The sequence below is a fragment of the Ruegeria sp. BC1 genome, assembly GCF_056539305.1.
Window position 1 is genome coordinate 568,061 of the sequence record NZ_JBQFUT010000001.1, and the last position, 115,343, is coordinate 683,403.

At 56.2% G+C, this 115,343-nt stretch carries 101 protein-coding genes and 6 tRNA genes (2 of these 107 running past the window's edge); 58 read left to right on the forward strand and 49 right to left on the reverse strand.

Annotated elements, in window-relative coordinates:
• Window positions 1-1,378, forward strand: partial view of a sensor histidine kinase gene (locus ACR0IY_RS02785; protein WP_480670325.1) — the 3' portion only. It extends 35 nt beyond the left edge of the window; the window shows 1,378 of its 1,413 coding nt (coding positions 36-1,413); the start codon falls outside the window, past its left edge; its stop codon occupies window positions 1,376-1,378.
• Window positions 1,379-1,936: 558 nt separating this feature from the next.
• On the opposite strand, the gene ACR0IY_RS02790 is transcribed toward ACR0IY_RS02785, so the two are convergent.
• The 4 genes from ACR0IY_RS02790 to ACR0IY_RS02805 all read right to left on the reverse strand — a co-directional run bounded on the left by ACR0IY_RS02790 (window position 1,937) and on the right by ACR0IY_RS02805 (window position 4,510).
• Window positions 1,937-2,010: transfer RNA gene (locus ACR0IY_RS02790), tRNA-Gly, on the reverse strand.
• Window positions 2,011-2,188: 178 nt separating this feature from the next.
• Window positions 2,189-3,250: a methyltetrahydrofolate cobalamin methyltransferase gene (locus ACR0IY_RS02795; RefSeq protein WP_480670326.1), complete on the reverse strand. Its 1,062-nt coding sequence runs from the start codon at window positions 3,248-3,250 to the stop codon at window positions 2,189-2,191.
• Window positions 3,251-3,259: 9 nt separating this feature from the next.
• Complete coding sequence (locus ACR0IY_RS02800) at window positions 3,260-4,186, reverse strand: methylenetetrahydrofolate reductase (protein WP_480670327.1); 927 nt, start codon at window positions 4,184-4,186, stop codon at window positions 3,260-3,262.
• Window positions 4,187-4,213: 27 nt separating this feature from the next.
• Complete coding sequence (locus ACR0IY_RS02805) at window positions 4,214-4,510, reverse strand: virulence factor (RefSeq protein ID WP_480670328.1); 297 nt, start codon at window positions 4,508-4,510, stop codon at window positions 4,214-4,216.
• A gap of 240 nt (window positions 4,511-4,750) precedes the next feature.
• On the opposite strand from ACR0IY_RS02805, the gene ACR0IY_RS02810 reads away from it, so the two are divergent.
• Entirely contained in the window at window positions 4,751-5,863 is a 1,113-nt protein-coding gene (locus tag ACR0IY_RS02810; RefSeq protein WP_480670329.1) for a Ppx/GppA phosphatase family protein, read from the forward strand.
• A complete protein-coding gene (locus ACR0IY_RS02815) occupies window positions 5,863-6,579 on the forward strand; it encodes an RlmE family RNA methyltransferase (protein ID WP_480670330.1) in 717 nt (238 codons plus the stop codon). The genes ACR0IY_RS02810 and ACR0IY_RS02815 overlap by 1 nt, the downstream gene beginning before the upstream one ends.
• A 2-nt stretch (window positions 6,580-6,581) precedes the next feature.
• Here ACR0IY_RS02815 and ACR0IY_RS02820 read toward each other — a convergent pair whose 3' ends face one another.
• The 3 genes from ACR0IY_RS02820 to ACR0IY_RS02830 all read right to left on the reverse strand — a co-directional run bounded on the left by ACR0IY_RS02820 (window position 6,582) and on the right by ACR0IY_RS02830 (window position 9,631).
• Window positions 6,582-6,770, reverse strand: a complete 189-nt coding sequence (locus ACR0IY_RS02820) for a hypothetical protein (protein WP_480670331.1) — start codon at window positions 6,768-6,770, stop codon at window positions 6,582-6,584.
• A gap of 96 nt (window positions 6,771-6,866) precedes the next feature.
• The gene (locus ACR0IY_RS02825) at window positions 6,867-8,768 is read right to left on the reverse strand and encodes a multiheme c-type cytochrome (RefSeq protein WP_480670332.1); all 1,902 of its coding nucleotides are present in this window, start codon (window positions 8,766-8,768) and stop codon (window positions 6,867-6,869) included.
• Window positions 8,765-9,631, reverse strand: a complete 867-nt coding sequence (locus ACR0IY_RS02830; RefSeq protein ID WP_480670333.1) for a YihY/virulence factor BrkB family protein — start codon at window positions 9,629-9,631, stop codon at window positions 8,765-8,767. The genes ACR0IY_RS02825 and ACR0IY_RS02830 overlap by 4 nt, the downstream gene beginning before the upstream one ends.
• Window positions 9,632-9,788: 157 nt before the next feature.
• On the opposite strand from ACR0IY_RS02830, the gene ACR0IY_RS02835 reads away from it, so the two are divergent.
• From ACR0IY_RS02835 to ACR0IY_RS02870, 8 genes are all read left to right on the forward strand, one after another.
• Complete coding sequence (locus tag ACR0IY_RS02835) at window positions 9,789-10,874, forward strand: AI-2E family transporter (protein ID WP_480670334.1); 1,086 nt, start codon at window positions 9,789-9,791, stop codon at window positions 10,872-10,874.
• Between the two features lie 3 nt (window positions 10,875-10,877).
• Entirely contained in the window at window positions 10,878-11,987 is a 1,110-nt protein-coding gene (locus ACR0IY_RS02840; protein WP_480670335.1) for an acetoin utilization protein AcuC, read from the forward strand.
• A 116-nt stretch (window positions 11,988-12,103) separates the two neighbouring features.
• Window positions 12,104-13,081, forward strand: coding sequence for an AAA family ATPase (locus ACR0IY_RS02845; RefSeq protein ID WP_480670336.1), 978 nt, complete (start codon window positions 12,104-12,106; stop codon window positions 13,079-13,081).
• 20 nt (window positions 13,082-13,101) lie between these two features.
• The gene (locus ACR0IY_RS02850) at window positions 13,102-14,049 is read left to right on the forward strand and encodes a DUF58 domain-containing protein (RefSeq protein WP_480670337.1); all 948 of its coding nucleotides are present in this window, start codon (window positions 13,102-13,104) and stop codon (window positions 14,047-14,049) included.
• Window positions 14,046-14,522, forward strand: coding sequence for a DUF4381 domain-containing protein (locus ACR0IY_RS02855; protein ID WP_480670338.1), 477 nt, complete (start codon window positions 14,046-14,048; stop codon window positions 14,520-14,522). The genes ACR0IY_RS02850 and ACR0IY_RS02855 overlap by 4 nt, the downstream gene beginning before the upstream one ends.
• On the forward strand, window positions 14,519-15,502 hold the full coding sequence (locus ACR0IY_RS02860; RefSeq protein ID WP_480670339.1) for a vWA domain-containing protein: 984 nt from the start codon (window positions 14,519-14,521) through the stop codon (window positions 15,500-15,502). Before ACR0IY_RS02855 ends, ACR0IY_RS02860 begins: the two co-directional genes overlap by 4 nt.
• Window positions 15,499-17,004, forward strand: a complete 1,506-nt coding sequence (locus ACR0IY_RS02865) for a VWA domain-containing protein (protein ID WP_480670340.1) — start codon at window positions 15,499-15,501, stop codon at window positions 17,002-17,004. Before ACR0IY_RS02860 ends, ACR0IY_RS02865 begins: the two co-directional genes overlap by 4 nt.
• On the forward strand, window positions 17,001-18,233 hold the full coding sequence (locus tag ACR0IY_RS02870) for a hypothetical protein (RefSeq protein ID WP_480670341.1): 1,233 nt from the start codon (window positions 17,001-17,003) through the stop codon (window positions 18,231-18,233). Before ACR0IY_RS02865 ends, ACR0IY_RS02870 begins: the two co-directional genes overlap by 4 nt.
• A 3-nt stretch (window positions 18,234-18,236) precedes the next feature.
• Here the strand turns inward: ACR0IY_RS02870 and ACR0IY_RS02875 are convergent, their stop codons facing one another.
• Entirely contained in the window at window positions 18,237-18,917 is a 681-nt protein-coding gene (locus ACR0IY_RS02875) for a Crp/Fnr family transcriptional regulator (protein WP_480670342.1), read from the reverse strand.
• Between the two features lie 198 nt (window positions 18,918-19,115).
• On the opposite strand from ACR0IY_RS02875, the gene ACR0IY_RS02880 reads away from it, so the two are divergent.
• The 3 genes from ACR0IY_RS02880 to cls all read left to right on the forward strand — a co-directional run bounded on the left by ACR0IY_RS02880 (window position 19,116) and on the right by cls (window position 23,212).
• The gene (locus tag ACR0IY_RS02880; protein WP_480670343.1) at window positions 19,116-20,726 is read left to right on the forward strand and encodes an arylsulfatase; all 1,611 of its coding nucleotides are present in this window, start codon (window positions 19,116-19,118) and stop codon (window positions 20,724-20,726) included.
• A gap of 75 nt (window positions 20,727-20,801) precedes the next feature.
• Complete coding sequence (locus tag ACR0IY_RS02885) at window positions 20,802-21,776, forward strand: HAD family hydrolase (RefSeq protein WP_480670344.1); 975 nt, start codon at window positions 20,802-20,804, stop codon at window positions 21,774-21,776.
• 23 nt (window positions 21,777-21,799) lie between these two features.
• The gene (gene cls / locus ACR0IY_RS02890) at window positions 21,800-23,212 is read left to right on the forward strand and encodes a cardiolipin synthase (RefSeq protein WP_480670345.1); all 1,413 of its coding nucleotides are present in this window, start codon (window positions 21,800-21,802) and stop codon (window positions 23,210-23,212) included.
• On the opposite strand, the gene ACR0IY_RS02895 is transcribed toward cls, so the two are convergent.
• Window positions 23,209-23,643, reverse strand: coding sequence for an ion channel (locus ACR0IY_RS02895; RefSeq protein ID WP_480670346.1), 435 nt, complete (start codon window positions 23,641-23,643; stop codon window positions 23,209-23,211). The genes cls and ACR0IY_RS02895 overlap by 4 nt on opposite strands.
• 151 nt (window positions 23,644-23,794) lie before the next feature.
• Here ACR0IY_RS02895 and ACR0IY_RS02900 point away from each other — a divergent pair, with 151 nt between their 5' ends.
• The 3 genes from ACR0IY_RS02900 to ACR0IY_RS02910 are packed head-to-tail and all read left to right on the forward strand — an operon-like array spanning window position 23,795 to window position 27,883.
• Complete coding sequence (locus tag ACR0IY_RS02900) at window positions 23,795-24,442, forward strand: ABC transporter ATP-binding protein (protein ID WP_480670347.1); 648 nt, start codon at window positions 23,795-23,797, stop codon at window positions 24,440-24,442.
• On the forward strand, window positions 24,439-26,853 hold the full coding sequence (locus tag ACR0IY_RS02905; protein WP_480670348.1) for an ABC transporter permease: 2,415 nt from the start codon (window positions 24,439-24,441) through the stop codon (window positions 26,851-26,853). Before ACR0IY_RS02900 ends, ACR0IY_RS02905 begins: the two co-directional genes overlap by 4 nt.
• Entirely contained in the window at window positions 26,843-27,883 is a 1,041-nt protein-coding gene (locus tag ACR0IY_RS02910; RefSeq protein WP_480670349.1) for a lipocalin-like domain-containing protein, read from the forward strand. Before ACR0IY_RS02905 ends, ACR0IY_RS02910 begins: the two co-directional genes overlap by 11 nt.
• Here the strand turns inward: ACR0IY_RS02910 and ACR0IY_RS02915 are convergent.
• From ACR0IY_RS02915 to ACR0IY_RS02925, 3 genes are all read right to left on the reverse strand, one after another.
• Complete coding sequence (locus ACR0IY_RS02915; RefSeq protein ID WP_480670350.1) at window positions 27,880-28,311, reverse strand: universal stress protein; 432 nt, start codon at window positions 28,309-28,311, stop codon at window positions 27,880-27,882. The genes ACR0IY_RS02910 and ACR0IY_RS02915 overlap by 4 nt on opposite strands.
• Complete coding sequence (locus ACR0IY_RS02920) at window positions 28,308-31,049, reverse strand: TRAP transporter permease (RefSeq protein ID WP_480670351.1); 2,742 nt, start codon at window positions 31,047-31,049, stop codon at window positions 28,308-28,310. Before ACR0IY_RS02920 ends, ACR0IY_RS02915 begins: the two co-directional genes overlap by 4 nt.
• 99 nt (window positions 31,050-31,148) lie before the next feature.
• A complete protein-coding gene (locus ACR0IY_RS02925) occupies window positions 31,149-32,117 on the reverse strand; it encodes a TAXI family TRAP transporter solute-binding subunit (protein ID WP_480670352.1) in 969 nt (322 codons plus the stop codon).
• A 404-nt stretch (window positions 32,118-32,521) separates the two neighbouring features.
• On the opposite strand from ACR0IY_RS02925, the gene ACR0IY_RS02930 reads away from it, so the two are divergent.
• Window positions 32,522-34,015 (forward strand): BCCT family transporter, encoded by a 1,494-nt coding sequence (locus tag ACR0IY_RS02930; protein WP_480670353.1) that lies wholly within the window; start codon window positions 32,522-32,524, stop codon window positions 34,013-34,015.
• A 171-nt stretch (window positions 34,016-34,186) separates the two neighbouring features.
• Here ACR0IY_RS02930 and ACR0IY_RS02935 read toward each other — a convergent pair whose 3' ends face one another.
• A complete protein-coding gene (locus tag ACR0IY_RS02935; protein WP_480670354.1) occupies window positions 34,187-36,814 on the reverse strand; it encodes a hypothetical protein in 2,628 nt (875 codons plus the stop codon).
• Between the two features lie 189 nt (window positions 36,815-37,003).
• Here ACR0IY_RS02935 and ACR0IY_RS02940 point away from each other — a divergent pair, with 189 nt between their 5' ends.
• Together ACR0IY_RS02940 and ACR0IY_RS02945 are read left to right on the forward strand one after the other, a co-directional pair.
• Entirely contained in the window at window positions 37,004-37,171 is a 168-nt protein-coding gene (locus ACR0IY_RS02940; RefSeq protein ID WP_480670355.1) for a hypothetical protein, read from the forward strand.
• 523 nt (window positions 37,172-37,694) lie between these two features.
• Window positions 37,695-39,380: a hypothetical protein gene (locus ACR0IY_RS02945; protein WP_480670356.1), complete on the forward strand. Its 1,686-nt coding sequence runs from the start codon at window positions 37,695-37,697 to the stop codon at window positions 39,378-39,380.
• 328 nt (window positions 39,381-39,708) lie between these two features.
• Here the strand turns inward: ACR0IY_RS02945 and ACR0IY_RS02950 are convergent.
• A tRNA-Leu gene (locus tag ACR0IY_RS02950) sits at window positions 39,709-39,794 on the reverse strand.
• A 145-nt stretch (window positions 39,795-39,939) separates the two neighbouring features.
• Between ACR0IY_RS02950 and ACR0IY_RS02955 the strand changes: the two genes are divergently transcribed.
• Together ACR0IY_RS02955 and ACR0IY_RS02960 are read left to right on the forward strand one after the other, a co-directional pair.
• On the forward strand, window positions 39,940-40,518 hold the full coding sequence (locus ACR0IY_RS02955) for a YqaA family protein (RefSeq protein WP_480670357.1): 579 nt from the start codon (window positions 39,940-39,942) through the stop codon (window positions 40,516-40,518).
• Entirely contained in the window at window positions 40,515-40,979 is a 465-nt protein-coding gene (locus tag ACR0IY_RS02960) for a disulfide bond formation protein B (RefSeq protein WP_480670358.1), read from the forward strand. Before ACR0IY_RS02955 ends, ACR0IY_RS02960 begins: the two co-directional genes overlap by 4 nt.
• On the opposite strand, the gene ACR0IY_RS02965 is transcribed toward ACR0IY_RS02960, so the two are convergent.
• Window positions 40,976-41,563: an HNH endonuclease gene (locus ACR0IY_RS02965; RefSeq protein WP_480670359.1), complete on the reverse strand. Its 588-nt coding sequence runs from the start codon at window positions 41,561-41,563 to the stop codon at window positions 40,976-40,978. The two genes, ACR0IY_RS02960 and ACR0IY_RS02965, sit on opposite strands and share 4 nt — an antisense overlap.
• A gap of 213 nt (window positions 41,564-41,776) precedes the next feature.
• On the opposite strand from ACR0IY_RS02965, the gene ACR0IY_RS02970 reads away from it, so the two are divergent.
• Together ACR0IY_RS02970 and ACR0IY_RS02975 are read left to right on the forward strand one after the other, a co-directional pair.
• Window positions 41,777-42,382, forward strand: coding sequence for a pseudouridine synthase (locus ACR0IY_RS02970; protein WP_480670360.1), 606 nt, complete (start codon window positions 41,777-41,779; stop codon window positions 42,380-42,382).
• A 31-nt stretch (window positions 42,383-42,413) separates the two neighbouring features.
• The gene (locus tag ACR0IY_RS02975; RefSeq protein WP_480670361.1) at window positions 42,414-42,839 is read left to right on the forward strand and encodes a VOC family protein; all 426 of its coding nucleotides are present in this window, start codon (window positions 42,414-42,416) and stop codon (window positions 42,837-42,839) included.
• A gap of 79 nt (window positions 42,840-42,918) precedes the next feature.
• On the opposite strand, the gene ACR0IY_RS02980 is transcribed toward ACR0IY_RS02975, so the two are convergent.
• From ACR0IY_RS02980 to ACR0IY_RS02990, 3 genes are read right to left on the reverse strand one after another with little or no spacing between them, the layout of a single operon-like run.
• Complete coding sequence (locus ACR0IY_RS02980; RefSeq protein ID WP_480670362.1) at window positions 42,919-43,392, reverse strand: N-acetyltransferase family protein; 474 nt, start codon at window positions 43,390-43,392, stop codon at window positions 42,919-42,921.
• Window positions 43,393-43,412: 20 nt separating this feature from the next.
• Window positions 43,413-44,078, reverse strand: coding sequence for an alpha/beta hydrolase (locus tag ACR0IY_RS02985; RefSeq protein WP_480670363.1), 666 nt, complete (start codon window positions 44,076-44,078; stop codon window positions 43,413-43,415).
• Window positions 44,075-44,707, reverse strand: coding sequence for a DNA-3-methyladenine glycosylase family protein (locus ACR0IY_RS02990; RefSeq protein WP_480670364.1), 633 nt, complete (start codon window positions 44,705-44,707; stop codon window positions 44,075-44,077). Before ACR0IY_RS02990 ends, ACR0IY_RS02985 begins: the two co-directional genes overlap by 4 nt.
• Before the next feature lie 97 nt (window positions 44,708-44,804).
• Here ACR0IY_RS02990 and ACR0IY_RS02995 point away from each other — a divergent pair, with 97 nt between their 5' ends.
• Window positions 44,805-46,034: an MFS transporter gene (locus tag ACR0IY_RS02995; RefSeq protein ID WP_480670365.1), complete on the forward strand. Its 1,230-nt coding sequence runs from the start codon at window positions 44,805-44,807 to the stop codon at window positions 46,032-46,034.
• A 2-nt stretch (window positions 46,035-46,036) separates the two neighbouring features.
• Here ACR0IY_RS02995 and ACR0IY_RS03000 read toward each other — a convergent pair whose 3' ends face one another.
• The 3 genes from ACR0IY_RS03000 to cysS are packed head-to-tail and all read right to left on the reverse strand — an operon-like array spanning window position 46,037 to window position 49,847.
• Window positions 46,037-46,864: a squalene/phytoene synthase family protein gene (locus ACR0IY_RS03000; RefSeq protein ID WP_480670366.1), complete on the reverse strand. Its 828-nt coding sequence runs from the start codon at window positions 46,862-46,864 to the stop codon at window positions 46,037-46,039.
• A complete protein-coding gene (gene cimA, locus ACR0IY_RS03005; protein WP_480670367.1) occupies window positions 46,816-48,450 on the reverse strand; it encodes a citramalate synthase in 1,635 nt (544 codons plus the stop codon). The genes ACR0IY_RS03000 and cimA overlap by 49 nt, the downstream gene beginning before the upstream one ends.
• A complete protein-coding gene (cysS, locus tag ACR0IY_RS03010) occupies window positions 48,450-49,847 on the reverse strand; it encodes a cysteine--tRNA ligase (RefSeq protein ID WP_480670368.1) in 1,398 nt (465 codons plus the stop codon). Before cysS ends, cimA begins: the two co-directional genes overlap by 1 nt.
• A 217-nt stretch (window positions 49,848-50,064) precedes the next feature.
• Between cysS and ACR0IY_RS03015 the strand changes: the two genes are divergently transcribed.
• Window positions 50,065-50,409: an MmcQ/YjbR family DNA-binding protein gene (locus tag ACR0IY_RS03015; protein WP_480671112.1), complete on the forward strand. Its 345-nt coding sequence runs from the start codon at window positions 50,065-50,067 to the stop codon at window positions 50,407-50,409.
• A 58-nt stretch (window positions 50,410-50,467) separates the two neighbouring features.
• Complete coding sequence (locus ACR0IY_RS03020; protein ID WP_480670369.1) at window positions 50,468-51,655, forward strand: pyridoxal phosphate-dependent aminotransferase; 1,188 nt, start codon at window positions 50,468-50,470, stop codon at window positions 51,653-51,655.
• Between the two features lie 6 nt (window positions 51,656-51,661).
• Here the strand turns inward: ACR0IY_RS03020 and ACR0IY_RS03025 are convergent, their stop codons facing one another.
• Window positions 51,662-52,180 (reverse strand): outer membrane protein, encoded by a 519-nt coding sequence (locus tag ACR0IY_RS03025; protein ID WP_480670370.1) that lies wholly within the window; start codon window positions 52,178-52,180, stop codon window positions 51,662-51,664.
• A 420-nt stretch (window positions 52,181-52,600) separates the two neighbouring features.
• Here ACR0IY_RS03025 and ACR0IY_RS03030 point away from each other — a divergent pair, with 420 nt between their 5' ends.
• Window positions 52,601-54,145, forward strand: a complete 1,545-nt coding sequence (locus ACR0IY_RS03030) for a trimethylamine methyltransferase family protein (RefSeq protein WP_480670371.1) — start codon at window positions 52,601-52,603, stop codon at window positions 54,143-54,145.
• A 50-nt stretch (window positions 54,146-54,195) separates the two neighbouring features.
• On the opposite strand, the gene ACR0IY_RS03035 is transcribed toward ACR0IY_RS03030, so the two are convergent.
• Together ACR0IY_RS03035 and ACR0IY_RS03040 are read right to left on the reverse strand one after the other, a co-directional pair.
• Window positions 54,196-54,441 (reverse strand): EF-hand domain-containing protein, encoded by a 246-nt coding sequence (locus tag ACR0IY_RS03035; RefSeq protein ID WP_480670372.1) that lies wholly within the window; start codon window positions 54,439-54,441, stop codon window positions 54,196-54,198.
• A gap of 539 nt (window positions 54,442-54,980) precedes the next feature.
• Complete coding sequence (locus ACR0IY_RS03040) at window positions 54,981-58,601, reverse strand: vitamin B12-dependent ribonucleotide reductase (RefSeq protein WP_480670373.1); 3,621 nt, start codon at window positions 58,599-58,601, stop codon at window positions 54,981-54,983.
• A 513-nt stretch (window positions 58,602-59,114) separates the two neighbouring features.
• Here ACR0IY_RS03040 and ACR0IY_RS03045 point away from each other — a divergent pair.
• Window positions 59,115-59,567, forward strand: coding sequence for a hypothetical protein (locus ACR0IY_RS03045; protein ID WP_480670374.1), 453 nt, complete (start codon window positions 59,115-59,117; stop codon window positions 59,565-59,567).
• Between the two features lie 9 nt (window positions 59,568-59,576).
• On the opposite strand, the gene ACR0IY_RS03050 is transcribed toward ACR0IY_RS03045, so the two are convergent.
• From ACR0IY_RS03050 to pdxH, 4 genes are all read right to left on the reverse strand, one after another.
• Window positions 59,577-59,653, reverse strand: a tRNA-Pro gene (locus ACR0IY_RS03050).
• A gap of 43 nt (window positions 59,654-59,696) precedes the next feature.
• Window positions 59,697-60,107 carry a DUF192 domain-containing protein gene (locus tag ACR0IY_RS03055; protein ID WP_480670375.1) on the reverse strand — a complete coding sequence of 137 codons (411 nt, stop codon included), beginning with the start codon at window positions 60,105-60,107 and terminating at the stop codon, window positions 59,697-59,699.
• A 64-nt stretch (window positions 60,108-60,171) separates the two neighbouring features.
• Window positions 60,172-60,678: a cold-shock protein gene (locus ACR0IY_RS03060; protein WP_480671114.1), complete on the reverse strand. Its 507-nt coding sequence runs from the start codon at window positions 60,676-60,678 to the stop codon at window positions 60,172-60,174.
• 142 nt (window positions 60,679-60,820) lie between these two features.
• A complete protein-coding gene (gene pdxH / locus ACR0IY_RS03065; RefSeq protein WP_480670376.1) occupies window positions 60,821-61,426 on the reverse strand; it encodes a pyridoxamine 5'-phosphate oxidase in 606 nt (201 codons plus the stop codon).
• Window positions 61,427-61,561: 135 nt separating this feature from the next.
• Here pdxH and fabI point away from each other — a divergent pair, with 135 nt between their 5' ends.
• The 5 genes from fabI (at window position 61,562) to trpE (ending at window position 67,532) form a co-directional block, all read left to right on the forward strand.
• Window positions 61,562-62,368: an enoyl-ACP reductase FabI gene (gene fabI / locus ACR0IY_RS03070; RefSeq protein WP_480671116.1), complete on the forward strand. Its 807-nt coding sequence runs from the start codon at window positions 61,562-61,564 to the stop codon at window positions 62,366-62,368.
• 3 nt (window positions 62,369-62,371) lie between these two features.
• Window positions 62,372-62,881 carry a xanthine phosphoribosyltransferase gene (gene gpt, locus ACR0IY_RS03075; RefSeq protein ID WP_480670377.1) on the forward strand — a complete coding sequence of 170 codons (510 nt, stop codon included), beginning with the start codon at window positions 62,372-62,374 and terminating at the stop codon, window positions 62,879-62,881.
• 30 nt (window positions 62,882-62,911) lie between these two features.
• Complete coding sequence (locus ACR0IY_RS03080; protein WP_480670378.1) at window positions 62,912-64,087, forward strand: aminotransferase; 1,176 nt, start codon at window positions 62,912-62,914, stop codon at window positions 64,085-64,087.
• Window positions 64,088-64,166: 79 nt separating this feature from the next.
• Window positions 64,167-66,008 (forward strand): SurA N-terminal domain-containing protein, encoded by a 1,842-nt coding sequence (locus ACR0IY_RS03085; protein ID WP_480670379.1) that lies wholly within the window; start codon window positions 64,167-64,169, stop codon window positions 66,006-66,008.
• 12 nt (window positions 66,009-66,020) lie between these two features.
• Window positions 66,021-67,532, forward strand: coding sequence for an anthranilate synthase component I (gene trpE / locus ACR0IY_RS03090; RefSeq protein WP_480670380.1), 1,512 nt, complete (start codon window positions 66,021-66,023; stop codon window positions 67,530-67,532).
• A 46-nt stretch (window positions 67,533-67,578) separates the two neighbouring features.
• Here the strand turns inward: trpE and ACR0IY_RS03095 are convergent, their stop codons facing one another.
• Window positions 67,579-69,000: a divergent polysaccharide deacetylase family protein gene (locus ACR0IY_RS03095; protein ID WP_480670381.1), complete on the reverse strand. Its 1,422-nt coding sequence runs from the start codon at window positions 68,998-69,000 to the stop codon at window positions 67,579-67,581.
• A 194-nt stretch (window positions 69,001-69,194) separates the two neighbouring features.
• Between ACR0IY_RS03095 and ACR0IY_RS03100 the strand changes: the two genes are divergently transcribed.
• The 6 genes from ACR0IY_RS03100 to lexA all read left to right on the forward strand — a co-directional run bounded on the left by ACR0IY_RS03100 (window position 69,195) and on the right by lexA (window position 74,020).
• A complete protein-coding gene (locus ACR0IY_RS03100) occupies window positions 69,195-69,776 on the forward strand; it encodes an anthranilate synthase component II (protein ID WP_480670382.1) in 582 nt (193 codons plus the stop codon).
• Complete coding sequence (trpD, locus tag ACR0IY_RS03105; protein ID WP_480670383.1) at window positions 69,773-70,792, forward strand: anthranilate phosphoribosyltransferase; 1,020 nt, start codon at window positions 69,773-69,775, stop codon at window positions 70,790-70,792. Before ACR0IY_RS03100 ends, trpD begins: the two co-directional genes overlap by 4 nt.
• Window positions 70,789-71,601 (forward strand): indole-3-glycerol phosphate synthase TrpC, encoded by an 813-nt coding sequence (trpC, locus tag ACR0IY_RS03110; RefSeq protein ID WP_480670384.1) that lies wholly within the window; start codon window positions 70,789-70,791, stop codon window positions 71,599-71,601. Before trpD ends, trpC begins: the two co-directional genes overlap by 4 nt.
• Window positions 71,601-72,074 (forward strand): cyclic pyranopterin monophosphate synthase MoaC, encoded by a 474-nt coding sequence (gene moaC / locus ACR0IY_RS03115; RefSeq protein ID WP_480670385.1) that lies wholly within the window; start codon window positions 71,601-71,603, stop codon window positions 72,072-72,074. Before trpC ends, moaC begins: the two co-directional genes overlap by 1 nt.
• Complete coding sequence (locus tag ACR0IY_RS03120; protein ID WP_480670386.1) at window positions 72,071-73,243, forward strand: molybdopterin molybdotransferase MoeA; 1,173 nt, start codon at window positions 72,071-72,073, stop codon at window positions 73,241-73,243. The genes moaC and ACR0IY_RS03120 overlap by 4 nt, the downstream gene beginning before the upstream one ends.
• 78 nt (window positions 73,244-73,321) lie before the next feature.
• Window positions 73,322-74,020 carry a transcriptional repressor LexA gene (lexA, locus tag ACR0IY_RS03125; RefSeq protein ID WP_170348829.1) on the forward strand — a complete coding sequence of 233 codons (699 nt, stop codon included), beginning with the start codon at window positions 73,322-73,324 and terminating at the stop codon, window positions 74,018-74,020.
• On the opposite strand, the gene ACR0IY_RS03130 is transcribed toward lexA, so the two are convergent.
• Window positions 74,014-76,065, reverse strand: a complete 2,052-nt coding sequence (locus ACR0IY_RS03130; RefSeq protein WP_480670387.1) for a ComEC/Rec2 family competence protein — start codon at window positions 76,063-76,065, stop codon at window positions 74,014-74,016. The genes lexA and ACR0IY_RS03130 overlap by 7 nt on opposite strands.
• A gap of 78 nt (window positions 76,066-76,143) precedes the next feature.
• Here ACR0IY_RS03130 and gltX point away from each other — a divergent pair, with 78 nt between their 5' ends.
• Window positions 76,144-77,544, forward strand: a complete 1,401-nt coding sequence (gene gltX / locus ACR0IY_RS03135; protein WP_480670388.1) for a glutamate--tRNA ligase — start codon at window positions 76,144-76,146, stop codon at window positions 77,542-77,544.
• Window positions 77,545-77,666: 122 nt separating this feature from the next.
• Entirely contained in the window at window positions 77,667-78,962 is a 1,296-nt protein-coding gene (gene gltA / locus ACR0IY_RS03140) for a citrate synthase (protein ID WP_480671118.1), read from the forward strand.
• 47 nt (window positions 78,963-79,009) lie between these two features.
• Here the strand turns inward: gltA and ACR0IY_RS03145 are convergent, their stop codons facing one another.
• Window positions 79,010-80,077: a PA0069 family radical SAM protein gene (locus ACR0IY_RS03145; protein ID WP_480670389.1), complete on the reverse strand. Its 1,068-nt coding sequence runs from the start codon at window positions 80,075-80,077 to the stop codon at window positions 79,010-79,012.
• Window positions 80,078-80,367: 290 nt separating this feature from the next.
• Here ACR0IY_RS03145 and ACR0IY_RS03150 point away from each other — a divergent pair, with 290 nt between their 5' ends.
• Together ACR0IY_RS03150 and ACR0IY_RS03155 are read left to right on the forward strand one after the other, a co-directional pair.
• A complete protein-coding gene (locus tag ACR0IY_RS03150) occupies window positions 80,368-81,066 on the forward strand; it encodes a corrinoid protein (RefSeq protein ID WP_480670390.1) in 699 nt (232 codons plus the stop codon).
• A 100-nt stretch (window positions 81,067-81,166) separates the two neighbouring features.
• Entirely contained in the window at window positions 81,167-81,832 is a 666-nt protein-coding gene (locus tag ACR0IY_RS03155) for a DUF1638 domain-containing protein (RefSeq protein WP_480670391.1), read from the forward strand.
• 6 nt (window positions 81,833-81,838) lie between these two features.
• On the opposite strand, the gene ACR0IY_RS03160 is transcribed toward ACR0IY_RS03155, so the two are convergent.
• Complete coding sequence (locus ACR0IY_RS03160; protein WP_480670392.1) at window positions 81,839-82,249, reverse strand: SufE family protein; 411 nt, start codon at window positions 82,247-82,249, stop codon at window positions 81,839-81,841.
• A gap of 138 nt (window positions 82,250-82,387) precedes the next feature.
• Here ACR0IY_RS03160 and ACR0IY_RS03165 point away from each other — a divergent pair, with 138 nt between their 5' ends.
• On the forward strand, window positions 82,388-82,912 hold the full coding sequence (locus ACR0IY_RS03165) for a hypothetical protein (RefSeq protein WP_480670393.1): 525 nt from the start codon (window positions 82,388-82,390) through the stop codon (window positions 82,910-82,912).
• A gap of 6 nt (window positions 82,913-82,918) precedes the next feature.
• Here ACR0IY_RS03165 and rnd read toward each other — a convergent pair whose 3' ends face one another.
• The 3 genes from rnd to purM all read right to left on the reverse strand — a co-directional run bounded on the left by rnd (window position 82,919) and on the right by purM (window position 85,832).
• Window positions 82,919-84,076 (reverse strand): ribonuclease D, encoded by a 1,158-nt coding sequence (gene rnd, locus ACR0IY_RS03170; RefSeq protein WP_480670394.1) that lies wholly within the window; start codon window positions 84,074-84,076, stop codon window positions 82,919-82,921.
• 116 nt (window positions 84,077-84,192) lie between these two features.
• Window positions 84,193-84,789, reverse strand: coding sequence for a phosphoribosylglycinamide formyltransferase (gene purN / locus ACR0IY_RS03175; RefSeq protein WP_480670395.1), 597 nt, complete (start codon window positions 84,787-84,789; stop codon window positions 84,193-84,195).
• The gene (gene purM, locus ACR0IY_RS03180) at window positions 84,786-85,832 is read right to left on the reverse strand and encodes a phosphoribosylformylglycinamidine cyclo-ligase (RefSeq protein ID WP_480670396.1); all 1,047 of its coding nucleotides are present in this window, start codon (window positions 85,830-85,832) and stop codon (window positions 84,786-84,788) included. Before purM ends, purN begins: the two co-directional genes overlap by 4 nt.
• Before the next feature lie 107 nt (window positions 85,833-85,939).
• Here purM and ACR0IY_RS03185 point away from each other — a divergent pair.
• Window positions 85,940-86,016: transfer RNA gene (locus ACR0IY_RS03185), tRNA-Ile, on the forward strand.
• 1,792 nt (window positions 86,017-87,808) lie between these two features.
• Here ACR0IY_RS03185 and ACR0IY_RS03190 read toward each other — a convergent pair.
• Entirely contained in the window at window positions 87,809-89,128 is a 1,320-nt protein-coding gene (locus tag ACR0IY_RS03190) for an ATP-binding protein (protein ID WP_480670397.1), read from the reverse strand.
• A 44-nt stretch (window positions 89,129-89,172) separates the two neighbouring features.
• On the opposite strand from ACR0IY_RS03190, the gene ACR0IY_RS03195 reads away from it, so the two are divergent.
• The 3 genes from ACR0IY_RS03195 (at window position 89,173) to ACR0IY_RS03205 (ending at window position 90,444) form a co-directional block, all read left to right on the forward strand.
• Window positions 89,173-90,087, forward strand: a complete 915-nt coding sequence (locus ACR0IY_RS03195; RefSeq protein ID WP_480670398.1) for an MBL fold metallo-hydrolase — start codon at window positions 89,173-89,175, stop codon at window positions 90,085-90,087.
• A gap of 77 nt (window positions 90,088-90,164) precedes the next feature.
• Window positions 90,165-90,239 (forward strand) — tRNA-Asn (locus tag ACR0IY_RS03200).
• Window positions 90,240-90,369: 130 nt separating this feature from the next.
• Window positions 90,370-90,444: transfer RNA gene (locus ACR0IY_RS03205), tRNA-Asn, on the forward strand.
• A gap of 15 nt (window positions 90,445-90,459) precedes the next feature.
• Here the strand turns inward: ACR0IY_RS03205 and ACR0IY_RS03210 are convergent.
• The 4 genes from ACR0IY_RS03210 to zwf form a co-directional block, all read right to left on the reverse strand.
• Window positions 90,460-92,079: a long-chain-fatty-acid--CoA ligase gene (locus ACR0IY_RS03210; protein ID WP_480670399.1), complete on the reverse strand. Its 1,620-nt coding sequence runs from the start codon at window positions 92,077-92,079 to the stop codon at window positions 90,460-90,462.
• A gap of 180 nt (window positions 92,080-92,259) precedes the next feature.
• A complete protein-coding gene (gene pgi / locus ACR0IY_RS03215) occupies window positions 92,260-93,870 on the reverse strand; it encodes a glucose-6-phosphate isomerase (protein ID WP_480670400.1) in 1,611 nt (536 codons plus the stop codon).
• A 5-nt stretch (window positions 93,871-93,875) separates the two neighbouring features.
• Window positions 93,876-94,547 (reverse strand): 6-phosphogluconolactonase, encoded by a 672-nt coding sequence (gene pgl, locus ACR0IY_RS03220; protein WP_480670401.1) that lies wholly within the window; start codon window positions 94,545-94,547, stop codon window positions 93,876-93,878.
• On the reverse strand, window positions 94,544-95,998 hold the full coding sequence (gene zwf, locus ACR0IY_RS03225; protein ID WP_480670402.1) for a glucose-6-phosphate dehydrogenase: 1,455 nt from the start codon (window positions 95,996-95,998) through the stop codon (window positions 94,544-94,546). The genes pgl and zwf overlap by 4 nt, the downstream gene beginning before the upstream one ends.
• A 162-nt stretch (window positions 95,999-96,160) precedes the next feature.
• On the opposite strand from zwf, the gene ACR0IY_RS03230 reads away from it, so the two are divergent.
• Window positions 96,161-97,114: a radical SAM protein gene (locus ACR0IY_RS03230; protein WP_480670403.1), complete on the forward strand. Its 954-nt coding sequence runs from the start codon at window positions 96,161-96,163 to the stop codon at window positions 97,112-97,114.
• On the opposite strand, the gene ACR0IY_RS03235 is transcribed toward ACR0IY_RS03230, so the two are convergent.
• Both ACR0IY_RS03235 and ACR0IY_RS03240 read right to left on the reverse strand, forming a co-directional pair.
• The gene (locus ACR0IY_RS03235) at window positions 97,115-97,810 is read right to left on the reverse strand and encodes a lipid-binding SYLF domain-containing protein (protein ID WP_480670404.1); all 696 of its coding nucleotides are present in this window, start codon (window positions 97,808-97,810) and stop codon (window positions 97,115-97,117) included.
• Window positions 97,811-97,915: 105 nt separating this feature from the next.
• Entirely contained in the window at window positions 97,916-98,185 is a 270-nt protein-coding gene (locus tag ACR0IY_RS03240; protein WP_170481731.1) for an usg protein, read from the reverse strand.
• Between the two features lie 224 nt (window positions 98,186-98,409).
• On the opposite strand from ACR0IY_RS03240, the gene gyrA reads away from it, so the two are divergent.
• Complete coding sequence (gyrA, locus tag ACR0IY_RS03245; protein WP_480671120.1) at window positions 98,410-101,118, forward strand: DNA gyrase subunit A; 2,709 nt, start codon at window positions 98,410-98,412, stop codon at window positions 101,116-101,118.
• A gap of 35 nt (window positions 101,119-101,153) precedes the next feature.
• On the opposite strand, the gene ACR0IY_RS03250 is transcribed toward gyrA, so the two are convergent.
• The 4 genes from ACR0IY_RS03250 to ACR0IY_RS03265 form a co-directional block, all read right to left on the reverse strand.
• Entirely contained in the window at window positions 101,154-102,416 is a 1,263-nt protein-coding gene (locus tag ACR0IY_RS03250) for a DsbA family protein (RefSeq protein WP_480670405.1), read from the reverse strand.
• Window positions 102,417-102,495: 79 nt separating this feature from the next.
• Window positions 102,496-103,965, reverse strand: a complete 1,470-nt coding sequence (locus ACR0IY_RS03255; RefSeq protein WP_480670406.1) for a carboxypeptidase M32 — start codon at window positions 103,963-103,965, stop codon at window positions 102,496-102,498.
• Window positions 103,966-103,970: 5 nt separating this feature from the next.
• Window positions 103,971-105,116, reverse strand: coding sequence for a heme A synthase (gene ctaA, locus ACR0IY_RS03260; RefSeq protein ID WP_480670407.1), 1,146 nt, complete (start codon window positions 105,114-105,116; stop codon window positions 103,971-103,973).
• Window positions 105,117-105,176: 60 nt separating this feature from the next.
• Complete coding sequence (locus ACR0IY_RS03265; protein ID WP_480670408.1) at window positions 105,177-105,920, reverse strand: RNA methyltransferase; 744 nt, start codon at window positions 105,918-105,920, stop codon at window positions 105,177-105,179.
• 152 nt (window positions 105,921-106,072) lie between these two features.
• Here ACR0IY_RS03265 and ACR0IY_RS03270 point away from each other — a divergent pair, with 152 nt between their 5' ends.
• The 4 genes from ACR0IY_RS03270 (at window position 106,073) to ACR0IY_RS03285 (ending at window position 109,282) form a co-directional block, all read left to right on the forward strand.
• Window positions 106,073-106,690, forward strand: coding sequence for a thiamine phosphate synthase (locus tag ACR0IY_RS03270; RefSeq protein WP_480670409.1), 618 nt, complete (start codon window positions 106,073-106,075; stop codon window positions 106,688-106,690).
• A gap of 45 nt (window positions 106,691-106,735) precedes the next feature.
• Window positions 106,736-107,629, forward strand: a complete 894-nt coding sequence (locus ACR0IY_RS03275) for a PfkB family carbohydrate kinase (protein WP_480670410.1) — start codon at window positions 106,736-106,738, stop codon at window positions 107,627-107,629.
• Entirely contained in the window at window positions 107,626-108,540 is a 915-nt protein-coding gene (locus ACR0IY_RS03280) for a pseudouridine-5'-phosphate glycosidase (RefSeq protein ID WP_480670411.1), read from the forward strand. Before ACR0IY_RS03275 ends, ACR0IY_RS03280 begins: the two co-directional genes overlap by 4 nt.
• Window positions 108,541-108,604: 64 nt before the next feature.
• The gene (locus ACR0IY_RS03285) at window positions 108,605-109,282 is read left to right on the forward strand and encodes a DUF502 domain-containing protein (RefSeq protein WP_480670412.1); all 678 of its coding nucleotides are present in this window, start codon (window positions 108,605-108,607) and stop codon (window positions 109,280-109,282) included.
• Here ACR0IY_RS03285 and ACR0IY_RS03290 read toward each other — a convergent pair whose 3' ends face one another.
• Entirely contained in the window at window positions 109,283-110,308 is a 1,026-nt protein-coding gene (locus tag ACR0IY_RS03290; protein ID WP_480670413.1) for a patatin-like phospholipase family protein, read from the reverse strand.
• A 64-nt stretch (window positions 110,309-110,372) separates the two neighbouring features.
• Window positions 110,373-111,146, reverse strand: a complete 774-nt coding sequence (locus ACR0IY_RS03295; RefSeq protein ID WP_480670414.1) for a 3-hydroxybutyrate dehydrogenase — start codon at window positions 111,144-111,146, stop codon at window positions 110,373-110,375.
• 294 nt (window positions 111,147-111,440) lie between these two features.
• On the opposite strand from ACR0IY_RS03295, the gene ACR0IY_RS03300 reads away from it, so the two are divergent.
• Window positions 111,441-113,255, forward strand: a complete 1,815-nt coding sequence (locus tag ACR0IY_RS03300; RefSeq protein WP_480670415.1) for an extracellular solute-binding protein — start codon at window positions 111,441-111,443, stop codon at window positions 113,253-113,255.
• Between the two features lie 537 nt (window positions 113,256-113,792).
• On the forward strand, window positions 113,793-114,029 hold the full coding sequence (locus ACR0IY_RS03305; RefSeq protein ID WP_480670416.1) for a hypothetical protein: 237 nt from the start codon (window positions 113,793-113,795) through the stop codon (window positions 114,027-114,029).
• Here ACR0IY_RS03305 and ACR0IY_RS03310 read toward each other — a convergent pair.
• On the reverse strand, window positions 114,018-114,641 hold the full coding sequence (locus ACR0IY_RS03310; RefSeq protein WP_480670417.1) for a helix-turn-helix domain-containing protein: 624 nt from the start codon (window positions 114,639-114,641) through the stop codon (window positions 114,018-114,020). The two genes, ACR0IY_RS03305 and ACR0IY_RS03310, sit on opposite strands and share 12 nt — an antisense overlap.
• A 65-nt stretch (window positions 114,642-114,706) precedes the next feature.
• Between ACR0IY_RS03310 and ACR0IY_RS03315 the strand changes: the two genes are divergently transcribed.
• On the forward strand, window positions 114,707-115,343 hold the start of the coding sequence (locus ACR0IY_RS03315; RefSeq protein WP_480670418.1) for a class I adenylate-forming enzyme family protein. Its footprint extends 881 nt past the window's final position; the window shows 637 of its 1,518 coding nt (coding positions 1-637); its start codon is at window positions 114,707-114,709; the stop codon falls past the right edge of the window.

A 115,343-nucleotide genomic window follows, 5' to 3' on the forward strand; every position in this document is an offset into this window, starting at 1 on the left:
AACTTCTGAAACAGAAAACCGGCTTCTGCAAAACATAATCGATTACACTGCCATGAGTTTTGCGCTCTTGTGGCAGCGGCAGGCTATTTACCTGGCGACAACAATTCTGACCGGATTCTTTTTTGATCCATTAAATGCGTTGCTGTTTTATGGGACGATCCTGATTTGCGAAGTGCAGGATTTGATGCTGGCCAAGCGGGTGCCGCGGCTGAAGCCTGATCAGCACAAAGCCGTTGCCGCGATGGTCGTCTGGATTCTGTTGAATACGCTTCTCAGTTCGGCTGCGATCTGCCTATACGTAATTTCAGTAGCCTTTGAACAGCCCACTGGCGGGCACTTCACCCCACTGTTCTTCTTATTTGCTGCGGCGTTGTTTGCAGCAATGAACAATCACCAATTCGTCTGGGCGATGGTTGTCCGCCTGACAATGTATGGCGTGTCGTTCATGGTGATTGTCGTAAAGGACATCTGGGTCGAACGCCCCGAGCTTTCATCTGAACTTTGGCTGCACTTCTTTACGGTCATTTTCGTGATGTACTTTCTGATCGACTGCTCGATGGTTTTTCTTAAACTTTATCGTAGGAATTTGGAGCACCTCGAAAAGCTCAAGGCCGAACATGAAAGAACCAAGGCAGCCTACATAGCGAAAACACAGTTCATTTCGACGGTTAGTCATGAATTGCGAACACCTCTGACATCTATCAAGGGCTCGCTCGACCTGATTAATACTGGCGCAATGGGCGATGTCCCGGAATCGATACAAAGCCTTATTCACTTGGCAGGCAAAAACAGCGAACGCCTTGCGTCACTGATTAATGATGTGCTGGACATACAAAAAATGGAAGCCGGCGAAATGAGCTATCATGAAGGTACTATTGATGTTCGTGCTCTGGTTCAGGAGGCTATATCCTGCAATCTCGGATATGTCAGTGCTCACAACGTAGAAATTGCTGAGGACATACGGGGTAACGAGGATCTGTTCGTAAAAGGCGACGCGTCGCGTCTTCTGCAAGTGTTGGCAAACATGATTTCCAACGCGGCCAAGTTTTCTTTTGACGGCGGCGAGGTTACGGTCGGCTGCGAGAAACTCGGTGAAAATGTGCGCATTTTCGTTAAGGACCAGGGTATCGGGATACCCGAAGGGTGCCATGACAAAGTGTTCGATCGCTTTTCACAGATTGACTCATCTGACGAACGCCATGTGGGTGGTACCGGGCTTGGAATGCATATTTCTAAGGAAATCGTGGAACATTTTGGCGGCGCCATTGACTATCATAGCAAGCTAGGAGAAGGCACCGAGTTTTATATCGAACTCCCTGCTATGACAGACTTTGAAGCTGTCACCAGCGGTAGAGGCAGTGCCCAACAGGCTTGCTGACAAGCCTTTTGAGAAAAGCACTAGGCAAACTTGTTCCTCGCCTCAGACACGCACTTCATTTCACTCGTCAGCAGAGTTCAATGATCCAATACACAGTGTCACAGCCAGGGGGTGTTTGCCCCTTGTCGGAACGCGAATTCCAAAAGTAAATGCCGTTCCGACCTTTCGATCGGAACGGCACACTCGTTACCAGATACACATCCGAAGATGCGGAGAATCCACATCTTTCGGTTTACAAAACCACCCAGTTAAAGATGGCAAACTCATAGTACCGACTGTAGAAGATTATCCATCGAAGCGCGGAGGAATTACTTTACTTTGGGCAATTCAGCCAATTTGAGTAACGTTATTTAGAAACAGAGCCATTTAACACCGTCGAATTGTTTACGTTTTCAAATGCCATTATCGATTCGACACATCACACTGGCGATTTCCGGAACAACAGGGCTGTCTTTTGAGGTGGACCACCTCTAAGGCTTGTTCTAAGGACAATCCGCCTCATCAGCCGAAATTGAAGGCTAGAATGAACAATTTTCCAGACAACAGTTATTAGGATTTTGGAGCGGGTAGCGGGAATCGAACCCGCGCGTTCAGCTTGGGAAGCTGACAGGCTACCATTACATCATACCCGCCGCGTTAGGCTGGATAGCACCCTGCCCTAAGCGACTTCAAGCGCTTTTGGCAGCCATCTGAGCCCTTCCCTGTTCAGCTAGCTCGAGCAAACCTGCCAACGTCCTTTGGCGGAGTTTGGCCGTTGTCAAAAGAAAAGGCCGGGCAAAAGCCCGGCCTGTTCAAACCTGTGAACGCGGATCAGGCGCGGCGACGGCGGCCACCACCGCGGCGACCACCAGCGGCACCGGCGGCACCCGCCTCGTCCGGCGCTTTGTTGAACCTGATCCACTCACCGCCATGCGCGTCGTTGTTGGTCAGCAAGTTGGCGGCGCGAATGGCTTCCATTTCCTTACCGGCGCGCGGTTTAGTCGAGCCCAGGCCGAACATCTGAACGAAGGCCTCGTCGTCCATGCCCTCTGGCAGGATGATTCCGGCTGCGGCAACGGCCTCTTTCTTCTCGGCAATCTTCTTCTGCGTCACTGGCAGTGCCACCGGGTTCATGATCGCTGACGTCATGCCCGCGCCCATCGCCATCGGCAGGAACGCATTGTTGATGCCATGACGGTTCGGCAGACCGAACGAGATGTTGGAGGCGCCACAGGTGGTGTTCACGCCCAGCTCCTCGCGCAGACGACGCACCAGTGCGAACACCTGCTGACCAGCGGTTGCCATCGCGCCGATGGGCATAACCAGTGGGTCAACAACGATGTCATGTGCCGGGATGCCGAAATCAGCAGCGCGCTCAACAATCTTCTTGGCGACGTCAAAGCGGACATCAGGATCTTCGGAAATACCGGTGTCATCGTTCGAGATCGCCACAACCGGCACGTTGTATTTCTTGACCAGCGGCAGAACCAGTTCCAGACGCTCTTCTTCGCCGGTGACCGAGTTCAGAAGCGGACGACCATGAGCGGCCTCAAGACCAGCTTCCAGAGCACCGGGAACCGACGAGTCGATACACAGCGGAACTTCGACCAGACCTTGAACCAACTCGACGATCTTGCGCATCAGCGGCGGCTCAGTCTCGTTCGGGTTGGGGTTCGAGTTGTAGACAACACCCGCGTTGATATCCAGAACGGTGGCACCTGCCGCAACCTGAGCGATGGCGTCTTTCTCGACGGTCGAGAAATCGCCCGCTTCCAGTTCAGCAGCCAGTTTCTTGCGGCCGGTCGGATTGATCCGCTCGCCGATCACGCAAAACGGTTCATCAAAGCCCAGGACGGCGGTTTTTGTTTTTGATTCTACGACTGTACGGGTCATGTCCGTTCCTTAGGAGTTTACAGGCTTTGCCGAAGCGCCGCCGTTGTTGATCGCCCAGTTGGCGTTGGTTTTGATACCGCCAAGCGGGAAGAAGTGCACGTTGGTGATATTGAAATCCGGGTTGGCCGCTTTGTGGTTGGCCAACTCGGTGATCACGTCAGTGGGCTCATAGGGCAGCAGCAGCTTGGACACATCCATAGCACGCTTTTGCAGAACCTTCAGCGATGGGCCCACACCGCAGGCGATAGCAAATTTAATCAGAGTCTGCAGCTTGGCTGGACCCGCGATCCCGATGTGAACCGGCAGGTCGATGCCCGCTTCTTTCAGGCTGTCGGCCCAAGCAATGATCGGTTTCGCGTCGAATGCGAACTGCGTCGCCAGCGCCATTTCGGCGTCGGTTGTTTCGCTGAACTTCTGCTTCCAGCGCAACGCATCATCAACATTTTTGGACGAACCGTCGGGGTCAATGTCTTTGTTGCCTTCAGGGTGGCCAGCGACATGCAGACGCTTGAATCCTGCCTTGTCGAACAGACCTGTCTCCAGCAACTGCATCGAGCTGTCGAAATCACCATGTGGGTTCGCAACGCCACCAGCCAGCAGCAGCGCCTGATCGACGCCCGCCTCGCCCTGGTACATCGAAATCCAGTTTTCCAGCGTAGCCGCATCCTTGATGATACGCGCCGGGAAGTGCGGCATTACAGGATAGCCTTCGGCCGCGATCCGCTTTGCAGTCTTGACCATATCCTCGATGGGTGTGCCTTCGATATGGGCGATGTAGACCCGGGTGCCTTCGGGCAACAGTGCGCGGAAATCCTCGACCTTTTCGGCGGTGCGCGGCATCACCTCAATCGAATAGCCTTGCAAAAAGGCTTCGACGGTCGGGTTTACAGGGCCGCTTTCGACCGCATCACGTTTTTTGAAGTTCAGCAAAGCCATTTACGGCCTCCCATAGCTATCTCGGGCTTACGCCCAACCGTCATTGGCGATCAGGGTCTTGATGCGTTCCTGATCGTATTCTGTTTCCAGACGCACAGCCTCGGCCTCGGCAATCTCGGACGGGTCGCCCTCGACAGCAAAGGGTTCGGCTTTGCGCCATTCGGCCAGATAGGCATCGCTGTCCTTGGCATTCACCTTCATGGCAGCACGGTCGATCGCTTGTTCAAACCGTTCCTCCAACTGCCGCTTGGCGCCACGGCGGCCTTTGCCGACGATGACCTGAGCGGGAATGTCGCGCCAGTATACGATGGTGACGTCAGGCATTGCTGTGATTCCTCCTAACCCGATGGGCCGGTTCTAAACTTCAATATGGGCTTAGGTCGGTCGATTTTCGACACAAGGCGTATTTCAAGCGACCTTTTTGCCCACGATGGGATACAGGGCTTGTACTGAACTTTCACGTAAACGCGCACATCAAAATACTCATCACTTTAATGAGCGTCTTGCACGAACCAATTGGCCGACCTATGGTCGGGGTAACTCGATAATCGGAGGGCGTTGAAGATGGCGCCCAAGCGTCCCAAAGGTGCGGGCGCGTTCCCGAAGGCGGTCGAAAGCCCCGCGCCGGCAAGACCCGATCCGGATGCGCTGTATGCAGCGCTGGATTTGGGAACAAATAGCTGCCGCATGTTGATAGCGCAGCCCAAGGGCAGCGGGTTTCATGTGGTAGACAGCTTCTCCAAGTCCGTGCAATTGGGCGCGGGTCTGGAACGGACCGGACGGCTGTCTAGGTCCTCGATGGCGCGTACCGTACAGGCGCTCCGAATCTGCCAGCAAAAGCTGAAACGCAATAAGGTCAAACGGATGCGTCTGATTGCGACCGAGGCGTGTCGGCGGGCAAAAAATTCTCGCGATTTCATCCGGCAGGTGAAACGCGAAACCGGCCTAACCCTTGAGATCATCCAGCCCGAAGAAGAGGCGCGCCTGGCCGTGATCTCTTGTGCACCACTGGTTTCGACGAAAACCGAACAGTTGCTGGTGGTGGACATTGGCGGCGGCTCGACCGAATTGGTGTGGATAGATATCTCATCAGTTCCCCGCCGAGACCGCCCGGCCGCAATCATGCGCCTGCATAATGGGTTTCACACCGCCGACAGCCCTTTCCCGGCTGCCAAGGTTGTGGATTGGATCAGCGTCCCTCTGGGCGTCGCGACCCTACGCGATCAGTTCCACGATGTTGAGGATGACTCGGCCCGTTTTGCACTGATGAGCTGGTTCTTTGAGGAAAATCTGGCCGACTTCGCCCCCTACAAAGATGAACAGGCTCGCGAAGGGTTTCAGATCGTTGGCACCAGCGGCACTGTGACAACGGTGGCCGCCTCGCATTTGGGGTTGAAGCGTTATGACCGAACCAAAGTGGACGGCCTGCGCATGACCAGCGATCAGATTGACAAAGTCATACGGGGATACTTAGAACTCGGCCCACTGGGGCGGCGGCGAGATCCGCGTATCGGCGATGACCGGCAGGCCCTGATCATGTCCGGCTCGGCCATTTTGCAGGCTTTGTTACGCTGCTGGCCCACTGACCGTCTTTCCGTGGCGGACCGTGGGCTGCGCGAAGGTCTGCTTTATGCTCAAATGAGTGCGGACGGCGTATTGGAAGACGGACCGTTCTGATGGCGAAGACACCGACTGGCAAAAACACCTCGGGTCGCGGGCAGCGCGACCTGAAGGTCAAAGTTAAGACTGCACGTGGGCGCAAGCTCAGCTCGACCCGATGGCTCGAACGGCAGTTGAATGATCCATATGTAAAGCGTGCGCAGGCCGAAGGGTATCGCGGACGGGCTGCGTACAAGATTCTTGAGCTGGACGACAAGTTCCGTTTTCTGGTTCCAGGCGCGCGCGTGGTTGATCTGGGTTGTGCACCGGGCGGTTGGTGTCAGGTGGCCGTCAAACGTGTCAACGCATTGGGCGAAAGGTCGGGCAAACGGGTCGGCACTGTTCTGGGCGTTGATCTGCAAGAGGTCGAGCCCGTTGCAGGCGCGGAAACTCACGTTCTGGATTTCATGGAAGACGACGCCGACCAAAAGGTCAAAGACTGGCTGGGCGGCAAGGCGGATGTGGTGATGTCGGATATGGCTGCAGCCTCATCGGGGCATAAGCAAACCGACCACCTGCGTATCATGGCGCTGTGTGAAACAGCCGCGTATTTTGCCTTCGATGTGTTGGAAGAAGGCGGCACTTTTGTCGCCAAGGTTCTGGCCGGGGGCGCCGAAGGTGATTTGCAGAAATTGTTGAAGCAAAAGTTTGAAAAGGTGGCGAATGTAAAACCACCGGCATCGCGTTCAGACAGTTCCGAGAAGTTTGTCGTGGCAACCGGCTTCCGTGGCTGACGTCAGTCGTCCAGCGAAAACTGATCGACTGTCAAAACCTGCTCGCGTAGCGACGACGCCGCCGCGTTTTGCAACAACAGCGCCTGACCGTGCTTAATGTATTCCGGCTTCTTCGTCCGCAAATCTGCGATCCGCTGGCTTAACGACAGGGGGCGCTGCAACTGCGATGTGTGGACAGGTTTCTCGAACATGGATCACCTATAGTCTGGGTGGGTTAACCCCCTGACCCACCAGTAGCCGGTGAATTTGCCGTTATCATGGCCCAATGCGGGCCAAGCCGTGCCGGTTTATGGATCGAGCTGTGATTTAAGCTGCAACAGCCCGGGGTCTTCCGGCAATACAGACAGCCCTTTTTGCAGGACCTCTCGTGCGGCATCAGCTCCGCGATTGATGTGCGCCAGCTGGACCAGCATAGGCCACGCTTCGGCGCGCTGAGGGTCCAGTGAAACGACCTCGCTAAACGCGCGTTCTGCAGCTGGAGCATCCCGGAAGTTCAGTGCCATTCCACCCAAAACAAGGTGTGTTTCTGGAAAATCGAGACGGTTGGATATCGCCGCCTGCCATTCACTCATACCCTGCGCCACCAGTTCCCGCTGGTTCTGTGACAGGGCTTGACCCGGAATGTTCAGGAACTCTTTTGCCGCCGATATACGTACATTACGCGTTGGATCGGACAGCAGGGGTTCAAACCGCTGTATTTGTTTCGGCAACTCGGCCTGACGTTGAAGCGGCAACGAATTTGCGCGAACCAACGGGTCCCTGTCCAACAGCAGCGGTGCCGTCTTCTCGGCTATCTCTGCCGACGCAAAGGGCTGGAGCAGATAGGCCGCTGTTGCACGAACGATACCTGCGATGTCTGGGTCCATAGCAATTTCCAACAGCGCATCTGGCCCGTCCGAAGATCCTGTGACTGCTGCCCGAAACGTCGTTCCATAATGGGCTACGCGATGTGTGGACTCAGGAAACCACTGTTCGACTTGACTAGCCGCCCATTCCTGATCCTGGTCTTGATGGCAATCTGTACAGGCGTCTTCACCCAACCCCAAATCAGGGCGTGGAATACGAAAGCTGTGATCGCGCCGCCAATCGACACCCATGTAAACACGCTCGACCATATGGCAGGAGGTGCACTGCGCCCCATCACTGCCTTCCGGGTGGTGGTGATGCTCGGTCGAATCATATTCCTTGGCAGTCAGGGTCGGGAATTCGGGGTTTGCAGCGGGGGAATGGCATTGGGTGCACACGCCGTTGCCTTCGGCCCTCAGCTCTGCGGTGTGGGGGTCATGGCAATTCAAGCACCCAACGCCCTGAGCATACATTTTGGATTGCAGGAACGAGCCGTAAACGTAAACCTCATCCAATATCTGGCCATCGGGTTGATAGAGACCCGGACGAAGCACGGCCAGATTATAAGCATCATGATAGGGTGTTCCGGGGATGGGATTGCCATCCCCGTGCGCTTCGCGGCGTGAGTGACACCCAGCGCATTGCTGAATTTCAGCCTCAGTCCGGCCCTTACCCCAATCCATTGTAAATCCGAACTCACTCAGATCGTCAGCGAGATTCTGGCCCTGCGTCCATTCGATATGCGCTGAGCCAGGACCATGGCAGGCTTCGCACCCGACGCCAATTTCAGCCTGTATTGAGCTGTAAGTTCGCGTCTCGGACTCATAGTTTTTTTCAAATCCGGTGGCGTGACACTCGGCGCAACGTGAGTTCCAGTTTTTATACGGGCCGGTCCAGTGCAATCCGTCATCAGGTGGCAGGTACTGTTCTGGGTAAAGATGATACCACTTTCGGTTCTCGGTATCCCAGACAACGTCAAAACTCTGCAGTCGACCGGGTTCGGTTTCAAACAGGTACTGCTGGAGTGGTTCTATCCCAACGACCGAGTGCACATCATAGGACGTCATGACGCCATCTTTTTCAGTCACCCGGGCCTCTAGTTCATTGCCCGTTCCGCTGAATTCCACCGACATGCCGGAATGATCAAACCGCGTTCCATCAAAATCCGCGACTACCTGCCCGTCTTCAACCTCGGTCCAAGCCAAAGCGTGATGGGACAAAGACCATGCCTCGGCCTCGGCGGTATGACATTCGACGCAATGATCCGAACCGACATAGTTTGGGGATTGTGCGAACGCATAAACAGGTGAAAACAGCCAAAGGAAAACAAAGGCTTTTTTCATGAAGTGCGCCCTTCAGTATCATTCTGAAGGTCCATCAAAGCCCCGTTATATTCCGCGCCAAGGATCAATATCGCCGCGCAGAGATATAAAAAGATCAATGCGGCCATAGCTCCGGCCAACCCGGCATACGTCGCGCTATAAGTTGCAAACTGTGCGATATAAACCGAAAATCCCCATCCGCCTGCAGCCCAAAGGGCCAGAGTCAAAAAAACGCCGGGAAGAATCTGACGCAGCTTGTGACGCCGGGTCGGCAGGAACAGATGCGCCAAAACCACAACGCCGATAGGAACAGCAACGGTGAAGGTCCAGCGCAGGCGATCCACCGACAGCCAGTCGGACACGTTCACATCCGTTTTTTCAGATACAAGCTGAGTATAGACCGGCAAGACGACTTCAACCGCAGCGATGATCAGAATGGTAATGCCTCCAATGATCACCAGCCCCAGGCACAACAGCCGGGTTTTCCAGAACGGCCAACTGTCGTGGTCGTGATAGGCCTGATTCATCGCTGCTCTGACTGCCACAACCCCGTTCGATGCGAAAAAGATCGCCAGCAAGCCACCAAGGGTGATCACGCCCGAACCCGATTCAGCCAGAACCGAGCGCAGCTCAGCTACGATCGGCTGCGCCACATCCTGAGGCCAGGCACCAAATATCAGCTCAATCAGTTCGTTCGTGACATAATCCTGTGACAGCGAACCCGCCAGCGCCACGGTGAACAGTACGAAAGGAAACAATGCCAGCATTAACGACATGGCCACGTGGCTGCTCATGACAAAACCGTTCTTTGCGCCAAAGCGGCCAACGGCAACCCAAAGCGCCTGAACGGGTCGTCCGAAACGGGGAATCACACTGGAGTTCATCTCGAAAGCCTACCCCGCCTGCCCCATACACTGAACCAGCAAATCCGGGTCTTGTACAAATTATCTCATACAAATATCTGGCCGCATTGCATAATCCCATTCGGCTGTGCAGAATCGAACCAAGGCGTAATGCGCTATTTCTGAAGTGGGCCGATCTATGACAATGGATAACGACGACATCACGCCACCGAACAAGCTCAAGCTTTCTGTCGTTCGCGACATTTCAATTGTCGCGACACTCGTGGTGCTTGGCTTATACGCTGGGGCCACTTTTCTGATTCCGCTGACCATGGCCTTACTGATCAATGTTCTGATCATCGCGCTGAGTGACCGGATCATCGCAATTACACGGATGCCGGTCTGGCTGGCCAATGTTGCAGGGGTCACAGTTGTTTTGGCCGGGTTGTTCGTAATCATGTATATTCTGGGCAGTCAGGCGACCCAGTTTGCCCGTACTATCGGAACTTACGAAAACCAGTTCGACGACACGGTCAACCGCGTCACCGGATTGGTCGGCAATGACGTGACGAAGTTTATCCGCGACAACCTGATTAACATCGACATGTCCTATGTCGCGCGTGTTCTTCTGGGCAGTGCCACGTCCCTGCTGAACCAGTTCTTTCTGATCAGCCTCTACGTCGCCTTCCTGATGGCCGAGCGGCTGGCCTTTCGCAAAAAGATACGGCTGGCAGCAGGGGATCCCAAGACAGGTGCGGAATTTGCATCCATTGTGGACGCAATTACCTTCAGCCTGCAACGCTATGTCGGGGTTAAAACCTTTATCAGCCTGATCACCGCAGGCATCAGTTATTCGGTTTTCAAGGTGCTGGGACTGGAATTTGCAGAAACCTGGGCGGTGCTGACTTTCGCGCTGAACTTCATCCCCTCGATCGGTTCCATCATCGCGGTGATCTTCCCGTCCCTGATCGCGCTGGTTCAGTTCGACAGCATCGGGCCGTTCCTGATCATCGTGTTTGGCTGTGGCACAGTGCAATTCCTGATCGGCAATTTCGTTGACCCTGCGCTGTTGGGTCGGTCGCTGAACATGTCCACTTTCCTGGTTATCCTTGCACTGATGTTCTGGACAACGATCTGGGGTCTGATCGGAGCATTCCTCAGCGTGCCTCTGACAGTCTGCATCCTGATCGTGTTCAGCCATATCCCTGCACTGCGCCCGGTTGCCATTCTGATGTCACTGGATGGACGATTGGGTGAAGAAAACCGTCCCGGCACCGCAAGCTAAGCGATGCCACCTCCTGTTTTCATCGGATCGGAAATCTATCGTCATTCGACCTATGGCTCGAAACATCCTCTGGCTATTCCGCGTGTTTCCACCGTCATGGATATATGCCGGGCGCAGGGATGGCTAACGACCGAGAATTACCGCGTCAGCCCCTGCGCTAAACCAGCCGCGCTGACGACTTTTCACACTCCGGATTACATAAACGCCCTGGAACAGGCCGAACGCGATCAGGCGGTATCCGATGAGATACGCGAAAAGCATGCGCTTGGCACACCTTCCAATCCCGTCTTCGCCGAGATGTATCGACGCCCCGCCACCGCCGCCGGAGGTTCAATGCTGGGAGCTGAATTGATCCGGGATGGTGGCATTGTCTACAACCCGGCAGGCGGCACGCATCATGGGCTGACGGACCGTGCGAACGGTTTCTGTTATCTAAACGATCCGGTACTGGCGATCCTCACCCTTTTGAACGCAGGCCTTGATCGCATCGTTTACATCGATATCGATGCGCATCATTGCGACGGGGTCGAAGCAGCCTTCCACGGCTCGACCAACGTTCGGATGATTTCCGTCCACGAGGCTCGCCGCTGGCCCTTTACCGGCACGTTAGAAGACAATGCTGGGGGTGCCGCCTTCAATCTTCCAGTTGGACGCAGCCTCAATGATGATGAGTTCTATGCCATCCTCGACCAACTGATCCTGCCTGCGACCGCTTCGTTTGGGCCTCAGGCCATTGTGTTGCAGTGCGGTGCGGATGCCGTAGCCGAGGACCCCCTGTCCCGGCTAACCTTGTCCAACAACGCGCATTGGCGCGCGGTTGCCAGCCTTCGCGATATGGCACCCCGGCTGATTGTGCTGGGCGGAGGCGGATACAACCCTTGGTCCGTCGCACGATTGTGGAGCGGCGTTTGGGCCACCCTGAACGGGCATGAGATACCTGAGCATTTGAACACTAAGGGACAAAACGTTCTTAGCGCACTTTCCTGGAACCGATCTGCCGGTCGGCGACCACCGGGCCATTGGCTCAATACACTGAGGGATGCGCCAAACCATGGTGAAGTCCGCCCCCAAATAAAGTCAGACCTGCGCGAATTGTCTGCGCGCCTTTCATAGTGGATCGAGGGCTGCAAGCCTGTTAACGTGCGATCATTACTGCACAATCCCGCTTTATTCGTTTCCCGCGTACCCGTTAAAACTATCCAGACCTTTGGCCAGGATCGGACCAATAAATGAATGCACTTAATCAGATAAATGATCTCAAAGCCCGTATGGGGCAGGCAATAATCGGACAGACTGAGGTTATCGACAGGCTGGTCATCGGCCTGTTGGCAAATGGAAACCTGTTGATTGAAGGTCTGCCGGGACTGGCAAAAACACGGGCCGTGAAAGCAATGGCCAAAAACCTCGATGCCAGCTTCAGCCGAATACAATTCACGCCCGACCTTTTACCATCCGACGTGACCGGAACCGAAGTGTTTCAACAAACCGACACCGGCAGCACCTTTAGGTTCGATCCCGGTCCGATATTTGCAAACATCGTACTGGCCGACGAGATCAACCGCGCTCCTGCAAAGGTTCAGGCCGCTCTGTTGGAAGCAATGGAAGAACGGCAGGTAACGGTCTCAGGTACAACACATAAAATGGACCCGCTGTTCATCGTCATGGCCACGCAAAACCCGATCGAACAAGAAGGCACTTATCCGTTGCCCGAGGCGCAGATGGACCGTTTCCTGATGCATGTTCAGATCACCTACCCTCCGGTCGAAGATGAGGTTGAGGTCATTCGCCTAGTCCGGGGGGAGGAGATCGCGGCCGGGTCAGGCACAACCGCCGAGGCACCAGCGCCGATACCTCAGGATGCCGTCTTTCAAGCACGATCCGAGATCGGACAGATTCACGTCTCTGACGCTATGGATCGGTACATGGCCGACTTGGTACAAGTGACGAGAACGCCCGAGAAATACAGCGACGAGCTTGCAAGTTGGATCGAAATCGGTGCCAGCCCACGTGCCTCTCTGGCGCTGGACAAATGCGGGCGCGCGCACGCCTGGATGAACCAGCGGGATTATGTGGACCCAGCTGACATTCGCGCCATCGCCCATGATGTGTTCCGCCACCGAATTACACTTAGTTTTGAAGCGCAGGGGAATGCAAAAACCGCAGATGATGTAATCGCAGAAATCCTGCAACTCGTCGCCCTGCCTTAACTTTTGGGAAAGTGAGCCCCGTGGCCAATACGTCCACATATCTCAGTGACCCACGCATCCATGTAGATGCGGATCATCTTTTGCGGCTTGGCCCAAAATCTCGCGCGATCAGCCTGTTACCTAAACAACCAGCGCGCTCGGTCCTTAATGGGCGCCATGCTTCGCGCCTGCGCGGGCGAGGCCTGAACTTCGAGGAGTTGCGAACCTATCTGTCGGGCGATGACATTCGGACTATCGACTGGAAAGTGACCGCACGAACCGGAGAACCCCACGTTAGGGTCTATACAGAAGAACGCGACCGCCCTGCCCTGTTGCTGGTCGATCAGCGCGTTTCGATGTTCTTCGGAACAGAAGTCTACATGAAATCAGTCATAGCGGCTGAAGCAGCCGCAATAGCCGCGCATCGCGTGTTGGGCCAAGGCGATCGCGTAGGCGGGATTGTCTTTGGCGACACAGGCCTAGCCGAACATCGCCCTCAGCGTCGTGCGGCGGCTCTGACCCGGTTTTTGTCATCGATTGCTGCTCTGAATTGCAGTTTGAATGCCAAGTTGCGCCCGAGCCCTACAGTGACGTTAAACGCTGTCCTCCAACAAGCGGCTCGTATTGCACATACCAATGCACTCGTGTGCGTCTTCTCGGATTTCGACGGTCTGGATGTTGCGTCCGAGAGCTTGTTGCGAAATCTGTCACGGTCAAACGATCTGATTTTGTTTAATATATTCGACCCCAGCTCTCGCGCGTTGAAGATAGGCGCAAAAATGACCGTTTCGGATGGGAACCAGCAAATTGAGCTCGACGGTTCCGACCCGGATTTATCCAAGCGCATCAAGGAAACGATGGAAAACAGGTTGGCGCAGCTGCAACAATGGTCGAGTCGATATGGATTTCCGATCGTTCCTATGACCACTTCCGAACCGGCCCTTGATCAATTGCTAAGGCAGTTTGGCCATTTTGGGGGTCGGAGATGAGCGTAGATGTCGAAGGCAAGTCCCTGACCGAATTGCTGGACATGCTTGTGCCCGCGCCCGCACCGGAACCAATATCCATGGTGCCGCAAACCTGGGGCTGGATCGTGCTGTTGTTCGTTTTCGTTACCGCATTTGCGGGCAGCGCACTCGTGCTACACAAACACCGGCAAGCCAACGCTTATCGTCGCTCCGCACTTACAGCTCTTGCAAACGCAGGGAACGACATAGCCAAAATTGCTGAGATCCTCAAGCGTACAGCACTCACCGCCTATCCGCGTGAGCAGGTAGCAGGTCTCTACGGGCAGAAATGGTTGAACTTTTTAAACCAAACTTCTGATAAAAATATATTTTCCGATGCACAGGCGCAATCATTGATTCAAGCGCCCTATAGGCGCGGAATACAAGACGCAGGTGTGTCGCACGCAGCACGGGACTGGATCAGATCCCATAAAACAGGCCGGAGGGGAAGATGATTTCATTCGCTTCACCATGGGTCTTTTTACTTCTGCCAGTGCCAGCGCTGGTGTACTGGTTCGCACCTCCTCATCGTGAAGCCACCAACGCGATACGTATCCCATTCTTTCGACACGTCGCGCATGCTGCTGGTATCGAGCCAAGGTCGGGCTCGATTGTTTCACATCGGTCTTTGCTTCAGACAATTGTGGCCACGGTGATCTGGCTGTTGCTGGTGACAGCCCTAGCCCGTCCTGAGAAACTCGCAGACCCGATCGTTGTCGAAAAATCCGCCAGAGACGTTGTGCTGGCTCTGGATATTTCGGGATCGATGGATCAACGCGACTTCACCTCCACTGACGGTTCACCAAAGCAGCGATTGGCGGCTGTAAAGGACGTGTTGCGCTCATTCATTGCCGAACGCCAAGGCGACCGGATGGCGCTCATCATATTTGGAACCAGAGCTTTTGTTCAGGCACCTTTTACCGAAGACCTCAACAGTTTGAATGGGTTCCTGGACCAAACTGAAGTGGGCATGGCTGGCCCGAATACAGCGTTGGGTGATGCAATTGGCCTGGGCATCCGCACGTTCGAGGCCAGCGAAGTAGATCAACGCCTGATGATTGTTCTGAGTGACGGAGCGGATACATCCAGCCGAATGACACCAGCCAATGCTGCGGCCATTGCTGCGGACAAAGGTGTTGTCGTCTATACTATTGGTGTTGGTGATCCCAACGCGAGCGGTGAGGACCGTGTCGATCTGGACGCCTTGAAAGCCATAGCTGATCGCACCGACGGACAGCATTTCTTTGCCAATGACGAGACCGCCCTGGCTGACACATACCAACAGATCGATCAACAAAACCCCAGAATTGTTGAAACACAAAGCTATCGCCCGCGAGAAAGCCTTGCCCATTACCCGCTTTTGGTCGCGCTTTTAATGGTTCTTTGTGCCTTAACAGGGTTCCATATTGCACAGCGTCGCAGGAGCATTCCATGATCGATGCATTGACGGAATTTCATTTTATTAGATCAACTTACCTGCTGTTCTTGATCCCCATTGCAGGTTTGTGGTGGACGATCCGCCCCAAGAACACTGGGCAATCAGATCTGCAATCCGGCATTGCGCCTCATCTCGCCGCTGCATTGCAGCTTGGCACTGAGAAGAGAGGACGCGTCTATCCTACTGATGTTGCCATGACTGCGGCGACGTTGATTGCCGTCGCCGCAGCGGGACCGACGTGGTCACGAGTAGCGAACCCTCTGGTCGCGGACACAGCGCCTTTGGTGGTTGCTCTTAAGGTCACTGACAGTATGGAGAATGCTGACTTGGCACCATCACGGTTGGAGCGTGCAAAGTATAAGATCACCGACCTTATCAACGCCCGTGCCGGCGCGCGGACAGCGTTGATCGCCTATGCGGGGACTGCGCACCGCGTTGCCCCTTTGACCGAAGATGCGAACATCCTGCGCCCTTTACTTGAGGGTCTGACGCCTGCCGTGATGCCAAATCAGGGCGATGCAGCGGCCAACGCTTTGTCGCTGGCGCAAAGTATTTTGGACGAAAGTAATACTCCGGGCGCGGTTTTGTTTGTGCTGGACGATATTGACCCGTCGCAACTTGCAGATTTCGAGGCCACATCCTCGCAGACTTTCTTTCTGACAACCTTGCCGGACAGTGGTGAAATAGTTCAGTTGAGCAATCTGAAGACCGCAGTCACCGTTCCGATTTCCAATGATGATCGCGATATCAACCGGTTACAACGACAAATTCAGACGGCCTATGTAGAAGCACTGGATGACGACAACCGAACAGACTGGCAGGATCAAGGGTGGTTACTTGCCTGGCCCGCAGCTCTGTTATCACTACTTTGGTTCAGACGTGGTTGGGTGATCCGGTGGGCAATGTTGGGCCTGTTCCTTGCGCAGCCATCCGGCCCGGCTTTTGCAGAGGGTTGGAGAGATTGGTTTCTGACACCAGATCAACAGGGTCAGATCGCATTGAACCAAAAGCGCTATGCGGACGCTGCTGAGTTATTCCAAGAACTGTACCACTCTGGATACGCCAGTTTGAAGGCCGGGCAATATCCTGAAGCCGCAGCGGTGTTCTCGGAACTAAACTCACCGGAGGCGGCCTTTGCCGAAGGTATGGCACGCATCCGCAACCGTGAATACCGCCCTGCAATAGCTGCATTTGAAACCGCCTTGGAACGTCGGCCCGACTGGCCAGAGGCGCAGCACAATCTGGAGGTTGCAACTGCCATACTGGACTACGTGGAAACCACGCGCGAACAATCAGACACTGGTGAAGAAGCAGGCATCGGTGCAGATGACACTGTCTTTGACAACGATGACGGGCGCGGTGAAAACACTACCGTTCAAGAGCAGTCTGATGAAGCAAAACCACTTTCCGCTGATCAATGGATTAGCGCGATTGACACAGACATGGAGGATTTTCTGCGCAATCGCTTTCTTTTGGAAAATCAGGCGCCAAAACAATGAGGTACCTTTTATTCCTCATGTTCTGCGCCCTGCCCGGCACTTTACTTTCGCAGGGTACAGCTGCGGTTCGGCCACAGGTCACCGTCGACGCTCCAAACGAGGACGTAGTTGTAGGGCAACCAGCCATTGTTCGCATCAAAGTTCTCGTTCCCACGTTCATGCCTTCCCCTCCGGTATTTCCCTCGATGGAGCAAGAGAACCTGCTGATACGACTGCCCGAGCGCGCCTCTGGTCCAGTCAGCGAAGCCGTTGAGGGCGAAACATGGTCTGGGGTTCAACGCAGCTATCGCATCTATCCACTTACGTCAGGACTGATTGAATTTGGCGATACAGACATGTCCGTTACGTTCACGGACCCGGACACGAATGAGCCGGTACAGGTCTCTGTTCCACTTCCGCCAATCTCGATCAACGCGGTGATCCCCGACGGTGCACGCGATCTGAATCCTCTGATAATCGCCACCGGATTTGAAGTAATACAAGAAATCGAAGGTCCTACCAAGATGCAGGCCGGGGACGCGATCACCCGGCGTCTAACGGCAAAAATTGCAGGCACAAGCCCCCTTCTGATACCTCCTCTGCTCCTTGAACCTTCGACTTCTTTGCTGCGCCCGTATCCCAAGGAAACCCGCATCACCGAGACCGAGGATCGGGGTATTCTATCCGGTCAGCGCGTGGATGAGGTCGTATACATTGCTCAGGACGGAGGGCAGACGCAGCTGCCACCGATTTCCGTGCAATGGTACAATCTGGAAACGAACACTGTAGAAACAGTGGACGTGGCCGCTGTGGATTTGCAACTTGCCGCGCCAATATCCCCGCCGCCAGATTTTGAAACCATGGCCAGGTATATGATCTGGTCCGTTCTCATTGGTATTGCTGCCTTGGCTGGACTTCGTTGGCTTGCACCACGCTTACAGGCTTGGCGTGAAGCACGCGCGGAAGCATACCGTGCCTCGCCCGCCTATGCTCTTGCGCAATTGCGACAAGCACTGCGGGACAACGATCTTTCCAAAGCATATGCCTGGCTGGAGACATGGAAACGCCGCTGTATGGATCCAACAGGATATACCGATCTGGAAGCGCTACTGGCTAAAATCGGCGCTACCCGCTATGCCTTGGATTCCGAGGGCAAATCACCAGACTGGGCTGGTGCAGTTGCCGCTGTTAACGCTCTTATGAATGCCCCGGAAAAGCATGCGCAACCTCTTCCGCCGCTAAATCCCTGACCTTTACGTTTGACAACTGGCGATCAGCGCTTGCCTATCTTTCAGGCGCACGCGACCATAGCCAAGTTCAATCAAGTTCATATCCGCAAGACGATGCAGGCTTCGGTGTAGCGTCGGTTGAGACACGGCAATCATCTCGGCCAACTCCTCTTGCGACACCACGATCCAGCCATCGGATTTCGAAGTACCTTCGTCTAGATGCAGCAAGCGCAATACCAGACGCTTTTCGCTACCCGTTACGGCGAGGTTGGCCATGATCCTCAGCGCGGTCTGCATATTTTCATGAGTCAGAGCATAAAAATCCCGGACATATTCGGGATTGTTCTGAACCAGTTTAGTTATTCGTGAACTTGGAAAGAACAACGCCTGAGTTTCCTGGGTCGCGACGACGCTGACCAGCCTGAGTGACTCGGCAAACAACGCCAAGTCTCCGATCCAGAAACCCGCCCCTTCCCGATGAAGTACAAATTCCTGCCCGTCATCCGCTGGCGCGGTAATCTGCACGCCGCCACTGAGAACAGCGAAGATCCCGTTAGACGGATCACCGTGGTGGTACAGGGCCTCCCACGTCTCAAAAGTCTTGGCAATCCCGCATTCCAACAAATCCCGTCGGAATTCGCCAGATCTTGTGCTGAACCAGCCAGTGTCCTGCAAGGGCTTCAAATTATTTGCTTTGTCAAACATTAGAATTTTCCAATATCATCATATGATGAGTTTTCAATCCTTCTCATACCCTAATGTGCAAGGGCCCGATTCCTGAAACGGCGAATGTTCTCTGTCGCAGGAACGGACGTTTTCAGGCAGCTTTTAGGCTGATTTAGCTGGCCTTCTATTCAATTCAAATCTCCGGGTTTCTCAACCCATTAAGATCAGGAGTTCATCATGTCACCACCACGTTCGATTTCCGACGGATGGCGCAGAGGATTGCGCCGCGTTGCTGTGGCAACAGTGGCCGTTGCGCTGGCAATTCCCGCTTGGGCGCAAGACCAGAAACCCAACATTCTGGTCATCTGGGGCGACGACATCGGGCAGTCTAACATCTCAGCATATACGATGGGACTTATGGGGTATCAGACGCCCAATATTGACCGCGTCGCCAAAGAGGGCATGATCTTCACCGACTATTATGGCGAGCAATCCTGCACCGCTGGTCGATCATCCTATATCATGGGCCAATCAGTGTTCCGTACCGGTTTGTCCAAAGTTGGCTTGCCCGGCGCTGATCTGGGCATGCAAGTCGAAGACCCGACCATTGCGGGCCTGCTGAAAGACCACGGGTATGTCACTGGGCAGTTCGGCAAAAACCATTTGGGCGACAAGGATGAACACCTTCCGACAAATCATGGTTTTGATGAGTTTTTTGGAAACCTCTACCACCTGAACGCTGAAGAAGAGCCGGAAAACGAAGACTATCCCGGCGACGCGGTTCTGGCCGATGGGCGCACCTTCCGCGAGGCCTATGGCCCGCGCGGCGTGATCAAATCCAAAGCTGACGGCACCATCGAAGATACCGGCCCGCTGACACGCAAGCGTATGGAAACGGTAGATGATGAAACGGTCGCGGCCGCGATCGACTTTATCCAACGCGCCCATGAACAGGGCCAGCCCTTCTACGTCTGGTGGAACGGTACACGCATGCACTTCCGCACGCACGTCAAGGATGAGATGCGCGCACAGGCGAATGAGATCGCTGGGCGGGTGGCCGACGAATACACCGCTGGTATGATCGAACACGACATGCATGTAGGTCAGTTGTTGGACCTGCTGGATGAGCTCGGCATCGCAGACAACACCATCGTGCATTATTCAACCGACAACGGGCCACACATGAATACTTGGCCTGACGCAGCGGCGACGCCTTTCTGGGGTGAAAAGAACACCAATTGGGAAGGTGGCTGGCGCGTTCCGTCGATGGTGCGTTGGCCCGGTCAGATCGAAGCGGGCTCGGTCACAAACGAGATCGTGCACCACATGGACTGGCTTCCGACCTACCTTGCCGTTGCCGGCGATCCCGACATCAAGGAAAAGCTGAAGACGGGTTATAGTTCGTCTGGCATGGGCCGTGACTATAAGGTGCATCTGGATGGCTATAACATCCTGCCCCTGCTGACCGGTGAAGCCACGGAAAGCCCGCGGAAAGAGATCTTCTATTTCTCGGATGACGGCGACCTGACGGCACTGCGCTTCGAGGATTGGAAACTGATCTTCCTCGAGCAGAAAGCCTGGGCAACCCTGCGCGCCTGGATCGAACCATGGACCGAGCTGCGTATTCCACTAATCGTGAACCTGCGTCGCGATCCCTATGAGCGCGCCTATCGCACCTCCAACACCTATTACGACTGGTTGCTGGATCGTGCGTACTTCCTTGTGCCCGCACAGCAATATGTCGGCAGCTTCCTCGAGACTTTCCAGGAATTCCCGCCACGCCAGAAGGCAGCCAGTTTCAACCTCGATCAGGTGATGGAGAAGCTAGCCTCGCCAACAAATAACTAAAGACCAACGCCTCGAACTTAAGGGTCGCCGGTTAAACGGCGGCCCTTTGCAAATTATAATCAAAAGGAATTTCCCGTGAAAACCACCCTCATTTCCGCCCTTGTTTTCATGGCTCCGCTTTCTTTATTGGCCGACCCTTTGCCCAGTTGGCGCGAAACAGGATCCAAAGACCGGATTATAAATTTCGTTAACGCCGTCACCGACCCGAACGGCGCTGAGTACGTGCCTCCTGCCGAGAGGATCGCGGTATTCGACAATGACGGAACGCTTTGGGCGGAACAGCCGGTCTATTTCCAACTGATCTTCGCCATGGACCGCCTGGCTGAGTTGGCCGAGGCTGACCCGTCCATCCTGAACAGCCTGACGCTGGAAGCCGCTGCAAAGGGCGACCTGCAGGCAATCGTAGACGGAGGCCACGACGCCCTCATTGAAGTTCTGAACGCCTCGCACGCAGGTTTCAGCGTTCAGGAATTTCAAACCACTGTTGCCGACTGGCTGGAAACTGCGCGACATCCCGATACTGACCTGCCCTATGATCAGATGACGTATCAGCCAATGGTGGAACTGCTGCGCTATCTCAGGGACGAAGGGTTCCGAACCTATATCGTCTCAGGCGGTGGCTTACATTTCATGCGTGTTTTCGCTGAAGAGGCTTACGGCGTGCCGCCTGAACAGGTTCTGGGAACCTATACCGGCACGACCTACGACACTTCCAATGGTTCCCCCACGATCATCAAGGCCCCAGGAATTGCTTTTGTCGATGACAAGGAAGGCAAACCGATCAATATCGAACGTACCCTGGGCCGCCGCCCAATTCTGGCGGGCGGAAATTCTGACGGAGATTTCGCCATGCTGGAATGGACCACCGCAGGCGACGGTGCACGGCTGGGCGTACTTATCCACCATACAGACAGCGAACGGGAATGGGCTTATGACCGCGAAAGCCCCATCGGCAAACTGGTAGACGGGTTGGACAAAGGCCCCGAAATGGGGTGGGTGATTGTAGATATGGCGAATGATTGGAATCGCATCTACACTGGGTCCAGATAGGATTATGAGAGACCGATAACTCCATGTGGCCATTGCTTGTTTCCGCGCTCGTCGTTTTTCTGTATGTGACGACCGTGGTCTTTTCGATACGGGCAGCGCAGACCGCCCGCACACCGCAAGGCGCGGTTGGCTGGGTGGTGTTTCTGATCTCGGCACCTGTGTTCGGTGTCCCGTTATACTTATTTCTGGGTCATCATCGGTTTCAGGGGTATCGCATTGCTCGCAAGCATAGCGAAAAGGTCGTTGAAGGGATCAAGAGTTTTGCGGATTTTTCCAAACCTGATCTTGAAACAATGCGCGTCAATCCCCGCCCCTTCGAAGCGCTCGCGCATCTGCCAGTGTCACGCGGCAACGGGGCAGAACTGCTGATTGACGGGCAAGCGACATTCGACTCCATTTTTCAAGCAATCGACGCCGCAAAAAGCTATGTTCTGATCCAGTTCTACATTGTGCGCGACGACGCCCTAGGCAAACAGCTTCAGGAAAAACTGATCGCTGCGACCAAACGAGGCGTTACCGTTCGGTTCATGACCGACGCCGTCGGCAGCTATGGTCTGCCGACGGCCTATCTGAACGAATTGCGCGCTGCAGGGGTCGAAATTGCTAACCCAAGTGACCGACGTGGGCCGCAATACCGCTTTCAGCTCAATTATCGCAATCACCGCAAGACTGTGATCATTGATGGAGATGTCGGCTTTATCGGTGGGCACAATGTTGGCGTAGAGTATCTGGGGCAGAGTCCCCATTTCGGACACTGGCGGGACACACACATCAAGATGACCGGCCACATTGTCCGACAGTTGCAACTTATCTTTACAGAAGACTGGCACTGGGCACACGAAGAGGATCTGATCGAACAATTGGATTGGGCAGGTTCGGAATCCGAACAGGATATGAACGCGCTGCTGGTCGCGACCGGACCGGGGGACGACACCGAAACCGGGGCGATGATGTTCTTCGCCGCTATCACCGAAGCGCGCGAGCGGGTCTGGATCGCATCACCCTATTTCGTGCCGGACATCGATATCATGACCGCCCTGCAACACGCCGCCCTACGCGGTGTCGATGTACGCATCCTTGTGCCAGAAGTGGTCGACCATCGGCTTCCGTGGCTGGCCGCATTTGCCTATTTCGATGAAATCCGCGATACCGGCGCACGGGTCTTTCGCTATACCGACGGCTTCATGCACCAGAAAGTTTTCGTCGTTGACGACACGTTGGCCGCCGTTGGAACCACCAATCTGGACAACCGCTCATTCCGGCTGAACTTCGAGGCTATGGCCCTGTTCTTCGACTCACGCGCAGCCGCAGCAGTAGACCAAATGCTGCGTGCCGACTTTGAGAAAAGCTATGAGCTGACTAAGGATCTGTCCGATCAACCGGCCTATATCCGGTTCGGTTCACCGCTGGCGCGGCTGTTTGCGCCGATACTTTAGGAAATCAGCTCTTCCTTAAAAACCTGCGTCATCAGGGCGACCATAAACGCCGTGGACAATCCGAAGGCCAGCAATCCCGTAACCGAGGCAAAAGCACCAAAAATACGCAATTGTTCGCCGAGGACGATATCGCCGTATCCAAGTGTCGTGAACGTCACCAGCGAGAAATACAGGGCAGTGTTCCAGTCTGGCAGGACGTCACCGAACACCCACACGATCGCCCAAAGCCAGACCTGAAATGTGTGGATTGCAACGATAAACCCCAATGCTATGCAGATAGGTCCTGCAATAGTAATAAACCTTTTGCTGTTTTCCAGACGTAGCGTCATGCGACGGATAAACTGTGTGCACCATGTCAGAAAAATAATCTCGATGATAAAGCAGATGCCCAGATAGATACTGCCCCAAACAATCTGTTCTGTTAACGTCATCAGCTTTTTCCCGATCTGGAGAAGTGCTGTCACAATGGCGACTTAGCCAGCAAAGAACAAGGCTGCGACCAATGGAAACGAACGGGCCTAACCACTGGACTCTGCCGCAAACCGTCGCACATTGTTTCGGACAATCTCCAAGGGGTGTTGAATGCTGCTGAACATCGACAAGGTCCAGAAATCCTATCCGGGCGGGCGTCCAGTTCTGCGCGATGTGTCACTGACCCTTGATCAGGGGCAGACGCTGGCCCTGACCGGTGAGAGCGGTAGTGGCAAGAGCACATTGCTGAACCTTGCGGCAGCACTGGACAGTTTTGACGAGGGCGAGATCACACTCGACGGAACCGACCTTTCACCTCTGGACGACGCCGGTCGCGCAGCGCTTCGTCGGCGGACTGTTTCGCTGGTTTTTCAGCAGTTCAACCTGATACCTTCTTTAACTGTCGAACAAAATCTGACCTTTCACGCCCGCCTAGCGGGTAATGAGGACACAGGCTGGACTGTGCAACTGGCCGACAGGCTCGGTCTAACTGATCTGTTATCGCGCTATCCCGAGAATCTGTCGGGCGGGCAACAGCAACGCGTCGCCATTGGGCGCGCAATGGCAGCGCGCCCCAAACTGCTGCTGGCGGATGAGCCGACCGGAAATCTGGATGAAACCGCCAGCGCCGTTGTACTGGACATGATGCTTGCGCTGGTGGCTGACAGTGGCGCCGCCCTGCTGCTGGTGACCCATTCCCAGGACATCGCCTCTCGGCTGGGTCGGCAGGTACATTTATCCGGCGGCCACATCGCATGAACAAGGCCGTCATACAGGCACTGCTTTCGCATTGGATGCGTCATCGCCTGCAACTGGCCACGCTGCTGGTTGGAATCGCGCTGGCAACGGGTTTGTGGTCGGCCGTTCAAGCCATCAATGCCGAAGCGCGCGCCAGTTATCAGCGGGCCAGCGATCAGCTCGCGCTGGGCGTTTATGACGAACTGCACGACCCATCCGGCCCCATTTCTGTTTCGCGCTACGTCGCACTGCGCCGCTCCGGGTGGCAGGTGGCGGCGGTTCTTGAAGGACCACTTAGGATTAACGGGCGTACGCTGCAGGTTATGGGGGTCGACATGGTCGCCTACCCGGCCCTGCCCGCAGTGACACGGATCGAACAAAGCGATACCCCCCCCGATCCAGCCGACATGCTGACCGCGCCTGGTCGTTTGCTCGTTGCCCCGGACTTGGCACAAGTGTTGGGAACGCAAGACAACCTGCCCCCTATCCTAGTGTCCGAAAGCCTACCGCCTGATCTGATCCTGACAGATATTGGTGTTGCCGAGACCCTATTGGACAAGCCAGCACAGGTATCCCGGTTGTTGGTGTTGCCGGACCAACCGCGCAGCCTTCCACCCTTGTCTGAAATCGCGCCCGAGCTGATCCGGGTCGAGGCCTCGACCCAACTGGACACTGCCCGGCTGACCGACAGTTTTCACCTGAACCTGACGGCATTTGGTTTGCTGTCCTTCGCGGTCGGACTGTTTATTGTGCACGGCACGGTCGGGCTGGCCTTTGCGCAACGACGCGCGATGATCCGAACCTTACGGGCGCTGGGCGTGTCCATGCAGCGTCTGATCTGGATGATCATGACCGAGTTGATCCTTCTGGCGCTGATAGGTGGAACGTTGGGATTGGTCTTGGGATTCTTTTTGGCCGGAGCTCTGCTGCCAGATGTAGCCGCCACGCTGCGCGGATTATACGGCGCACCGGTCGATGGACAGATGTCATTGCGGCCTGATTGGGCATTGGCAGGGCTGGCAATGGCTCTGTTGGGCACCTTGCTGGCCAGTGGTCACGCCATGTTTCGACTATCTCAGATGCCTTTGCTTGTAGGGGCTGGACTACAGTCGTGGCGTGGCTCGGGTGCCGGCCAGCGGACCTCTGGCATGATCGGTCTCGCTCTTATCGCTGGCGGCTTTGTCATAGGCTTTGCCTTTAACGGATTGATTGCCGGGTTTGTCATGGTTGGCGGGATCCTGACCGGCGCTGCCCTGGTGTTGCCATACCTGCTATCCCTCGCACTAACAGTTTTTCAACGCAGCGCCCGGAAACCGGTCGCTCAATGGGTTTGGTCCGACATGAGGGCTCAGCTGCCGGGTTTGTCGCTGGCGTTGATGGCGTTGCTGCTGGCGCTCGCTGCGAATATCGGCGTCAGCACAATGGTTTCAAGTTTTCGTCTGACCTTTATCGGGTGGCTTGATCAGCGCTTGACGTCAGAACTTTATGTGACTGCTAACGATAGCCAGCAGGGCGCTGAGATAGCCTTGTGGTTAAGTCCTCGGGTCGATGCCGTCCTGCCGATCCGCAGCGTTGAACTGATTCACGAAACCGGCCCTTTGTTTCTGTATGGAATTGTTGATGATCAGGTCTATCGCGACCATTGGCCCTTGATCGCGACATCCGACAACGTTTGGGATCGAGTTTTTTCGGGTGAAGGCGTGCTGATCAACGAACAGCTCGCGCGGCGGTCGAACCTATGGCCCGGTAATACGCTAACCCTTAACGTGGACAACGCGCTGATTATTGCAGGGGTTTATTCTGACTACGGAAACCCCACCGGTCAGGCTATCGTTTCAATGCCGCAACTGGACCTGATCGCGCCCGGAGCCGATACGCGCCGGTTCGGTATCCGTCTCGCGCCCGAACGGGCGACCGAGATGGCGCAGGCCTTACGGGACCAGTTTGATTTGCCGCGCCGATCCGTTGTTCATCAGGCCGCGATGAAAGCGCAATCTCTGGCTGTTTTTGACAAGACATTCTTGGTGACATCTGCCCTGAACGTCCTGACCTTGGGGATTGCCGGTTTCGCCATATTGACCAGCTTGCTGACACTCTGGACCCAGCGCCTGCCGCAGATTGCACCGATCTGGGCTTTGGGCCTGACTCGGGCCCAGCTTGCGCGGCTGGAATTACTGCGCAGTGTCCTGCTGGCTACTTTGACCGCAGTTTTCGCCCTACCGCTTGGCCTAGTGCTGGCCTGGGCGTTGCTGGCTGTGATCAATGTGCAGGCATTTGGCTGGCGCCTGCCGATGTACCTGTTTCCGACGAATTGGGCCTACCTGTTCATTTTAACCCTGCTGGCCGCCTTTCTCGCTGCCGCGCTACCTGCTTTGCGGTTGTTGCGTCTGCCGCCTGCCGAACTGTTGAGAGTGTTTGCAAATGAACGCTAAATCGCTGGCTTTTATATTGCTCTTCCTGTTGCCCATAACCGTTCAGGCTCAGGGTTACGCTGGGTTGGGCGGGTCAGCTCAGGGGTTTGACCTACCACGCGCCGATTTCACGTTCGAATTCCCCCGCGATCACGGGCCACACCCCAGCTTCAGGATCGAATGGTGGTATCTGACTGCAAACCTGACCGGCGATGATGGGCGTGAATATGGCGTCCAGTGGACACTATTTCGGTCAGCGCTGAAACCGGCTGAGGTCGAAGGATGGCAAAGCCCACAACTGTGGATGGGCCATGCGGCGGTGACCACTCCGGACGCTCATTTCTTTTCTGAACGCCTGTCGCGCGGCGGCATTGGTCAAGCAGGGGTCGTTGCGGAACCGTTCGAGGCCTGGATCGACGAATGGCATATGCGCGGACCCGACCTTGACGAGTTGTCCCTGACCGCCAGCGGTTCTCAGTTCTCCTACGATTTGACCATGACCGCCCAAGGCCCGCTGGTGTTTCACGGTGATGCAGGTTACTCGGTCAAATCCGCCGATGGGCAAGCCAGCCATTACTATTCGCAACCCTTCTATGCCGTCGAAGGTGTTTTGCACCTGCCCGATGGAGAGGTCGCCGTGTCCGGCCAAGGCTGGCTGGATCGAGAGTGGTCATCGCAACCCCTGGCTGCGGATCAAAGTGGATGGGATTGGTTCTCGCTCAGCTTTGATGACGGCGATAAACTGATGGCCTTTCGCTTACGTGGGGACCGTAGGGATTACACAGCTGCCACGTGGATCAGCCCTGACGGAACCACGACCCCCCTTCCCGACGGGACCGCAACCTTTGAGCCCCTGAACACTACACGCGTTGCTGGCCGGGACGTACCGGTACAATGGCGGGTTACATTGCCGGACCGCAACCTGGACGTTAAGGTTTCGGCCCTCACGCCCGACGCATGGATGGCCACACGGTTCGAATACTGGGAAGGCCCGGTGACAGTATCCGGCAGCCACAAGGGCCGCGGATACCTTGAAATGACGGGGTATTAACGCACTACGTAAACCGAAACGTTCGAGTGCCGCACCACCCGCGACGCGTTGGGGCCCAACAGATAATCCTTTAGGTCCGGTTTATGTGCGCCGATAACGATCAAATCGCTCTTTGCACTTTCTGCTGTTTTCAAAATCTCTTGATACGCAGTTCCAGTGGCGACTACGTGACGGATGCTTTCGTTCCGATCCGCCCCCAGCGTCGATGTGCACAATTCGACCAGATTGGCGCGTGCGTCTTCCAATGCTTTCTCATGGAAATCCGCCTGGAAAAAGCCGGAAACCCAGCTTTCCCCAAAATCCGGCAAAACAGTCACGACATCCAGTTGCGCACCGTCATGATCAGCCAGCGCTGCGGCTGTTTCCAGAACATCAACGTCAAGATCGCCGTTGCTGATATCGACGGCGCAAAGAACGGAATTAGTCATGCGGGCACCTCTTCTTGTCTGGCGGCACGGCCGCGTTGAAGGAAGGCGATCAGGCCCAGCAGGATCATCGCCGGAATGTAGATCAACTGTTTGGGGGGCTGGCTGGACGGCAAGCTGACTGAGGACAGGCGAACAGCCTCGTCCCCGTAATAATCGAAAATATCCAGCTCATCCGCAACGGGTGTTCCGAACAGCGGCTCTTCCAGTTTGACCAGACCGTCTTCGTCGATCAGCAGCAGACCCATGGCATCGACACGCGCCTCGCCGCCCTCTTCGTTGCCAACGGTCACAACTACGGTAGTGTCTGTCATCTCAAGCGTATCGAAATCGGGGCCGCTGACGACCAACCGAACTTCGGACCCCGGTGGCGTTTGCCCGATGGTTTCGACAAACGCGGATGGCTCGACCGAAGTATACGGGGGGGCAATGCGATCCATGAAGAAGTCCGGTCGGAACAGAGCAAACGCCACGAAGATCAGCGCGACGCTTTCGTAAATCCGGCTGTGGGTCACGAAATAACCCATTGTTCCCGCGGTAAAGACAAGGATCGCGATTGTCGCGAATATGGCGACCGTTATCCCCTCGACCCACGTCACATCAATCAACAACAGGTCGGTGTTGAAGATAAACACAAACGGCAGAGCCACTGTTCGCAGGCTATAGAAGAACGCGGTGAAACCGGTTTTGATCGCATCGCCACCAGACACGGCAGCAGCAGCAAAGCTGGCCAGCCCGACCGGGGGCGTCACGTCCGCCATGATCCCGAAATAGAACACAAACAGGTGCACGGCGATCAGCGGCACGATAAGGCCGCTTTGGGCGCCCAGCTCGACCACAACACCGGCCATCAGCGAACTGACCACGATGTAATTCGCGGTTGTCGGCAGGCCCATGCCAAGGATCAGGCTGAGGATACCAACCATGACCAGCATCAGGATCAGGTTGCCGCCCGACAGAAACTCGACCAGATCGGCCATAACCTGCCCCACGCCCGTCAGGGTCACGGTGCCCACGATCACGCCCGCCGTGGCGGTGGCCAGAGCGATGCCGATCATGTTACGCGCACCGTCGATCAAGCCCTGCCACAGATCAGCAACACCGTCGATAAAGCTGGCGTTCAGGCTGCTTTGCCCCCTGAACAGCGCCTTGAGCGGCTTTTGCGTCAACAGGATCACGAACAGCAGTGCCGTCGCCCAGAAGGCTGACAGGCCGGGCGATTTTTGTTCAATCATTAGGAAATAGACCAGCACAATAATCGGCAGCAGATAATGCAGACCGGCCTTGTAGATGTCAGCGATGACCGGCAGTTGCACTTCTTTGGCGTTCGGATCATCGGGTTCCAGATCCGGCACCTGAGCAGCCAGATACAGCAACCCAACATAAACGGCGCAGACAACAAGACTAAGGATCAGCCCCGCCGCCGAAGGCGCCCAGCTTGACACCGCATCCACCGGGAACTGCGAACCATAGCAAAGCCCGGCAAAGACGAGGAAGAAGGACAGCATCCCGACAACCGTCCGCGCCAAATGCACGTCGCGGTCACCCAGTGTGGGCATGTTCCGCTTCACGGCTTCCAGATGCACGATGTACACCAGCGCGATGTAGGAAATCGCCGCAGGCAGGAAGGCATGCGTGATGACCTCGACATAGGAGATGCCGACGTATTCCACCATCAGGAAGGCCGCAGCGCCCATAACCGGTGGCATGATCTGACCGTTGACCGACGAGGCAACCTCAACCGAGCCAGCCTGTTCGCTGCTAAAGCCCACGCGTTTCATCAGCGGAATGGTGAACGTGCCGGTGGTTACAACGTTGGCAATGGACGAACCCGAGATCAGGCCAGTCGCCGCCGAACCCACAACCGCGGCCTTGGCCGGGCCACCGCGCAGGTGACCAAGTGCACCGAAGGCCATTTTGATAAAGTAGTTCCCTGCCCCGGCTTTATCGAGCAACGCACCGAACAGCACGAACAGGAACACGAATTTGGTAGACACGCCCAGGGCGATGCCAAACACACCCTCGGACGTGATCCACATGTGGCTCATCGCCTTTTTCAGGCTAGCGCCTTTCCATTGAATAACTTCGGGCAAGCCAAATATGATCATTGCCCCCACAATCAGGATTGGAATGGCCAGTGCAATGCTCGCAAACCGAAAAGCCAAATACGAAGCGATAATCAGACCGACGGCAGCGGACCACCTTAAAAGATTGTTCTCTATTCCAGAACCTGACCCAAAGAACACATAGGCCAAGAAGATCGTCGCGATGATCGCCATTGCCGGGCCAAGTGCGCGGCGCGCGGCTTCGAACAACAACAGCAAACCGGCCAGCGCGACCCACTTATCGGTGTCGTCTGCAAGACCGCCCGCATCTACGATCTTTTCGTAGAAAAAATACCCATACAGCGCCAGAAACGCGCCCACGACCCCCATAATCCAGTCCTGAACCGGGATATAGTCTCGCGGGCTGGATTTCAGCGCGGGGTAAGCCGCAAAGGCCAGAAACATGGCAAAGGCCAGGTGAAACTGACGCGCGTTATTGACCACACTGCCAGGCAAAACATAGTTCGCCAGCGGCGAAGCCAGAACGACCTGAAAAATCGACCAGATCGCAGCCACCACGGCCAGAAAAATCCCGACATTACCGACCGGATTACGCCCACCGGCATCAGAGGACGCTACAAGTTCCTGTAGCTCTTCTTCGGATAGCGGACGATTGGATTGTGTGTCGGAACTCATAAATTGTCTCCCCGTCGTGGCCATTTTTGGCCTTCTGAAGCACCCGTTTGATACGGGATTGGCGCAGGGCGACCGAAGACGCCCTGCGTTATGTTTGGCTTATTGAATCCAGCCTTTTTCTTTGTAGTATTTCTCGGCGCCCGGGTGCAGCGGGGCCGACAGACCGTCTGCGATCATTTCTTCGGGCTTGAGGTTGGCAAACGCCGGGTGCAGCTTTTTGAAGTCATCGAAGTTCTCGAAGACCGAGCTTACAACCGCGTAAACAGCGTCTTCGGACACATCAGCCGAAGTCACAAACGTGGCACCAACACCAAAAGTCGACGTGTCACCATCCGAACCGCGATACATGCCACCGGGGATGGTTGCAGTGCGGTAGAACGAGTTATCGTTCACCAGCTTGTCGACGGCGTCGCCACTGACGTTCACCAGAACCGAGTCACAGGCTGTGGTGGCTTCTTGGATCGAACCCGAGGGGTGACCAACGGTGTAGACCATCGCGTCGATCTGGTTGTCACACAGAGCCGCAGACTGTTCAGCCGCCTTCAGCTCGGTCGCCAATTCGAAATCGTCGGCGGTCCAACCCATTTCGCCCAACAGAACCTCCATCGTGCCGCGCTGACCGGAACCGGGGTTGCCGATGTTGACGCGCTTGCCTTTCAGGTCCTCGAAGTTGGCAATGCCGGAATCTGCACGTGCCACAACAGTGAACGGCTCGGGGTGAACCGAGAAGACCGCGCGCAGGTTTTCAAATGGGCCGTCCTCTTCGAATTTCGACGAACCGTTATATGCATGGTACTGCCAATCGGACTGCGCCACACCAAACTCCAGCTCGCCTTCGCGAATGGTGTTGATGTTGTAGACAGAACCGCCGGTGGATTCGACCGAGCAGCGCACACCGTGTTCTTTACGACCTTTGTTGACCAGACGGCAAATCGCGCCACCGGTCGGATAATACACTCCGGTCACACCACCTGTGCCGATGGTAATGAACTCTTCTGCATAGGCTGCCGGAGCCATAAGGGCCGCGGTGACGACCGCGCCGAGGCTGAGCTTGCTGCTGTTTTTCATATTTGTGAACTCCCAATTCTTTTGGTGGATGGGAGATTGTTAGCGGTCCCATCACAGGACCTGCCGGTACGTCAAACGCACGCGCCTTGCAACAAGTGCAAGCGCTTGAAATTCCAAATTCTCCCAACATCTTCGACGTTTCATTCAGACACTCAACTTGTCAACCCCCGTGAGTGGCCCAGCGGGCCTGAGCCGCAAATCTGAGAGATATTTCCGAACTTTCCCCGTCAAAGGCCAGATAATGTGATCAAATTTGCGAATTTCCCGGTGCATGGAAAAAAGAGAACGTAACAAAACTTTTGAATGTTTGGCGATCGATCTCTAATCTCAGGCGAACCCTTACAGACCATTAAGCACATGGCTGTAAGGCAAAAGTTTCGCCAAAGCCGGGAAAGGCCCAGAATATGAAACGCGCATCCCCTAGCCCGTTGCTCATCATCGCCTTGACGATCAGCGCAGCGATTGCGGCTTGGGGCATTGCCGATCCGCAAGGTCTGGGACGTATCGCGGCTTCGGCCGTGGCTATGCAGTTCAACAGCCGCGGTTGGTTCATAATGCTTGAGGTCAGCGGTCTATTGTTTGTTGCGCTGTACCTTGCTCTGTCGCGGTTTGGCGATATCCGCCTCGGCCCGGATTCAGCAAAACCAGAGTTTTCAACGTCGGCGTGGATTGCCATGCTTTTCGCTGCAGGGATGGGGGTTGGACTTCTGTTTTACGGAGCGGCCGAGCCCCTGACTCATTTTGACGTGCTACGCCAATATCGCAGTGACCCCGAAGCAGCCAGCTATGCCTTGTTTGTGACCTATCTGAACTGGGGATTTCACGCCTGGGCGATTTACGGGATCGTCGGATTGATCATTGCCTACTTCGCCTACCGTCGGCAGCGTACATTGTTGCTCAGCGCGCCTCTTACCGACGCATTGGGGGAAGCCGGATGGACGAAAGCCCTGGGTTGGGTGTTCGACTTGCTCTCGATCGTTGCGATCGCCGTTGGATTGGCCGGCTCCATGGCGATGGGCGTGTTCCAGATACAAACTGGCCTGGCAGGCCTGATCGGAGTCGACAATCCAGGTATTCTGACGATACCAGTATTTGCTGCCCTATGCGTTGCATTCATCATTCCATTGCGTCGTGACCTCGGCCAAGGTATGGCTCTGCTTTCCAATGCTGCGATGCTGATTGCCGTGGGGATGATGGTGTACCTGCTCATACTGGGTCCGACCTCATTTCTGATGGATGGCATTGTTTCCGGTTTCGGACGTTACCTGTTCGGGGTCCTGCCCGCAGGGTTTTCAACCGCTGAGTTTTTTGACAACCTGCTGATCGACTGGTTTCAGGGCTGGACACTGAATTACATGATCTGGTGGCTCGCCTGGTCGCCCTTTGTAGGCATCTTTATTGCCCGCATTTCACGCGGCCGCACGATACGCGAATTTCTGATTGGTGTTGTCGTCACCCCAACCCTATTCTCGGTTCTATGGTTCGGCGTTTTCGGTGGGCTCGGGTTCTTTGACGTCTTACGACAAGAGGGTGCGCTGTCAGCGGTGAACGCTGAAAACCTAGATGCTACGACTTTTGCGCTGCTTGAACGATTTCCGCTGGATGGCATAACGAGAACAGCCACCATCTTTGCCGCTTTCCTGTTCGTCGTGACAAGTGTGGTCAGCGCGGGCTTTACCCTCGCCATGATCGGAACTGGTGGCGACGACAACCCGTCGCCCCGCGTCCGTACGATCTGGGGGATCATTCTAGGGGCATTGGGGCTGGCGATGGTTCTGGTTGGCGATATTTCCCTGGTCAGATCCATTATCGCCCTGTCCGCCATCGCCTTTGTCTTTATCGTACCGATTCTTGTAATCTGCCTGGTCAAAGCCCTTACACGCGAGGAAACCCGATGAGCAGTGAACTTATTGATACCGCACTGAACCTCAGCGTCTTCGCTTATATCGGTTTTCTGGTCTGGTTGGGCCTTCGGCGTGATCCGTAGGAGCACACGTCAAGTTTTAGAACGGAGGCCGAGCGTTTCCGTCCTTCCCACATTTGGAAAGAACGGAAACGCCTGCGCGAACTCAGATGAAGTCGGTATTGTCGAGGATCACGCCTTCAACCAGAATTGAGTTTCCATTCCACTCAACCAAAGTATCGCCGTTGATAACTGTCAGCGTCAGGTCAGCAAAACTTGCCGCGTTCTCGATCTGGATCAGGTCGATGCCATCATCGAAACCGCGAATTTCATTGTCGCCGAACGCGTCACCGCGGAAGATAATCGTATCAACGTCGCCGTCATTGTCGAGACGTGCTACATCATTGCCCCCACGGAAGACCATCGTATCGTTACCGTCGCCTGCGCGGAAATAGTCACTTTTACTACTCCGATCAAAGTAGGTATCGTCGTAGTCAGTGCCACGCAGCCGTTCGATGCTGACAAGGGTGTCTACGTTTCCGAACCCGTCCGTCACAACCCCGGCCTTCAAATTCGCGACAATTCCCGAAGTGCCACCCAAATTGTCATCGTTGCGATAGCTGACTTCGTCCTTGCCGCCACGACCGTTGAAATAATCGTTGCCGCCAAAGCCCACAAAGAAATTGTCTTTGCCGTCGCCATACATCACATCACTCAGCATGGTGCCTTCGACGCCCTCCACGTTGAACAAATTGTCAGTATGCCCGTCAGGGCCTTTTACTTCGTTCTTGTTTAAATCAACAATGATCCTTTTTTTCAGCAACTCAGGATTCCAGAACGTTTCCTGGTAGCTCACGATGTCAAAACCGGCGCCACCGTTATACGTGTCCTTCCCGCCAAAATCGCTCATGTAGTCGTCGCCGGCCATAGCCTTGACCAGATCATTGCCCGCACCGGATTTCAGATCGTCCCCTGACCAAGTGGTGTCTGGTCCACCACCAAAATTGGACCCGATATAGACACCGTCATACGCCGTCACAGCATCCCATAGGTTCCAAAGATCAGGCTCTTCGGCGTAGTACCCAGCGAACCAGGCCAAGTCGACTTTCAGATTGGTTGCCTCAAGGATCTTGAATCCCAGATCGTTGTAGAAGGTGATCGAAGTAATGTACCCGCCCGAATACGTTCCGGTATCGAACCATCCGCCGCGGGTCGTTGCCGAACCGGTTTCATAAGTATGCCACTCAGCATCTTCAATGCCGAGTACGGCCTTATCCCAGTTGCGCGTTCGATCATAGCCATAAGTGCCTGTATCGTGCACAAAGCGGATGCCTTCCTGATCGATCTCAGACATGTATCCGATTGCCGTAAGGTTTGCTTCGTTGAAGTTGGTATAGCGATGAAATCCCTGGTTTCCGTCTAACATCTGGATGTTCGGAGTGAACTTCCACGGGGATCTTGCACCACCGTTGTCCTGCAAATTGGTTGCTGTGATACTACCAGGGCTGGAAAACGTGACTATCGAACCAATGCCGTTATTAGTGATCTCGGCGTCAAGAGTTGCCTGGGTTACCCCCTCAAATTCCAGAAATGCTTGGTTTCCGGTTCCGTCGTCAAAGATCAACAGCGCGTCACCATCATTGGAAACACCCGTAGTCCAGTCGCTTGCGGTGTAGTCGTCAACTTCAATTGAATCAGTGCCGAATTCGAATTGATCGAGATCGTAGTCGAAATTCTTGCCGGAAAATCTGAAGGAGTCGCTACCATTGCCCCCTCTGACAAATCCGCTGCCGTCTACAAATATGAACTCATCGTCTCCATCACGGCCGTCAAAGAATATGTTCTTTTTTCCACCGGTGTTCATAAATGTGTCGGCAAAAGCGGACCCTCGAAATCCTTCTATGTTTTTGAAACTATCGATGTCACCCGATCCGTCCCGGGCCAAACCATTTTCGACATCAATGATAACGCCATCGTTTGCACCGTATCTGTCATCACGGTCATAACGGAGCAGATCGAACCCGCCTTTGCCATCAAAATAGTCGCGGCCTTGCAATCCGATAAACTGATTGTCAGCACCATCGCCTATAAACCTGTCGTCCCGAAACGTTCCCCGAACGCCTTCAATGTTTTTTATTGAGTCCTTTTGCCCATCATAACCAACGATGAAATCTTTGTTGTTCTTCGCACTCATATTAACGGAGATTCCGCGAAACGCTTGCCCAGGATTCCAGAACGCGTCGCCGTATGACAAAATGTCGTAACCCTTGCCGCCGTCATAAATGTCCTTACCACCAAGATCGATAATGTAGTCATCTCCGCCACGCGTCATGACTGTATCAGAGCCAATTCCGGTTCTGACATCGTCATAAACACTTGAACCCGAGAAGGTCATGCCCTTTGCAATTATCGCGTCATATAGTCTAAAGAGTTGGGGTTGGACACTGTTATAGAAATAGAAAAGCGGAAGCTTGTAGTTCAATCCGGTGATCTGGGCAATCGTGTTTCCCACGTTGTCCATATATGTGATGGAATCAATAATACCGGAGGTAAAAACATACCCGCCGTCAAGAAGTGATGTCCCACCTGCGTCCGGTCCGGATTGAACTTTGGTTTCAACAGCGTTCTTGAAGCCAAAGGTAATTTTAAAGGCATCCCTGGTCGGATCGTATGTATTCGACCCGGTATCGAAGTCAAAAGTCGCCCCCGATGTGGTTAAAGAATTCAGATTGAAGTCCCGGAAACGGTCAACCCGATAGAAGCCTTGATTGGTGTCGAAAAATTGAAATTGCATTTATTTCTCTCCTTGAAAAACAAGGCAAAGAGGAATTGACGGCCAAACAGCCTAGCAATAAATAAAATTATCCCCCCTTCCCCACACTTAACTCTCTTCGAGACTTCCCATTCCTGTCAAGAGATCGAAAAGCTAGGAAAATGCGTAAAAAAATTATACACTTAATCTAGCTGCGCAACCCAAGGGAAAATGAGCGCGACATTTTTCCCCTATCTTTTCGATCAAATTTTTCAACGCTTACTGACGGCTGCAGGAAGTCCGCAGGAAACGATTCGCCAATTAGAAGAGCTATTTGGCGGCTTAACTCAGGCCCTGAAATTTGCCTGGAAACCAAGGACAGAAACTTCTTCTTCGTGAACGTCCAGACACTTAATACAAAAATGTAGTGAGCAAAAAGGGAACAGAAGATTTCCTTCAGGTCTTTGCATTGCCAGTCTCCCATTCCGTTGAAATCCACCCTTCAACGAAACAGTGATTCCACACCATGTCATAATCATTGGGGAACTTCGGATTGATTGCCAGGCTGCGTGTGGAGCTGATGGCAAGGGGCGCGAATAAACTAGCAGCGTTGCAAATTAAGAATGCAGAGAACGGACCCCTGCAAGACGGCGGCGGTCTGATGATCGACAAGCGAAGTAAGCAAACAGGTTAACGGATTTTCAGATATTCAATCGCCGGACGCAGGCCCGACATGGGGCTGGGTGCCTAGCCGGATGTGTCGCTCTCGGATGTACGAAGAACGTAAGGTTAGCTGGGTATCCCACTGACGAAATTAGGGATAAATTGACCTCGCCTGTAGAGCCAGTCAGTGTAAAATGGTCAAAAAGTGTGAAACGTGTGATAGATAAAAGAAGTACGAGTAAATTTTTGAGACCAGATTATGCAAGTTCAGCAAATAAACTCACCTGAATATTCCAGTAAGTCCGCTTCAGTTGGTGCGACGTTTCTTGTTTTCTTTATCAGCTTCGCAATCCTTGCAAGCTCCGCCTTTCTTGGGCTGCCTTTTGGCAAGGCCATTGTCGGTGGATTGCGCGTTCTAGAAGGCGATGTACCCTATCGCGATTTCTGGAGCGTTTACGCGCCAGGCCAGTTTTATGCCGTCGCCGCATTGATGGGTACGTTTGGTCGAGAGATTGTCGTGCAAGGATTGGCCGCAGCGGTGATGCTGGCCAGTGCTATCACAATTGAATACCGGATAGCATTGCGCTTAGGAGCGTCGAACAATCTGGCCTTCGCGCTTGCAATATCTTTGGCAGTTATTCTCTGGAAGCCAGGTCTCGAATTTTCGACTTGGGTACCCGCAATTCCGTTCATGATGGGTGCGTGGCTCAATGCAATAATATATTTGCAATCTGGCAGAGAGAAAAACTTGTTCTTCGCGGGCATCTGCTTGGGATGCGCAGCGTGGTTCAAGCATGACGTTGCCGCTTATGCCGCTATCGGTATAAGCGCGGGCCTTTTTTTTGCGGCTGTTATTTCGCGCGAACCAAATTGGTCCGGAATTCGCGCAGCCCTCCGCGCACCGCTGATAGTGGGCATTACGTCATTTTTCACCGTACTTCCCGTGGCAATCTTCCTAGCTATTTTTGCCGGACCGCAAGCCTGGATTGACCTCATTGCCTATCCTTTGGGTGATTTCCGCAGTGTGAGAACTGAACAATACCCACAAGCTGCACCTGATATTGCAGCCCTGATCGAGTGGCTTCGAAACCCTATGGAAATGTCAGCTGCACGTCACGCCTTCTTACGACACAAAATCTGGGCCCTGTCTCGTATACCAGAAGCAATTCTTTTGGGATTCATTATCGTACTGCCATTCTGGCGAAGACTAACCGGTCACGCGCCTTCAGGCACCACGCTTCTGTTAGTCACCTCGATGCCCCTTTTCTGGCTGGCGGCCCATGTTCAGCAAAATACTCATCTGTTCACACTGGTTATGCTGTGTGGATTGCTGGGTGTTTCGGCTTGGGTAGCAACGGCGTCATTCTCGCGCCATAAGACGCTGTCTCGTTGCGCCCTCATCCTCGTCGCTGTGGTCTATTGGGTTGGAATCGCGATCGCACCTGTTGGCGAAGTGGCACGTATGCTGACCTCCAGCGGGCGCCTTCAAACATTAGACCTACCCGGTGTCTCGGGTGTCCTGGTACCAGAAGACAAATACAACATTTACAAACCTATTTCCGATTACTTGATTGAGCACGTACCCGAAGGACAGCCAATCTACATTGGTGTTCGGCGCCACGACGCAATTGTGATTACTGATATGCGCTTTCTTTATATGACCGGTCTTCGAAATGCATCTGGTCACCACGAGTTACACCCTGGCATAACTGATCGGGAACCCGTCCAGCGCAAAATTATCAACGAAATCGAGGAAGCCGGTGTTCAATATGTGTTGATATGGAATTTCGGCTGGAGCGACGAAATGCTCGACGAAATCGTCGCACGTCGCGCCGAAAAGGTGGACGGCGTCGGCGCAACACTTCTTGACGAATACATCCGCAGTAACTTCCAACCAGTGCACGAAGTGGGTGAATACGTGATCATGAAGCGTACCGAACACTAAACGCATTATTACGAGAACCGCCTCTCGACACCAGACTGCAGGTGCTTCCGAACCTTTAACCGTGTCATTGTTCAAGCTTTAATGCTGCCCCACCACGGGTATTATACCGCCTTTGGAACCAAACAGAGTCCAAGGCTTTGAAAAGCAAGTTTGGATATATCAAGCAATGGCACCACCGATTGCCGCTGATTTGGCTGTGGGATTTTTTTTGATTCTGAAAACCATCGTCGGTGTACGCGGCTTCCAAACCGGGGCGGATACTCGCAAACTGCCGATAATGACGAAATTTACCAGTTTGTTGGTTCTAATGCACAATCCCAAACAAATGTGGTGCCCAAGGAGAGACTCGAACTCTCACGCCCGTGAAGGCGGGGGATTTTGAATCCCCTGCGTCTACCATTCCGCCACTTGGGCCACGAACACTGGATTAGCGCCCATCACCGGGAAGGTCCAGAGGCAAAAACCATCCCAAATCCAGTTTGTTTTGACTGCGGTGCTTGACGCCTCATCTGCCCCATGATTTGCGTTACCCAACGTGAAAGTAGGATTTTAGCACCTTATGTTGCGATCGCTATATGACTGGACCATTCGTCTGGCCGAACATCCGCATGCCCTGTGGGCGCTGGCCGTAGTTGCCTTCATTGAAAGTTCGTTCTTTCCAATCCCGCCGGACGTTCTAATGATTCCGATGATTCTGGCGCGCCCGTCGCGTGCGTGGTTGATCGCTTCGGTCGCACTTGTCGCCTCGGTGCTGGGCGGATTGTTGGGCTACGCCATTGGTGCGTTCTTTTATGAGAGCCTCGGTCAACCCATCCTCGAATCCATGGGTAAGGCGCACGCTATGGAAGAGTTCAACACCCGTTTCAACGACTTCGGTTTCTGGGCCGTTCTGGCCGCTGGTGTGACACCCTTCCCTTATAAGGTGATCACCATTATGTCAGGCTGGACCGGCATGCCGCTGGGAACTTTCGTAGCGACCTCAATCCTGGCCCGTGCCCTCCGGTTTTTCCTGGTGGCCGGCTTGCTTTGGAAATTCGGTGAACCGATCCGGGACTTCATCGAAAAACGACTGGGTCTTATGTTCACCCTGTTTATCATCCTGCTATTCGGCGGCTTTCTCGTGGTGAAGTACTTATGACGCGCAAGAACATTTTAGTGTTGATCGCAACAGCGGGTTCGGTTGCGCTGCTGCTTGGTGCCTGGGGATTTCAGTACATTGGCGGGTTGGCGCCGTGTAAGATGTGTATCTGGCAACGATACCCGCATGGTGCTGCCATTCTGGTCGGTGCGCTGGCGCTCACCTTGCCGCGCGTCAATGCCCTGCCCTTGCTGGGTGCGCTGGCGGCCCTGACAACAGCTGCCATTGGTGTCTTTCACGCCGGGGTGGAACAAAAATGGTGGGAAGGCCCAACTAGCTGCACGTCCGGCGACATCGGCGGTTTGTCCACGCAGGAACTGATGGATCAGATCATGTCCGCCCCGCTGGTACGCTGCGACGACATCCCGTGGGAGTTGTTTGGCCTCTCGATGGCAGGTTGGAACGCCGCTCTGTCGGGCGTTCTGGTGCTGATCTGGCTCGCCGCGTGGCGCATCCGTTAAAGCTCGTCCAGTTCCGCATCCCAATACAGAAAGTCGATCCAGCTGTCATGCAGGTGGTTCGGCGGAAATTTTCGCCCAATGTTCCGCAATGCTTCAGCATCCGGCTGGCGCGGGGGCTTGCGCAGGGTCATTCCCGCCTGCCGCAACGATTTCGATCCCTTGCGCAAATTGCACGGGCTGCACGCCGCTACAACGTTCTGCCAGCTGGTCACACCGCCGGCTGCGCGCGGAACAACGTGGTCAAAAGTCAGATCGCCGCGGCTTCCACAGTACTGGCAGCAGAATTCGTCCCTCAAAAATAAATTAAAGCGCGTGAAGGCCACGCGCTTTCTGGGTTTTACATAGTCTTTGAGGACAACGACCGATGGTATTCGTATCGCGGTACTCGGGCTTCGGACGACCTCATCATATTCAGCCACGATGTCCACCCTGTCCAACCAGGCCGCCTTTATCGCCTCTTGCCACGGCCACAGGGACAATGGGTAATAAGACAAGGGGCGATAATCGGCGTTCAAAACCAATGCCGGATGATGCTTGAGCGCACCGGGTTCCCTGACAAATTCGGTTCTGAAGTCTCCATCCATCTCAGAATCGCTCCTCGCTCTGCTCTGCCCGTTTTTGACACCAGAGCGGGGAACACCCGCCCCGGCCTTAACTTAACTATATATCGTGTTAAATCTCTGACAAGCCCTGAGTTTCCACAATATCTCGGGGATTGGTTAAGCTGCATCAGTAACAGTATCGTGACAGTTATCCACAGGTTGCGCCAATGTGGCCTGCGGGCTATGGCGTGGGCCATGTCTTGGTTCATCCGATTCAACAAACCCTTTGACGTGCTGCCGCAATTCACCGACCGTGCAAACGCGGATTCGCCCCGCAGCACCCTGTCAGACTACATCGACTTGCCCGGTGTTTACCCGGCCGGTCGTCTCGATCGCGACAGCGAGGGGTTGATGCTGCTGACAGACAACGGACGGCTTCAGGCGCAGATTGCAGACCCCAAGCACAAGATGCCCAAAACCTATTGGGTGCAGGTCGAAGGTTTGCCGGATGCCACCGCCCTCAAAGCGCTGCGAGACGGGGTGGAACTGAAAGACGGAATGACCCGCCCCGCAAAGGCACGATTGATGGATGAACCTGCTGGGTTGTGGCCACGCACCCCTCCGATCCGTGTACGCCAAACCGTGCCGGACTACTGGATCGAGCTGACCCTGCGCGAGGGCCGTAATCGTCAGGTCAGGCGGATGACCGCAGCGGTGGGCCATCCAACTCTGCGCCTGATCCGGGCCAGGATCGGTGACTGGAATCTGGACGGGCTTGAACCCGGCCAGTGGGACAGCCTGCCCGCGCCAGAGGTGAATACAACCCCGCAACGCAAACGGGATCGTCGCCCACGTCGGTGACAAAAACGCCCTTTTGTGATACACTTAGGGAATGAAAGTCACGCCGAACATACCTGCACCTTCAGGGGTTCTTGAGGCTGCTCTGTACGTTGACGACCTAGACGCGGCTGAGCGATTCTACGGGGAAATCCTGGCTCTGGAGCAAATTCAGCGGGTTCAGGACCGGCACGTTTTCTTTCGGGTCGGAGGATCCGTTCTGCTGTTGTTCAATGCTGAGGAAACGGAAAAACCACCGGGCAATCCAGACCTGCCGGTGCCTCCTCACGGAGCGCGCGGTCCCGGCCATGTTTGTTTAATTCTAACGCGGTCCGATATAGACGTTATGCGCAAGCACCTGCTGGACTGGAATGTCCCTGTTGATGCGGAGTTTGACTGGCCCAATGGCGCTCGCTCGCTTTATGTGCGAGATCCGGCAGGCAATTCAGTCGAATTTTCCGAAGGGCATCTATGGGGATAATCTCGGTGACCGTAAGGTCAATGTTCTCAGGCACCTGGAAGTGGTTCTTTGATCACCCTTACAGCCATCTGTTCTGATACTACTTTGTCAAATCAAAGCGTTTTGAGATGCGATCGACCAGTGTTCCGTCGTCCAAAGGCACACCAAAGTCCACACTATAATCCTGAAAGCCCATCTTGTCGTAATAGCTCAGGCCCTGTCCGTTGTCGGCCCGAATAGTGGCGTTGATCGCATTCATCCCCAGCGATCTGGCGAAAATCTGCGTTTTCCCAAACAACGCCCGTCCCGCACCTCTCAGAGTAGGTTGGCGTCGTGTAAATGTAGCAATATCAGCGCAGTCGTGAGGCAAGCCATCATGCGCGCCCAACCACTGGAAACCTGCCACCTCGCCCTGATCATCCAGAGCGACGTGGCAGCATAGCGTATTCGCCCCATGCAGAAAGCTTTGTGAAAATAACGCTTCGGAGAATGGGGCCTCAAAGGCGGTGGTGCCTCCAATTCCAATGATCTCGTTCAAGATCTGGCACGCTGATGCCACATCCTCTGACATCATTGGTCGCACCACTATCATCGCTATAGGCTCAGCTTGTCGCGCATGAAGGCCAGCGCGACGCTCAGACCATCCGGTGCGATACCGTGGCCGGTGCCTTTCATGACATGGGCGTAAACTTCTTTGAAACCAGCCTCTTGCAGGGCTTCAGCGGCTGCGGGCAGCGATTGCGGTGGCACGACGTCGTCGGCGTCTCCATGCACCAACAGGATCGGCATACGGCTGACCGTTTCATCGGGCAGTAGATCGGGTTCCAGCAACCGGCCCGAAAAAGCGACGATCCCCGCAACCGGATCCTCGCGGCGCGGGGCGACGTGCAGGCTCATCATTGTGCCTTGCGAAAAGCCAAACAGAACGACCTGTTCGGGCAGAACGTCTTCGTCCACCATCAAGGCGTCGAGGAAGGCGTTGAAATCTTCAACCGCCATTTCCATACCGCGCCGCGCCTCTTCTTCGGACGACCCGTCGATCCATGGGATCGGGAACCATTGAAAACCGTTGGGCATACCGGGGATCTGTTCGGGCGCGTCCGGGGCTACGAACAACGTGTCCGGCAGGTGTTCGCCCAGCGGATCGGCCAGTCCCAACAGATCGGCTCCGTTCGCACCATAGCCATGCACGAACACCACAACCGAGCGCGTGTCGCCCGAAACCGGCTCTTTTCGGAGCGCATTCAAAACCCGTGTCATCTGATCCCTTCTCGTTCTTTCGCGACCCGGTAATAGGCCCACAACACACGGGCCGCAACCGACCGCCACGGCGACCAGGCCTCGGCCATTTGGCGCAGTTCCTTGTCCGTCGGGCGACTGGGCAGGTCGTATAAAATACGCGCCGCCTCTTGCAGGGCCAGATCGCCCGGAGCAATCACGTCCGCCCGGCCCAGCGAGAACATGGCGTAAATCTCGGCGGTCCAAATTCCAATACCCGAAACCTCTGTTAGAATTGCAACCACATCCTCATCAGGAGCGTCGCGTAACGCCTTGTAATCTATTCGCGCTTCGGCTAGCGCGCGTGCGTATCTGATCTTCTGGCGGCTCAACCCGACAGCCCGAAGATCGTCGTCGGTGGCCCACATGATCTTGCGCGGACCGGTCAGCTTTGCATCCTGCAATCGCTTCCAGATGGCATTGGCCGACGCCACACTAACCTGTTGGCTGACAATTGCACTGAGAAGCTGTGCAAACCCATCCGGACGTCGGCGCAGAGGTAACGGGCCGGTTTGTTCCATCGCCCAAGCCATGCGGGGGCATGTTTCGGCCAGCCAAGCAGCCCCTTCCGCTACACAGTCGGGTGTCTCGATAATCCGTCCGACAGACATGGGGACTCCGACAGTTGCCAATAAGCGCACGTTACGTCGCTTTGCCGCAGATGCAACCCGCTTGTGTGACTGAGATTTGACAGATACGCATGAGCCCATGACGCTGACCGCCTCCACACCTGCAGACAATAGTCTGGCCAAACGCAATGTCGCTGTTTTGGTGGCAGCGCAAGCCGTGCTTGGGGCGCAGATGCCGATGATCTTCATCGTTGGCGGTTTGGCGGGGCAGTCATTGGCCACCAATGCCTGTTTGGCCACCTTGCCCATTTCACTGATTGTGCTGGGCTCGATGCTGGCAGCGACTCCGGTGTCAGCAATCATGCAACGCTGGGGCCGGCGTGCTGGGTTTCTGGTAGGCGCAACAGCGGGCGCGTGCGGCGGTATCGTCGGCGCATACGGTCTGTTTCTGGGATCGTTTCCGGTCTTTCTTGTCGGCAGCCTGCTAACAGGCATCTACATGAGTGCGCATGGCTTCTATCGCTTCGCCGCAGCGGATACGGCTTCCGACGACTTTCGTCCCAAAGCAATTTCCTATGTCATGGCCGGCGGACTGGCTGCAGCCATCATCGGACCGCAGATAGTCAAGTTGACGGCGCAAGCTTACGTTATTCCGTTTCTCGGCACGTATCTGGCTGTAATCGCCATCAATATCGTTGGTTCGGCCCTGTTCATCTTCCTCAATATTCCGACGCCTGAGAAGCCAGCTCAAGATGCGCCCAAAGGTCGAACTCGCCTACAAATGCTGCGGACCCCGCAGATCGCAGTGGCAATTATCTGTGCGATGGTCGCCTACGCATTGATGAACCTTGTGATGACCTCGACGCCTCTGGCCGTTGTTGGCTGCGGTTTTAGCGCCAATGACGCGGCCGACGTTGTCACAGCGCACGTTCTGGCAATGTATGTGCCCAGTTTTTTCACAGGGCAATTGATCGCTCGTTTTGGCGTAGAAAAGATTGTTGCGTTGGGATTGGCAATTCTGGCCGGTGCCGGAGTTGTCGCACTGCAAGGTGTCGACCTAGGCAATTTCTTCGTTGCGCTAATCCTGCTGGGCATCGGCTGGAATTTTGGCTTTATCGGCGCCACAACCATGTTGGCCTCTTCACACGACGTAAACGAACGCGGACGGATGCAGGGCCTGAACGACCTGCTGGTATTTGGCGGTGTTACAGTTGCGTCGCTGGCGTCGGGCGGATTAATGAATTGTTCAGGTGGTTCCCCGGTCGAGGGCTGGACGGCGGTGAACCTCGCCATGATCCCACTACTGACGCTGGCAGGTGGCGCCCTGCTGTGGCTGGTCCTTAAACCCGCCGAGACGGAAGCAATCTGAACTTACCAACGGCCTGTGGCTGCAGTCCACATGAGGGAGGCCCTGCGCCGAAGTTCCCTCTGCGCAAGCGCACCCGCAGCAGCGCGTTCCGGCTGCGCCACCGCTCGACGCAAAATCCATTCTGCCTGCCATCCGGAATAGAGAGCTGGCCGTGCCTGAACGGATACAGCGGAAGCGTTCGCTCGGGCGTTTTGAAGTCTGTTCAGTGCTGTTTGCGCAAGGGTTCGGACACCATCGGGCGTTCCATCCAGCAAAGGGATTCGGTTTCGCGCTTCAAGGTCAGGAATTGCGCGCAGCCAATTGGAAACTCCTACGGCATAACCAAAATCACGCAATACGGCCTCATCCGCAGCCCCCAATGCCTGTGCTGATGCTACTATCAGACTTGCCGAACTATGGTTGATGTAAGCCTCGAAATGGGCCTCATCTTCGAACGGCTCGCGGTAAATATCCCAACGCCTTACGGCCACATACTCATCCAGAATAGACGCGAGATGTGGGGATATCACACGCGACAAAGGCGTCACGACTTCGTGCCGGCGCACGGCTTGCCCTTCGGCAATCTCCTGTAGCGCATCACGCCACCATTGCAGGCGCATTTCGGCGATCATCGCCTCTTGTGTAACCCAAGGAGCCCGTGCGACCTCGACATTCAACGCATAAAGCGGAAACAGCACCGCACGCGCCGCTATGGGTGCTGCCATGGCTGCCATGAACCTGTCGGGGTCAGCGCGGTGCACCAGTGCCGCGCAGGCTTTGACGTCGTCGTCGAACTCTATTGTCACTCGGCTACCGCGACCTGCGGTCCGCAATCGCGCACCAGTTTCCATTGGATCGCATCCAGCAATGCCTCGAACGAGGCATCGACTATGTTCGCGCTGACGCCAACTGTCGACCAACGCCGCCCTTGCCCGTCTTCGCTGTCGATGATGACGCGCGTGACTGCCTCGGTCCCGCCCTGGGTTATGCGCACCTTGAAGTCGACCAGCCGCATATCTGATAGCACCTGAGAATACTGCCCCAGATCCTTCGCCAGCGCCTTGGCCAGCGCGTTCACTGGCCCGCGATCGCTGCCGTCTTCGTCCAGAGACTCGCTGACTGAAAGTTTCTTTTCGCCGTCAACCTTTACGACAACAACCGCTTCGGACAGGCTGACCATTTTGTTGTACTTATTCTTGCGCCGTTCAACGGTGACTTTGTAGCGTTTAACCTCGAAAAACTCAGGCAGCTGCCCTAACTCGTCACGCGCCAGCAGTTCGAAACTGGCCTGCGCGGTATCATAGGAATACCCCTCGGCCTCACGCTGTTTGATCCGGTCCAGAATGCGCCCCAGCGCCGGATCACCGGCCTCAACCGTCAATCCCGCCTCGGTCAGGCGTTTGCGCAGGTTCGATTGCCCCGCCTGGTTGGACATCGGAATAACGCGAGTATTGCCGACGGTCGCAGGATCGACATGCTCATAAGTCGATGGGTCCTTGAGGATCGCGCTGGCGTGCAAGCCAGCCTTATGGGCAAAGGCTGACGCGCCGACATAGGCAGATTGCTTGCTGGGCACCCGATTCAGAATGTCGTCCAGCATACGGCTGATCCGTGTTAGCCCTGTAAGACTGTCACTACCAACACCGATATCGAATTGCGAGGCATAGGGTTCCTTCAGCAATAAAGTCGGAATCAATGCGGTCAGATTGGCATTGCCGCACCGCTCGCCCAAACCGTTCAGGGTACCCTGAATCTGCCGCGCCCCCGCATCGACTGCTGCCAGAGAGCAGGCGACGGCGTTTTCGGTATCGTTATGGGTGTGAATACCCAACCGATCCCCCGGCAGCCCGGCGGCGATCACTTCGGATACGATACGTGAAACTTCGGCGGGCAAAGCGCCGCCATTGGTGTCACACAGCACAATCCAACGCGCACCTGCATCCATGGCGGCCCGACACACCTCAACCGCATATTCGGGATTGTCCTTGTACCCGTCAAAGAAATGCTCAGCGTCGAACAAAGCCTCGCGCCCCTGCGCCACGATATGCGCAACCGAGGCGCGGACGTTCTCGACATTTTCCTCAAGCGAAATGCCTAGCGCATGAGTCACGTGATAATCATGCGATTTGCCGACAATGCACACCGCCTGCGTGCCCGCGTTCATCACGGCAGCCAGCACGTCGTCGTTCTCAGCCGACCGACCAGCGCGCTTGGTCATCCCAAATGCAGTCAAACTGGCCGCTGTCTTGGGAGCGACCTCAAAGAAAGCGCTGTCCGTCGGGTTGGCACCAGGCCAGCCACCCTCGATGTAATCAATGCCCAACTCATCCAGCGTCTGTGCGATCTGGACCTTTTCAGCGGTCGAAAACTGAACCCCCTGCGTCTGCTGTCCGTCACGCAGAGTCGTATCGTAGAGGAATAATCGTTCTCTGGACATCATACCTCCTCCAGCTTGGCGGCATCAAAACCGGCACCCGGCACCAGTTCGACCCCGTCCTTGCTCATGCGAACCTCCAGACCGGCGGCCAGATAGGCAGCCTTCAGGCGATCCACTTCTGAGAAATCCTTGCTCTGCATCGCAACGGCCCGAGCGTCCGCCAACCGATCTGCATGAGCAGCCAGATCCACAGACGCGGTATCCGCCCAGGCCCCCATCTCGGGCATCAGCAAACCCAGCAATTGCGCGCTTGCAAGCACCCCTGCCGCGTCTCCATCCGCCGCAAGACGGAATAGTTCAGCCAAAGCGCCCGCAGTGTTCAGATCGTCACTCAGCGCTGCGACAACCGCGGGTGCCGCGCTGGCAGCAGGCTCGATGCCTGCTGTCAGTGCCCGCCACTTGCGCAGCGTTTGCTCGGCTTCCCGCGCCTTTTTCTCGGTCCAGTCCATCGGCTTACGGTAATGAGTTTGGAGGAACACAAACCGGATCACCTCGCCGGGCACGCCCTGCTCCAGCAAGTCGTGCACAGTGAAGAAGTTGCCCAAAGATTTGGACATCTTCTTGCCTTCGACCTGCAACATCTCATTGTGCAGCCAATACCTCGCGAACTCACCATGGGGATGCGCGCAACGGCTTTGTGCGATTTCATTCTCATGGTGCGGGAACATCAGATCATTCCCGCCGCCGTGAATGTCAAAGCTTTCGCCCAGCAATTCATAGCTCATTGCCGAGCATTCGATATGCCAGCCCGGACGCCCTCGCCCCCATGGCGAGTTCCACCCCGGTAACTCATCAGTTGAGGGCTTCCACAATACAAAATCCATCGGGTTCTTTTTGTAGGGCGCAACCTCTACCCGCGCGCCTGCGATCATATCATCGACGGAACGGCCGGACAGCGCGCCATACTGTTCTTTCCAGCTGTCCACCGCGAACAGCACATGCCCCTCTGCCGCATAGGCATGGCCCTTTGCGATCAGGTCCTCAATCATAGCGATCATTTGGGCGATGTACTGCGTGGCACGCGGCATCTCGTTGGGCTCCATCGCGCCCAAGGCCCCCATGTCGTGCAGATACCAACCAATTGTCTCGTCCGAGCGTTCCTGCACCAACTGCTCCAGCGTCCCCTCTGCCCCGGCTTTCTGACGGGCCAAAGCGGTCGCGTTGATCTTATCATCAACGTCCGTGAAATTGCGCACATAGGTCACGTGATCCGCACCGAAAACATGCCGTAAAAGCCGGTAGAGCACATCGAAAACAACCACAGGTCGCGCGTTACCCAGATGGGCACGGTCATAGACGGTAGGCCCACAGACATACATCCGCACATTGTCGGCGCTGATAGGCACGAAATCCTCTTTCGTCCGCGTCCGTGTGTTGTGCAGTTTGATTGTCGTCATCGGTTGACTCCTAAAGACAGCGTGGCTTCTCGCGTTGGCGCGGGCTTAGCAACTTGTCTCAGGGATGAAAACGAAAGAAACCGGCCCGCTTGATTAATCAGCAGGTAATGCAGCAGATAATGATGCAGGTCATCGGGTTCATAACAAATCACCTAGCATGCAGAATGCCGGACGCCAAGTCTTGAGTTCTACTGCCACGCATCGCACCCTACCGGCCATGACCCGCAAAACTGTAAACACAATATGCCAGACCCTTCCCGGTGCGGAACTTTCCGACCCTTGGGGCGGTGGGCATGACGCCTGGAAAATTGGCGGCAAGATGTTTGCCTGCATCGGAACGGCCAATGACGGGGTATCGGTCAAAACACCTGACATCGAAACAGCCCAAATGCTGATTGATGCCGGTATCGGTGTAAAAGCCCCGTATTTCCACCGCAGTTGGATTCGCTTGCCATTCGATTGCGACAAAGACGAACTGCGCCATCGGCTAACCACCTCGTATGATCTGGTTCGCGCGTCATTGACCAAAAAGGTTCAAGCCACGCTTCCCTCGCGAAGCTGATTGACAATCGACCGACGCTCTGGCCCTGTCACCGAAATCGACAGGACGGGAGCGGGCCATGAAATTGTCGCAGCGTATCACTCACCTCACCGGAGGCGGCAGTGACGGGTGGGATGTATTTTATCGCGCACGCCGAATGATCAGCGACGGCTATGCAGTGACCGAACTGACCATTGGCGAACATGACATCCGCACAGATCCTTCAATTCTTGAAGCCATGAATCTTTCAGCCCGTCAGGGCCATACTGGCTACGCCATGGTTCCCGGCACGGACCTGCTGCGTGATACAGTTGCCGCACGGCTGCAGGCACGAACAGGAATGCCCACCACGCGCCATAACGTACTGATCACTCCCGGAGGCCAATCGGCCCTGTTCGCGGCCCATGTCGCGGTGTGTGATCCCGGCGATGTAGGTCTGTACCTCGACCCGTATTACGCAACTTACCCCGGCACGATACGGGGGGCCGGTGCGATTGCCCGCGCAATTCAGACCACCGCCGAGGACGCGTTTCAACCACGAGCCGAGCAAATTGACGCCGCAGCCGATGGTGCTGTGTCTCTGTTGATAAATACGCCGAACAACCCGACCGGTGTCGTTTACTCTCGGCAGACACTCGAAGGTATCTCGGACGTCTGCCGCAGCCATGATCTTTGGCTGATCTCGGATGAAGTTTACGACACACAGGTCTGGGAAGGCGAACACATCTCGGCCCGCACACTTCCCGGCATGGCAGACCGAACACTTGTGGTGGGGTCGATGTCGAAATCCCACGCGATGACTGGCTCTCGATGCGGCTGGGTGGTCGGGCCCGAGGAGGTGATTTCCCACCTGATTAACCTAGCAACACACACCACATATGGCGTACCGGGTTTTATTCAGGACGCCGCCAGTTTCGCGCTAAACGCAGGTACTGAGCTTGAGGAAGACATTGCTGCGCCATTCCGCAGAAGACGCGCGCTTGCCGTGGTCATACTGGACGCTCAGAACACCGTCGGTCTGGTTCCGGCGCAGGGCGCAATGTACCTGATGCTGGATATCCGGGCCACTGGTCTCAGCGGTAACGGGTTTGCAAATGCTTTGCTGGACACGCACGCAATTGCGGTCATGCCGGGTGAGAGCTTCGGATCCGCAGCTGCCGGGCACGTTCGTGTAGCGATGACTATAGATGATGACCGGTTCGAGGCCGCCTTGAAAACAATTTGCTCGTTTGCCGCTGAACTGGCGGGCCGACACGCGGCAGAATAGCTGTCATCAAAACCGGAAAGTCGTACGCAGATTGAAGACGTTTGAATTCAACCCGCCATCGGTGCGGGTCACATCATCGAAATTCTGCCGTAGTGCCTCGCCGCTGATCACGAAATTATCGCCAATGGGATAGGCTACGCCGATTCCGTACACGGCGGCTGTGTCATTGTCGACCGAGGTATCCACACGCGCCGCGCCAACCACGACATATCCCAAAGCGGACCCAAAATCATAACCGCCACGGAGCTTCAGACGAGTCATGCTGTCCAGACTACCCTCGCCCTGCCCCAAGTCGAACGACAGACGGTTGTATTCCAGTTCGCCACCCAGAACAAAATTTCCGAAGTCGCGGTCATACCCGACAAGCGGACCAAAGCTGGAACCATTGCCGCTGGACCCGTTTGGGCCGTCCGCATCAGTGTAACCAAAGCTGAAACCGGCATAAACCCCAGTCCAATCCTCAGCAATTGCTGGGGCGGCTAAAGTTGTCACCAAAGTGACACTGAGGGCCATAAGGACTTTCATTAACCTCTCCAAAAAATCCTTTTTCTAAAGCCGTCGTCGTTCAGGTCATCGTAACTCAAAACTGTGGTTCACGATCATTAAGATAGAACTAAAATCATGAACCGATCTTAAATAAGTAAGGGAACTATAACAGATTTCCGCTTGGTCGGAGAAAAACTTTCAAAATCGTGTCGCCCCCCGTGGCCCATGTAACACAGGCTTCGCTTTTGGGCTCTCAGGTCGCAAACAGAACAGAATGTGGCTGTGCACGGCGGAATACTGTCACCCATAAGGTGAGGACCTGTATGCAAGATGAAGTTTGGAAGATTCGGCTGATCAGCCGCACCATCGGTGCGGATCGTGGCCGTGCGGCGCGTGGGCGGCCTGTGGACGTTTGAATACGGCCTTCACAAAACACCCAACTCTACCGGATTCCAAACCATGAATGATCAATCACGAAACACTTCGCGCAGCGGTGGACGCGCCGCGCGCCGCGCTGCCCGTGCAACAGCGCTGCCTGAACATCTACGCCCCGTCCGCCCCGGTATGGAAGGCGGCGTCCTGAACGTGCTGACACAAGCTCAGATCAAACGTATTCACGAAGCAGCTTTGACCGCGCTTGAAACAATTGGTTTAGCGGATGCCCCTCAAAGCGGGATCGACTATCTGGTGGGTGCCGGGTGCACATTGGGCGACGATGGCCGCATCCGGTTCCCTCGCGCCCTTGTGGAAGACACAATCGCCAAGGCCAACCGCACGGTCACATTGCACAGCAGGGATGGGAAAACCGACCTGGAGTTGACGGGAACGCGCGTCCACTATGGTACGGCAGGAGCTGCCGTCAGCATGGTCGATGTTCACGGGCAAGAGTATCGCGATTCTACGGTGCAAGACCTGCACGACGCCGCGCGGATTTGTGATCAGCTTGAAAATATCCATTTCGTTCAGCGCCCGATGGTCTGTCGCGATATTCCCGACAACCTCGAAATGGACCTGAACACCATCTACGCGGCCTGTTCGGGCACGTTCAAACATATCGGCACGTCGTTCACCGAACCCAGCCACGTCGCCCCGGCTGTCGAGATGCTCCACATGATCGCTGGCGGGGAAGACAAATGGCGGGAGCGGCCGTTCGTTTCGAACTCGAACTGTTTTGTCGTGCCGCCGATGAAATTTGCGACCGAAAGCTGTGAAGTGATGGAAGAATGCATCAAGGCCGGAATGCCGGTTCTGTTGCTTTCCGCCGGGATGGCAGGTGCAACCGCGCCGTCGACCATTGCCGGAGCGATCACACAAGCCACCGCGGAATGCCTTGCCGGTCTGGTTTACGTAAATGCCGTAAGCCCCGGAGCTCCGGCAGTTTTTGGCACCTGGCCCTTTGGTCTGGACCTGCGTACAGGTGCCATGTCAATCGGTTCGGGCGAGCAAGCCCTGCTGACCGCTGGCTGTGCCCAGATGCACCGCTTCTACGACCTGCCGGGCGGAGCCGCCGCTGGGGCTTCGGATTCTAAACTGCCCGATATGCAGGCCGGATGGGAACAGATGTGTTCCAACGTAATGGCCGGTCTGTCCGGGTTGAATATGGTGTATGAGGCAGCGGGCATGCACGCCTCACTGCTTGGGTTCTGCTTTGAAAGCCTGATCCTCAGTGACGATCTGATCGGGCAGGCACAGCGATGCGTGCGAGGGATCGAGGTCTCGGACGACACGCTTGCACTGGATCAGATGGCCGAAGTTTGCATGGGTGGACCCGGCCACTACCTTGGTACAGATGCGACACTCAGCCGGATGCAGGCGGATTACGTTTATCCAACATTCGGCGACAGAACATCACCCAAAGAATGGGTGGAACTTGGCAAACCCGATCTGATCGAAAAAGCCATCAAACGGAAAGAAGAAATCCTGTCCGCACCGTCCGCCGCACAGTTTGACCCCCTTCTGGATGCCGAGCTGCGCAATACATTTAACATTTACCTCAAGACATAACTATATAGAAAGGCGGCCAGAATCATCTGACCGCCCTTCTCTTGCCCTGATCAGCCGTTAGTCGGTGGCAACAGGCCTGCCTCTTGTGCTACGGCAATTTCATCTGCGTCCAGCGATCCATCGCCATTGGCGTCCATTGCCGAAAATCCGTCTGCGTCAACCTCGGGCAGAACAGCTTGCACCTCTTCGATTGTCAGAACGCCATCTCCGTTGGTGTCCGCTGCAGATTGCGCGACAGCAAGTGTCGGCAGAGCAAGTACGAGCGCGGAAATAGTGGTCAGAATTTGCGGTTTCATTGTGATGCCTCCTGATAAGGTTTCTTTGTTTCATGTCCGGACAGGCACCAGAAACACCCTCTCCAAGCTGATGTCACTCGCGATGGGAGAACTTAGACCTTTCCAGCCAATCTCTGCGTGTTTTGCAGATTCGCATCTGCGAGTAGCCGCTGGGCAAAATTCCCCCATCCTGCCTCGGCGGTTCTTGCCCGACCCGACCTGACCTATTTGGCAACGCTCTGCTCAAACCCACCATTGAGCGCAAAAAGAAAGGGGGCCGAAGCCCCCTGTCAGTTTCGCCTTCCAGGCTCATTTCGTTGACCGCCCGGTGTTTTTTTGCCTGCGGCCTGGACTGCGCATGGGACGAGCGCACCCGCCCCGTGAAAGAGTGGGAAAGAGCAAATATTCCGCCCCACCCTGTTCCCGAACCGACACGGGCATGTCGGTCGAGTGGAGCAAGACACCTTGTGGTAAGTCTCAGGCCTTGCTCCGTATTCGTCGGGACCGAATATCCGGGGGGAAATTCAGGTCCCTACACCCCGCCTGGCGGGGCGTTTGCCTTAGCTACACCCGCTGGTCGCGCCGCAGGTGTTGCATTTCATGCAGGTGCCGTTGCGCACCAGCGTGTAGTTTCCGCATTCTCCACAGGGATCACCTTCGTACCCCTGCATCTTGGCTTTGGTCCTTGCATCCATGCCGGTTGCGACTGCTGTTTCTGCAACCGGAGCTTCAAATGAGGCTGCGGTTTCAGACATCCCGTTCACTTCGCCCTGACCGCCGTTAAACACCATCAGGTCTTGTGGCAGACGTTTGCGCAGATAACCGGTCGAGCTGATTTGTTTCAGCACTTCCAATGACTTGGTCGCCGCAGTGTCACTGATTTCCGAGACATTCGACAGGCCATCTTCCTCACCGCGGCCCAGATCGTCGAAGGTTGCGCCTTCGGGTTTCACATGGGCCAGATCGGTGCGGTCCAGGTAGGACACGGCCAGTTCGCGGAAGATATAGTCCAGGATCGACGTTGCGTTCTTGATCGAGTCGTTGCCCTGTACCATCCCAGCCGGTTCGAACTTGGTGAAGGTGAAGGCATCCACGAATTCCTCAAGCGGTACACCATATTGCAGGCCGACCGACACGGCGATGGCAAAGTTGTTCATCATCGCCCGAAAGCCAGCGCCTTCCTTGTGCATGTCGATGAAGATCTCGCCCAGCTTGCCGTCTTCAAACTCACCGGTCCGCAGATATACCTTGTGGCCGCCCACGATTGCCTTTTGGGTGTAACCCTTGCGGCGATGCGGCAGTTTCTCGCGATGGCTGCGGATCATCTCCTTGACCACAACCTTCTCGATCACCTTCTCGGCCAGAACGACGGCTTTTTCCTGCGTCGATCCGCTTTCCAGCACTTCTGCCGCTTCGTCATCATCCTCGACCAGCGCCGCGGCCAGCGGTTGTGACAGCTTCGAGCCGTCGCGGTACAAAGCGTTGGCCTTGACCCCCAGCGACCAGCTGAGTTCATAAGCCTTTTGGCAATCCTCGATGGTCGCGTCATTCGGCATGTTGATCGTCTTCGAGATCGCGCCAGAGATAAAACTTTGCGCTGCCGCCATCATAGTGATGTGGCTATCAACCCCAAGGAAACGCTTGCCTTTCTTGCCGCACGGATTGGCGCAGTCGAAGATCGCGTAATGCTCTTCCTTCAGGTGCGGAGCCCCTTCCAGCGTCATAGTTCCGCAGACGTGGTCGTTGGCCGCCTCGATATCCGCTTTGGTAAAGCCCAGATGGCGCAGCAGGTCGAAGGTCGGATCATTCAGCTTGGTCGCCGGGATGCCCAGAACACCGGTGCAGAAATCCTCGCCCAGTGTCCACTGGTTGAAGACGAACCGGATGTCGAAGGCGCTTTCCAGCGCGGCGTCCACCTTGGCCAGTTCGTTCGGGCCAAAACCGTGACCGGTCAGCGAAGTATGGTTAATACCAGGCGCGTTGCCAATGGTACCGTGACCGACCGCGTAGCCCACGATCTCTTCGATCTGAGACGAAGAATAGCCCAGCTTTTCCAGCGCCGAGGGCACCGAGCGGTTGATGATCTTAAAGTAGCCGCCACCGGCCAGTTTCTTGAACTTTACCAGTGCAAAATCCGGTTCGATCCCAGTCGTGTCGCAATCCATCACCAGTCCGATGGTGCCGGTCGGCGCGATCACGGTTGCCTGCGCGTTGCGGTAGCCGTTCTTTTCACCAAGGCTCAGCGCCTCATCCCACGCGGACATGGCCAGATCGACCAAACGCTTGTCCGGGCAGTTGCCGTGATCCAAGGGCACTGGTTTGACCGCCAGTTTTTCATAGCCCTCGGTCACGCCCTGCGACGCACGGCGATGGTTGCGAATGACGCGCAGCATGTGATCCGCGTTCCGCTCGTACCCCTTAAACGGTTCCAGCTCACCAGCAATTTCGGCCGAAGTCGCATAGGCCACGCCTGTCATGATCGCGGTCAGCGCGCCACAGATGGCTCGACCTTCGTCCGAGTCGTAGCTGTAGCCCATGTTCATCAGCAGGCCGCCGATGTTCGCATAGCCCAGACCCAACGTGCGGAAGTCGTACGACAGTTGCGCGATTTCCTTCGACGGGAACTGCGCCATCGTCACCGAGATTTCCAGCGTCAGGGTCCACAGACGCGAGGCATGCATGTAGTCTGCTGCCTGGAACTCACCATCCTTTAGAAAAGTCAGCAGGTTCATTGACGCCAGGTTGCAGGCCGTATCATCGAGGAACATGTATTCCGAGCACGGGTTCGAACCGCGAATCTCGCCATCTTCAGGGCATGTATGCCACTCGTTGACCGTGTCATGGAACTGGATACCGGGATCAGCACAGGCCCATGCTGCGTGGCCGACCTTCTCCCAAAGATCGCGCGCCTTGACGGTCTTGGCGACCTTGCCATCGGTGCGATTGATCAGCTCCCAATCGGCGTCTTTCTCAACAGCGGTCAGGAACGCGTTGGTCACACGGATCGAGTTGTTCGAGTTTTGGCCCGAGACCGAGCTATACGCTTCCGAATCCCAGTCTGTGTCGTAGGTCGGGAATTCGATGCTGTCGTGACCCTGCCTGGCGTAATCCAGCACACGTTTAATGTAAGTCTCCGGGATCGCGACCTTTTTGGCTTCGCGAACCGCTGTCTTCAGGCTGTCGTTCTTGTTGGGATCATACGCGTCGTCTTGCGCGCCGTCCCAGCTGCGGATGGCCTCGAAAATGCCGTTCAGCATCTTTTCGTGCATCTTCGATCCGGCAACGATCGAGGCCACCTTCTGCTCTTCGATCACCTTCCATTCGATGAATTGCTCGATGTCGGGGTGATCTGCATCGACGATTACCATCTTTGCTGCTCGACGGGTTGTGCCGCCTGATTTGATCGCGCCAGCGGCGCGGTCGCCGATCTTGAGAAAGCCCATAAGACCCGAGGACTTGCCGCCACCCGACAGCGCTTCACCCTCTGCACGCAGATGGCTGAAGTTGGTCCCAGTGCCCGAGCCGTATTTGAACAGGCGCGCCTCGCGCACCCACAGATCCATGATCCCGCCTTCGTTCACCAGATCATCATCGACGGATTGGATGAAGCAGGCATGCGGCTGCGGATGTTCGTAGGCGGATTTCGACTTGGTCAGCTTGCCGGTTCGATAATCGACATAGTGGTGCCCCTGCGCCGGGCCATCGATTCCATAGGCCCAATGCAGACCGGTGTTGAACCACTGAGGCGAGTTCGGCGCCGCACGCTGGGTTGCCAGCATATAGCGCATCTCGTCGAAATAGGCGCGCGCATCTTCCTCGGATGAGAAATAACCGCCCTTCCAACCCCAGTAAGCCCAGGCCCCAGCCAAGCGGTCAAACACCTGCTTGGACGAGGTCTCACCATCAAATTCAGCGCCTTCGGCTGGAACAGAACGCCACAGGAATTCGGGGACATCCTTCTCTTTGACTTTTTTTAACTTGCTGGGAACACCGGCCTTGCGAAAATATTTCTGCGCGATCACATCGCTTGCGACCTGGCTCCAGCTTGCGGGGACTTCGATGTCATCCAGACGAAAAACGATAGTACCATCCGGGTTCCTGATTTCGGAGATCGCAGAGACAAAGTCCAATTCTGCGTAAGCGTCCTGCCCCGGTTTGGTAAATTTCCTGTCAATCTTCATGTCCGCCGCCCTAGATTCAATCAACTTGTCCATTTGCGTCAGGTCCATGTCCGTAGACCGTCAGCTGTGCCAGAAATCTGGGCGCAAATGACCGGACGCTGCTCTTAACAGCGTGAAACCGCTTAAACGGTTGCACGTAATAAATTGTGCTTTCCGACCCTCGCCCTGTGCCCTACTCTGGCTTTACTACCAGATTTTGTGGCACCCCTTTCGGCCCATACAACTTGACGTATTCACACATAGATCGTCAACGGCATTTTTCAGTCATTTTTGAAATCTTTTGTGTTGACCGATGAGTTCTTCGGTCACGCGGATAGGCTATTTCCGATTCCTCCACAGGTTCATCCACCACCCATATCGATGGGACTGCAACGAACTCAAAACGATTAACTGTTTTTCCCGGCATAGTTACCGGCATTTGGTAAACCCGGATTATGATGGATGGACTGGAGAAGAATCAGCACCTGGGCGTTTTGACACTCTGGCCGAAAAATTCACTCACGGCGCATACATTTGAAGGATATTGGACTGATGTTGTTGTTACGCTTTCTTCCTCTACTGGCGTTAATCGTGGCCTGCACACCACAAGATGTGCCCCCTCCAACGCGCAGCGCACAGTTCGATAACTACCCGGAACGACTGTTCAACACCTTTGAGACCGAATGTGACGGGCCGGGAGAGCAATTTGAAAAAATCGGGAATCGGGTTTTTGAATGTTCCGAGTTACTACCACCAGAGACAACCGCCTATCTGATTCTGAACTACGACGGGTTCCCCCAGGACCTTCCAAAAAGTGTTATGCGGATGACTTCAACGAAAAACACATCTGGGTATCGAGTGGATGCCGAACTATATTTCAATGTACCGCAAAAGAACGGTTCCGTGGTCAAAGTTCCTGTGGAAAGCAAAATGCTGGATCAGGCGCTCAGCGCGCTGTTCCAGTCATTGGGTGGTTCATCCATCTAAGGAAAGAAGTGGTCGGGGCGGCAGGATTCGAACCTACGACCCCCTGTACCCAAAACAGGTGCGCTACCAGACTGCGCCACGCCCCGGACCGTGCGCCTTCCTAACGATGCCGATCTGATTTGAAAAGCCCTAACAGGGCCAAATTGCAGGACCTTGCGAAAAAACTTTGTGTCGCATCTGCGTTCCCGGCGTGATCAGATAGCGCTCGGCCAGCCCGGCATTGACTTCCAGCACTGCAAACACGGATTCGCCACCCTCTATCGGGGTCAAATCACCGGGCACCGCATTGCTGTGAACGTGAACTACGGTACCGGTTCTATCCAGAAATATGATGTCGAGGGGAATCAGTGTGTTTTTCATCCAGAAAGCCACAGGCTGCGGCGGATCAAAGATGAACAGCATTCCGGATCGCTGCGGCAATGATTCTCTGAACATCAAACCGCGCGCGCGTTCAGACGGCGTCACCGCCAGTTCAATATCAAAACCGATCTGAGATTTGTCGTTCTTTAATGCCACACGGTCATCGCGGCATGCTGCCATGGCCTCTCCGGTCCAGAGCAACAAGATACTCGCAAGAACCGAAAAATACCTCATCATCGAGGTATCAGTCGTCCAACGCAGCTTCCCAGGCTAGTACCTGAGCTGCCATGCGCCCGCGCTTACCATCGATAACACGCATCGCAAGCGCCTCGCCGGGTTGTAAATCCGCCAAACCGGACCGGCGCAGAACTTCGATATGAAGGAAGACGTCCTCGCCGCGACCGAAGACATTCGCAAAGCCAAATCCCTTGCCTTTGTCGAACCATTTCACCCGAGCTGCCTCCAGCGGAGACGCGGCGATCGCAACAGGATCAAGTTCGGCAAAGTCCGCCAGCATCATCGAGTCGGTCCGCTCGGGCGGGTCGATACTGACGACCTCGACCGCTTGAACGCCTCGATCAGTGCGGTGCGTCATGATCTCGATTCCGGCACCGTCGGCAACCGAACTCTGACCAAAATTACGCAACACGTTCACATGCAACAGAATATCCGGGCCACCTTCGTCCGACACCACGAATCCGTACCCCTTTGCGGGGTCGAACCATTTAACGTGTCCACGGACGCGGTACATATTGTTCATATCTTCAGGCACGGTTTTCCCATCGTGAAATTTAACTGCACGTTAAGGGTTCGATGTGTATGGGAATGACGCGCAAATTCAAGCTGAAAAAACCCTTTGTTTTCTGACTGTTGCATTTCACGATACGCGAACGTCATGGATTCAACCTCTGCACTTGCCATGCGGAGCCCAATTGATCCCGCCGCCACTGAAACCTGTCGTGCAGCCGGAACGCTCCATCGGCCCAAAACTCGATCTCGACCGGTTCCAATCTGTACCCGCCCCAAAACGGCGGCCGCGAAGGGTTCGGTCCCATCTTCGCCGTCACTTTTGCAACCTCTGCCATAAGTGCAGATCTGCTGCTGAGGGGGTGCGATTGTTTTGAAGCCCACGCCCCCAGACGGCTTTTCAGCGAACGAGACGCATAATATTCATCGGCTTGCGGCCCATTTTCCCGAGTGACTATACCACGAACTCTGATCTGACGCCGCAATGATTTCCAATGCATTACAAACGCCGCTTTCCCGGCACTGTCGAGTTCAATTGCCTTGGCACTTTCGTAGTTGGTGTAAAAGACGAACGCGTTTGCTTCGATCTCTTTCAGAAGCACCATCCGCACGTTGGGCAAACCATCCGAATCCACGGTTGCCAGCGCAATCGCGTTCGGATCATTTGGCTCACTGTCTTTAGCCTCGTCCAGCCACCGGCCCGCTATTTCAAACGGATCGGTGCCAGCGAATATGCCGCCACGCTCGGTCATTTCCATCCCCCGGAAACATTTATTAACCACCCTAGGGCGAGAACCCGCCACGGGCAAGAGTTCGCGGCCTTGATGCAGCGCACCCAATGGCATAAACCAACTCAACATGACGCGAAGACAGGCGGAGAACCGAACATGTCAAATCAGTTGATGGCCGGAAAACGCGGCCTCATCATGGGACTGGCCAATGATAAATCAATCGCATGGGGAATTGCCCGCGCGTTATCCGATGCCGGGGCCGAACTGGCTTTTTCCTACCAGGGCGATGCGCTGAAAAAGCGGGTGGACCCGCTGGCTGCACAACTCGGCAGTGAAATCGTCCTGCCCTGCGACGTAAGCGACGAGGCGTCGATTGATGCCCTGTTCACTTCGCTCGAAGAGAAATGGGGCAAGCTGGATTTCGTCGTTCACGCGATCGGCTTTTCTGACAAGAACGAACTGCGCGGCCGTTATGTCGACACCAGCCGTGCGAACTTTAAGCTGACCATGGACGTGTCAGTCTATTCCTTTACCGCCGTCATGCAGCGTGCGGAGAAGATGATGAGTGAAGGCGGCAGCGCAGTGACCCTGACCTACTACGGCGCCGAGCAGGTGATGCCGCATTATAATGTCATGGGCGTGGCCAAGGCCGCGTTGGAGGCGTCGGTCAAATATCTGGCCGAAGACCTGGGCAAGGACGGCATCCGCGTGAACTCAATTTCCGCGGGACCGATCAAAACACTGGCGGCCAGCGGCATTGGCGATTTCCGCTATATTATGAAGTGGAACGAGTATAACTCCCCCTTACGCCGCAATGTGACAATCGACGACGTGGGCAATTCCGCACTGTACCTGCTGTCCGATCTCAGCAGCGGAGTGACCGGTGAAAATCTGCACGTCGATTCGGGATATCACATCGTCGGCATGAAGGCTGTTGATGCCCCCGACGTTGAAAAGGGTTAAACCATGAGCGCCAAGGACCGCCTGCCCCACGAAAAAGGCTTTCATATCAGCTGGGATCAGATTCACCGTGATTCCCGCGCTCTGGCCTGGCGGCTGGACGGGCAAGGCCCGAACGATGGCGCGTGGCGTGCTGTAGTTGCGATCACGCGCGGCGGCATGGCCCCTGCCATGATCGTCAGCCGCGAGTTGGACATTCGTACCGTCGATACGATCAGCGTCCGGTCCTACCATCATCAGGCGCAGGGCGAAGCTGAGGTGCTGAAGGCCCCGGACGCTAACCTGATGGGCGATGGTGAGGGCGTTCTGATCATCGACGATCTTGTCGATAGCGGCAAAACCCTGGAACTGGTGCGCGAGATGTACCCCAAAGCGCATTTTGCGACTGTCTATGCCAAGCCCAAGGGCCGTCCGATGGTCGATACGTTCATCACTGAAGTCAGCCAAGACACCTGGATATTTTTCCCTTGGGATATGGCCCTGCAATATGTCGAGCCTTATCGCGGCACCGACTAAACGCCCTCACGAACAGGACTAAGACCCCGCATGAACCGGACACGCACCAATGCCACATTCGCCCCTCCGGTGATGGAAGCGCGGCGCTGGCTGGACGGCGTGGTCTTTTCCGACGACCGCCCCCTGATCAATGTCAGCCAAGCGGCACCGGTCGATCCTCCGCCCTTGGCGCTGCGTCAGGCGATGGCCGATTTTGCGGTGACCAATGACGATGCACATTTATATGGGCCGGTTCTGGGTAATTCTGATCTGCGCACAGAATTGGCCGCTCAGATTAGCCAGCACTATGCCGCCGACGTGACACCGGATCAGGTCGCGATCACGTCGGGCTGCAATCAGGCGTTTGCCTCAGTGATCTCGGCGATCACTGATGAAGGGGATGAGGTCATCCTGCCAACCCCATGGTATTTCAACCACAAAATGTGGCTCGACATGGCCGGTGTTCGTGCAGTTGACCTACCCACCGGAGACGATCTGCTACCCGACCCCAAGGCCGCCCGCGCCCTGATCACCCACAAAACACGCGCCATCGCACTGGTGACGCCGAACAACCCGGGAGGCGTGGAATATCCGGCAGCACTCGTCCACGCGTTCTACGATCTGACGCGCAAAATGGGTATTCGCCTTTTGGTGGATGAGACTTACCGCGATTTCGACAGCCGCAGTGGCCCACCGCATGACCTGTTCAGTCAGCCGGATTGGGAAAACACACTGGTTCACCTCTATTCCTTCTCGAAAGCGTATCGACTGACCGGCCACCGGGTTGGTGCGATTGCAACCGGCGCCGATCTGTTGGCCGAAGTGGAGAAATTTCTGGACACGGTGGCGATCTGTCCGGGGCGGATTGGCCAGTTCGCCGCCCTCTGGGGCATGCAAAACCTTTCGCAGTGGGTGGCCGGCGAGCGAGATGAAATTCTCGACCGGCGCGCGGCAATTGAAGAACACCTGCCCTCTCTCGCCACCAAAGGTTGGCGCTTGCTGGGACTGGGGGCATATTTCGCCTATTTCGAGCACCCCTTCGATATCCCATCGGACGAACTTGCACGCCGTCTTGTGCCTGACGCCGGTATCCTGCTGCTTCCGGGTACGATGTTTGTGCCTGACGGCGATCCGGCTGGAAAACGTCAGGTTAGGATTGCCTTCGCCAATCTTGACCGCGCCGGAATCGCGCAATTGTTCGAACGGCTCAGCACCTTGTCCTTCTAAGCTTGCCCCCCGGCGGTGCGCGTCGTATTCAGGGCCGCAACTGACAGGGCAGTTAATTGCCAAAGAACAAGAGGGCACCATGGCCGCAGGCATGAAAAACCTATCGAAGACCTTTGTCTGGATTCTCATGGGGCTATTGATGCTGGGCCTTGCAGGCTTTGGCGCTACCAGTCTAACCGGCACTGTTCGGACCGTCGCGCAGGTCGGAAACGAAGACATCTCGATCAACGAATATGTGCGCGAGCTACAACGCGAAATCCGCGCTGTCGAACAGCAAATAGGCCAGCCTTTGCAAATGTCGCAGGCCCAAGAGTTCGGACTAGACCAGCTGGCTCTGTCCCGCCTTACGGCCTTGGCCGCACTGGACAACGAAGTCGGAGAGCTGGGGATTTCTATCGGGGACGAAAACCTGCAAAAGGAAATCGTCGCTATTCCGGCGTTTCAAGGTGTCGATGGTACCTTCGACCGCGCGGCCTATCAGTTCCAGCTAGAACAGGTCGGGATGACAGATACCGAGTTCGAATCGGATCTGCGCAAGGAAACCGCGCGCACGATTGTACAGAATGCATTGGTCAGCGGGGTTGAGATGCCCGCCACCCTGACGCAGGTTCTGACCGACTATGTTGGCGCACGTCGCAGCTTTACCGTAGCGACGGTTGGGCCGGAAGCCCTGCCCGCACCGATAGCCGCCCCGTCAGACGAGCAGGTTCAGACGTTCTATGATGAGAACACAGATCTTTTCACCCTGCCCCGCACCAAGCAGCTGACCTATGCGATCCTGTCGCCTGAAATGCTGCTGGACAGTGTCGAAGTCGATGAGGATTCGGTGCGCCGCCTTTACGATCAGCGCGCGTCCGAGTTCCAGCAACCCGAGCGCCGGTTGGTTGAGCGCCTGACCTATCCCAGTGAAGAAGACGCCCAAAGTGCAATGGCCCAGCTTGAGGTCGGCGGCACTTCGTTTGAGCAACTGGTCCGCGATCGCGAACTGGAACTCAGCGACATCGATCTGGGCGACGTAACCCGCGAAGACCTGGGCGAGGCTGCAGATGCCGTCTTTGCGGCCGATCTTGACACCGTGGTTGGCCCGCTGCCCTCGACGTTTGGGCCTGCTCTGTTCCGCATCAACGGTTCACTGGCGGAAAATAACACCCCATTCGAAGAGGCTGCCCCCACCTTGCGGGAAGAGCTTGCAGCCGACCGCGCCCGACGTCAGATTGAAGCGCAGTCCGAAGACATCAATGATCTTCTGGCTGGGGGTGCGACTCTGGAAGAGTTGGCTGCCGAGACCGAGATGGAAGTTGGCGAGATCGACTGGACCCGTCAAAGCGAAGACGGAGTCGCAGCCTATGACGGTTTTCGCGCCGTTGCCGAAGCGGTGAACGAAGGCGATTTCCCCGAGGTTGCGTTCCTTGAGGATGGTTCGATCTTTGCTTTGCGCTTGGACAACGTACTGCCCCGCCGCCCGGAGCCGCTAGAGACCGCACGTGAGCTTGTAGCCGCAGCGTGGACGCAGGCCGAAACCAACAAGGCGCTGCAAGAACAAGCCAACGTTGTATTGGGGCAACTGGAAACGGATGGCGATTTCACTGCCACGGGCTTGCCCTTCCGTGTGGAAAATGCCCTGACCCGAACTGCATTTCTGGACGATGTGCCGGCCGATTTCATGGTACAGGTCTTCGAAATGGAGCCCGGTGATCTGCGCGTCGTACCCGGAGAAGGTGCCGCCTTTATCATACGGCTCGACGAGTTGCTGCCGCCTGCGGAAACCGATGAATTGCGTCAGGCGCAAACCGCGCTGGAGGCGCAGTTGAATCAGGCACTGGCCCAGAACATTTTTGACGCCTATGTCCGCGACGCGCAGACCCGTGCGCGCCCTGTCATAGATCAGCGCGCGCTGAATGCCGTGCAGTCTAGCTATTAAAAGAGACCGAAAATGGCCCTGACCCCCGAGTTTGACAGTTTCGCGCGCGCCTATGAGGCCGGCGAAAATCAGGTCGTTTACACACGTCTTGCGGCAGATCTGGATACACCCGTTTCCCTGATGCTCAAGCTGACGGGCGCGCAGAAAGACGCGTTCATGCTTGAATCCGTGACCGGAGGTGAAGTGCGCGGACGGTATTCAATCATCGGAATGAAGCCGGACCTGATCTGGCGCTGCCGGGGAGAGACGTCCGAGCTGAACCGTTCAGCCCGTTTCGATACCGAGGCATTTTCACCGCAGGACGGAAATCCCATGGATAATCTGCGGGAACTGTTGGCAGAAAGCCGTATCGCATTACCCGAAGATCTGCCTCAGGCAGCGGCAGGTTTGTTCGGCTATCTGGGCTATGACATGGTACGGCTGGTGGAATACTTGCCGGATGTGAACCCTGATCCTCTGGGCCTGCCCGATGCAATCATGTTGCGCCCGTCGGTTATTGCGGTTCTGGATGGTGTGAAGGGCGAGGTTACCGTTGTGTCCCCTGCCTGGGTTGCCGAGGGGCAATCGGCCAAAGCCGCCTATGCGCAAGCTGCCGAGCGCGTGATGGACGCCGTGCGTGATCTGGAACGCGCCATGCCGGCTGAAACCCGTGATCTGGGCGACGCGTCCGAGGTCGCGCCGCCGGTGTCGAACTTCACCAAGTCGGGCTATATGAAGGCGGTCGAAAAGGCCAAGGAATACATCCGCGCAGGCGATATCTTTCAGGTCGTCCCGGCACAGCGCTGGACGCAGGATTTTCCGCTGCCACCGTTTGCACTTTATCGCTCGTTGCGGCGCACCAATCCGTCGCCCTTCATGTTCTATTTCAACTTCGGTGGCTTTCAGGTTGTTGGAGCCAGCCCGGAAATTTTGGTCCGTGTGTTTGGCGATGAGGTCACAATTCGCCCTATCGCAGGAACCCGCCCGCGTGGCGCGACGCCCGAGGAAGATAAGGCCAACGAGGTCGATTTGCTTGCTGACAAGAAAGAGCTAGCCGAACATCTGATGCTTTTGGACCTTGGCCGCAACGATACTGGTCGCGTGTCGAAAATCGGCACAGTGCGCCCGACCGAAGAGTTCATCATCGAACGCTACAGCCACGTGATGCATATCGTGTCGAACGTGGTGGGCGAACTGGCCGAAGACAAAGACGCCCTTGATGCGTTTTTTGCCGGGATGCCTGCAGGCACCGTTTCAGGCGCCCCTAAAGTGCGTGCGATGGAGATCATTGACGAGTTGGAGCCCGAAAAACGCGGCGTCTATGGCGGCGGTGTAGGGTACTTTAGCGCGGGCGGTGATATGGACATGTGTATCGCCCTGCGGACCGCCATCGTGAAGGATCACAAGCTATATATTCAGGCTGGCGGCGGTGTCGTTTATGACAGTGACCCCGAGGCAGAATATATGGAGACCGTCCACAAATCGAACGCCATCCGGCGGGCGGCTGCAGATGCGGCGCGTTTCACGGGCACAGGCAACAGTTAAAATGAACCGGCTGCTTTAGACGAGCAGCCGTGAAATTGTTCAGACCTTACTGAACCTCTTTCATCATCACCGCCGAAATCGGTGCCATGGCCACACGGCCACCACGATCTTCAAGCCCCCATAGCAACAGGGCTGAGATCGTATCAGGGCGCAGACGGCCCAGCATCACAACGGTACCTTCCTGCCCCGCGCGGAACGCCGCTTGATCAAGGAATCGACGCATGATTTTCGGGTCCTGGCGGGCTCCGTCGATATCGCGGAAGATCACACCCGACGGAATGCCATTTCGTGCTGCCAGTTTCTGCACCGTATTCAGTCCATTGTCCTGCGTAATCAGGCCCCGGCCAGTCCCTGCGGCAATTGCGGCGACCTGATCAGCCAGCTTGCGGTTGCCCTGAATCCCCGAGTCTACACCTTCGAGAATACCAACCGTTTCCGGTAGAGTATCCAGCCATACGGCCAGCGAGACTTCTGCATCCTGGGCGCTTGCGGCCTTGGGTAGATCAGCCAGCGCAAGCACTTCGAACCCAGCCTCCCGATGACGGGCCATCTTTTCCACCGCTTCAGGGTCGGACGGGCTGACGGCAAAAGTCAGAGGATACGGAAATTCGCGCAAGGCTTCGGCCCCGTAGGCACCTTCGTCGTCAATCAGAATGATCGACATCAGCGGTTTGGCTTCGGGATTTTCAAACACGGCCGCATAGGCCTCAATCGGTTTGCTCATTTTGACCGGGTCGTCACTGGTCGCAACCGTATCATCGTCTCGATCGGTCAGCGGAACGACACGTGTACCGACCGTGGTATTGGATGAGGTGTCTTCAGCCCCTCCGATCTGAGGCACAGATGCGATTCGGGGCAGAACACGTGGTGCGGCATCCTCATCCCCTTCGACGGCAATAGGGCTGTCTTCGAAGTGGTTGCTCTCGGCCTCAGGTGACGCGAAATCAAGTTCGGGCTGCGGTTCCACCCGCGCGACCTCCGACTCGGCGTTAGGATCGGCCTCTTGTACAGTGTCAGGCTTAGCTTTCGGCAACTCTAGTGAAACGTCCGGCAAAGTTTCCGCACCCGGTGAACTTTGCACCAACGGCGGTGCCTGAGGAGCAATCGGTGCCTCTGACGACACATTGACCTTGGCAGACTCGATAGCCTTAGGCGCATCCAACTGCACCGATGTCTCGTTTATCTGAGGTTCCGAATCTGGTTCAATTTCGACATCCAACAATTCGGACAACGTGTCCGTCGGATCACCAACGGGATCGGGCGAACTTGGCGCCAATTCAACCAAATCAGCGTCTTTACCGACTTCGTCCACTTCCGCAACGGGTTCGGGAGCTTCCACAACGGCTGGCTCTGGTGCCGAATCCGCCACCTCTGGCTTGCCAGCCAGAGGCGCAGTCAATGACAACACGGCCCCCAGTACAAGCACAACGACCGTGCCCACGATTATTCCGCCGACAAATCCGCCCATAATGTTGCCTCTCGTCCTAGTCCTGCTTCGATCGCCTGTCCGCCGTCTGGTGCGGCATTCACTTACCGCAACGCCAATAACGGGATGTCCCCTTGACGCTGCCGCGCAAGCCTGAGCATGTATGTTCCGACATTATACCGTGGCTCGGGGCTGCATCGCCAGCCCGAAATGCCCAAGCCGAGACAAGTGCCCCAATGCTGCTGCTGATCGACAACTACGACTCGTTTACCTACAATCTGGTCCATTATTTAGGCGAACTTGGCGCCGAGATGGTCATTCGGCGGAATGATGCCTTAGATGTTCAGGAAGCCATGGCCATGAACCCGGCCGGTATTCTGCTGAGCCCCGGCCCCTGTGACCCCGATCAGGCCGGTATCTGTCTGGCCCTGACCGAAGCTGCGGCAGAAACGAAAACTCCGCTGATGGGGGTCTGTCTTGGTCATCAGACTATTGGGCAGGCTTTTGGGGGTGACGTCATTCGCTGCCACGAGATCGTACATGGCAAGATGGGAACGATGCACCATACGGGTAAAGGCGTCTTTGCCGGGCTGCCATCGCCGTTTGAAGCAACGCGTTATCATTCGCTAGTGGTTGATCGCGCCACCCTGCCCGACTGTCTTGAAATCACAGCCGAGCTGGAAGACGGCACCATAATGGGCCTTCAACACAAGGAGTTGCCCATTCACGGTGTCCAGTTTCACCCCGAATCCATTGCTTCGGAACACGGTCACGCCCTACTCAAGAATTTTCTGTCCGAGATGAAAGAACCTGCATGAGCGACGCTCTGAAACCGCTGATCGGAGCCGCAGCCGACCGGCCCTTGACTCGCGCCGAGGCCGAACAGGCATTCGGAATTCTGTTCGACGGTGAAGCCACGCCTAGCCAGATCGGCGGCCTGTTGATGGCCATGCGCACACGCGGTGAAACGGTCGAGGAATACGCTGCCGCGGCCGCCGTAATGCGCGCGAAGTGTAACGCGGTAAACGCGCCTGCCGGTGCGATGGATATTGTCGGCACGGGCGGCGACGGCAAAGGTACGCTTAATATCTCGACCGCTACGGCATTTGTCGTCGCGGGCGCTGGGGTTACCGTCGCCAAACACGGCAATCGCAACCTCAGCTCAAAGTCCGGCGCTGCCGATGCTTTGGGACAGCTGGGTATCAACGTGATGGTTGGCCCAGAAACCGTTGAAAACGCACTGAAAGAGGTTGGTATCGGCTTTATGATGGCGCCGATGCACCATCCGGCCATCGCCCATGTCATGCCATCCCGGCAAGAGCTTGGGACACGCACAATTTTCAACATCCTTGGCCCCCTGACCAACCCCGCCGGGGTCAAACGCCAGTTGACCGGAGCTTTCAGCCGCGATCTGATCAGACCCATGGCTGAAACGCTGGGCTTGCTGGGGGCGGACCGGGCGTGGTTGGTTCATGGATCGGATGGCACTGACGAGCTGACCATCACCGGTATCAGCTGGGTTGCCGCACTTGAGGACGGCACGGTCAAAGAAGTTGAACTCCATCCCGAAGATGCTGGCCTGCCGGTGCACCCCTTTGAAGACATTATTGGTGGCACTCCAGAGGAAAACGCCGTCGCCTTCCGTGCTTTGCTGAACGGAGAGCCCTCGGCCTACCGTGATGCTGTATTGCTGAACTCTGCCGCCGCTCTGGTGGTTGCCGATGCCGCAAACGATCTGCGGGATGGTGTAGCCAAAGCCGCCGAAAGCATCGATAGCGGACAAGCCAAAGACAAAATCGCCGCATTGGCCCGAATGACTCAGGAGGCCGCATGACAGAGACGGTACTGGACAAGATCAAAGCCTACAAACTGGAAGAAATTGCCTCAGATAAGGGGCGAAAGTCTTTGGAAACACTGGAAAATGAAGCGCGGATGGCCTCCGAGACCCGTGGCTTCGCTGAGTCGCTCCAGAAAGCTGCACGCAAGGGCTATGGCCTGATTGCTGAGGTCAAGAAAGCCAGCCCGTCCAAGGGCCTGATCCGCCCGGATTTCGATCCTCCGGTTCTGGCCAAAGCCTATGAAGACGGCGGCGCGACTTGTCTATCCGTTCTGACCGACACGCCCAGCTTTCAGGGCGCCAAGGAGTTTTTGACCGAGGCACGGGCAGCGACGTCGCTGCCCGCCTTGCGCAAGGACTTCATGTATGACCCCTATCAAGTGGTCGAGGCCCGCGCCCTTGGTGCCGATTGCATCCTGATCATTATGGCTTCGGTCGAAGACAGTCAGGCGGCAGAGTTGGAGCAGACGGCCTTTGACTGGGGCATGGATGTCCTGATTGAGGTTCACGACGAGGATGAGCTGGAGCGTGCTACGCAGCTAAAAAGCTCTTTGATCGGAATTAATAACCGTAATCTCAAGACGTTCGAAACCACGCTTGATACTACGCGCCGCCTGTCGAAGCTTGTCCCCGCTGACCGGACCATTGTCTGTGAAAGCGGCCTGAGTACGCCTGAGGATCTAGGAGATATCGCCCGTTATGGCGCGCGTTGCTTCCTGATCGGTGAAAGCCTGATGCGTCAGGATGATGTTGCATCCGCGACCCGTCACCTGTTGGCAAACCCGTTGATCCCCGGAGTGATGTGATGCCGCTGACCCATTTCGACGCCCAGGGTCAGGCCCATATGGTCGATGTCTCGGATAAAGCCGTCACTGATCGTGTTGCTGTAGCCGCTGCTCACATCAAGATGGCGCAGGAAACTTTTGATTTAATTTCAGAAGGGCGCGCCAAGAAAGGTGATGTTCTCGGCGTGGCGCGACTGGCCGGCATCATGGGGGCCAAGAAAACACCCGATCTGATCCCGCTCTGTCACCCCCTTCCAGTAACCAAGGTTTCAGTTGATTTGACGCTGGACCCTGATCTGCCTGGTGTTCAGATCGAGGCCACCGTGAAGACCTCTGGTCAAACCGGCGTCGAGATGGAAGCACTGACTGCGGCCTCAACCGCCGCGTTAACAGTCTATGACATGACCAAGGCGGTAGATAAGGCCATGGAAATCGGGGGAGTACGGGTTTTACTGAAAGATGGCGGTAAATCAGGGCGTTACGAAGCTAAATGATTACGGTCGAAGACGCTCGGGCACTGCTGTTTGATCTCGTTTCTCCGCTCGAGACCGAAACGGTACCGCTTGGCGAAGCCGCGGGCCGCACCCTATCTCAGGATGTAAGCGCCACGCGCGACCAGCCTCCGTTCGCGGCATCTTCCATGGATGGCTACGCGGTGAAATCGACCGAGGTCGAGCTTCACGCCATGTTCAAGGTGGTAGGTGAATCGGCGGCCGGCCACCGTTTCGAGGGGGCCGTCGGGCCAGGTCAGGCCGTGCGCATATTTACCGGCGCCCCGGTGCCGGAAGATTCAGATTTCGTCGTTATTCAGGAGGATACTGACCGCCGAGGGGATCTGATTACGATCACTGACGAACCGGGACCTAAAACCAATATCCGCCCTGCGGGTATCGACTTTACCGCAGGCACCACGATTACCGCCCCGCGTACATTGCGCCCGGAAGACGTCGCACTGATGGCAGCGATGAACATCCCGGCAGCACCCGTGACGCGCAGGCCTGTTGTCGCGTTGATCTCGACGGGTGACGAGCTGGTCATGCCGGGGGAAACTCCGGGCCCTGATCAGATCATCGCATCCAACACATTCGGTCTAAAAGCACTGCTGGAAAACGCCGGGGCCGACGTTCGAATCCTGCCAATTGCACGCGATACGGTCGCTTCGTTGGAAACTGCCTTCAGACTTGCAGACGGCGCTGATCTCGTCGTCACAATCGGTGGCGCTTCAGTTGGAGAATACGATCTGGTCGCTGACGTCTCTGAAGGATTGGGAATGGAGCGGTCATTCTACAAAATCCGCATGCGCCCCGGCAAGCCTCTGATGGCCGGGCGTTTGGGTAAGTCCGCGATGGTTGGATTACCCGGAAATCCTGTCAGCGCAATGGTTTGCGGTTATCTCTTTCTGGTCCCAATGGTGCGGCGCATGCTGGGCGTCGAACAGGTTTTAAACCCGTTTCGGCGCGCCCTTCTGATCGAGCCAATTGGTGAAAACGGCCCACGCGAACATTACATGCGAGCCGTTGTTGACGATACCGGTATTCGCGCCTGCTCCGATCAGGATAGCTCACTGCTCAGCGTTCTGGCGCAGGCCAATGCTCTTCTGGTGCGCGAACCGCATGACCCTGCGCGACCCGCTGGGGACAAAGTTCTTTATCTTCCGATATAGCCAGCATTCAAATCCGTTGACACAAAACGTGAACATGCGTAGAACAAAAGAAAACGCATGACCGACGAGGTGCGAGCAATGCTGACCAAGAAGCAGTTGGATTTGTTGGAATTCATCCACAAACGCGTTCAGGCGGACGGTGTTCCGCCCAGTTTCGACGAAATGAAGGCCGCACTGGATTTGCGGTCGAAATCCGGCATCCACCGCCTAATCACCGCTTTGGAAGAGCGCGGCTTTATCCGCCGCCTAGCCCACCGCGCCCGCGCAATTGAAATTGTCAAACTGCCAGAGAGTTTGGGTGGTGAACCGACCGCGGCATTCAAACCGCGCGTCATTGAGGGTGACAGGCCCGAAGGTCCTCGCCCGGCAAATTTCGAACCGGTCACTGTGGATGCCTTGGAACTGCCAGTAATGGGCCGCATCGCGGCTGGTGTACCGATAGAAGCGATCAGCCATGTGTCGCATCGCGTCGCGGTGCCTGGCAGCATGGTCTCGGGCAAAGGTGAACATTACGCTCTGGAAGTGCGCGGAGATTCGATGATTGACGCTGGCATAAATGACGGCGACGTCGTGGTTATCCGTGAAACCAGAGTGGCCGATAACGGAGACATCGTTGTAGCGCTCGTCGAAGATCAAGAGGCCACGTTGAAACGCTTTTTCCGTCGCGGAAATGCCATCGCACTTGAGGCTGCTAACCCCGCTTACGAAACCCGCGTTCTTCCCGAAGACAAGGTCAAGGTTCAAGGGCGGCTGGTTGGGTTAATCCGCAGCTACTGATCCAGTTTGAACTTACGGTCCGCGGATACATCCGGGGACCATAATCTGTGACCGAGCACCTCTCGGCTTGTTGTTATTCTACCGGCAGAAAACGCCAGACTGCCGGTCCTGCTCAGTCGCTCGGGATCGAAGACACCGCACTTTCCGATCAGGTTTAGTGGTACTGCCGAGACAACGATCTGGTTGTCACCGCATTCGTCAAATTCCTGTGCTGCGCGTTTTCCGGTGATGTGAACCAGTTCCGTTCCCTTCCAGTCATATCGACGGATCATTCCCGAATTCTGAGGCCAACGACTGGCCGCCTTTGTCTGGTTCACGCCATCCCCGTCATTCTCCAGCCATACGGTAGCAATGAACCCACTTCCCTTTTCCTTGCTAAGCGCTCGCCCGCTTTCGGTCATAACGCCCACAAGCCCCCCCGAATCCGCCACCAAGACGTCGGGTCGGCCTCCCTGCCCCCATGACAAAAAGGCCACCGTCACGGGTACAAAACCCACCCATCGCAACGGACCGCGCCAAAAACCAATCCACAGGGCGCCCAATGCAAAGACCGGAAGCACATAGTGCGGGGGACTAACGACATACCCCTGGGCCCCTTCCAGACCTGAGATCCAGGCTGAAACCGTCAGTATCCATTCCAACCCCCAGCCCATGACGGTCAGGGCCAAGACCTCCAACCCAAAGAGAGACAGCAGAGCTGCAATAAATGCCGCCGGAACCACGATTGTTCCCATCACTGGAACCGAGAGCATATTGGCCAGCAACCCATAGTGAGACATCGTGTTGAAATGCGCCGCGCCGATTGGAGCCGTCGCAAGCCCCGCGATGGCTGACGACAACAGTAGACCAAAGACTGGTTTCAGCCATTTCGGCCCCTGAATTTGCCCATAGCCCCTCAAAGCCCCAAATACCGCCACAAGCGCCGTTGTAGCGGCAAACGACATCTGAAAACCGGGGCTCAACAGGGATTCGGGCCGCAAAGTCAGCACAATCAAAGCAGCAACCGCCACGACCCGCAGGGAAATCGCGCGGCGATCGACCAGGATGGCAACAAGCATGACGCTGGCCATAACGAACGCCCGCTCAGTTGCCACGTTGCCCCCTGACAGCAGCAGGTAGATGACAGCGACAGCAAGTGCACAAAGCGCTGCCAACTTTCGCACCGGCAGTCGCAACGCGACTGCAGGAATGGCGGACAGAGCCAACCTGCTGACCAAAAAAACAAATCCCGTCAGCAGTCCCATGTGCAGTCCTGAGATCGCTAAAAGATGGGCAAGGTTGGATATCCGAAGGGATGTCAGGGTTTCCTGTCCCATGCCGCTGCGATCTCCGGTTGTGACCGCCGCTGCAAAACCGCCAATCTCACCGGGCAGGATCGCGCGCACTCGCTCTGATATCGCCAAGCGCCAGGCGGTTATCCGAATGCCCTGAATATCGTCGTCAGGCGACGCAATTGTCAGGACCGGAACGCGGGTGTATCCAACTGCGCCGAGGCGCTGAAACCAGGCGTGCCGACGGAAATCGAAGCCACCGGGCTCGACCGGGCCTTGCGGCGGTGACAGGTGGCCCGTTGTCATGATCCTCTGTCCGGGTGCCAGAGACACTGCTCCCCCATGCAGAGAAAGCCGGACGCGTCGCGGGCGGCGGTCTGCAGGCACATCCCCTAAACGCACCCGGTCCAGCGTTACCCGCAACGCGTCCGATGCAGAGCGATCCATGGCAACGACCCGCCCCTCAACCGGGCCGTAATACCGCCATGACAAGACCGGTTCTGCAACCGAGTGGGCCCGCGCGCCAGCCAAGACAAAACCGGTTGCGATCAGTGCGGCCCCCAACACCAAACAAGCCCAGCCGGATTGCCCCCGAAAGCCAATCCAGCTCAGCATAGCGATCAAAACCAACAGACCCGGATAAACCTGCCAGGCCGGTTCAAACCGAAGGCTGAAATACAGGCCGATGCCTATCGCCAGACAGACCGGTGACCACTGAAACAAATACCCGGTCTGATTCAGCAGTGCGGCCTCAACCCGTGCCAGAACACGCATGGTTGCCCCCGTCCTTCGGGCTCGTTAGACAGGCGCCAAACTAAGCCAGACACGGTTACCAAAAGGTTAATCCACACTATGTCCGATCAGGTCGTCACCCGTTTCGCCCCTTCGCCTACCGGCTTTCTTCACATCGGTGGTGCGCGCACCGCGCTGTTTAACTGGCTTTATGCCCGGGGACGCGGCGGCAAGTTCCTGTTGCGGATTGAGGACACCGATCGCGAGCGTTCGACCCCCGAAGCAACGGCCGCGATTCTGCAGGGAATGGAGTGGTTGGGGCTGGATCACGACGGCGATGTGATCAGCCAGTTCGAAGGAGCTGACCGACATGCCGAAGTTGCGCACCAGTTGCTGGCCGAGGGTAAGGCGTACAAGTGTTTTGCAACTCAGGAAGAAATTGCTGCCTTTCGCGAACAAGCCCGCGCCGAAGGCAAATCGACCCTGTTCCGCAGCCCGTGGCGCGACGCTGATGCCTCGACCCATCCGGAGGCACCCTTTGTGATCCGCATCAAAGCCCCACAAGATGGCGCGACGGTGATACGCGACAAGGTGCAGGGCGACGTGACAATCCGCAACGACCAGTTGGACGATATGATCCTGCTGCGCTCGGACGGAACGCCGGTCTATATGCTGGCAGTTGTCGTCGACGATCACGATATGGGCGTGACCCATGTCATCCGAGGCGACGACCACCTGAACAATGCAGCGCGCCAGATGATGATCTACCAAGCCATGGGCTGGGACGTTCCGGTCTGGGCGCATATCCCCCTAATTCATGGGCCGGATGGCAAGAAGCTTTCAAAACGTCACGGCGCGCTGGGTGCGCAGGAATATCAAGCCATGGGTTATCCTGCCGCCGGAATGCGCAATTACCTGGCTCGCCTGGGCTGGAGCCACGGTGATGACGAGTTTTTTACTGATGCCCAGGCCAAAGAGTGGTTCGATCTTGACGGAATCGGTAAAAGCCCTGCCCGTTTTGACCTGAAAAAGCTGGAAAACCTGTGTGGTCAGCATATCGCGATCTCGGAAGATGCTGCGCTGCGGCAAGAGATCGAATCCTATCTGGCTGCCGCCGACCTGCCCCCTCTCACGCAGACACAATCCAGTGATCTTGAACGTGCGATGTATTGCCTCAAGGATCGGGCTCGAACATTCCCGGAACTGCTTGAAAAGGCTCATTTTGCACTGACAAGCCGTCCCATCGAACCGGATGAAAAAGCGGCAAAGGCCCTTTCGTCTGTATCCGATGGTATACTGGAAGAATTGACGCCGCAGCTGCAAAATGCTAGCTGGTCACGAAACGAACTGGAGGAGGCCCTGAATTCGTTCGCAGATGCGAAAGGGCTTAAGTTCGGCAAGTTGGCTGGCCCGCTTCGGGCCGTTCTGGCAGGTCGGGCAGTAACACCTTCGGTTTTTGACATGATGCTTGTGCTGGGGCGCGAAGAAACCCTGGCGCGGCTTTCTGATGCAGCGAAATAAACCCAATCTTCATAATCGGGTAACGCTGCTCCGCTAACACCCGGACTGCGCGAATGCGCGCAGCCGTTGCCCGCAAGGTCGGACAGCGATCCGTCCTGCGCAAGATTGAGGAAGGGACAAACATGACCGATAGCAAAAAGTCTGCCACTCTGAGTGTCGGTGGCAAAGACTATGAGTTGCCGATTTATTCGCCGACTGCTGGACCTGACGTCATCGATATCCGCAAGCTATACAGCGACGCGGATGTCTTCACCTATGACCCCGGCTTTACCTCGACCGCAAGCTGCGACAGCACCATCACCTATATCGATGGTGAAAAGGGTGAACTGCTGCACCGTGGTTACCCGATCGATCAACTGGCCGAAAAATCGCACTTCCTCGAGGTTTGCTACCTGCTGCTGTACGGAGAACTGCCGGTCGCGAAGGATCTGGAAAAGTTCGAGACCACGATCACCCGCCACACGATGATGCATGAGCAGATGCAGTATTTCTATCGCGGTTTCCGCCGCGATGCGCATCCGATGGCGATCATGGTTGGTGTTGTTGGCGCGATGTCGGCGTTCTATCACGACTCGACGGATATTCATGATCCGCGCCAGCGCGAGATTGCGTCACATCGCCTGATCGCCAAGATGCCTACGATCGCCGCCTGGGCGTACAAGTACCACACCGGCCAGCCCTTCGTATATCCGCGCAACGATCTGGACTATGCATCGAATTTCCTGCGTATGTGTTTCAGCGTCCCGGCAGAGGAATATGAGGTCAACCCGATCCTAAGTCGCGCGATGGACCGGATTTTCACCCTGCACGCCGACCACGAACAAAACGCATCGACTTCGACCGTGCGTCTGGCCTCGTCCTCGGGCGCAAACCCGTTCGCTTGTATCGCTGCGGGCATCGCTTGCTTGTGGGGGCCCGCTCACGGTGGCGCCAATCAGGCGTGTCTGGAGATGTTGGAAGAGATCGGTTCCGTGGATCGCATCCCCGAATTTATCGACCGCGCCAAGGACAAGAATGACTCGTTCCGCCTGATGGGCTTTGGCCATCGCGTTTACAAGAACTTCGACCCGCGCGCCAAAGTGATGAAACAGTCGGCTGATGAAGTGCTTGAGCTTTTGGGGATCGAAGACAACCCCAAGCTTCAGGTCGCCAAAGCACTGGAAAAGCAGGCGCTGGAAGATCCGTATTTCGCCGAGAAGAAACTGTTCCCGAACGTCGATTTCTATTCGGGTATCATTCTCGAGGCGATGGGCTTCCCAACTTCGATGTTCACTCCGATCTTTGCGGTGTCACGTACAGTTGGCTGGGTCAGCCAGTGGAAAGAGATGATTGCCGATCCCCAGAACAAGATCGGTCGTCCGCGTCAGTTGTATTTGGGCGAAACCACGCGCGACTACGTGGATATCGAAAACCGCTGATCGCCGCAGATGACAGACAAAGCCCCGGACGGATGTCCGGGGCTTATTCATTGGAATAGACTTAACTGATCGCCTGCCTGAGCTGGTTTTCCGAATAGATCGCACCTTAGTGGCGGCGTGCGTGTCGCAAGGCCCAGACGCTTCACGGCCAGGGTGAACCGCTTGGCTATCAGCCCGGCATACTCTCCTTCACCGCGCATACGATGGCCCCAGCGGGGGTCATAGTCCCTACCCCCGTGCATTTCCCGCAGTTTCGACATGATTTTCTCGGATCGCGCGGGCTCGTGTTCTTTCAGCCAGCCCTGCCAAAGCTCGGAAACTTCACGCGGTAGACGCAACATGATCCAGCTGGCTGCGTCTGCACCCGCCCCGCGTCCCGCTTCAAGAAGGCTCTCCAGTTCGTGATCCGTCAAGCCCGGCACCACAGGCGAGGTCATGACCCGAACCGGCACCCCCGCCTCGGTCAACCGTCGAATGATGGACAACCGCCGTTGAGGTGACGGTGCACGTGGCTCCATCCGGCGCGACAATTCCGCATCCAACGTCGTCAGGGAAATTCCGACTCGCACCAACCCTTTTGCAGCCATTGGACCCAGAATGTCCAAATCTCTTTCAATCAGAGCGCCCTTTGTGACGATGCCAACTGGATGGTTAAACTCTTGCAATACTGCCAAGCAGTCCCTTGTAATCGATCGACATTTCTCAACCGGTTGATATGGGTCCGTGTTAGTTCCTATTGCAACAGAAGCAACTTTATACGCCCTGGACGACAATTCTCGGCGTAGAACATCGGCAGCGTTAGGCCGTGCAATCAGGCGGGTTTCAAAATCCAGCCCTGGAGACAAGCCAAGATAGGCATGGGTCGGGCGCGCAAAACAATAAGCGCAGCCGTGTTCGCACCCACGATAAGGATTGATCGAGCGATCAAAAGGCAAATCGGGCGAGCGGTTATAGGTAATCAGGCTGCGCGCGATCTCATCCCTCACATCGGTGCGCAAAGGTGGGATGTCCTCCTCCAATTCCCAGCCATCATCGCAGGGGATGGTGTCGAATTGCTCAAACCGACCTGCGGTATTTGTCGCAACACCCCGACCACGTACATTGGTTGCGGGCACATTTGTTCTCTTTTTGTTCACACCCAAAGATATAGAACTACCCGCCCGAGCAAGCAAGTATGCTGTTTGGCCTAGCGTTGGATCCAGTGATTTGCCACGCCCACCAAATAATGAGTGGAATGCAGGATCATCTTGCAGAAAATTCTGTCGAGTACCGCGAAAATCTAACGTATAGGTCGGTCCCGAAACCACTGACGTCGCAATCGTCACAGTCAAGCTGCGACGTTTTGGCCAAAACGAAAAAAATGCCACCACGGACGTAACGTCCGCACAGCTCAGGGAAACGCCCCATGTCCGATGAAGAAGACATCGTCCTGTCCGAACTGAATGACGACGAACTCGTCGAGCAGATGTTCGACGATCTTTATGACGGCCTGAAAGAAGAAATCGAAGAAGGTGTGAACATCCTGCTAGAACGCGGATGGACCCCATATGACATCCTGACCAAAGCTCTGGTCGGCGGCATGACCATTGTTGGCCATGACTTCCGCGACGGCATCCTGTTCGTACCCGAAGTGCTGCTGGCCGCAAATGCGATGAAAGGCGGTATGTCGATCCTTAAGCCGCTGCTTGCCGAAACCGGCGCTCCGCGCGTTGGTAAAATGGTCATTGGCACCGTCAAAGGCGACATCCACGACATCGGGAAGAACCTTGTTTCGATGATGATGGAAGGCGCAGGGTTCGAAGTTGTCGATATCGGCATCAACAACCCGGTCGAGAACTATCTGGAAGCGCTGGAAACCGAGCAGCCCGACATTCTGGGCATGTCTGCCCTGCTGACCACGACCATGCCGTACATGAAGGTCGTGATCGACACGCTGGTCGAGCAAGGCTTGCGGGAAGACTATATCGTTCTGGTCGGCGGCGCGCCGCTGAACGAAGAATTCGGCAAGGCCATCGGTGCGGACGCCTATTGTCGTGACGCGGCCGTAGCTGTTGAAACCGCTAAGGATTTCGTCTCGCGCAAGCACAACCAACTGGCCGGCTGATCGGACATACAAAATTGTTCATGGGTCGTCCGGTCACGGGCGACCCTTTTTTGTATCCGTTGTACACATTACGTGTCAGATACACACTGAGAGGCACCAAATGCAGCGGGACCATTTGCCAGACGACGCAAGCCTGACAACAAATGGCTATGCATCCGACACTCAGGGGCGCATTTTACTGCTGGCCTGCGGTGCTCTTGCACGCGAAATTCTGGACCTCAAACAGCGCAATGGATGGGACCACATGTCCCTGACCTGCCTGCCTGCGATTCTGCATATTCACCCCGAAAAGATCACGCAGGCGGTACAGGACGCCGTGGCCAAACACCGCGACCAGTTTGACCAGATCTTTGTCGTCTACGCCGATTGTGGAACCGGTGGACTACTACAAGCCGCTTGTGATGAACTGGGGGTTGAGATGGTCAAGGGCCCTCACTGCTATTCCTTTTTTGAGGGAAATCAGGCGTTTGCATCCCATGGCGACGATGAGACCACAGCCTTTTACCTGACGGATTTCCTGGCACGGCAGTTTGATGCCTTTGTCTGGAAACCTTTGGGATTGGATCGGCATCCCGAGCTACGTGACATGTATTTCGGCAACTACACAAAACTGGTCTATCAGGCGCAAACGGACGACCCCAAGCTGACCGCCCGCGCCCGCGTGTGCGCCGAAAAGATGGGTTTGGAATTCGAACGCCGCGTGACCGGCTATGGCGATTTGGAAACCACCCTGACGGATTGGGCAAACCGCAAGCCGTCCGACTAATCGGTGTCAGGCGTTTTCCTGTGCGACCTCGCGAATACGCTCGATCATCGAGCGCAATCCGTTTGATCGCTGCGCCGACAGGTGATCATTCAGCTCCAGACGCGCCAACTCTCCGCCAGCGTCGACCTTTGGTACTTCGTTCACCGGCAAACCGTTATAGAGCGATCGCAGCACCGCGATCAGCCCTCGGACGATCAGCGCATCGCTGTCTCCGTCGAACCGGAATACTCCGCCTTCGATGATCGGGTGCAGCCAGACTTGGCTTGCGCAACCATGGACCTTGGTCGCTGGCACTTTCAGTGCATCGTCCAATGGCTCCATCGCTTTGCCCTGCTCGATGACATGGCGGTACCGGTCTTCCCAGTCCTCCAGAAACTCGAAATCCTCGACGATTTCTTCAAAGGCAGGCGTTGCCATTTGCGACGGTCCTTTCGTTGCGATCACATTTGTGACCTATGACGCGGAACCCCGACTGTCTACCCCCCTGCGCGGCTTTTCAAACACAGGAAATTGCGGTAACCCATTGCAGGAATTACTGCTCTGGACGTGGGGACCATGAAAAAATCGTTTACAGTTCTTTTGGTCGCCACCCTGAGCCTGTCGGCTTGTAACAGCTGGCGCGAGTCGCGGGTGAACCCGTCCAACTGGTTTGGCTCTAGCGAGCCGGTTCCAGTTGAAACCTCAGCGGATGATGCCAACCTGCTTGTTCCGGAACAAAGCGAGGGCAGCGGTTTGTTTGCCAGACCCGAAGCCGAGGACACCAGTGTTCCTATAGCCAGAATAGATGAGCTTAGGATCAACCCGACCCCTGCAGGCGCGATTGTCTACGTCGCTGGAACAGCAGCCCGGCAAGGTGCCTATAACGCTCGGCTTGTGCACGTGAACAGCGAAGAGAATCAAAAGAATGGCGTTCTGGAATTCACGTTCCGGGTCGATTATCCAACCTATGCGACCAATCAGGGAACTGAACGGTCTCGCATGGTTTCCGATGCCATCAACGTCAGCCAGGACGATTTGAAAGGAGTTCGATTGGTGCGGGTTACCGGAGGACAAAATGCGCTGGAGTCGCGACGCCGGTAATTCCCGTTAAAGCGAAACGACTTGAACGACCTGTCCCTTGGCGGCAAGTGCGATCTTGCCCTCGCACAGTTTCAGGGCGTCTTCACCGAACACCTCGAACCGCCAACCCGACATAGCGGGAAGTTCCCGCTCACCCGCGGCGATCTGATCCAGATCGGAACTGGTAGCAATCAGCTTAGCAGCAACGCCCGAGCTTTCTGTTTTGGATTTCAGTAGCACACGCAACAAATCGGCCAGCGCCGGATTGACCTTGAGCTTGTCTCGGCTGGCGTCAACGCGTGGCATTTGATCCGCTGGGCAATTCACCCCATTCTTAATGGCGTTCAGAATACCATCCGCAATCGCGCCTTTTCGCGCCTCACGTAGCAAAAGGCGCGAACCACCCAGATCCGAAGGCGATTTGGGTTTCGTTGACGCCAACTCAATCAGCGCATCGTCCTTGAACACTCGGCTTCGTGGGACGTTGTTTTCCTGCGCATATGCCTCGCGAAACTGTGCCAGCTCTCGAACGACAGCCAGAAACTTGGCGGAATTTGTGCGGGTTTTTACACGCTTCCATGCGTCTTCGGGCCGGATATCATAGGTCGCAGACTCGGTCAGTGTGCGCAATTCCTCGGCCACCCAGTGGCTTCGCTGTGATTTTTCCAATTGAGCTGCGAGGTGTTCATAGATTTGTCTCAGGTGGGTGACGTCTGCCAACGCGTAGTTCTTTTGCGCCTCGGTCAGCGGGCGGCGGGACCAGTCGGTAAAACGAGACGTCTTGTCGACCCCCTGCTTGCAAATCTTGCGCACCAAGGTCTCATACCCGACCTGCTCACCAAATCCGCAGACCATGGCCGCGACCTGAGTGTCAAACAGCGGCTTGGGAAATACACCAGCTTCAACCCAGAAAATCTCAAGGTCCTGACGCGCGGCGTGGAATACTTTTACGACTTTCTCATTTTTGAAAAGCTCGTAAAGCGGTTCCAGAGACATCTCACTGGCCAGTGGATCAACCAAAACCGCGCTATCTTCGTTGGAAGACGGAACTGCCAACTGAACAAGACAAAGCTTCGAGTAGTATGTCCGCTCGCGCAGAAATTCGGTGTCTACGGTTACATAATCGTATTCCGCAGCCGCCGTGCAGAAGTCGGCCAGCTCTTGCGTCGTTGTCAGGGTTTTCATGCGCTGTGCTATTCTTGCTCTTGTTCTCTGCGGCTGATTGTCAGTTCTTTGCCTTACCCAACCGTATTGCGGACCATAGGCCGAATGTGACATGCGTGTAAATCATCCTGAGACGATCAGGGCAGCAGGACCGGAGTCCTGTCTCCACTGGCGTAACGGCGCAACACTGCCGGATAGAGTTTGTGCTCCCAGAACAGAACTCGCGCGGCCAGACTCTCTGGTGTGTCGTCAGGTTCTATATTCACCCGTGCTTGCCCCAATATCGGCCCATCATCCAATTCTGCCGTCACTTCATGCACTGAACACCCGTGTTCGGCGTCGCCGGCCTCGATCGCCCGGGCGTGCGTGTTGAGGCCTTTGTATTTCGGCAGCAGCGACGGGTGGATGTTCAGCATCTGCCCCTGAAACCGCGAGACAAAATTGCCGGTCAGCACCCGCATGAATCCGGCTAGACAAATGATATCGGGCTGCACCTGTTCCAACGGTTTCAGCAATTCGGCCTCGAACGCTGCGCGGTCGCCCTTGAATGGGCGATGATCCACTACCGCCGTCGGAATGCCGCGAGCGGCCGCTTTTTTCAGCCCGCCTGCCTCGGAATCATTCGACAAAACCAGACAAGGGCGCGCCGGGTGATCGCCGATCATGCTGTCAACCAGCGTGATCATGTTGGACCCACCCCCGGAAATCAGAATCGCGACGCGCTTGTGGCTCACAACAAAGAGCCCGAATAAGCCACGCCAAACGCATCAGTAACCGTACCGATCCGCGCGACAGTTTCGCCGCTTTCAGCCAGCAACGCGGTCAGATCATCGGCCCGTTCCGCATCGCAGACAACGATCATGCCAATGCCGCAATTGAAGGTTTTCAGCATCTCGGCCTCGGCAATCGAGCCAACCTCTGCCATCCAGCGGAAGACAGGCGGCAATTCCCAAGCGTTCAGATCGATCTCGGCACCCAATTCGTCAGGCAGCACCCGCGGTAGGTTTTCGGTCAGGCCACCACCAGTGATATGGGCCAGAGCATGCACGCCCCCTGCCCGGATCGCTTGCAGCGCCTGTTTCACATAAAGCCGCGTCGGGGTCAGCAGCGCCTCGCCCAGTGTGCCGCCACCGAAAGGCGACTCGGCGTCCCAGCCCAGCCCGGAGATTTCAACCAGTTTGCGCACCAGCGAATAACCGTTGGAATGCACCCCGTTCGAGGCCAGCCCCAGCAGCACGTCACCTTGCTGAACTCCAGCAGGAAGATGCGCGCCACGTTCCATCGCGCCAACCGAGAACCCGGCAAGATCGAAATCACCGTCGGGATACATGCCCGGCATCTCGGCCGTTTCACCACCGATCAGGGCGCATCCGGATTGCACACAGCCTTCGGCAATACCTTCGATAATCCGCGCGGCGGTGTCGGTGTCCAGCTTGCCGGTCGCAAAATAATCCAAAAAGAACAGAGGTTCAGCCCCCTGGCAGATCAAGTCATTGACACACATCGCCACCAGATCGATGCCAACGCCGTCAACCACGCCAGTGTCAATTGCGATCCGCAGTTTGGTTCCAACCCCATCCGTCGCGCCGACCAAAATCGGGTCGGTGTAACCAGCGTCTTTCAGATCGAACAGAGCACCGAACCCTCCCAGGCCGCTCATCACGCCCGAGCGGTTCGTCCGCTTGGCGGCAGGCTTGATCCGGTCGACCAGAGCGTTCCCCGCATCAATATCAACGCCTGCATCGGCATAGGTGATTCCGTTCTTGCCCGTCGTCATGGCCAGCCCCTTTTGAATGGTTCCCGCGCGGGTTATTCGATTGTTGGACATGTTGCAACGGTCAGGCTTGACGCGGGCGTTCACCGTGGTACTCAAAGCCGCATGGCGGGCCTGTAGCTCAATTGGTTAGAGCAGAGCGCTCATAACGCTTTGGTTGCGGGTTCAAGTCCTGCCGGGCCTACCAAAATCCGCATTTTTCCTTTAAAATCAATAACTTAGCGCCCACGTTTCTGCCAATGTGAGACATATGATTTCAATCAGTTACAAGCTGAGGGTCCCACGTATTTCAGTAGATTGAGATCGAATCTATCTCAGGCCATCCCGGCAACTTTTCAGGCGCAGGCACATCGTGTCGTTCCAGCCATTCCTTGATTGGACCCAATGATCCTGCGGCTTGGCCATGTACCTTCGTGAATGCAGGTCGGCCATCTGCCGCGCAACTTCAGTTGAGGATACCACTGGATTTTGAGCATATACCCGTGGCGCTTTGACCAAGCGCGTAACGCCGCGTCCCAATCTGTCACTGGCCGGGCGTCAAGTTCTCTGTGCAGATTAAGAGGGTTTCGGTTGGGTCAGCTTAACATTTCAGACCCTCCAACTAGCGGTCTCTGTCGCCATACTAATCACCGCTTCAAGGAAGTATCCAAAGGTCAGGGGCGAAAGTCCCCGGCCACCTCCTCAACCTTTCCAATAGGGAAGGCCAGAGCAATGACAGCGGAAGATTTCAACGATTGGCTGATCATAAGCGCATCAGTGTTCGAGACGCTGCAAGACGCCTCGAAACTGCAGATAACACCATCATGAAGTACATGCGTGATGGCGCCCCAGAGCGTGTTGGCATTGCATGGGCTGAGATGGCTTTGGGCCTTTCCGCGTAGAGAAAGGTGAAACAATGACTGGCGTCTTTACTCGCGTCATCGGGATCGCCGATCTGGCTCTAATGATCTTGACCTACCAAAAATACCTGAATCACCTGGGCGGCACAGCCTCCCTTTTATTTATTAATCAGGTTTAAACGCGACGTTACTGACCAGTTCAATTGCGTTGCTTTATTCTGAAATACGTCGCGTTGACGGCAACAATGCGGCACGCAGTTTATGGGTGGGTTTGGAAAGTCATATGCTAGACTATTTTGTAACATTTTCATGTTCTGCGACTTGGGTCGTCGTCGGAATGCTGGCGGGTGCTTTTATCGGATAAATGTGCGGCACACGTCTGTTGATGAGCTGAGTAAGTGCATCATCTCGCCGAATATCTGACACCTTCTATTTGTCGTCCACTGTTCTGATCCAATCCAGAGTCACACCACCTGGAGCATTATGCCCGAGACTCTTTATCTGATCGGCAATCGGTTGAGGTTCGACATGTGACAAGGTGCAACGAAATACGTCGAGATTCCAATGCTAGGGCCGCACCTGAATGCAACGCGCGCGCAGAAGGTCGTCGGCACAACCTACACCCTGAACGAACCCGGCAAACCTTTTGCCAGCCCCGAAGCCCTGCAAAACAAATTCAAAGACTGGTGCGTTAAAGCCGGACTTCCTGACCGATCGAGCCGGGGGATAAGAAAGGCTGCGGGCCACCATCTCGCCCTTCAGGTCGCCACCCAATACGAGATCATGTCCATTCACGGGCACGCCCAAGCAAACAGGGCTGTAGCCTACACTGAGGGTGTAGAGCCTATGAAATTGGGCGAGATGCGAGTCAAAACTCGCCAACACGGGCTGGTAAAGTGTCCCACGAGGTAATCGAGCGTTGGAATCTCACATTTAAATATAACAAAAAACAACATTGGTACAGTCCTGCCCAGCTTACTAAAAACCGCTGACGATTATTCAAAACTGCCGGTTTTTGCCAATGGGGTACGCTACAAGCGCACCATGTGACCTTTTTCGGCTTCATAGTGAACCTGGAGTATCTGACACCCCGCAATATCGAATCCGGTTACAACCGCTGCAGCAGTTTCACCCCAAGCGCTACCTGCCGATAATGATGTCCGCGCAGAGCCCCCCCAAACGCTCACTTGTGCCCAGCCGCAATACTCCCCCATGCGCCCTTGCGATGTCGGAAACAATAGCCAGACCCAGCCCGACCCCACTGCCTTTATTTTGGTTACGGGCCGGATCAAGACGCGAGAAGGGCTTTACTGCCTCAGATCTCTGTTTCGGCGGGATCCCCGGCCCATCATCTTCGACGCGGATGCGAACGGATTTGGGCGTCACGGACAGGCTGACATCCGCACGATTGCCATATCGCACGGCATTTCCAATCAGATTCTCGACCGCACGCCGTATCGCTGTTGCTCGCAGCGTGACCATGTCGTCGCCCTCGACCTCAACCAAGTTTGCCTCATGCCCAGCCCTTCGGGCATCTTTGACGATCTGCTCCAACAGCGCCTTGGGATCGACGGATTCCGGCGATCCTTCGGATGCCCCACGTGAGAATTCCAGAAACGCATCCAGCAGTAACTGCATCTCGTCGACGTCCTTCTGAAGGGGGGCGGACTCATCCTCAGGCAACATCGATAGGCCTAGTTTCAGGCGGGTCAGAGGGGTTCGCAAATCGTGACTGACACCTGAAAGCATCATGGTGCGCTGTTCCATCTGCCGTTCGATTCGGGCACGCATATCCAGAAACGCACTCCCGGCTGCGCGCACTTCGACGGCACCACCGGGATAGTATGGAACCACCCTGCCCCGACCAAATGCCTGCGCTGCCTCGGCAAGGCGCGTGATCGGGCGCAACTGATTGCGCATATAAAGAAACGAAATCGAGGTCATGACGACTGCAAAAAACACCATCGTCACAATTAACTGATGCGGGGCCACCGGCGACAGACGACGGCGATCAAAAGTCAGCTCAAGCAACCCAAGTTTGGTTCGAATAAAAAGACGCGCCTCTTGCCCGCTGGGAAGCGCGACCAGCTCAAGATTGGGAATCAGGGCCCGCAGGTTGGCCTCGACCTGTGGCGCAATGAAATCATACCACCGGCGTTTACCGTTTTCTGGCTCTTCGTTGATACCCAGGAACCGGGCCTTCATATCCAGGGCCTGCAAGTCTGGTCGGACAGCTGCCAACGCCTGTTGCTGTGTCTCGTTTTCCTCCATGACGTCAACCACCAGGTTCACCTCCCGTGAGGCTGCCCGTGTCATTTGAGCCGTGACGTCTTCCAAGTGCTTTTGCAGGAATGCGATCCCGACCACCAACAGCAGAACGATCACCGGCAGAACCAGGATCAGCGCAGCACGAACATAAAGGCTGCGCGGCATATAGGGTTTGAGCCATTGCGCGGACATGCGCTAAACCTAACGGGCTGTTACGACAAGAGAAAGAGCGCAGAATGCAGGCCCCCGACGATTTTAATCCGCCCGCAGGCCGGGCGATCGAGCTTCAGCCCGGGCTTCGACGTGTTCTCGCCCCGAATCCATCGCCTATGACCTATCGGGGAACCAACACTTACCTTCTGGGCACGGGTGACCTGGCGGTGATAGACCCCGGCCCACAGAACGAAGCGCACTTTGCGGCGATTCTGGATGCGGTGGGGCCTGACCAACGTATCAGCCATATCATCGTCACGCACAGCCATCTCGATCATTCACCGTTGGCCAGACCGCTGGCAGAACGAACCGGTGCTCCGATACTGGCCTTCGGCGGGCCCGAAGCCGGACGCAGCGCGGTCATGACCGAACTCGCCCTGCATGGCGTTGTTGGCGGCGGAGAAGGAATCGACACAACATTCAGCCCTGACGTCCAGGTGTCAGATGGTACATTGATTTCTGGCGATGGCTGGCAGCTTGAGGTCATCCACACGCCCGGACATTTGGGAAATCACATCGCTTTGGGATGGGGACACACATGTTTCACCGGGGATCATGTCATGGGTTGGGCCAGTTCGCTTGTTTCGCCGCCGGACGGAGATCTGACCGATTTCATGGCTGCTTGCCATCGCCTGCGTGCACGGGATTGGTCGATTTTCCACCCAGGCCACGGTGCCCCAGTTTCCGATCCTGCCGGGCGGTTGGACTGGTTGATCACTCACCGCCTTCACCGGGAGGCGCAGATTCTTTCCACTTTGGACGAACAACCCGGCACAGCCCGAGCGCTTGCGGAACGGATTTACACAGATACGCCTGCCGCATTGCTGCCAGCCGCAGAACGAAATGTTCTCGCCCACTTGATTGATCTAACTGGAAAATCTCAAGTCGGACACGACGGAAACCTGAACAGAGATGCAGTGTTTTTCAAGCTGAGCTGAGTCGTCGGAACTTTTTTAAGAAAACGTCGCATTCCCCTCTGGACGGCGAAATTTCGTATTGTTATATGCCCCTCAGTTCCGGCGTAGCTCAGCGGTAGAGCAGTTGACTGTTAATCAATTGGTCGTAGGTTCGATCCCTACCGCCGGAGCCAAATTTTCCCTTAAATTTTGGTACCCCAGTAGCCTATGTTTGCCACAGGTCGCAGCATTGGATTTTTCAACGAAAATTCTAAACAGACCTCTGGACGCCGAAGAAACAGGTTGCTATACGGCGCGAACCGTTCCGGCGTAGCTCAGCGGTAGAGCAGTTGACTGTTAATCAATTGGTCGTAGGTTCGATCCCTACCGCCGGAGCCATATCTCTTTCATCGATCAGCCAGTAAGGGCGTTCTCGAAATCCGCGCGCAAGTTGCGTTTCAGGACTTTCCCCGTGGCGTTCAGTGGCAAAGCGTCGACGAAAACCACCTTGTCCGGCACCTGCCATTTGGCGATCTTTCCGTCAAAGAAACCCAGTAACTCTTGTTCGGTCGGGTCTTCACCTTCCGCTTTGACCGCAACAAGCAGTGGGCGCTCATCCCACTTTGGATGTGGCACGCCAACAACCGCGGCGGTCGCCAGTTTGGGATGCGCCACGGCAATGTTTTCCAACTCGACGGAACTGATCCATTCTCCACCAGACTTGATGATATCCTTGGAACGGTCACGAATGATCATGTAACCATCCGCATCCAATGTGGCGACGTCCCCGGTGGCGAACCAGCCATCCTGCAACAGGTCCTGATCCTGCATCTGGAAATAGCTGTCCAGAACCCAGTACCCACGCACCAACAAGTCACCCTGCGTTTCACCATCATGCGGAAGGTCGTTCCCGTCGTCATCGACGATCTTCAGTTCGACACCGTAACAAGGCCTCCCCTGACTTTCCCTTACCCGGTGCTGTTCATCCAGCGGAAGGTCCCGGTGCTTCGCCAGAGGATGATTGGCAGTGCCCAGAGGACTCATCTCGCTCATGCCCCAGGCGTGAATGGTATCGACACCATAGGTTTCACGGAAAGTTTCGATCATCGACGGTGGGCAGGCGGCGCCGCCGATCACTGTCCGCTCAAGGCTGGCCAGTTTACTGCCAGTTTGTTCAGCACTTGCCAAAAGCCCCTGCCAGATGGTTGGTACGCCCATGGCCAGGGTAACCCCATAGGTATCGACCAAGTTAACCAGCGCCTCACCGCGCAAATCCGGCCCCGGCAGCACCATACGCGAACCAGACATGGCGCAGGCATAGGGCGATCCCCAGGCGTTCACATGGAACATCGGAACCACCGGCATCACCACATCCATGGCGGAAAAACCTATGACGTCGCGGGTATTCGAGCCGAAACTGTGTAGCACGGTTGAACGGTGCGAATACAGCACTCCCTTTGGATTACCGGTCGTGCCCGAGGTATAACACAAACTCGAAGCGGTGTTTTCATCAAAACTGGGCCACTGGTATCCGACATCGCCTGTCTCGATCAGGTCATCATAAAACTGTACCTCAGGGATCTGAGCAACTGCTTCGTCATTCCTCGGCCCCATCAGCACAAAATGCTGAACGTCAGGAAGGTGCTCCTTCAGCGCCGCGACCAGCGGTAAAAAAGTCGCGTCAAAAAACAGAACCCGATCTTGCGCGTGGTTGATGATGTAGGTCAGCTGTTCGGGAAACAGCCGCGGGTTGACAGTGTGACACACGAACCCAGCGCCAGACGTACCATAGTAAATCTCAAGATGCCGCCGGTTGTTCCAGGCAAGTGTCCCGATCCGCGCTTGCGGTTGAAGCCCCAGCCCGGTCAGCGCCGAGGCCAGTTTTCGCGCATTTTCTGCCACTTCCGCCCAGTTCGTCTGTGTCACAGAACCGTCGGATTCGACAGAAAATATCTCAGCCTTACCGTGATAACGGTCGGCATGATCTATCAACGACGAAATCAGCAAAGGCTGCGTCATCATCTGTCCCAGCATGGACATCCTCCCTTTTCGAAGCCGCCAATTCCTGACGTCTCATTGTGCCGTTCCCCACCCCGGCCATTGTTAGCCCGGGTGGTTTAGGCCTCTCCTCAGGAAGAACCCTGCCAATCATTTAATTGTCTGACAATAAAAGAATGCAGCTTAGCGCGTAGAGAAACGCTAATTTCACACTGTTTAATCCCGGTGGCGCATCGCGTAGGCGACCAACGCCACAGTCGAACCATCCTTGCCCTCTGCGCTTTCGTCGCCGTCCACAATCGGACCAAGCGAGGTCGCAAGTTCCTTGCCAAGTTCAACACCCCACTGGTCGAACGAGTTGATCCCCAACAATACGCCTTCGACATAAACCCGATGTTCGTAAAGGGCGATAATCTGCCCCAATATGAATGGTGTAAGTTTCGGATAGATCAGTGTCGAAGACGGCCGATTGCCCGGAAACACACGGTGACGGGCCTGACATTCCAGCTCGTCGCCTTCCAGCCCCTTGTCAGCCATACGTTGCCGAGCTTCGTCCAGTGAACGGCCCCGCATCAGGGCCTCGGACTGAGCGAAACAATTGGCCAACAACAGGCGGTGATGATGCGTCAGTTCAGGCTCGTGCCCTTCGGCGGCCACCATGAACTCACAGGGGATCACTTCGGTGCCCTGATGGATCAGCTGGTAAAAGGCGTGCTGGCCATTGGTGCCGGGTTCGCCCCAGACAACAGGACCCGAGGGAATAGTCAGGGAACGGCCATCCATCGCCACGGACTTGCCATTCGATTCCATCTCCAATTGCTGGAGGTAAGCCGGCAGGCGCAACAGGCGCTGGTCGTAAGGCAAGACTGCCCGGCTGGCATGGCGCAGAACCTGACGATGCCAAATGCCAACGAGGGCCAGCATGACCGGCACGTTTTCAACCCATTCAGCGGCCCGAAAATGCACATCCATCGCCTGCCCGCCGCGCAGAAACGCGTCAAACGCGTTCGAGCCTACCGCGATCATCACTGGCAATCCCACCGGTCCCCAGACCGAGTAACGCCCGCCGACCCAATCAGCAAAACCGAACACCCGATTCTCTGGGACGCCGAAGGTTTCCGTCCTGTCCAAAGCAGTAGAAACTGCAGCAAACTGCTGAGCCGGATCGCCGCCTCCATCCACCATCCAGGCGCGCGCCGTTCGCGCATTGGTCATGGTTTCGATGGTCGTAAATGTTTTTGACGCTACGATGATCAGCGTTCGCGTCGGATCAAGCTGGCGCAATGTGTCGGCGATATGAGCGCCATCAACATTGGATACGTAGTGAAGTCTCGGGCCGTCGTGATAGGGCGCAAGGGCGTGGGTTGCCATTACAGGACCCAGATCAGAGCCACCGATGCCAATATTCACCACATCGGTAAAGCTGCCCCCAGCCCCTGAAATGGAACCACCGCGCACCTCTTCGGCAAAAACGCGCATCCGTTGCAAGGTATCCAGAACTTCCGGCATGACATCCAGTCCGTCGACTTCAACCGGACCACCATCAAGGTTGCGCAATGCGGTATGCAGAACCGCCCGATCCTCAGTCTCGTTGATCCTGGCACCCGAGAACATCGCCTCACGCCGCTCGGCCAAGCTCGCATTATCGCACAGTTGGATCAACGCAGCCCTTATATCGGCATCAATCTGTGTCTTCGAATAGTCGAACAGAAGGTCACCGGTCGAAGCCGAAAAATTCTGCGCCCGATCCGTGTCCTTGGAAAACAGGTCCAGAATGCTCTGGCCCTGCTGCTCAGAGGCCAATGCGGTGAGAGTGTCCAACTGCATTGCACTTACTCCGCCCAGTGTACTGTCATGCCGCTTAAAACCGCAGCGATGGGCGCCTCTTCCGGCGGCAGCGACATAGCCCGTTCCAAAGCGTCCCGTTTTGCATCCCCGTACATGATCAAGTGCTTGGACAATGCCCCATCCAGAACCGGAGCGGTCAGCGTAATGCGCGCTTCGGGCTGAACCTCGGGGCGCGCCACTGCCAGCGGAGGCGCATGGCTGTCCAGCGCCTCCTCAAGACCTTCCATTCCTGGGAACAGAGATGCGGTGTGCATATCCTCGCCCATACCCAACACAAGAACCGACAAGGGCCGGATCGGCGTAATCAGGCTCTCAAGCTCGGGCAATACGTCCTCGGGCTCTTTGCCGGGCACGTACAGCGGGATGTATTGCGCCACCGAGGCACGGTTGGTCAGCAAACGCTCGCGGATCAGCCGTTCGTTCGAGCGTTCATGATCCCCCGGCACACAGCGTTCGTCTGTGGGCAGAACCCGCACCCGGTCCCACTCCAGATCCGCAGCGCACAAACCATCAAACACAGGACCCGGAGTTGTTCCACCCGGCACGGCAAGCGAAACCAGATCATGATGCAGCAATGCGGATTCAAGCTCGCCCGCCAAAACGTTTGCAACGTCGATGGCCAGCATGTCCCTGTCTGCGTATTCCTGTATGTTCATGGGTTTATCCCTTGCCAGCGGCGACCGTCTCGTTTCATCAGCAGCTCGGCGTCGCCTGGGCCGGTGCTACCGCTTTCGTATGGTTTGGGCACATCGCCGCGTGCCTGCCATCCTGCGATGATCGGGTCGGTCCAGGCCCATGCAGCCTCAACTTCATCACCGCGCATGAACAGGGTCTGGTTACCTCGGATCACATCCATCACCAATCGCTCATAAGCGTCTGGCGGATCCTGATTTTCCGGACCCAGCGCTTCGGCAAAGCTCATGTCCAGCGGCACATCCACCAGACGCATGCCCCCTTGACCGGGTTCTTTGATCGTCACCTTCAATGTGATACCTTCGTTCGGTTGCAGCCGGATCGACAGAACGTTTGCGTGCCGCCCGGCATCCTCGCCAAAGATAGAATGCGGCGCATCCTTGAACATCACGTTGATCACCGAGGACCGCGCCACCAGCCGCTTGCCTGTGCGTAAATAGAACGGCGTGCCTGCCCATCGCCAATTGCTGAGATGCGCCCGCAGCGCCACATAACTTTCGGTGGTTGAACGCGGATTGCCGACCGCTTCCCGATATCCCGGCCCACCTGGTCCACTCTCGAACTGACCCCTAACGATATGGTGCGGCTCGACCGGGTCCAACGCCCGGATAACTTTTAGTTTTTCGTCACGCACGGCATCTGGGTCGAACTTGGCCGGAGGCTCCATCGCGATCAGGCACAGCAACTGCATCAGATGGTTCTGCACCATATCCCGCATCGCGCCTGCGCGTTCATAGTATTCCTCACGCCCGTCGATTCCGACCGATTCCGCTACTGTAATTTGGATGTGATCAACATACTGACTGTTCCAGAGCGGCTCGAACAGCATGTTACCGAACCGGACGGCCATCAAGTTCTGGACGGTTTCCTTACCCAGATAGTGATCTATCCGGTAAATCTGACCTTCCGAGAAATAGGCTGCCAACGTGGCGTTCAGCGCGCGTGCGCTTTCAAGGTCGTGGCCAAAGGGTTTTTCGACAACGATCCGCGTTCGGTCCGTGGCCAGATCATTAGATTTAATACGCTCGGCCAACGGCCCGAACAGGCGCGGCCCAACTGAAAAGTAAAAGGCCCGAACACGGTCGGTTGTCAGTTTTCCGGCAAGTTGCGCCCAGCCCTGATCCGACAAAGCATCCAGAGGGACATAATCCAGGCGCTGCAAAAAACCGGCCAACGTAGACTCATCCCGGCAATGATCCGGCACATGGATCCGTAACGATTCGGTGACCATGTTCTGAAAAGCCGCGCGAGTATAGTCGGCCCGGGCTGCACCGATGATCTGTACCTCTTCGGGCCATTGGCGCGCGCAATACCTGCGAAACAGCGCCGGAAGGATTTTGCGCTGGGCAAGATCGCCGGTACTGCCAAATATGACCAGATCGAACGGGTCGACGGGTATGACACGAGAAACCATGTGTTTCCCCTACCTTACCCCTGCGGTCATGTCTAATGTTAGCGCAATCAATCTCGATTTTTTTCTCATTATCAAAACTCCGTCAGGTCGGCGGCGGCCGTCTTAACTAACCGGCATCGAAAGGCTAAGTCAGAGGTTACAACTCAAAGACCGGATACCGGAATGAAAGACAACGCCCATCAAAGCGCCAATATAGGCAAGTTTCAGAACAAATTGGTGACAGCTGACGGGCAGACGCGGGCCACTGTTGCACTCAGCAATCCTGATACGCTTTGGTTCAACACCGGAACGTTGTGCAATATCGAATGCGTGAACTGCTATATCGAAAGCAGTCCGAGCAATGATGCTCTGGTTTATATTACCGTAGATGAGGTTCGGGACTTTCTGGATCAGATAGAATCCCGCAACTGGCCGGTGCGCGAAATCGGTTTCACCGGTGGCGAGCCTTTCATGAATCCCGAGATGATCGCAATGACCCGCGCCGCTCTAGAACGTGGGTATGAGGTGTTGATCCTGACTAACGCTATGCAACCAATGATGCGCCCTAAAATGCGCGAAGGGTTGTTAGACCTGCAACGTGACTTTGGTGACAGGCTGACACTGCGCGTCTCAGTCGACCACTACCTTCCTAACCTGCACGACGAAGAACGAGGCGAAGGCAGTTTCGCCAAAACCCTGACCGGGATGGAGTGGCTGCGCGACCACGGCTTCAACATGGCAGTTGCAGGACGCACAGTTTGGGGCGACAGCGACACCGAAAGCCGCGCTGGTTATGCGGCGTTCTTTAAACAGCACGGCTTTGACATCGACGCGCAAAATCCGGGCCAGACGGTTCTTTTCCCCGAGATGGACGAAACCGTCGAAGTACCTGAAATCACGACCGCTTGCTGGAGCATTCTGAACAAATCACCTGAGGCTGTGATGTGCGCAAGCGCTCGAATGGTCGTGAAGCGCAAAGGTGCCGACCAGCCTGCGGTACTGGCCTGTACCCTTCTACCTTACGAGCCCGAATTCGAAATGGGCCAGACCCTGGCCGAGGCCGAGGCGGATGTGCACCTCAACCACCCGCATTGTGCCAAATTCTGCGTTCTGGGCGGAGCCAGTTGTTCAGGCTGATCAATTCAGTTCGGGAGATTTCCAGAACTTTGTGCCTGAGGCCCCGGCCGACACCCGCCAGCCCTTTTTGCCGAGCACGAAGAACGACCTGCCATCTGTGAAACGCACGGTTTCTTTAGTGCTGTCGTCACCATACATGGCGCCAGTTTCCGCCGTGGCGTCATATCCATGCTCGATGAATTTGTCCAAATCGGCGGGCGTTTCGAACAGGATTACGAATTTGTACTCGAACCCACCTATCCCGACTGCGGCCCCGACACCGCCGGTCCCCATATTCATGTAAGTGTGCTGACCGGTATCTTTCGAAATTGCGACCCCTCGCCCATATCCCGCCGAAACCGGAAACACCGTGACACGTCGCGAGTCGAACACCGCATATCCGGCGCTGACATCATAGAGTGTCTGCGCCTCGGGATTTTCCGCCAGAAGCTGGGTCAGAATCTCACTGGCCATTGCATCCAGCTTAGCCCGCGTCTCCTCTGGCGTGGCCTCATTGGATAGAAGGTCCGAAGTGGAATTGATCGTGTCATCCACCGCATTGGCACCTTTTTCAACGGTATTGCCCACACTCTCGGCGCCGCGCCCGATGGCGTCAGCAGTGTCAGCGGCACCTTTCTTGATTTTGTCTAAAACGCCTTCAGCGACGGCAGGACCGCTGAGGAAGACAGCAGCGGCAAGAATGAAAACTCGGGACATATAGCGATTCCGTGTGTGACCAATCCATTGGTCGACACCTTACCCCAAGCACCTGAAAATATAACGTGTCTCAATCGTTACTGACTGAAAAACTCAGCCTGACAGTCAATTCACCCGAAACTCACCCACGACATTGCGCCATTCTCCGGGCGCGATCATCTTGCGATGTGTGAACCGGACCGAGTGTAATGGCCCTTCAATCTCGCGCTGCCAGAAGTCGATGAAATCAAACAGCTTGGGATGATCGGGTGCAAGGTCATAGTCCTGCCAGATGAACGTATTCAAAACGTGGATGTAGTCGGGCATGTGGTAGAAAAATTCTGCCGTCGTCAGCCCGTACCCTTTGAGCATTAATTCTGTTTCGCTTTGCTCCATGCAGACCTCCAATTTTGTTGCAAGGTCTCTTCAGGGTAACATGGATACCCCCTAATCCTTAGTTAACAATATGTTACTCTGATGTTACTGTGGTTTTTTGCACGCGGAAACGTTGCTTGCTTGCACCTTATGTGCCGGGTCTGATAAGATACATCCACAAGATATAGACCCTGCACAAAGAACGGGCAGTTTACGTGAGCGATACGCCAGAAATCCCCGAAAACATGGATGAAACCCCGCCCGAGCGCCCCGTGTACGACGGCCCGACGGTCTCCATCGAATCCGAGATGCGCACGTCCTATCTGGACTATGCGATGTCGGTCATCGTGTCCCGCGCTATCCCCGATCTGCGCGACGGGCTGAAGCCGGTACACCGACGCATTCTGTATGCAATGCACGAAACCGGGAACACCCATGACAAGGCGTACCGCAAATCGGCCCGCCCAGTTGGCGACGTGATGGGTAAGTACCACCCGCATGGTGACAGCGCGATCTATGACGCGTTGGTGCGGATGGCGCAGGATTTCTCGATGTCGCTGCCATTGTTGGATGGTCAGGGCAACTTTGGATCGATGGACGGCGACAACCCGGCGGCCATGCGTTACACCGAAGTGCGGATGGACAAGCCTGCCGCTGCTTTGCTGGCGGATATCGAAAAAGAGACAGTTGACTTTCAGGACAACTACGACGGCAAAGACAAAGAGCCGACCGTCCTGCCCGCCCGTTTCCCGAACATGTTGGTCAACGGTGCCGGTGGTATCGCTGTGGGTATGGCGACCAACATCCCGCCACACAATCTTGGCGAAGTCGTTGACGCCACGCTGGCGCTGATCGACGACCCGGATCTGACTTCGGAGCAATTGATCGAATACGTGCCCGGCCCCGACTTTCCGACCGGCGGCGTGATGCTGGGCCGCTCGGGCGCGCGCAAAGCCTATCTGGAAGGGCGCGGCAGTGTCATCATCCGCGCCAAAACGCGGGTCGAAGAACTGCGCAAGGACCGTTATGCCATTGTTGTGGACGAGATTCCCTATCAGGTGAACAAGGCCTCGATGATCGAAAAGATCGCCGAAGCCGTGCGTGAAAAACGTATCGAGGGCGTGGCGCACGTTCAGGACGAATCCGATCGCAACGGCGTGCGCGTGGTAGTCGAACTGAAACGCGATGCGACGCCCGAGGTTGTGCTGAACCAGCTCTATCGTTTCTCGCCGATGCAGACATCGTTTGGTTGCAACATGCTGGCGCTGAACGGTGGACGCCCCGAGCAGCTGACTCTGCGCCGGTTCTTGACGTCCTTCATCGATTTCCGGGAAGACGTAGTCGCCCGCCGCACCGCCTATGACCTGCGCAAGGCCCGCGAACGCAGCCACATCCTGTGTGGTCTGGCCGTGGCGGTCTCGAATGTAGACGAAGTAGTCGCGACAATCCGTTCGTCGGCGGATGCTGCCGAGGCACGTGAAAAACTTATGACCCGTCGCTGGCCTGCGGCTGAGATCGAGGGTTACTTGCGTCTGATCGACGATCCTCTGTCCAAGATGAACGATGACGGCACCTATAACCTGACTGAGGTTCAGGCCCGTGCGATCCTCGAACTGCGCCTGCAGCGCCTGACCCAACTGGGCGTCAAAGAGGTGACCGACGAGCTGGAAGAACTGGCCGCCAAGATCAAGGAATATCTGGATATTCTTTCTTCGCGCGAACGTATCATGTCGATCATTGGGGATGAGTTGCGCACCGTGCGTGAACAGTTCGCTGTGCCGCGCCGTACACAGATCGTCGACTGGTCCGGCGACATGGAAGACGAAGATCTGATCGAACGTGAAGACATGGTCGTGACGGTCACCTCGGGCGGCTATATCAAGCGTACACCGCTGGCCGATTTCCGCGCCCAAAAGCGTGGCGGCAAGGGCCTTTCAGGGATGCAGACCAAGGAAGAGGACGTCGTCACCACCCTCTTCGTTGCTAACACCCATACGCAGCTACTGTTCTTCACCACCGATGGCATGGTCTACAAGCTCAAGACCTGGCGCCTGCCTCAGTCGGGTCGTACCGGTAAAGGCAAGGCGATTGTCAACATCCTGCCGATCCCGACCGGGGTCTCCATCGCGGCGATCATGCCCGTGGATGTACCGGACGAAGAGTGGGAGAATCTGCAAATCGTCTTCGCCACCAGTGCCGGCGACGTGCGTCGCAACGCGCTGAGCGATTTCACCAACGTCAAGCGCAACGGCAAGATCGCCATGGATTTGCCCGAAGGTGTGGAACTGGTGAATGCGCGCATCTGTTCTGAAGAGGACGACGTGATGCTGGTCACCAATTCGGGTCGCGCGATCCGCTTCCAGACCACTGATGTGCGTGTTTTTAAAGGCCGCAAATCGACCGGTGTGCGCGGTATCAAGCTGAGCAACGGCGACAGGGTCGTCTCGATGTCGGTTATCCGCCACTTCGAGGCCACTTCTGACGAGCGCGCAGCCTATCTGAAAATGCGCCGTGCCGTGGCAGGGCTGACGGATGACGCCGAAAACACCGATGATGAAGCCAACGAAATGGCCACCATCTCTCAGGAACGATACGCCGAGATGTCGGCCGCCGAGAACCTTATCCTGACCATCACGGCAGGCGGTTCGGGCAAACTAAGCTCCAGCCATGACTATCCCGTGCGCGGGCGAGGCGGCATGGGTGTCGCGGCCATGGACAAGGCTATGCGCGGCGGTGAGCTGGTGGCCTCGTTCCCGGTTGAGATCGACGATCAGATCATGCTGGCTACATCCAGGGGTCAGTCGATCCGAGTGCCGGTGGACGGTATTTCGTTCCGGTCTCGCTCGGCTGGCGGCGTGAAAGTGTTCAACACTGGCAAGGGTGAAGAAGTCGTCAGCGTTGCCTGGATCGCTGATCAGGGCGACGAAGATGGCGACGAGCAGACCACTGAGTGAAAAATAGAAAGGCGCTGCGAAACATACAGCGCCTTTTAGCTTTCCTCAGCGCTCTTTCGTAGCGCGTCTTCAATCACCCACAGACGGTCTTGCCCCCAGACACTGTGCTGCCCTACGCGAAAACTCGGCACGCCCCACAGTCCAATCTGCTGCAGACGTTTCTGATTTTCCTCGATCCGGCTACGCCATTGATTTCTGGAAAGGTGTGTCTGGGCTTGTTCCCAATTTAACCCGGATCCTTCTACGATCTTGGCCAGCCCCGCATCCGTGCTTGCATCCAACCCTCGGGACCACACGGCTGTCATAAACGCACCGCAGTATTCAGCGAGCCGACCTTGCGCCTCGGCGTGGCCCAACAGAGCATAACCGCGCTCCACACCGGCCCCCAGAGGATCGCATATTCGTCCGAACGGAATACCTATCTGGCGCGCCTCGCGGCTGCAATCCCTCAGGATGTAAGCAGATTTTGCCGAGGGCACAGGTAATCCACGCATCAACATCGGAAGAACTGGACGCAGGACAAGCTGCGCTCGGCTGATGCGCGCCAATTTGCGGACCCGATCGAACGCGAGGTAAGAATAAGGGCTGCGAAATGAGAAAAAGAACTCAATCTTCTGGCCCGGGGAGTCTGGGTAGCGCGGTGTGAGCTCTGGAATGATTGGTTGTTGAGCGGCACCCAACCCAAGCTCTTGCAACCGGGTCTCCAGATAGTGAATCCTGTCCAGTCCCCAATAGCTTTCTCCACCATAACTAAAACAGCCACCCAGATAGTGACCAGCTTGTGCCAATGCCCAATCGCCTGCTGCCTTGACATTGGTAGGATCAGCCCGAGGGCCGTCCGGGATATCCTTACCTGCCCACAGCGTTTGACCGATCTGAACTGCACATGATGCGAAACCGGGATCATCCAGCTCGGCTGCCAATCGGCACTCTGCGGCAGTGATGGCGGCGGGTCGCGGCGATGAAACAGTGGGCTCAACCAACCCAAGCCTTTTGGCCATCCGAACCGCATCTATGAACGCATTGCGCTGGTGAGCCTCGGGGACGGGAACGATCTGAATTGGCGGGTCGGAAATCAGGTGTGGTTTTAATTTAATATGGTACCTGCGTTGCAGTTCCGGCAACACCTGCACAGTCAAATGGCTGTATGGGTCTGATACGTCGTGAAAATACTGAACGACATGAGGTTGACCAGAGAGCCTCCTCTTTACCTCAGACACGCGTCTGCGGGTCGCTTGCAAACCCTGGCTGGTCACAACGGCTGCAATGCGAGATTTCACCAAACTAGTGAATGACATGCGCCCCTCTTCCTATTCATTCGGGGCAAAGTAACGACTGTGTAAGAAAATCCCACACACCAACACGGGAACGTGACAATTACAGGTCGTATAACTGACTGAATTTTTTTTCGAGATATGTCAGAAGAGGGTCAGGTCCCGGCTCTACCCCGCTCGCGCGTTGGATCGTCTCGCGTGGGGTGTAAAGCCCGCCATGACGTTGTAGATTTTCCCGCAGCCAACCGGTTGCCCCCGAAGTATCCCCCTCGGTCAGTTGGACGTCCAGATCGGGCACGGCTGCACGCAGCGCCTGATAGAGACACCCGGCATAGACGTTGCCCAAAGCATAGGTCGGGAAGTACCCGAACAGCCCTACTGACCAATGGACGTCCTGCAAACAACCATTCGAAGGTTTATCTACCGCGTACCCGAAGTCGACCTTGAAACGGTCATTCCAGGCGGCCTCGAGGTCGCTGACCTGTAAATCCCCGGACATCAGCGCACGTTCCAGATCAAAGCGCAGCATTATGTGGAGGTTATATTGCACCTCATCCGCCTCGGTTCGGATATAGCCGTTATGGACGCCGTTCACAGTGGCATAGAACGCGTCGGCATTCGCAATTCCGAATTCTCCGAACACATCTTTCATCTGAGCGTACAGCCAGCCGGTGAAGGCACGAGAGCGCCCGAGCTGGTTTTCGTAAATCCGACTTTGGCTTTCATGCACCCCCATCGACGCGCCCTGCCCAAGTAGTGTCAGTCCAAAATTTGGGTCAATCGCCTGTTCATAAGCTGCGTGTCCGACCTCGTGAATGGTCGAATAGAAGCAGTTGAACGGGTCCGTTTCACTGGTTCGGGTAGTAATCCGCACATCCAGCCCACTGCCAGAGCTGAACGGGTGTACCGCCTTGTCCACGCGACCGGTGTTCAGGTCATAGCCGAAAGTGGTGGCCAGTTTCTGCGACAGGCGCATCTGTTTTTCTTCATCGAAAGAACCGGTCAACGCAGCAGGCGCGGGTTTGTCCAAAACGGCCGCCCGCAGAGCAACCAGACGCGGGCGCATCTGGTCGAAAATCTCGGCAATTTGCTCGCCTGTCGTGTAGGGTTCGTAGTCCTCGACCATAGCGTCATAAACGTCGCCACCCTGCGCCAGCGCCGCGCCCTCTTCGCGTTTGAGATCTACGACCTCTTGCAGAACGGGCAGGAAGGTGGCCACATCCTCGTCTGCGCGAGCCTGTGCCCAAGTGCCCTGCGCCGCGGATGTCACACGGGCAATGGCCTTGGCCAGACCGGCTGGCACTTTGATTGTCCGCTCATAAGACCGACGGATTTCTCGTATTTGCGCACGGGCCACATCGTTTTGCGGGTCAGCCTGCCCCAGCCACTCGGCCACACGTGGGTCGGATCGGCGAGCGTGCAGAACCGCTTCGATCGCGGCCATTTCCTCGGCACGTTGTGGCGCAGCCCCGCGCGGCATCACCGTTTCCTGATCCCACCCCAGCCGCCCGGCGATCTGCCCGAGGGCCGAGGTTTCGCGTTGAAAGGCCATCAGGTCGTCATAGGCTGTCATCGGGGTCAGGCTCCGCGGATCGAAGTTGCGATTGGGTAAGCTGTCAGAAAGCGGGCGCGCAGGATCAGGGTCCAAACGACGACGGCCATGAACTGATGGAAAATGGCGATCTGCCACGGGGCACCATAAACTACGGTCAGAATGCCGATAACCACCTGCAATGACAGTGCTGCAAAGGCAGCATTGAAGGCAAAACGCGTTTGCGGATGCGCACTGCTGCTGCCCCGACGCCATACAACGATTGCAAAGACAAACAGCAGATAGCCCGCACATCGGTGAATGAACTGCACCAGACCGGGGCTCTCAAAAAAATTGCGCCACATCGGTTCCAGGATTGCCGCATCAGGCGGCAGGAACTGCCCTCCGATCAACGGCCAGTCGGTGTAAGACCGACCGGCGTCGATTCCTGCAACCATGGCGCCAATGAGTATTTGCAAAAAGGCGAAATGCATTAGGCCAGTGGACAGCGAGAACAGTTTCGCCTCTTTCGCGCGGCGGGCCTGCATCAGGTCACGCTCATCGCGGCCCAGTTCAAAGATGTACCAGGCCAGGAAACCGAGGATCACGAAGGCCAGTCCAAGGTGAATGGCCAGTCGATAGCTGGCCACAGACGTCATCCCCTCACCCTGAGTCACACCCGAGGCAACCATCCACCAGCCGACTGCGCCCTGAACGCCGCCCAAAGCACCGGGGATCAGCAACTTTCCAGTCCAACCGGTCGGAATTTTCCGCGCCAGAAGGAACCCAATGAACCCAAGCGCCCAAACCAGACCGATCACGCGGCCCAGTTGCCGATGACCCCATTCCCACCAGAAGATTGATTTGAAATCACTCAATTCCATCCACTGGTTCTGAATGCGCCACTGGTCGATTTGCTTGTATTTGTCGAACTCGGCCTGCCAGTCGGCCTCGGACATCGGAGGAACGGCACCGGTAATCGGACGCCATTCGGTGATCGACAATCCGCTATCCGTCAAACGGGTCAGGCCGCCAACAGCGATCATCACGACCACAAGCGCAAACAGGATCATCAGCCACACACGAATGGCCCGGCGCGCACCGCCTCTGCCCCGGTCGATCATGCCGGGCTGAACCGCCTGTTTCTTATCGGTGTCTGTGACCTCTTCGAAGATGCTGCGCTTGCCGCTCATGCTGTCCTCATGTCCTGATTTTCGTTGCAAGCTAGGGCCATGGCGGGCCGAGGTCCAGCCTCAGCCCCGTTCCTTCCAGCGGACCATCTGCCGCATGATCCCGTGCAGCATCTGCACATCCGCCCGCGTCATGCGCATACGCGACCAAAGATTGCGCAGGTTGATCTTCATGCCCTCGGCCTTTTCGGGCGGGTAGAAGAATCCTGCCTCTTCCAGCCGGTCCTCGTAATGTTCGACCAGTTTTTCGACCTCAACGCCCGTGGCCCAGTCGCCCTTGCCCAAATCAGTGGCCTCGTGAACCACGTCTCCGGTTTGACGCATCCACTCATACGCAGTCAGCAACACGCACTGGCCGAGGTTCAGTGAAGTGTATTCCGGGTTCACCGGCACCGATATGATAGCGTTGGCCTTGGCGATGTCTTCGTTCTCAAGCCCGGCGCGTTCTGGGCCAAACAGAACGGACACCTTTTCGCCTGCGGCAACTTTTTCTGCGGCGATCTGCATGGCGCGTTCGGGGCTGTAGACCGGTTTGGTCAAGCCGCGCTGCCGCGCTGTAGTGGCGAAGACGAACGTACTGTCGGCCAAAGCCCCTGCCAGATCGTCGAAAAGTTGCGCTTCGTCTAGCAACCGCCCGGCCCCACTGGACATCGCCACCGCCTTGGGGTTCGGCCAACCATCACGCGGCGCGACGATCCGCATCCGGTCCAACCCGAAATTCCACATAGCCCGCGCGGCGGCACCGATGTTTTCACCCATCTGAGGGCGCACGAGCACAAAAGAAGGCTGGGATTTGTCGCTGGGCATGGCTGTCTCCGAAAACTTGGCCTGCTCTAATCGGCACTCCAACGCAGGGCAAGGCATTGAGGCCGCAAAACCGGCGCAATGGACCATAAAAGTTTGCTTCCCCGCCACAATCCGCTAAACCGCGCAAAAGACTGAAAGCGAAGGACGCGCCAATGGACACCCCCGAGCAGCCGCAGATTTACCTGATCACCCCGCCGACCATCACCCTCAGCACATTTCCCGACCAGTTGGGCCGGGTTCTGGACGGAGCCGAGATCGCCTGCATCCGTCTGGCGCTGGCGGGCAGTGATGAGGATACAATCGCCCGCGCTGCTGATGCCTGCCGCGAGGTGGCCCACGCGCGCGACGTGGCGCTGGTGATTTCGAACCACGTATTGCTGGCGCAGCGTCTGGGTTTGGACGGCGTGCATCTGGATGACGCCGCGCGATCGGTCCGGGCGGCGCGCAAGGAATTGGGCGCGGATGCTATCGTCGGCAGCTTTTGTGGTGCCTCAAGCCATGACGGCATGTCCGCAGGTGAGGCCGGTGTGGACTACGTTGCCTTTGGCCCGGTCGGCGCATCCGCTTTGGGCGACGGAACCACCGCGGAACAGGATCTGTTCCAGTGGTGGTCCGAAATGATCGAAGTTCCGGTGGTGGCCGAGGGCGGCCTGATTCCCGATCTGATCCGCGATCTGGCCCCCCATACCGATTTCTTCGGAATCGGGAATGAAATCTGGTCGCAAGACGACCCTCTGGCCGCGCTGAAAACCCTGACAGACGCGATGTGAGCGTTAACCCTTGCGCCTGCTTCAGGGCTGCGGCATGACGTCCGCATGACTCAGAACAGCGAAATACTGTGTATCGGTTCGGTCCTTTGGGACGTGATTGGACGCTCTGCCAGCGCCATGCGGCAGGGTTCGGACGTGCCGGGGCGGATCACCCGCCTGCCCGGCGGTGTCGCCATGAACATTGCCATGACTTTGGTGCGGTTTGGGATGACGCCCACGCTGCTGACCGCCATTGGCCGCGATCCCGAAGGAGACGAACTAGTCAACGCTTGCGCCCGCCTGGGCATGGTGACGGATCATATTTACCGGTCGCAAGACTTACCGACTGACCGATACATGGCTGTTGAAGGTGCAAACGGCCTGATTGCGGCAATTGCCGATGCCCATTCGTTGGAAGCCGCTGGTGCCAAGATACTGCGCCCTCTGATGCACGGGCCGCTGGGTTATGAAAACACGCCTTTCGAGGGCCCGGTGGCATTGGACGGCAACTTGACATTGGACCTTTTGGAGGAAATCGCCCAAAGCCCGGCTTTTGCGCGTGCTGATCTGCGGGTCGCCCCGGCCTCACCCGGCAAGGCCGAACGCCTACTGCCTTTCCTCAAACATGCTCGCGCGACCCTGTATGTGAACCTCGAAGAAGCCGGCATCCTTTGCCAGCGCGAATTCACCGATTCCGAAAGCGCCGCCAAGGGCTTGCTGGATCGCGGCGCCTTGCGTGTTTTGGTGACGGATGGCGGCAATTCAGCCACAGTTGGTGGCGCTAAGAAAATCCTGACGCAGACACCTCCGTCCGTTCTGGTCACGCGTGTGACCGGCGCTGGCGATACCTTTATGGCGGCCCATATCGCCTCAGAATCCGGCGGAGCATCCAGCGATGAGGCCCTGACCCGCGCCCTGCACGCCGCCGCAACTTACGTTTCCGGAGAAACCCCACTGTGATTGAAATTCAGTATTCCGCCGAAGTCCTCGCCGCCAAAGACGCAGGCCAGCCCATCGTCGCGCTGGAAAGCACCATCATCACCCACGGAATGCCCTTCCCGCAAAACATCGAAGTTGCCGCTCAGGTCGAACAGGACATCCGTGATGCGGGCGCCGTTCCAGCCACGATGGCCGTGATAAAGGGTACGCTGCATGTCGGGCTTGAGCCAGACGAACTGGTCGCACTTGGCCAAGCGCAAGGCGTCGCCAAGCTGTCCCGCGCGGACATGGCGGCGTGCATGGCGACCGGCGGCACCGGGGCAACCACCGTTGCTGCAACCATGATTGCCGCGAACCACGCCGGGATCGAGGTATTCGCCACCGGTGGCATCGGAGGCGTTCATCAGGGGGCAGAAACCTCATTCGACATCTCCGCCGACCTGCACGAATTGGCCCAAACGCCTGTAACGGTTGTAGCGGCGGGTGCCAAAGCGATCCTCGATCTAGCCAAAACGCTTGAGGTGCTGGAAACGCTCGGCGTTCCGGTCATCGCGTATGGGCAGGACGAATTTCCTGCCTTCTGGTCCGCGAAATCCCCATACGCCGCGCCGCTGCGTATGGACAACGCTGATGACATCGCCAAGGCACACGCAACACGCCGCGCGCTGGACCTGCCCGGAGGACAGTTGGTTGCCAACCCGATCCCGACCGCCGACCAGATTCCGGCCGAGGAACTAGCCCCCATCATCGCCGCAGCCCAAGCCGACGCAGATACACACCGGATCAGTGGCAAGGGCGTCACGCCCTATCTGCTGCAACGGATTTACGAACAGACCGAGGGCCGTTCGCTGACCGCCAACATCGCTTTGGTTCGCAACAACGCGAAACTGGCCGCTGCAATCGCGCGGTCCCTCTCCGAACCGAGCAAATGACATAAACCTATTGTACCAAGGCACCGGACTGCTTAACTAAATCCGCAAACCACTCAGGACCGCAATGAACACACCGTTTGACGAAGAACCCCATCGCCGCCCGGGCCTGTTTTCCCGGCTGCGCGCGTCGTTTCTGACGGGCATCGTCGTCATTGCACCGGTTTGGCTGACCATTTGGCTGATCTGGTCCGTGGTGGGCTGGATCGACAGCGCGGTTCTGCCGCTGGTGCCACAACAGTTCCAGCCACAGGAATATGTTGGCGTAAACCTGCGCGGCGTCGGCGTCGTGATCTTCCTGATCTTCACCGTGCTTGTCGGTTGGATTGCCAAAGGTATATTAGGCCGCTCACTGATCCATTTCGCTGAAAGCCTGGTCAACCGGATGCCAGTTGTCCGGTCCGTGTATTCGGGCATCAAGCAAATCTCGGAAACGGTCTTTGCGCAAACCGAACGGTCGTTCGAAAAGGCCTGCCTCATCCAATACCCGCGGCGGGGCATCTGGGCGATTGGTTTCGTTTCAACCACGGCCAAGGGCGAAGTCAGCAGCCGGGCTGAAACCGCCGGAGAACTGATGGGTGTTTTTGTTCCTACCACCCCGAACCCGACCTCCGGGTTCCTGCTGTTCTTTCCTGTAGAAGACATCATCCTTTTGGACATGTCGATCGAGGACGCTGCCAAACTGGTGATTTCAGCGGGTCTTGTTTATCCGAATGAAAAAGACCCAACGCAACCACCTGAATAATTAACCAAACATGTCTGGCAGGTTGACGGTGCTGTTCACCCCGATGTCGTCCTTGTGATCCTTCAGAAACCGATCCGCAGCCGCGCGCCCAGCCAGTTTGAGCTTATGCAGAACGACCGGATTAGGCACCGTTTTCGTAGCAACAGACAGGTCATTCATCAACGCGTCATCGGCAATCATGTGCACCAGAACCCGGTTCATCTCTCCGGCCTTCAACTTACCTTCGGCTAGCAGGCGCTGCACAAAGTTGATTGCGCGTAGTTCACGCAGCAGAGACGAATTAAAACTTATCTCGTTAATCCGGTTTTGAATCTGCTGCGGCGTTTTTGGCACCTCATCCCGCTCCAGCGGGTTGATATTCACGATCACCACGTCATCAGGCAGGTCATCGCCGAACAAAGGATACAACGCGGGGTTGCCGGTATAACCCCCATCCCAATAGGCCTCGGTGCGGTTGGTTTTGGGATCGAATATCTCAACTGCCTGAAACAGGTTCGGCAAACAGGCCGAAGCCAGAATAGCCTTTGTTGAAATTTCTTCACCTGTGAAAACCCGAATCTTGCCGCTGCGCACACATGTGGCACAGACAAACAGGCCGGGCCCCTCATCCGCGCAGATTTCATCGAAGTTGAACCGATCCACCACCGACTCCAACGGGTTTCGATAAAACGGACCATAGGCATAAGGCGACACCATCCGGGACCAGGTATCACCAACCGAGAACGGCAATGAGTATTCCATTGCCTGAGCGATCTGAGACGGCTCGATAGCCTGCATCCAATTGGCAAAACGCATATCGCCTACCGCGCCCATGCGCGCCCACAGCCCGTCCAGACTGGCCCGCGCGCCGTCACGCCCATTGCGCACCATTCCCGATTTGAAAGCAGCCCCGTTCAGCGCCCCGGCAGATGTTCCCGTGATCGCGGCGATCCCGATGTCTTCGTCATCGAGCAGGCGGTCCAGAACGCCCCAGGTAAACGCTCCATGCGCCCCACCACCCTGTAAGGCCAGATTGATACGCTTCATTCACCCGCCCCTTCATCTTTTCCCAATTACTCCGGGGGTATGAGGGCAGAGCCCCCATGAAACCTCACAAAGCAGTCCAGCCGCCGTCCACTGAAATCGTGGTCCCAGTGATCTGCTCTGCAGCGTCCGAACACAAAAAGATCGTTGTGCCACCCAATTGCTCGACGGTTGCGAACTCTTTTGACGGCTGCCGTTCCAATAGAACGTTTTTAACCACTTCCTCGCGGCTCATGTTGTATTCTTTCATTGTGTTCGGAATCTGCGCATCGACCAGCGGCGTCAATACGTAACCCGGGCAGATCGCGTTACAAGTGATCGGCTCCTGCGCCGTTTCCAGTGCGACGGCCTTGGTCATCCCAACGACGCCGTGTTTGGCAGCCACATAAGCCGTTTTGAAGGGCGAGGCCGTTAGGCCATGCGCCGACGCGATATTGACGATCCTTCCCCAGCCCTTTTCCCGCATCAATGGCAGAGCGGCCGCGGTGGTATGAAAGGCCGAGTTCATGTTGATGGCGATGATTGCGTCCCATTTGTCGACCGGAAACTGATCAATCGGCGACACATGCTGAATGCCTGCGTTATTCACCAGAATGTCGCACACACCTGCCTTTTCAATCAGCGCACGGCATTCGTTACCTTTGGACATATCAGCCTTGATGTAGCGAGCATTGGTTCCGGTCTCTTGCGCGATCTCGGCGGCCAAAGCGTGATCTTCATCGCGGTCAGTGAACGAGTTCAGAACAACATCGGCCCCGGCTTTCGCAAGCTCGCGCGCGACACCCAATCCGATCCCCGAATTTGACCCGGTGATGATCGCTGTTTTTCCCGAAAGGCTCATGTGGTCTCTCCCTCAAAATCCGCTTTGGGCGCACAGTGCCATGCTGCACGTGCAAAGGAAACGGGGAAACACTAGGGTTCTGCATCTGGTGAACGAGACGGCCAAAAAAAAACGCCCGCGCGAAGCGGGCGTTAAGTTATTGAGGCAGGTTTCATACAGGCAAGAAACCTATCGAGCAGTGGAACCTTTATACGCAATTCCATGCATTCGTCCAAGCTAAAAGTTTGATAATAAGAAAAATCATCGGTACGGTGAATCCCAACAAAATAAGGCCAGAGCAGGATTGTTTCCAAAATGCGCCCCGATTTTCTACGCCCCGTTCGTCATTTGATCGCGGGAATCACCTCTGTTTTTGCCGCGGCTATTGCCCACGCAGAATCGGCTCATGGCATAGCTATGTATGGCGACCCTGCCCTACCACCGGATTTTGTGTCTCTGCCTTACGCCAACCCGGACGCGCCCAAAGGCGGCAGGGTCGTTTTCGGAAACACCGGCGGCTTTAACAGTTTGAACCCGTTTGTGCAAAAAGGCACCTCTCCGTGGCAGCTCAGATTCTGGACCCACGAAAGCCTTATGGGCCGGTCCTGGGACGAACCTTTCACTCTTTACGGGTTGTTAGCCGAATCAATTGAGACTGCACTGGACCGGTCTTGGGTGGAATTTACTTTGCGTGAAGACGCCGAATTCTCGGATGGCAGCCCGGTGACCGTGGATGATGTCATCTGGTCGTATGAGATTTTGGGCACCGAAGGTCACCTGCGTTACCGCGGTCTGTGGGGCAAGATCGAAAGCATCGAACAAACCGGGCCACGCACAGTTCGCATTACCTTTAACGAACCGGATCGGGAGCTCGCATTGATCGCTGGCCTCCGCCCCATCCTGCAAAAGGCGCAGTGGGAAGGGAAAGACTTCGCCGAGGCCGCGCTGCATGATGTCCCCATCGGTTCGGGGCCGTACGTTGTTGATGATTACGAGGCCGGACGGTACGTGAACCTGCGTCGTAATCCAGACTATTGGGGTGCTGACATACCATTCCGCCGCGGCACCATGAACCTGGATGATATACGCATCGAATTCTTCGGTGACGGGACGGTTCTGTTTGAGGCGTTCAAAGCCGGAGCACTGACTGCCGTGCGAGAATTCAACGCCGACAAATGGGAAACCCAGTACAATTTTCCGGCCGTCCAACGCGGCGACGTGGTTAAAACCGAGATTCCGCATGGTAAGCCTTCGGGTATGACCGGGTTCGTGATGAACACTCGCAGGGCGCCCTTTGACGACTGGCGCGTGCGTGAGGCCTTGTTGCTGGCGTTCAACTTCGAATTCATCAACGATACGATTACCGGAGGTGCGCAGCCCCGGATCACCTCGTATTTCTCGGGCTCGGATCTGGGTATGCACCCCGGCCCCGCAATCGGTCGCGTCGCCGAGGTGTTGCAGCCCTATGCCGATGACCTGCCGCAGGGCGCCTTGGAAGGTTACACCCTGCCCGAAGGTGACGGGTCAGCCCGCAACCGTGCCAACCTCCGCAAGGCGAGTAAGCTGCTGAACGAGGCAGGCTGGACCGTACAGGACGGTGTGCTGCGCAATCAGGCCGGAGAAGACTTTTCAATCACTGTCCTGCTGCAACAAGGCGACAGCGAGGGGCAGACGGCCATGGAAATCTACACCCGCGCGCTTGAGCGTCTTGGCATTCAGGTAACGGTAGATCAGGTCGACAGCGCCCAATTCACCGGTCGCAATGCCGAGTTGGATTTCGACATGACCTTTTTCCGCCGCGCCCTGTCCCTGTCACCCGGCAACGAACAGCGACTGTATTGGGGCAGTGAAAATTCCGATACACCCGGCACACGCAATCTGATGGGCGTAGCTTCTCCGGCCGTTGATGGACTAATCGATGCGATGCTCGCCTCGGAAAGCCACGAGGAGTTTGTCGCAGCAACCCGCGCGCTGGACCGCGTTCTGACTGCCGGTCGCTATGTCATTCCGATCTGGAATTTCGATGTTGGCCGCATTGCACATGCCAAGGAGTTGAAGCACCCGCATACCCTGCCCATCTACGGCGATGGGCCAGAATACATGCCGCAAGTTTGGTGGTATGAAGATTGATGAACTGCGGCGGATTGTGCGGAAAATCGGTTCACCGTTCGCCAACGTGATTGTTTCAAAAGTTCCAAAATCAGGGCGCGCAGAATTGCCTTGCCCTTTGATCCCAATTTTCGGCGGATTCCGGCACATGTGCAGGTGCACACAATATATTGGGCCCTTTTTTTAACCGCCCGCCACAATTCGGATCGGATACTAATTTCAGGATATTTTCTCGAATTACATACAAAAGACTTTACGGAACATACACTCACGCTATAGCCTATGGCCAATAAAGCACGCCGTTTGATCAGATTAATACTGCGAAATTCGTAAGATAACTTTCATTCGGCACGGTAAACGAAGTTTTTACGGACCGGCCTCCACTCACTCCAAACTCAGGTCCGTCAGCCCGTTGCGGATCACTCGCGACGGGCTTTTTGACCTTACGTAAGATCAAACAGGGTGCGACATTTTGTCATGCGCTTGTGCACTTGCACTCTCCGTACCCTTACGGAGGGGCTGAGCAGTCATGAAACCCGAACTACGGAAAGCTGACTGATGTTGAACTGGACTGACCTAACGCAAGACTGGGACGCTATGTATTCTCGTGCGAAACGGCGTTTTCCGAACCTGTTGGATCAGGACAAGGTGCGGCTGTGTAAAGATCGTAAACGGTTCGAAGCGTATTTGGCCGAACGCCACCACCTGACCGTGAATGAAGCGCACGAAGAGCTTGAGGATTTTCTGTTTACCGAAGGCCTGAACCGCGAATTCAGCAGGACACTAAGTAAGTGACGTTACCCAAAGGATCGTCGCATCCTCGTCACTTACCGAAATGACATTGTGCCCCATGCTCCCGTCGTAATAGGCGCTGTCGCCTCGGCGCATTTCAACGGGCTCGTAGAACTCGGTATAAAGCTTCACAACTCCAGTCAGTACAAACAGGAACTCTTCGCCGTCGTGGCGGACCCAACCGTCGAACTCGTCCATTGAGCGCGCGCGAACACGGGCGCGGTAAGGCAGCATTTGTTTTTTGGTCAGGTTCTCTGCCAGTAGTTCGTGTTCGTAAGTCACCGTTGGGTGGGCTGCGCCTTCCCCCATACGGGTGACGGCCATCCGACCAATGACCTGATCACGCTGTGGTTGCGTGAACAGTTGTGGCACTGAAATCTCCAAACCTGTGGCAAGCTTTTTCAGCGCGTCATAGGTCGGAGACATCTGCCCGTTTTCAATTTTGCTGAGTGTCGAACGCGCCAGCCCGGCCTGCGTGGCTGCCTGTTCCAAGGTCCAGTTCCGCGCTTTGCGCAACTGGCGCACGCGCGCGCCAAGGTCCAGCGGTTCAAGTTCGGTATGTTCGCCAGAGTCCCGTGCAATACGGATAAGTGAAGGCTGTTCATTGGTGCTCATGGGCCAATCTATAGGCGCAGCCTGTCCCGCTTGCAACGCGGCAAGCAGCGCGATAGCCAGTTGCCATGCTTTCTATTTTCGATCAGGGGCCGCCGCCGACCTGCCCCGCTCCATTCAATCTGGCTGCGCATGTTTTGCGCCGCGCGGATGAGTCTCCCGATAAAATCGCCTTGTCGGTCTTGCACAGCGATGGTGCCGAAGACTGGACATATGAAGCCCTTCAAGCAGCCATTCTGGGGACGGCCTCCGGATTGCAGCGCGCTGGATTGAAGGCGGGCGATATTGCCTTGATGCGGCTGGGGAACACGGTCGATTTCCCAATTGCCTATCTGGGGGCAATTGCGGCAGGGATTGTACCTGTTCCTACGTCCTCGCAGCTGACCGAACCGGAAACCGCGCGCATGATCGCGGATCTGAACCCAGCTGCAATCTTGCGGGACCCGGCTGTTGCTTGTGCTGCACATCCAACCCAGATCACGCTGGACGATCTGTCCCAAATGCGCACCCTGCCCCCAGCTGCGTATCAGTTCGGAGACCCCGACCGGCTGGCCTATGTCGTCTACACGTCGGGCACCTCAGGCAAACCGCGTGCCGTGGCCCATGCTCACCGCGCGATCTGGGCGCGTCAGATGATGGTGGACGGCTGGTATGGGCTCAAGAACACAGACCGCCTGTGCCATGCCGGTGCCTTCAATTGGACTT

Coding starts and splice junctions, on each gene's coding strand:
- ACR0IY_RS02845 (WP_480670336.1), top strand. CDS start 12,104: ATGAATGCACTTAATCAGATAAATGATCTCAAAGCCCGTATGGGGCAG.
- lexA (WP_170348829.1), top strand. CDS start 73,322: ATGCTGACCAAGAAGCAGTTGGATTTGTTGGAATTCATCCACAAACGC.
- ACR0IY_RS02910 (WP_480670349.1), top strand. CDS start 26,843: ATGAACGCTAAATCGCTGGCTTTTATATTGCTCTTCCTGTTGCCCATA.
- ACR0IY_RS02985 (WP_480670363.1), bottom strand. CDS start 44,078: ATGACACGGGTTTTGAATGCGCTCCGAAAAGAGCCGGTTTCGGGCGAC.
- ACR0IY_RS03285 (WP_480670412.1), top strand. CDS start 108,605: ATGAACACACCGTTTGACGAAGAACCCCATCGCCGCCCGGGCCTGTTT.
- ACR0IY_RS02930 (WP_480670353.1), top strand. CDS start 32,522: ATGAAACGCGCATCCCCTAGCCCGTTGCTCATCATCGCCTTGACGATC.
- ACR0IY_RS02840 (WP_480670335.1), top strand. CDS start 10,878: ATGCCACCTCCTGTTTTCATCGGATCGGAAATCTATCGTCATTCGACC.
- ACR0IY_RS03300 (WP_480670415.1), top strand. CDS start 111,441: ATGCGCCCCGATTTTCTACGCCCCGTTCGTCATTTGATCGCGGGAATC.
- gpt (WP_480670377.1), top strand. CDS start 62,372: ATGAGCGCCAAGGACCGCCTGCCCCACGAAAAAGGCTTTCATATCAGC.
- ACR0IY_RS03195 (WP_480670398.1), top strand. CDS start 89,173: ATGCAGGCCCCCGACGATTTTAATCCGCCCGCAGGCCGGGCGATCGAG.
- ACR0IY_RS03060 (WP_480671114.1), bottom strand. CDS start 60,678: ATGTACCGCGTCCGTGGACACGTTAAATGGTTCGACCCCGCAAAGGGG.
- zwf (WP_480670402.1), bottom strand. CDS start 95,998: ATGGTTTCTCGTGTCATACCCGTCGACCCGTTCGATCTGGTCATATTT.
- ACR0IY_RS02965 (WP_480670359.1), bottom strand. CDS start 41,563: ATGGATGGAGACTTCAGAACCGAATTTGTCAGGGAACCCGGTGCGCTC.
- cimA (WP_480670367.1), bottom strand. CDS start 48,450: ATGTCCAGAGAACGATTATTCCTCTACGATACGACTCTGCGTGACGGA.
- ACR0IY_RS02920 (WP_480670351.1), bottom strand. CDS start 31,049: ATGAGTTCCGACACACAATCCAATCGTCCGCTATCCGAAGAAGAGCTA.
- ACR0IY_RS02960 (WP_480670358.1), top strand. CDS start 40,515: ATGACGCGCAAGAACATTTTAGTGTTGATCGCAACAGCGGGTTCGGTT.
- trpE (WP_480670380.1), top strand. CDS start 66,021: ATGGCCCTGACCCCCGAGTTTGACAGTTTCGCGCGCGCCTATGAGGCC.
- ACR0IY_RS03015 (WP_480671112.1), top strand. CDS start 50,065: ATGACCCGCAAAACTGTAAACACAATATGCCAGACCCTTCCCGGTGCG.
- ACR0IY_RS02830 (WP_480670333.1), bottom strand. CDS start 9,631: ATGAACTCCAGTGTGATTCCCCGTTTCGGACGACCCGTTCAGGCGCTT.
- ACR0IY_RS03290 (WP_480670413.1), bottom strand. CDS start 110,308: ATGAAGCGTATCAATCTGGCCTTACAGGGTGGTGGGGCGCATGGAGCG.
- ACR0IY_RS02945 (WP_480670356.1), top strand. CDS start 37,695: ATGCAAGTTCAGCAAATAAACTCACCTGAATATTCCAGTAAGTCCGCT.
- ACR0IY_RS02835 (WP_480670334.1), top strand. CDS start 9,789: ATGACAATGGATAACGACGACATCACGCCACCGAACAAGCTCAAGCTT.
- ACR0IY_RS03250 (WP_480670405.1), bottom strand. CDS start 102,416: ATGTCATTCACTAGTTTGGTGAAATCTCGCATTGCAGCCGTTGTGACC.
- ACR0IY_RS03160 (WP_480670392.1), bottom strand. CDS start 82,249: ATGGCAACGCCTGCCTTTGAAGAAATCGTCGAGGATTTCGAGTTTCTG.
- ACR0IY_RS02900 (WP_480670347.1), top strand. CDS start 23,795: ATGCTGCTGAACATCGACAAGGTCCAGAAATCCTATCCGGGCGGGCGT.
- ACR0IY_RS02820 (WP_480670331.1), bottom strand. CDS start 6,770: ATGTTCGAGAAACCTGTCCACACATCGCAGTTGCAGCGCCCCCTGTCG.
- fabI (WP_480671116.1), top strand. CDS start 61,562: ATGTCAAATCAGTTGATGGCCGGAAAACGCGGCCTCATCATGGGACTG.
- ACR0IY_RS02895 (WP_480670346.1), bottom strand. CDS start 23,643: ATGACGTTAACAGAACAGATTGTTTGGGGCAGTATCTATCTGGGCATC.
- ACR0IY_RS03275 (WP_480670410.1), top strand. CDS start 106,736: ATGACTCAGAACAGCGAAATACTGTGTATCGGTTCGGTCCTTTGGGAC.
- ACR0IY_RS03305 (WP_480670416.1), top strand. CDS start 113,793: ATGTTGAACTGGACTGACCTAACGCAAGACTGGGACGCTATGTATTCT.
- cysS (WP_480670368.1), bottom strand. CDS start 49,847: ATGACGACAATCAAACTGCACAACACACGGACGCGGACGAAAGAGGAT.
- ACR0IY_RS02810 (WP_480670329.1), top strand. CDS start 4,751: ATGGCGCCCAAGCGTCCCAAAGGTGCGGGCGCGTTCCCGAAGGCGGTC.
- ACR0IY_RS03100 (WP_480670382.1), top strand. CDS start 69,195: ATGCTGCTGCTGATCGACAACTACGACTCGTTTACCTACAATCTGGTC.
- ACR0IY_RS02875 (WP_480670342.1), bottom strand. CDS start 18,917: ATGTTTGACAAAGCAAATAATTTGAAGCCCTTGCAGGACACTGGCTGG.
- ACR0IY_RS03155 (WP_480670391.1), top strand. CDS start 81,167: ATGCAGCGGGACCATTTGCCAGACGACGCAAGCCTGACAACAAATGGC.
- ctaA (WP_480670407.1), bottom strand. CDS start 105,116: ATGAGCGGCAAGCGCAGCATCTTCGAAGAGGTCACAGACACCGATAAG.
- ACR0IY_RS02795 (WP_480670326.1), bottom strand. CDS start 3,250: ATGACCCGTACAGTCGTAGAATCAAAAACAAAAACCGCCGTCCTGGGC.
- moaC (WP_480670385.1), top strand. CDS start 71,601: ATGCCGCTGACCCATTTCGACGCCCAGGGTCAGGCCCATATGGTCGAT.
- ACR0IY_RS02865 (WP_480670340.1), top strand. CDS start 15,499: ATGATCGATGCATTGACGGAATTTCATTTTATTAGATCAACTTACCTG.
- ACR0IY_RS03120 (WP_480670386.1), top strand. CDS start 72,071: ATGATTACGGTCGAAGACGCTCGGGCACTGCTGTTTGATCTCGTTTCT.
- ACR0IY_RS03235 (WP_480670404.1), bottom strand. CDS start 97,810: ATGTCCCGAGTTTTCATTCTTGCCGCTGCTGTCTTCCTCAGCGGTCCT.
- ACR0IY_RS02975 (WP_480670361.1), top strand. CDS start 42,414: ATGAAAGTCACGCCGAACATACCTGCACCTTCAGGGGTTCTTGAGGCT.
- ACR0IY_RS02815 (WP_480670330.1), top strand. CDS start 5,863: ATGGCGAAGACACCGACTGGCAAAAACACCTCGGGTCGCGGGCAGCGC.
- rnd (WP_480670394.1), bottom strand. CDS start 84,076: ATGAAAACCCTGACAACGACGCAAGAGCTGGCCGACTTCTGCACGGCG.
- gyrA (WP_480671120.1), top strand. CDS start 98,410: ATGGATGAAACCCCGCCCGAGCGCCCCGTGTACGACGGCCCGACGGTC.
- ACR0IY_RS02915 (WP_480670350.1), bottom strand. CDS start 28,311: ATGACTAATTCCGTTCTTTGCGCCGTCGATATCAGCAACGGCGATCTT.
- trpC (WP_480670384.1), top strand. CDS start 70,789: ATGACAGAGACGGTACTGGACAAGATCAAAGCCTACAAACTGGAAGAA.
- ACR0IY_RS02880 (WP_480670343.1), top strand. CDS start 19,116: ATGTCACCACCACGTTCGATTTCCGACGGATGGCGCAGAGGATTGCGC.
- ACR0IY_RS02935 (WP_480670354.1), bottom strand. CDS start 36,814: ATGCAATTTCAATTTTTCGACACCAATCAAGGCTTCTATCGGGTTGAC.
- pgl (WP_480670401.1), bottom strand. CDS start 94,547: ATGAACATACAGGAATACGCAGACAGGGACATGCTGGCCATCGACGTT.
- ACR0IY_RS02800 (WP_480670327.1), bottom strand. CDS start 4,186: ATGGCTTTGCTGAACTTCAAAAAACGTGATGCGGTCGAAAGCGGCCCT.
- ACR0IY_RS02955 (WP_480670357.1), top strand. CDS start 39,940: ATGTTGCGATCGCTATATGACTGGACCATTCGTCTGGCCGAACATCCG.
- trpD (WP_480670383.1), top strand. CDS start 69,773: ATGAGCGACGCTCTGAAACCGCTGATCGGAGCCGCAGCCGACCGGCCC.
- ACR0IY_RS02970 (WP_480670360.1), top strand. CDS start 41,777: ATGTCTTGGTTCATCCGATTCAACAAACCCTTTGACGTGCTGCCGCAA.
- ACR0IY_RS03080 (WP_480670378.1), top strand. CDS start 62,912: ATGAACCGGACACGCACCAATGCCACATTCGCCCCTCCGGTGATGGAA.
- ACR0IY_RS03020 (WP_480670369.1), top strand. CDS start 50,468: ATGAAATTGTCGCAGCGTATCACTCACCTCACCGGAGGCGGCAGTGAC.
- ACR0IY_RS03130 (WP_480670387.1), bottom strand. CDS start 76,065: ATGCGTGTTCTGGCACGGGTTGAGGCCGCACTGCTGAATCAGACCGGG.
- ACR0IY_RS03190 (WP_480670397.1), bottom strand. CDS start 89,128: ATGTCCGCGCAATGGCTCAAACCCTATATGCCGCGCAGCCTTTATGTT.
- pdxH (WP_480670376.1), bottom strand. CDS start 61,426: ATGACCGAGCGTGGCGGCATATTCGCTGGCACCGATCCGTTTGAAATA.
- gltA (WP_480671118.1), top strand. CDS start 77,667: ATGACCGATAGCAAAAAGTCTGCCACTCTGAGTGTCGGTGGCAAAGAC.
- pgi (WP_480670400.1), bottom strand. CDS start 93,870: ATGCAGTTGGACACTCTCACCGCATTGGCCTCTGAGCAGCAGGGCCAG.
- ACR0IY_RS03055 (WP_480670375.1), bottom strand. CDS start 60,107: ATGGCAGCATGCCGCGATGACCGTGTGGCATTAAAGAACGACAAATCT.
- ACR0IY_RS03040 (WP_480670373.1), bottom strand. CDS start 58,601: ATGAAGATTGACAGGAAATTTACCAAACCGGGGCAGGACGCTTACGCA.
- ACR0IY_RS03310 (WP_480670417.1), bottom strand. CDS start 114,641: ATGAGCACCAATGAACAGCCTTCACTTATCCGTATTGCACGGGACTCT.
- ACR0IY_RS02905 (WP_480670348.1), top strand. CDS start 24,439: ATGAACAAGGCCGTCATACAGGCACTGCTTTCGCATTGGATGCGTCAT.
- ACR0IY_RS03035 (WP_480670372.1), bottom strand. CDS start 54,441: ATGAAACCGCAAATTCTGACCACTATTTCCGCGCTCGTACTTGCTCTG.
- ACR0IY_RS03295 (WP_480670414.1), bottom strand. CDS start 111,146: ATGAGCCTTTCGGGAAAAACAGCGATCATCACCGGGTCAAATTCGGGG.
- ACR0IY_RS02995 (WP_480670365.1), top strand. CDS start 44,805: ATGACGCTGACCGCCTCCACACCTGCAGACAATAGTCTGGCCAAACGC.
- ACR0IY_RS03165 (WP_480670393.1), top strand. CDS start 82,388: ATGAAAAAATCGTTTACAGTTCTTTTGGTCGCCACCCTGAGCCTGTCG.
- ACR0IY_RS03265 (WP_480670408.1), bottom strand. CDS start 105,920: ATGCCCAGCGACAAATCCCAGCCTTCTTTTGTGCTCGTGCGCCCTCAG.
- ACR0IY_RS02860 (WP_480670339.1), top strand. CDS start 14,519: ATGATTTCATTCGCTTCACCATGGGTCTTTTTACTTCTGCCAGTGCCA.
- ACR0IY_RS03150 (WP_480670390.1), top strand. CDS start 80,368: ATGTCCGATGAAGAAGACATCGTCCTGTCCGAACTGAATGACGACGAA.
- ACR0IY_RS03255 (WP_480670406.1), bottom strand. CDS start 103,965: ATGACAGCCTATGACGACCTGATGGCCTTTCAACGCGAAACCTCGGCC.
- ACR0IY_RS02990 (WP_480670364.1), bottom strand. CDS start 44,707: ATGTCTGTCGGACGGATTATCGAGACACCCGACTGTGTAGCGGAAGGG.
- ACR0IY_RS03030 (WP_480670371.1), top strand. CDS start 52,601: ATGAATGATCAATCACGAAACACTTCGCGCAGCGGTGGACGCGCCGCG.
- ACR0IY_RS02855 (WP_480670338.1), top strand. CDS start 14,046: ATGAGCGTAGATGTCGAAGGCAAGTCCCTGACCGAATTGCTGGACATG.
- ACR0IY_RS03085 (WP_480670379.1), top strand. CDS start 64,167: ATGGCCGCAGGCATGAAAAACCTATCGAAGACCTTTGTCTGGATTCTC.
- ACR0IY_RS02925 (WP_480670352.1), bottom strand. CDS start 32,117: ATGAAAAACAGCAGCAAGCTCAGCCTCGGCGCGGTCGTCACCGCGGCC.
- gltX (WP_480670388.1), top strand. CDS start 76,144: ATGTCCGATCAGGTCGTCACCCGTTTCGCCCCTTCGCCTACCGGCTTT.
- ACR0IY_RS02805 (WP_480670328.1), bottom strand. CDS start 4,510: ATGCCTGACGTCACCATCGTATACTGGCGCGACATTCCCGCTCAGGTC.
- purM (WP_480670396.1), bottom strand. CDS start 85,832: ATGACGACGGGCAAGAACGGAATCACCTATGCCGATGCAGGCGTTGAT.
- ACR0IY_RS03270 (WP_480670409.1), top strand. CDS start 106,073: ATGGACACCCCCGAGCAGCCGCAGATTTACCTGATCACCCCGCCGACC.
- ACR0IY_RS03210 (WP_480670399.1), bottom strand. CDS start 92,079: ATGCTGGGACAGATGATGACGCAGCCTTTGCTGATTTCGTCGTTGATA.
- ACR0IY_RS03025 (WP_480670370.1), bottom strand. CDS start 52,180: ATGAAAGTCCTTATGGCCCTCAGTGTCACTTTGGTGACAACTTTAGCC.
- ACR0IY_RS03230 (WP_480670403.1), top strand. CDS start 96,161: ATGAAAGACAACGCCCATCAAAGCGCCAATATAGGCAAGTTTCAGAAC.
- cls (WP_480670345.1), top strand. CDS start 21,800: ATGTGGCCATTGCTTGTTTCCGCGCTCGTCGTTTTTCTGTATGTGACG.
- ACR0IY_RS02870 (WP_480670341.1), top strand. CDS start 17,001: ATGAGGTACCTTTTATTCCTCATGTTCTGCGCCCTGCCCGGCACTTTA.
- ACR0IY_RS02825 (WP_480670332.1), bottom strand. CDS start 8,768: ATGAAAAAAGCCTTTGTTTTCCTTTGGCTGTTTTCACCTGTTTATGCG.
- ACR0IY_RS03000 (WP_480670366.1), bottom strand. CDS start 46,864: ATGGAAACTGGTGCGCGATTGCGGACCGCAGGTCGCGGTAGCCGAGTG.
- ACR0IY_RS03095 (WP_480670381.1), bottom strand. CDS start 69,000: ATGGGCGGATTTGTCGGCGGAATAATCGTGGGCACGGTCGTTGTGCTT.
- ACR0IY_RS02980 (WP_480670362.1), bottom strand. CDS start 43,392: ATGATGTCAGAGGATGTGGCATCAGCGTGCCAGATCTTGAACGAGATC.
- ACR0IY_RS03240 (WP_170481731.1), bottom strand. CDS start 98,185: ATGGAGCAAAGCGAAACAGAATTAATGCTCAAAGGGTACGGGCTGACG.
- ACR0IY_RS02940 (WP_480670355.1), top strand. CDS start 37,004: ATGAGCGCGACATTTTTCCCCTATCTTTTCGATCAAATTTTTCAACGC.